Origin of the sequence: Peribacillus frigoritolerans, assembly GCF_030676415.1 — a bacterium.
GTDB lineage: Bacteria > Bacillota > Bacilli > Bacillales > DSM-1321 > Peribacillus > Peribacillus frigoritolerans_A.
The window spans coordinates 57,672-173,014 of the sequence record NZ_JAUUTW010000009.1 but is presented as its reverse complement, the minus strand read 5'-3'; the positions used below and the strand labels follow the sequence as shown (position 1 = coordinate 173,014).

Genomic DNA, 115,343 nt, shown 5'->3' with positions numbered 1-115,343 from the left:
TATGGATCAAGTTTGGATGGCAAGTTAATGACACCCGCCAGCAAAGCTCCCTCGGCAACGGTCAATTCAGAGACCTCTTTGGAAAAATAAATATTTGCAGCCTTTTTGATTCCCCATGCCCCATGGCCAAAATAAACTTGATTCAAATACATTTCCAGAATTTCATCTTTTGTGTATTGATTTTCAACTTCCTGGGCTAGAAAAAACTCTTCTATCTTCCTCTTCAGTGTTCGATCCGATTCCAGCATCGTGATTTTCACAAGTTGCTGGGTGAGAGTGCTCCCGCCTTCAACAACACTTCCAGCCTTTGCATTTTTAACCAAAGCCCGTATGATCCCTTGATAATCTATGCCGTGATGTTCATAAAAACGGTGATCCTCAATGGAAACCACCGCTTGTTTCATATGTTCCGGTATTTCATCTATCGCAACACCTTCGGATTTATTTGCCGTGATCGTACTGGCAAGATTCCCATCAAGATCATAGATTCCTGTCGGTTGCTGAAGATTATTTTCAAGATGGCTTATATCTGCACCCTGCCTGAAATACAATAGTGAACCGGCGCCTAAAACCACAATCGCCAATATTATAATTAGACCTAATTTAACTAACCCTCTCATTTGTACCCCCATTTTCCCATCTGCGACATGTTTCATTAAAAATATTTTACCCTTTTTATTAAAGAAAACTCGTCGATTGAATAAAAGGCGCCCTTTTCTTGTAGCACTATACTCGCGAATCGGCATCCTTGCCGATGATATCACTTTATCGTCTGAGCATGCCAACTAAATGAAGGACCAGATTTCATCCTACCATTTTAACTATGCCCGTATCTATCCTTTACCCGTAAAAGGCAATCTATATACCGATTAAAAGCGTGAAGCCATTTAAAAGTGGGTATAACACTTTTAAGGTCTTATAAAGGGGAGAGATCATATTCATGAAAGACTTAAAACATATTGTCGTCGCTTTTGATGGAAATGAAGAGTGTAAACGGGCCGTCGAATATGGAGCAACATTGAAAAAGGCCTTTCCAAAAGCCGAGTTGACCGTAGTTCATGTCCTAAATGATAAGGTTGAACAGCGTATCATGGGAGACGCCTCGGCTCCCGGGTTCTTACCTGCTGCCGGATTTTATGTGGATCCAGTCCAGACACATCCCGTTGTTGAAGTTGATCAGCCAGGGCATCAAAAGGTAAATGACACCCCTTCCGCCGTCGAGAATAGTATTCGGAACGCAGAAAGTAATACTTTGAGATTGTTAAGTGAATGTCAAGTCGAGGGAAAATTCGAACTATTGGAAGGATATGCGCCAGATAGCGTATGTGACTTTGCAGCAAGAACTTCAGCTGACCTTATCGTTGTCGGCAATAGCGCTAAAAGCGGTTTGGAAAAATTCTTCCTTGGCAGTACAAGTAGTTCCATTGCGAAAAACGCACCCTGTTCGGTATTCATTGCAAAATGAAGATTGAGCGGGTTCGCCCTGAATGGCTCGAGTAGAGCATTCTCCGAAAAAGGCCGGATTCTTATAGAATCCGGCCTTTTTGTTAATAGGATTTTTTCAGTAATGCAGTTGGAGCAGCCCAAAAACAACTGGGCGCTAATTGCTGCCCAAAAACACATCCTACACCAGTGCTAACCATCAGGTTCAAAGTGTCTGAACTAGAACCGTTCACTCTCAGCCTTTTTTGCTCCAGTTGTTGAAGTATTTAATTTTCGATCATCGGTTAGAATATACTATTGGTTTCTATAAATGATAATTAAAGAAAATGTACATGTAATCAAACTTGCCATTCCATTTGGCTATATTCTTTCATTTATCCAACTTCTTTACAGACCTTCAATACACCTGCTATTAACCAAGTTAGATGGTTAAATACGACAATTTTTCTATAGACTCACTAAGGTTTGATTTGGTATCTTTAATAAGCCTAATTTACATTGGGGAGGGAATGGACATGGATAAACATTCGATTTCAGCTGAAAAAGGTGCATACATAAGCATTGCCGCTTACATATTCTTGTCTGCTCTTAAATTGTCATTTGGTTATTTCGGTGATTCTAAAGGGCTTTGGGCAGATGGTTTAAATAATACGACCGACATCATCGCTTCCATAGCCGTATTGATCGGTTTAAAAATTTCAAAGAGACCTCCTGATGATAATCATTCATATGGTCATTTACGGGCGGAAACCGTAGCATCGTTGGTAGCTGCGTTCATCATGATCACAGTGGGCCTCCAGGTTGTATTCAGTGCCATTGAATCCTTCTTTCACCAAGATTCAACAACCGTTCCCAGTATGCTGACAGGTTATGTCGCTCTATTCTCCGCAATCTTCATGTACGGAATCTACCGTTATAACTTATCATTAAGTAAAAAGATCAACAGCTCTTCCATCTATGCCGTTGCACAGGATAATCGTTCCGATGCCCTTGTCAGTGTTGGTGCTTTCATTGGAATCATCGGTACTAAGATGGGAATCCCTTGGCTGGATGCGATAGCTGCAGCAGTCGTGGGGTTCATCATATGCAAAACGGCCTGGGATATCTTTCGTGATGCCTCCATTTCTTTAACCGATGGTTTCGACGAGCAGCTCCTGCAAAAGATCGGACAAACCATTATATTGACAGAAGGTGTTAAAGACATGAGTGAAATTAAAGCCCGGATGCACGGAAGTGAAATCCTGCTCGAAACTACCGTTCATGTTAACCCCCTTTTGACCGTCATTCAAGGTCATGATATTACGGTTAAAATCGAAGAAAATCTATTGAAGGAATATAATATCCAGCATGTGATCGTTCACATCGAACCATATGCATTTCATAAAAAAGGTAACCGTCATTAACTTTACGGATACCTTTTTTTGTTATTATTTCCTGCAATTACTGTAATAAAACTGTATCAAAAAAAGGTATTTATTGATAGATTGCCGAATATTTATCCAATTGACACATGTTAAAAGAACAGTAATCTGTTATCATGAAAACAAGATGTAATTATTTTGATATTTTGTAACTTTATTCAAATAAAGCACTTTCTGGGTCAAAAGTAAATTCATTTTCCTACAGTATGGAGGGCAAAATGGTATCTAATCGAGAAATGACCATTCACTTTTTATCTTCTCAAAAAAGCAGTATCATTTCCAAATGGAAAGATGAGTTGCTGCATTTACCGGACGGATATCTAGGGTATTTTAAAGGAGAAGTGGAAAATATTTTTAATCTGCTAATGGATCAGCTTGGAAAATCGGATACTGAAATAGACGATGTACTGAAGGTCGTAGGGGGAAAAATTGCATCTGATCGAGTTAATAAGCAATTGGATATGGAAAATTTCTTTTCCACTGCAACCATCGGGAGATCCATCATCATAGAGCACGTTTTGAATTCCGAGGCACCAAAAAAAGAAATATCGGATCTTATTAAGCAAATAAACGTATACTTCGATAAACTCATTCATTTTGCATTATCCCATTATACCGAATTGAAAACGATGGAACTTGAAGAACGCTATCAATTCATAAGCCCAAACCATAAAGACCGTTTGACGCTCCTTGGCCAAATGACCTCAAGCTTTGTCCATGAATTCAGAAATCCACTGACTTCCATCATGGGATTCATACAATTGTTACAGGCAGAACAACCTGAGATAAAATACCTTGATATCATTTCAAAGGAATTGGATCAGCTCAATTATCGGATCACACAATTTCTTAATATTTCCAAGAAGGAAACTTCAACATCACCACCTGATCTATTTTCCATTGCTCAGCTTGTGAATGAGGTGATTGAATTTTTATATCCCAGCATTTTGGAAGTTAATGCTTCCATTACATGTAATATTGCCGAGGATGCCGTAATCTCCGGTTCTAAAGAAGAATTTCGTCAAGTGTTACTAAATATTATATTAAATGCTCTTGATGTGGTTGCAGGGATGCCTTCCCCATCCATTTACATTTCAGGCTCTGAATCACCACCCGGCATTCTTACTTTAAATATATCGAACAATGGGCCGAAGATACCTGACGACGTCCTGCCGAATATCTTTGAACCATTCATCACCACAAAAAAAAGAGGAACGGGATTGGGATTATTCGTCTGTAAAGAAATCGTTTTAAAGCATCAAGGAACCTTATCCTGTCACTCTACCGATTTCCTAACGACCTTTTCCATACAATTAAAAACTAAATAATGGATAAATATCCTTTTTTCCTTAGGTTTTTAGTGTGAAATTTTTGACTGATTGACGTCCATTTACTTATACTAATAGGTAGGTTCCACTACTAATCGAGGTGAATGATCCTATAGATTGAAAATAAAAAACAGAATAATTTTCATACAGGACAGACGAGACTTATTTTTCATCTAACATTTTATATACTAATATCATTTCATTCATTATTGGTTTTGGGAGGTGACTGGGATAATTAAATCGTTCGGCACATCTGGCGATGCAATTAAGTCCCACACTAATTGGACATATTAAGTTTTTTATTTGTCATTATTTTAATTGCTTTAACGGCCTTTTTTGTAGCTTCGGAATTTTCGATCATAAGGGTTCGCAGCTCTAGGATCGATCAATTGATTGAAGAGGGAAACAAAAAAGCGATTGCGGCAAAGAAGGTTACATCCGATCTTGATGAGTACCTATCCGCGACACAGCTTGGAATTACCGTTACTGCCCTTGGATTGGGGTGGCTTGGACAACCGACCGTCCTCAAATTGGTTGGGCCTTTATTCAACGCCTTGAATATCCCTCAAGAAGTCACAAACATTCTGACATTTGTCATTTCATTTTCCCTGATTACGTTCCTGAATGTGGTTGTAGGTGAATTGGCTCCTAAGACGGTTGCCATCCAAAAGGCTGAGCAAGTGGCCTTGGCAATAGCCAGCCCGCTGATTTTTTTCCATAAGATAGCCTTTCCCTTCATCTGGGCCCTGAATCATTCTTCCCGATTGGTTGTCGGCTTATTTGGCTTTAAGCCAGCATCCGAAAGCGAAATAGCCCATACCGAAGAAGAATTGCGTTTCATCTTATCAGATAGCTATAAAAGCGGAGAGATTAACCAGTCGGAATTTAAATATGTAAATAACATCTTTGAATTCGATGATCGTGTTGCCAAAGAAATCATGGTTCCAAGGACAGAAATCATGACCATATCCAAAGATGAAACGGTACAGGAATTTGTCGATGTGGCCAAATTGGAAAAATACACTCGATATCCTGTTGTCGAAGGTGATAAAGACCATGTCATCGGCTTAGTGAACTTAAAGGAAGTTTTCTCGGATCTTATTAAGAACCGGGAAATCCATATCAAAGCGATTGAAAATTACGCTCGTCCGATCATTCGGGTAATGGAAAATATACCAATTCACGATTTGCTGTTAAAAATGCAAAAAGAACGCATTCATATGGCTATTTTGATGGATGAATACGGCGGAACTTCCGGACTTGTCACAGTCGAGGATATCCTTGAGGAAATCGTTGGGGAAATTCGTGATGAATTCGATATCGATGAAGTTGCCTCGATCAGGAAAATTAAAGATGGACATTATATTTTGGACTCTAAACTTCTTGTAAAGGAAGTGAATGATCTACTTGGCATTCACTTAGAAGAAGATGATGTCGATACTATAGGCGGATGGGTCCTTACTGAAAATTATGATGTGAAGGTAGGGGACATCATGGAAAAAGACGGATTCTGCTTTAAAGTGATTGAAATGGAAGATCACGCCATTCGTTCTATTGAGGTCACAAAAAAGGTCGTACAGCTTCCTCTGGAAGAAGACCTTACCCAAGGATAATGATTAAAAACAGCCACGTAAAAGGTGATTTTACGTGGCTGTTTTTTCGATTTGTTCATTTATCGGGAAACCGTCCCATTTTTTTGACCGTTACGATTGGAGGTGTGCTCTTTTTTTTCCATAAGATATACAGCATGATAAAGATTAAGGAAAAACCAGCAGCCGGAATTAGATAAGGTTCAGTTATTTCCCGGATTTGCTGCCAATTCTCGCCGAGGATCCTTCCTAAGGTCAGGAACAATATGGTCCAAGGTATGACAGCCGCAACCGTATAAAATATAAACTTCCATACGGACATCCTCGCAATTCCGGCAGGGATGGAGATAGCATGGCGAACCACTGGAATGAATCGAGCCGTAAAAATCACGCCTACACCATACCGTTGAAACCATTCTTCAGCATGTACAATATGATTTTCTTTAATTAAAATATATTTTCCATACTTCAAGAGAAAGGGCCGTCCTCCATAATAACCAGCCCAATAGAGAAATAGTTGTGCCATCGTCCCTCCTGCCACACCTGCAAGAACAGCTCCCCAAAAATTCATTTTCCCCTGGCCGACCACATAACCACCGTATCCGAGAACAAGCTCACTCGGGATGATTTCAACCATCAGTCCCAATAAAATCCCCATATAACCCATTTCCGCAAACCAATTTAATATCGTCATTATAAGCTGTGATATCATGCTATCGGACTCCCCTTACCGCTAATTGCAAATTGTTTGTCCTTCTATCCTATTTCAGCTCATAACGTTCTATTCGATTTTTTATATCCAGTTTCACTTTGTATCCCTTTTAGAATGCACAAAAAAAGACCAGCTGATATGTACTCCGGTCTCATTGCATCAATATTCTTTTAGCTCCCGATTTTGGGGAAATTGAGAAAAAACAGCTGTGGTGAGTAAGGATGAATCATTTTGTGAAACATTAGTGAAAATCTCCTGGCGTGATTTCGTTTTTTCAATATGAATCCCGAGATCTTTATACTTGTTGATTATTTGATTATTCATGCTTACCCTCCCTTTCTGCTGTACCGTTATCCTTTAACTTCCCATTTAACGAAAGGATAAAACCTGTTTAAACAATTCGATCAAAAAAACAATCAATTGACTTGAATCGTTTGCAGTTGGTGTTCATGCACTTCGTCTTTTTCAACATGTACCTGCACCTTATAGGTTCCAGATTCTTCGAAAGATACCTTATTTAGATATGTTCCATTTCCATTTTCTTCAGCTTTGGTGAAATGACTCTCCTCGCTGCCTTCCTTCCACACCTCGAAATTCACATCTGCATTTGTCAGTGGCTTCCCATTCAATTCAACGGTCGCTTCAAAGTTTGTACTGTTTCCTGCCTTTACAGGGTTACTTTGAAACTCGATGGATACATCCGTACTAGGATGTACCGATGCACCTTCACTTTCATGTTCTGGAACGACAACTTCTTTTTCAGGCATTGCATGAAGGCCTTTGGCCGTTACATGGGAGACTACAATATATTTGCCTTGTTCTTCAAAAGTATGCATCACTTGATACATGCCACTTCCAGTATTCTTTGCTTCAAGCATTTCCCGTTTATCCTGTCCGGACTTTCTCACTTCAAACAGTACCTCATCTGCTTCATTCACCAATTGGCTTCCCTGTTTCACTGTCGTTTCAAGAATGACTTCTTTTCCAGGCTCCAATTTCCCTTTAATGACAATGGATGCATCCATCGATTCTGGAACAGCACTGTTCACTTCTTTATCCTCTGGCATTTCAGACTCTTGACACCCTGCCAGCATAACTAACAACGCAGTACACATATATAGTTTTTTCATATGAACTTCCCTTTACTATTTATTAGACTAAAAATCTGTCCTTTTCATATTGCCCATCCTTTCCTTTTTTCAGATTTTTATACATAATTCAACATCAAATAGTTCGCATCACGGTGACTGAAGTCAGCATGGCTACCGCGATGATCGTTAAAAATGAATATAAAAAGATTGAAGTCCCCACCACGCTCAATCCGCAAAGCAGTACACATCCATCAATGAAAAAAATCAGCAAACCTACATTAAGTCCACTCTTCCTGGAAAGGATCTGTGCCAACATATCCGTTCCGCCTGTAGAGGTCCCATACCGAAGCATCAAGCCGATACCAAGTCCAATCAACCCTCCCCCGATTATCGCACTTACATAAATGGGAAGATTCCATCCGATGACAGCGTCGGAAAAAATATCGATGCATAATGAGGAAAAAAGCAAGCCATGCAAGCTGTTCAGAAATAACTTTTTTTCAAAGTACCAAGCATATATATATAATGGAATGCTGCTCAAAATCACACCCAGTCCTGTTGGAAGTCCTATATAGTAATGAAAAATCAGCCCAATCCCTATCATGCCACCATCCAATAAATGATAAGGTATCAGAAAAAAATTGATTCCCACACCTACAAGCATGCTGCCGGCAATGATCGCTGCCATCCTTTCCATGATTTTAATGGCTGCCACCCCCTTTAATCTGCATTTAAAACTTGTCTTGGTTTTTATAGAATATGTTTAAACCATCCAAAAAATAATGAAACTGATCAATTTTTTATGAAACGACCTTTAGTTTTCTGAATATTCTATAATATGATACAATAAAGTAGTTAAAACAGTCAAAAACAGCTAATTATTAGCTCAAACTAATCCTTTACAAGCAATTTACCGGATTTATGGTGCCGTAAGCTGTTTGACTGAATGATTAACTCTTTCTATAATGAAAGTATTTAAATTAATTAGATTGAGGTGATTTGATGGGGCATTAAAGAATGTTCGTTTTGACGGGCTGACGCCGCTTTGCGTAACGGATATATGCATCCTTTTGGAAAATGGCTGCACTCCTTCAGACAGAAATTCTTCTATTTCCCGTCTACGCATCGCTAATCGGCATATACTATTATTCTCTTCATCACTAAAAGAAATGGGAGTTCAAGCGGCTGCACATCTATTACCACAGCCATTTTGAATGGATCCCGAAAATATTCAGCACGGCAAAAAAAATATACTTGTATATTTTAAAAATGTAGGAGGTGTACTCCTTATTCGTCTCGAAGGCGAGTTAAGGGAGACTATTTGGACATAATAAACTTGGTTCTTATTGCCATTTTAATTGCTTTAACAGCATTTTTTGTAGCTACGGAGTTTGCGATTGTTAAAGTGAGAAGCACGAGGGTCGATCAATTAATTGAAGAAGGAACGCCGAATGCTCTTTCAGCAAAGAAAGTCATATCCAACCTAGATGAATACCTCTCAACATGCCAGCTCGGAATTACCGTTACCGCTCTAGGGCTTGGGGTGCTTGGGGAACCGACAGTTGAAAACATTTTGCGCCCACTCTTGAATCAATTGAATCTTCCTAATTCAGCTTCACATGCACTCTCGGTTGCAATTGCCTTTTCTTTCATTACCTTCATTCATGTGGTTGTTGGGGAATTGGCACCAAAAACATTAGCGATTCAAAAAGCGGAGCAAGTAACTTTATTGGTTTCGAAACCTTTAATTGGTTTTAACAAAATCATGTATCCATTCATCTGGGTACTGAATGGCTCTGCAAGGACGCTTACAAGAATGCTAGGATTAAAAGCAGTTTCCGAACATGATTTGGCTCATACAGAAGAAGAGCTTCGTATCATTGTTTCCGAAAGCTACAAAAGTGGCGAAATTAACCAATCAGAGTTTAAATATGTGAATAAAATTTTTGAATTCGATGATCGGATCGCAAAAGAAATCATGGTTCCACGTACAGAAATTGCAACGGTATCCAAAGATGATACGATCCAGCAGTTTTTCACCGTTATGGCGGAAGAGAACTTTACAAGATATCCTGTCATTGACGGTGATAAGGATCATGTTATCGGAATGGTCAATATCAAAGAGCTATTCACTGAAATGATAGACAAGAACAATCAGGCAGCGTCAACGATCAACCGGTATGTTCGTCCGATCATCCGTGTCATTGACAGTATCCCGATTCACGATTTACTTTTAAAAATGCAAAAGGAACGGGTCCACATGGCTATCCTCATGGATGAATACGGCGGTACGTCAGGTTTGGTGACCGTTGAAGATATCCTTGAAGAAATCGTTGGCGATATCCGCGATGAGTTCGACTTGGATGAAGTGCCGGATGTCCGCAAATTAAAAGAAGATCACTATATCATCGATGCCAAGGTATTAGTCAGTGAAATGAATGATTTACTTGGATTGGATATCAATGATGAAGATATTGATACGATGGGCGGGTGGATCCTTACCGAGAATTACGAGGCCAAACAAGGTGATATCCTGACTTATGGTCCCTATAACTTTAGGATAAAAGAAATGGAAGATCACCATATTCGTTATATTGAAATATACAAACCAGCAAAAGTCGTAACCGAAGTGAAAGAATTCCCGATGATATCACAAACCGAAATCGTTTCATGATAATAACCCCCGTCCCTAATAGGAGCGGGGGTTATTTTTGTTCCGACTGGTACATGAAATAAAATAAATACATATTATATAAAACCTGCTGCATGTAACATTGAATGATTACATGAAGTATAGTTCTACCTTTATTGTTTCATACTGTTAAAAAGCGATACTTTTTGAAGGAGTGAGGAATCATGAAACTCATAACCATTTGCCAACACTGCAAAGGCAAAGGGAAAACCCGTTATCTGCAATTCTTTTCCCGGGACTGCAATCATTGCAACGGTCAAGGTAAAGCTGTAAAAGATATGTCAAAGTTAAGAAATCAGGCAAAAAACATCTAATAATCTTTCATATTTTGAAATTGGTTTTGATGACACCTGCCCTCTTTAACGTATCATAAACAATCAGTATCGAAGGTCCAAGGAAAAGCCCAATGAAACCAAGCATCTTAAACCCTAAATAAAGACTGACCAATGATGCCAATGGGCTCAATCCCATATTTGCTGAATAGATTTTTGGTTCGATGGTCCTTCTTATGATGGTAATGGCCAGGAATAGGATGATTAGGCCAATACCTAGATGATGGTTTCCTTGAGCCCAAACAATTAATGCCCAAGGAACCAGTACAGATCCCGTCCCCAAGATAGGTAGAATGTCCACAACTACTATTAACAGTGCCAATGGAATCGTATACTTCACATTTAACAACCATAGTCCTCCATAAGCCATGATGAACGTTATTAAACTCAACAGGATTTGTGCCTTGATGAATCCTACGGCTGCCATACTCAAATCTTGATAAACTAGCGAAATCTTTTGATAGGTGGATAACTTTAAATAAAGGACTGCCTTTTTTCTTAACTTAGGCAATTCAAGACTAATTAAGAATAATGCGATTAAATAAATTAAAAAGTCAATGAAAAATCCCGGAATGAGTGTAACGAACTGAACCATATCCTGAACAAAACCCTCTGTGAACCCCTCCAGAGCCCTGACTCCCTTTTCCATCGTTTGTTCTATTGATTGAATGAGATTTGGCGGCAAAGTTTGGGAATACCGTTCCCATTGCCTAATGACTGGCAATATAGCCGTCAAATACACTTCACGTATGAAACCAGGAAATTCTTCCGAATAGACGATGACCTTCTTGATTAATACCGAAAAGGAAAAATAAGTGATGCTCATAAACCCGCCTACATATATAACAAATGAAATCAATACTGCCCAAAACCGATGCAGCTTTGCCGTTTCACCAATCATGCGGACCAATCCATCCAAAAGAATGGCGGTGAGCAACGCTAAAATCAAAGCCCATGAATAGGGCATGACGATTAATATGCCTAAAAGGAGAATACCCCTCCAAAACCAGCGGAAAAAGACGGCGACATTCACTGAACAAACCCTCCTTGCACTTTCTTGTTCTCCTTATATTTATGAAATGGGGTCACATATATTTCGCTTATACGTTTTATTTTCTCAATAAGGGGAAAAAGAGATACAAAGAGATGGAGGGATTGACATTGGATAATAAAGATAAAGAAAAGTATCTTGAGGAGCGTAATGATAAATCCAAGGCATTCAAGAAGAATCAGGAAAAACAGCTGGAACGTGATCAAGTGGTCATGCCCATTGATGATTTACCAATTGATGAAATTAAATATGAACGACAAGAAGAAAGAAATAAAAAAGAAACAAAACACCGCTCCACCAGCGAGAGGGTTTAAACAAAAACCAGCCACTCAGAGGCTGGTTTTTGTTTGCTGGATATATCGCATTCAGCTTTCCAATTCTCGGGGGCACTTCTGGACAATTTGAAGGAAAAAATAATTTTTGCCATCATATATTACAGTTTGTAGACAAAAGGGGTTCGGAAAATGTATCTTTCATTAAATGATGTTCCGGCACCAACTGACCCAAAGCAACACCTTCAACTCCTCAGGTATGGTTTCTAACTAAATGTTATAACAAAGTTGTTTGGAGAGTAAGGTACGAGACTCCTGCGGGAAAAGCGCGTCCAAGGGAGACCCCGCAGGCGCAAGCCGAGGGCGGACCGCCCGGCGGACAGCGAGTAACTGGAGCGGAAATAAACGCCCAAATGGACAAACCATAAAAAAACTGTAGGCAAACTCAAATTCTCGAATTTGTCTATAGTCTGAAATATATTCCATCATATATTAAGGTTCTTCTTGTGATTGTACATATGCTTCCCCCCTTGTTTTTTGATGATTTGGGAAGACTGAGCTTTCCCTCAATTCATTCATATTGCCAGTATTTTTCCCTTTCCTGCTTGGCTTCCAAAAATAAACATTGACTGAAATAAATGATTCTTTACAATAGACTTTTAAGAATTAAAGAATATAATGGACTGGTCGGCCATTATAAAGGAGAATCATATGACGAACCCTACTCAATTATTTCATCAATATTTACAAGTATCGAGATCATTAGTCAGCAAAATGAATGAACAAATTACAGCCCTTGAAATTTACCATAATCAGTGGACAATCCTGAATTACTTAAAGAACTGTGGATATTCCACAATCCCCGATATTTGCAGCTACTTGGATGTAGATAGTGTTATCATCACACGTTCGGTCAACAGCATGGAACAGAATAATATGATTAAACAAGTTCCTGGAAAAGATGAACAGGAAAAACGAATCGAACTGACCCCCCGGGGCAAAGAGGTACATACAAAATGTCTTAAGATTGCAGAAAAAATCGAAGGAAAAGCCCTGGAAGGCATTACTGAAGAAGAACAGGAAATATTTTTCCAGACGGTCCTTAAAATCCTCAATAATATAAGAAACTAAAATGGGTATCTTATATTATTGAGGAATAAGGGTTCACCAATGCCTTCTTATCTCTTTCGGATCATGCTAGAGCCATGCCTTTTTTAAAAGCCGGATTCCTGCTTCGATTTCCCTTTCGGTTAAACCACCGTACCCAATCAAAATAGTCGGATCTTTCACATTCTCTGTATGATAAACCGATGTTGGGTGGACTTTAACCCCCACACTGGCAGCCTTTTGAATGAGCTCTGCCTCACTGCTGCCGTTTTTTACTTTTAAAAGAACGTGCAATCCTGACTTTTCACCGATTACTGCTACACGATCATGGAAGCTCTCTTCAATTGCATTCAGCAGCACCTTATTCTTTTTACGATAAATCGTTCGCATTTTATTCAGATGGCGTTCCCAATGTCCATTTTTCATGAAAAGACAGAGCGTTTCCTGAATCAGTCTGGAAACGGTCTGTTTGTATCCTATTAACTTCTGCTGATAGCTGCAAGCCAACTCCATGGGTAACACCATGAATCCCACCCTGATTGATGGGATGAGCGACTTTGAAAACGTGCCCAGGTAGATGACCCTTCCATTTGTGTCCAACCCCTGCAAGGACGGAATCGGTTTTCCTGCATGTCGGAATTCCCCGTCATAATCGTCTTCAATAATATAACCCTTTTTTTCCACTGCCCAATTCAGCAATTCAATCCTTCTGGTTATCGGCATGATCATACCGGAAGGAAATTGGTGGGAAGGAGTGACATAAGCAATATTCGCTGCACTCTCTTTCAAGGAGTCCACACTCATTCCACTTTCATCCAAGGGTATGAATGCCATATCCGCTCCCTCCAACCTCAGTACCTCCCTTACCCGATGAAAGCCAGGGTCTTCCAACCCAAATACCCGCTCATTACCAAGAAGTAAACGCAGCAGATGGATGAAATACTGGGTACCTGCCCCAATGATGATTTGATCAGCCCTGCAGCGAACTCCTCTCGATTGAAATAGATAGGATGAGATCTCAGCCCGGAGCCCCCATTCCCCTTGAGGATCACCGCTCATGAACATTTCCCTTTCCTGTAGATACAACGTATTGTTCAAGCATTTTTTCCACACGGCATGCGGGAAGGAATCCACGTCCACCCTGCCATGATTGTAATCTATCTCCTTTCTTTCATTCTGAGGGCCCATCATCCCTTCTGTTACAGGCAACGGTTCATTCAAAGCTGAGATCGGTTCTAAATCGGCTACGTAATAACCTTTCCTTAATTGACTTTCCACATATCCTTCGGCCATCAACTGCTGATAAGCCGTATCCACTGTATTCAGTCCTATCCCTAAATGCACGGCTAGTTTTCGTTTAGAAGGCAGTTTCATTCCGGCCTTTATTTGTCCATTCTGGATTTCCTTTATAAAGTATTTATACAATTGGACATATAAAGCTTCTTTATTCGTTTTATCTAAGTTTAAAGTGATTTCAAACATTTGGTCCTCCTTCAAACTGGTACCATAAATTATATCAGCATTGGTCCTTATTGCAGGACCAGAATATTTTTATAATGAAGATATCAATCAAGAGGAGGTAACTATGGAGCATATCGAATTATTCGGGAAACACGTAATACTCACCCCGATGATGGACCATCATATCGAACCGCTTTACGCCGCTTCCCTGCCATCTGAAATATGGGAATGGAGCGCAACAAAAATTTTGTCATATGAAGAGGCGATCTCCTATGTAAAGGAAGGCATTCGAGCAAGGGAACAGGGACTTCACCATCCATTTGTCGTTATCGATCAGACTGATGATTCGATAGTTGGCAGTACGAGCTTAAGAAATATTCAATTTCATAATCATTCCTTGGAAATCGGTGCGACTTGGTATCATCCCGACAAATGGCGAACAGCCATTAACACAGAATGTAAGTACCTGCTATTGCAGCATGCTTTTGAAAAGTGGCAGATGAAACGGGTTGAATTCAGGACGGACGAATGCAACAAAAGATCGCGTGCAGCAATAGCCAGGCTCGGCGCCCTCGAAGAAGGCATTTTGAGGATGGAGAAAAAACTGCAAGATGGAAGGATAAGGAACACGGTGGTTTTCAGTATTCTCGAGCATGAATGGCCCAGTGTGAAAAGGAATTTGGAAGCTTTTTTGCAAAGGTGAAGATGAGAAAAAGAGTGCCGTTGTTTTGCACTCTTTTTCTCTTGCTGCTATTTTTCATGTGAGTCTTTATGAATTTTCGATAAAGAATCCTTTTGCCTTTTCGTTGATCGAATGAATATGAAAACGCCGACCGCAAATAAAAACGGCATTAGTAAAGCAAAAAGAAGATAAATCATATCACCAAAGAACAAGTTCATTCCCCCTAAGCAATGGACGCGCACCTTTGTCTGGAAAGCTTTTCGGTCAAACTTGGATGATCATTGCTCAGTCTAAACTTTGTGACAAGCGAATCATATCCTGGCACTGAATCCCATTTTCATAAATGGCCTCGGAATAGTTTCTATTAAAAAAATCCCGATCGACCCCAGTTATTCTAAAACCGCATTTTTGGTAAAGGGCAAGCTGCCCTATCCCCGAATTTCCCGTGCCGATTTCAATCGTTTTATATCCCTGTTCCCTTGCATGGCCTATGGCGTGTTCAATCAATTGCCTGCCGATTCCTCTTCCATGGTGCCGTTCATCCACCGCGATGTTCATTATCTCTATCAGTTTTGGACTTTTTTGCAGTAAAACATAAACACCGATCATTCGCTTATCACTCACGGCAACAAAGCACGTTCCGCTTCCCAAGTATTCCTCGACCAATTCCCTTGAAGGATCTGCCAAAAGCAATAAATGCATCGGCGGTGGCTCATCCATGAATAATTCCCTTATCTCCATCAGCTTCCAAACCCTTCTCAGTTTAATTCTTCTACAAGAAGACCAACCAATTCCGATGCAGGAAGTTCCCTGCTCAACTTATATCCCTGCCCTGCCCACAAAGCCATCAAATCAGGATTGTTTTTTTGTCCAGCCGCTTTTCGCATTTGTTTTGTCATGTGATGGACATAAGGATAGGCGACTGGTGCAACGCTATCATATTCCGTTAAAAAGTGATTCACCAACCCGCGTGCCCTCCGGCCGCTGAAGGCTCGGGTAATTGAGGTCTGAGTAAACCGGGGATTTCCCAGCGCCGCCTTATGGACCGGACTTGCCCCGCTTTCGGGACAGCGAAGGAAAGCAGTTCCCAATTGCGCCGCTGTTGCTCCCGCTTCGAGCACGGCCGCGATATCCTTTCCATGCATCAGTCCGCCCGCGGCAATGATCGGTAAGTCCAGTTCATCTTTTATCATCCGTATCAATACTAAAAGACCGTAATCCTCTTCTGTGCGGTTTTCAAAACTGGCTCGGTGCCCCCCTGCTTCAAACCCCTGTACACATAGAACATCGGCGCCTGCTCCCGCCGCCCTTTTTGCTTCCTGAAGGTTGGTTACTGTCACGGCTATAAGGGAACCGACATCTTGGAGCTCCCTTATTACATCTTCCGTTGGACATCCAAACGTAAAACTGACGACAGCGACCCCAGCTTCCTTCAATACCTGTAGTTTATTTCCCCAATCATCGTCATCACTTTCGGCTTTTCCAATCTCAGCCCCAACGCTCTCGGCCTCTTTTTCGATATTTTCACGATAGGCAGATAATATATTTTCATCCACCGCCTCGTTGCCTGGCACAAATACATTCACGCCAAAAGGGCGCTCAGTCAAATGACGGGTCTGCCCTATCTCGTCCTTTACCTCTTCTGCAGTCTTATAGCCAGCTGCGAGAAAGCCCATTCCTCCTGCATTGGATACTGAAGCCGCAAGCTTCGGAGTGGAAGCTCCTCCTGCCATCGGTGCCTGAATGATTGGATATCTCATTAACTCTTTCAACATTCCATACAACTCCTCTTGATTTTTCTTCATGCCCTTATCATTTTTACGTTTTCTTGGTATAATGATTATCTGTAAGAGAAAAGTGTCTACATGATCACCCTTTATATCTTGCAAATATAAAACATAGGTGGTAAATAAAAAAATGGAAACAAAACCATATAGAGTATTACTTTATTATTTGTATGTACCCATCGAGAATCACGAAGAATTCGCAGCCGAGCATCTTGCGGCATGTAAAGCCCTTGAATTGAAAGGCCGTATCTTGGTGGCTTCAGAAGGTATCAACGGAACCGTTTCAGGTACAATCGAACAAACCGACAAATATATGGACATGATGAAAAGCGATCCCCGCTTTGCCGATATCGTGTTTAAAATAGATGAAGCTGACGGCCATGCTTTCAAAAAAATGCATGTTCGCCCACGCAATGAACTTGTAACGCTTCGCTTGGAAGACGACATCAACCCGACCCAGACGACAGGCAAATACTTGAGCCCGAAGGAGTTCTTCGAGCAAATGCAAGATGAAAACACCATCGTCCTTGATGCCAGAAATGACTATGAATTTGATTTAGGACATTTCAGGGGTGCAATCAAGCCAGAAATCACGAATTTCCGTGAACTTCCGGAGTGGGTACGGGAAAATAAAGAAATGTTCGAAGGCAAAAAAATCCTAACGTATTGCACCGGCGGTATCCGCTGTGAGAAATTCTCCGGCTGGCTTGTCGAAGAAGGCTTTGAAGATGTAAGCCAACTGCATGGCGGCATCGCAACATACGGGAAGGATCCCGAAGTCCAAGGTGAGCTATGGGATGGCCAAATGTATGTATTTGATGAAAGGATTGCCGTACCTATCAATCAAAAGGAACATGTCATTGTCGGACGCGATATTTATTCCGGCGAACCTTGTGAACGCTATGTCAATTGCGCTAATCCTGAATGCAACAAGAAAATCCTTTGCAGTGAAGAGAACGAACACAAACATATGCGCAGCTGTACCCATGAATGCCGAGTGCATCCGCGTAATCGCTATGTAGTCGAGCATAACCTTTCTGAAGAAGAAGTGGCTGAGAGATTACAGCTAATCGAAGATTCCATTACGGCAAAATGATTTTAGCAAACCCGAATCAGTGGACATGATCCCTATTCGGGTTTTTTTATCGATTCAAACCAAATCTTATTTTCCTATATTAAACCTATGTCTTAAACTTCATTCCACTGCAAGAATTAACTATAATCTTTTTAATGCCATCTGCCTCTACTGCAATATTACTTACACTCTTACTTCTATATCACAATAGAAAAAACCTTCTTAAATCGTAAAAAGAATGGTTTCAGCTTTAAGATTTTAGCGGTCAGCAGTCCTACCTTCAATAAAAGAGCGATTCCTCTTTAGAGGAATCGCTCTTACTTTCATTAATTTTATTTTGCCTCTGCACTTACAACAATCCCGCAAGCTTGCCTATCGCCTGCATCGCCAGTTTTCAAAGTATCTTCATCCGGTCCTTTTTCTCCATTGGCTTCGTAACGGTCCGGAATATTGGCAAAGTTGTCTGGATTCGCATGAACGATTACAGCCAACTCTTCTTTCTTCAGTTGGTCTATTGTCATGTTATCCAATGTTGCCGTATATTTTGCTGTCCCATCTTGTTTTACATATAAAGGGGGCATGTCCCCTGCATGTTTCGAGTGCGTTTCATCAGTTGGATTGAAGTGTCCTCCCGCTGTAGTGAAAGGGCCATCCTTAGCATCCGGCTCACATGCTGCGTTTTCGTGTATATGGAATCCATGATAGCCCGGCTCAAGGCCCTCCAAAGCGGTCTCGATCACTACAGCATTCTCTTCAGCGGTAAAGTTCACCGTTCCAAGTGTTTTCCCTTCTACATCTTTAACTTCCGCTTTCACCTGCGGATCAACCTCTGTATCTGTTCCTTGTCCCACTGTAGTCATGTCCTCGGCATTATCATCGGTCTGATTCGAATCATCCGCTGAATTACATCCATACAGTAAAAAGGCAGCACACATAGGCAGCACAAGTTTTTGTTTATAGTTCATGATAAATTCCCTCACTCTCTTATATGTATTTCCTCTTATTACTTTCCACTATTATGGAAGAATAAACAGAAAGCGGGATAAATAGGAAAATAGATTACACCAGTGAGAGTGAATACCTTACTAAATTCACAGACACAGTTTTGCATTATAGCTAAATGGGCTCACATTTTTACAAAGTGATGACCCCGAAAGTAATGGCTGCGATGGTCATTATGATGGTTGTCCCAAACGCCCATTTAAACAGGAATTTTTGGTGATCCCCAAAATCCACGCCTACAAGGCCAATCAATATGAAAGTTGCAGGCACCAATGGCGATAAGGGGAACCCGGTGGTCGAATGACCTAATAAAGCCGCCCTTCCGATTTCTACAGGGGCAATCCCGAAGCTCGATGCCGTTTCACTTATTATTGGTAGAATGCCAAAGTAATAGGCATCAGGCGAAAAAATGAACCCCATCGGAATGCTCGTCAGTGCTACCACCAGTGGCAAATGTGCCCCAAGCCAATCCGGGATGACGGTTACGATTGAAGCGGCCATCGAGTCCATCATCTTTGTTTCTGTGAATACACCAGTAAAAATCCCTGCAGCGAAAATGAGTGTACAGATCATCACGAAGCTATTGGCATGACTTAAAATCCTTTCCTGCTGTTCTTTTGGGTTCGGAAAGTTAACAAATAATGCAATCGCAAACGCGGAGGCAAATAAGATTTGGATCGGCAGCACTTCCATCACCAGCAATACCATCAGTAAAATCGTCAAGAGCCAATTAAACCAAAAAAGCTTGGATGTTCCTTCAGGTGCGGTTTCAACAGCTGCAGCCTGTTCGCCCATACCAGGTGACATGGGCGTCTCCGTGGAACTGACCCCTAATCTCTCCCTTTCCTTTTTGCCAAGTACATATGCCGAAAAAAGCGTCCATAAAAGACCGCAAATCATGACCGGAATGAGAGGAAGGAATAACTCCGATACCTCTACTTGAAGACTCGCGGCCGCCCTGACCAAGGGACCTCCCCAAGGAATCATATTCATGACCCCAGCGCCTAAACCAACGACACAGGCCAATACGAGCCTGTTCATCCCCAATTTGATATAAAGCGGCAGCATGGCTGAAACGGTGATCATGAATGTGGAAGAACCGTCTCCGTCCAAACCTACCAACATGGTTATAATGGCGGTTGCCATGACAACCTTTAGCGGGTCTCCTTTTACAAAACTCAATATTTTAGCGATCATAGGCTCGAACAAACCAACGTCAATCATTAAACCAAAGTATAGAATAGCAAAAACGATCATGACTGCTGTTGGTGTCACCTTTAAAATACCCGCAACCATCATATCTCCCATTTCCGAAGCAAATCCACCAATCACACCAAAAGCTATCGCCGTGAAGATAAAAGCAACAACCACTGATAAGCGCTTTGTGATGACTAAGACCAGAAACGTTAAAATCATGCAAAATCCTAAAATCGTTAACATGTTAAAAACTCCTTTAATTGAAAAATGAATGCCTTTCGTTTTATTTAATTTTTCTGAAAAGTCAATATTTTCACATTATATCATTTGCCCATTCATTAAAAAACCAGTAAAACAAATTCGTTTAATAAATTAGTTAAATTCTGTATACTATTATTTAGGAACCCGAAGTTTTTTTTAGAGGAAAGAAGTGTTGTATGTACAATGAACGCTCATAAAATAGCTAAACGGAATCTTTTCATCATGTGGTTCGCCAATTTCTTCATAGGCGGGAGCATGACGATGGTTCTTCCATTCATATCTTTATACATTGGTACATTCGGGGATTATTCGACTCAATATATCCAGCATTGGTCCGGATGGACTTTTGGAATCACTTTCGTGACTGCCTTTTTATTTTCTCCCATTTGGGGACGGATTGGTGACCGGTACGGCAGAAAGAAAATCTTGATTGCCTGTGCCTTTGGTATGGGTCTGTCCATTTTCCTGATGGGATTCGTAGAAAATGTTTGGCAGCTATTCGTCTTAAGGATGTTCACAGGAATTTTCACCGGCTTCATATCCATGTCACAGGCCTTCATATCAACGCAAACCCCAAAAGAAATTGCCGGACGTGTACTGGGAACCTTGCAAACGGGAAATATAACCGGTTCCCTTTTCGGACCATTGCTGGGCGGCCTGCTTGCAGACACACTCGGCTATTCAACCGCCTTTAAATTCACCTCCATCACCATTTTCATCTCTGGACTTCTTGTTTTTGCAACCAAGGAGTACCGAATGGAACGGCAGAAGGGAACGAAGTCGAGCTATACAAGCAGGGAGGTTCTCTCGCATATCTTAAGGAACCCCATCCTAGTGAATGTCATGCTCATTTCGACACTTGTTCAAGTTGCCCACTTCAGCATCCAGCCCATTCTTTCTTTATACGTTGGTGAGCTGCATGGAACTTCCAATCTTGGTTTTTATTCAGGAATCGCCTTTTCTGCAGCAGGCCTGGGAAATTTATTGATGGCGCGTCACTGGGGCAAGATAGGTGATCGGCATGGACATGTGAAGATTCTTGTGCTGCTTCTTTTTCTGACAGCCCTTGTCTACTTGCCCGGTGCCTTCATCAATCATTTTTGGCAGCTTGTTTTCGTACGTTTCATACTAGGTATGGCAATAGGCGGCATCATCCCTGTAAGGATTGCCTATATTCGCCAAGAAGCCCCTGTAGCAATGCAGGGGGAAGTACTTGGGTACAATACGAGCCTGCGCTTTTTAGGCAATATAATCGGACCCGCAATGGGCGGAATGGTTGCTGGTTTCTACGGATTCTCCGCTGTTTTCATCACGACCAGCACGTTACTCCTCATAGCCGGACTTGTCCTCTATTTCGCGATGCACCGCAATCCGGAGTTGGCCAGATCACATTAATCACACTTTGGCAAGAAAGCCTGCTTCCAGATGGAAGCAGGCTTTCTCATGTTTAATGCTCATACAGCTGCAACACTGGATAATTATGGATTTTCTTTGTTTCGGCCGTATTCCGATACAGGCAGTGCGTCCAAAAACGAACAAGAGCCCTGTTATACATGGACCCACAACCCCTCCCAATGAAGCAATGGCCATGAACCACCCTTGAATTTTAATGGAATTATCTTATAGTCTACCTTTACACTTGATTCAAAATTACATTCAATTCAAGAATCAGGGTTATTGTAAATGGGGAATTATCGAAGGGAAATCGAGGAACAAGATTTGAAACGGGTCACGTTCATGCCTATCCGTGAAATTCCATCAATCCTTAGGACCTAGCCATAAACTGATAAGTATTTTTTCTGCACCTTCATAACACATCAAATTTTATGTTAAGATTATTTTAGGCAAATTTTATGAAAGTAAAAGACGCAAAGCCACGGGCCTAAACCAACAACCTAGTTGTCATGGCAGCCGGGCTGCCATGATTTATCTTGATGAACCACTTTATTATTAATTTCTTGCCCCTTTTTAATTTGCCTAAAATTAGAAGAAGGAGGGTTATATATGTTTTTCCCAACCATTTATTCCGCGGATGAAAGACACATAGTTAAAGATAAAAATACATGTGCATGCGGTACAAGATATAATGTATTTGCAATGTTGACCAGAAGTGACCTTCGAAAGATCAGGTTCAAGCATTATAAAGAAGTGACATGTCCAAAATGTAAATCCAGTATCATTGATAAGGGTTAGCCCCTTAACACTGGTATGGGTTCCCTACTCCCAAAACTTTGAAAGAGCTGGCCTTTTCCCACTCACCACTTCCATGTATGGTAAAAAGGGAAAATATCGTTCCGGCAAAAAAACTCCCTTACCTCATGCCCCCTTATACTGACACAGTTAAAGCACTATATTTTTCATTATATGAATAGTAAATGTACGGTCGGCCAATAACTGGATCGATTGATATAAATCATGTGGTTTATAAGTATCATTAGATTCTATCGCGTTTCACTACCTTCTAAAACCCATGTATAGAATGTCATGAATCGGTTCCAATAGGTGGCGCAAAGCGAGTAGGAAAAGGATTGATTTTCAGTTATGAAATAGATCCCTACCGTTTTACTCCACTCCCCTTTAGCGGGAATTTTAGGAGCCCATACATCAAAAATGGCCAAGCCATTTGACTGACATTATTACATGCATGACCTGTATGCAGGCATAATAAATGATCCAGCTTTCTAGTGTTCACTAAGATAATCTCCTCACAATACGAAGGTACGAGTTTATTTTCCCCTTCAACCGGTAATCTTCATCTCCTCCCTTTTAGTCATGATGATTTTTTTCGGTTTGGGAGACCCTGCCGAAGGTCTTTAAACAGTTTTCCGATTCATCGTATGGATGAATGGAGGCTTCTCCAGCTTTGCTTCCCTCAATGATAGCTCAAGCACTTTTTTAACCAATCCTTCCTTCTTAAGGCATATACCTACATTCACTAAGAAATGAATAGTCCTCCATTTGTCGTTTATATTATCCATATAGATAGAATGAAGGACTCATGCTATAATTTAGTGCGTTAAAAAAGAAATTAACACACATATATATATAAGAAAGAAGGAGTGTTTCTTTGAATACATCTGCATACAAACAGGAATGGTTCGGCAACGTTAGAGGAGATGTTCTATCGGGAATTGTCGTTGCCTTGGCATTGATTCCGGAGGCGATTGCCTTTTCGATCATTGCTGGCGTTGACCCAATGGTTGGTCTTTATGCCTCATTCTGCATTGCCATCGTCATCTCTTTCGTCGGCGGAAGGCCGGGAATGATATCGGCAGCCACTGGAGCGATGGCACTCGTCATGGTCGACCTTGTTAAAGATCATGGCTTGAACTATTTACTTGCTGCAACAATATTGACTGGTTTGCTGCAAATTTTACTAGGGGTTTTAAAAATCGGGAAATTAATGAAGTTCATCCCGAAGCCGGTCATGAATGGTTTTGTGAATTCTTTAGCCATCTTGATTTTCACGGCACAGCTCACCCATTTCGTGGGCGAAACATGGATCATGTATGTCATGACAGCCGTTTCATTAGCTATCATTTATCTTTTTCCGCTGATCACGAAAGTCATACCTTCACCACTTGTCGCCATCATATTCATGACGATCGTTGCAGTTACCACGGGGGCTACGGTGCGGACGGTTGGGGATATGGGGCAATTGACCGAAGCGCTTCCGATGTTCATGCTTCCAGACATCCCTTTGACCTTCGAAACTTTGGCGATTATTTTCCCTTATTCCATAGCCCTAGCGTTTGTCGGGCTGCTTGAATCGTTATTGACAGCTCAAATAGTCGATGAGATGACTGACACGGACAGCAATAAAAATAAGGAAGCCAAAGGCCAGGGGATTTCAAATATCATCGCCGGATGTTTTGGCGGCATGGCAGGATGTGCGATGATCGGCCAATCCGGTATCAACATCAAATCGGGAGGAAGAGGCCGGCTATCCACTTTTGTAGCTGGCGCATTCCTTATGGTATTAATCGTGGTATTGAATGATGTCCTTATTAAAATACCGATGGCCGCACTTGTTGCAGTCATGATCATGGTTTCAATCGGGACCTTTGACTGGTCTTCCCTAAAGAGGCTCACTAAAGCTCCAAAGTCGGATGCAGCCGTGATGATCGTTACAGTCCTCATTGTCCTTTATACACATGACTTATCAAAAGGGGTATTTGCCGGAGTGCTCTTGAGCATGATTTTCTTCTCGGCTAAAATTTCTAAAGTGGCTGTAGAGAAAACGGAAGACATCCAGGCTAAGAAAATCATTTATCGTATCAGTGGACAAATATTTTTCGCTTCTGTCCAGGACTTTGTTTCGAAGTTCGACTTCAAGGAAAAAGCCGAGGCAATCGTCATCGACTTTTCCCATTCTAAAATCTGGGATGCTTCGGCAGTCGGTGCTGTTGATACGGTTGTCCTTAAATATCAGCTTCTGGGAATATCCGTCCAGGTGCAAGGACTCGATGAAGAAAGTTCGTTATTGCTTGAAAAACTCGCCACCTCAGAAAGTAAAATATCTTGAAGAAGTAAAATTCTGCTGAATAGAAACTTTTCAAACCGACAAAATAGATAACATGGATTATTTCCTTTTGAAAGGAGCGAAAAGCATGACACCCAAGCAGGATTATACGGCAGCAAATCTGTCACCGGATTTATTGAATGAACTGAAAAGCTTTGAAAGCAAACTTGGCGAGGAAGCCAATAAAGAATTGATTGTCATCGCCTATGAAAAAGAAAAGGAAGCTTTGAATTAAGAAAAAAGACTCAAACACCCTTAATGGATGGTTGAGTCTTTTTTTGCATGTACAGAAAAAGGATGCCCATGTTTTTAATGAGCACCCCTTTTCCTGTATTATTTGCTGAATACGTCCGTTAAGACCGGCACGATTTGTTTTTTACGCGATACAACGCCTTCCAAGACGGCGATGTTATTGTTTAATGAAACGTCGTATGCTTTTTCCACTGCATAAGCTGCTTTACCAAGAGCCAAGGCAACAGAATCATTAGTCAAGATATCCGTTACGACGAATAGGAATAAGTCCAATTCCTTCACAGCGATTACCGCTTCAATCGCCGCTTCCAATTCTGCTTGCTTAGCAAGGACTTCGTTCGGATCAACAGCATTGACCTGAGCTATCTCCACTTTAGCCATTCCCATGGAGAATTCTTTTGCGTCAAGAGTGATAAGCTGGGCAATCGTTTTGTCGCTCAAGTCAGCTCCCGCCTTCAACATTTCCAAGCCATATGTTTCAGCGTCGACTCCCGCAATGGCAGCCAGTTCCATAGCTGCTGCAACGTCTTGCTCCGTGCACGTCGGTGATTTGAACAATAAAGAATCGGAAATGATGGCAGAAAGCATAAGACCTGCGATTGCTTTAGGGACTTCAATGCCGTTTTCTTTATAAATTTTATTTAAAATGGTTGCCGTACAGCCAACTGGTTCCGCACGGTAATATAAAGGATCGCTTGTTTCAAAGTTAGCGATACGGTGATGGTCGATAACTTCCAACACACGGACTTGGTCAATATCTTCAGCACTTTGCTGACGTTCGTTGTGATCGACAAGAATTACGCCATCAGCTTCCCCTGCAACTTTTTCCACAAGACGGGGAGCATCGAATTTGAATTGGTCCAATGCATATTGAGTTTCACCATTCACTTCACCCAGACGAACTGGTTCAGCGTTGATACCTAACTGTTTTTTCAAATCTGCATAAGCGATTGCTGAACAGATTGTGTCTGTATCCGGGTTTTTATGTCCAAAAACTAATACTTTTTCCAAGATTTTATCCCCTTTTTCATAAATATTTTTCCGCGAATCCCCTCATCGCAATAAGGGAGAGCCACCTTTACTAGACACTTTATTTTAACACAAAATCCCGTAAATCAGCGCTTGAATTATCCTTTCCCCAATAAAATCTTTCATTCCTTGACCCTCTACCACCACTTTGTCAATAGATAAGGGTTGGTTTTTTTCAAATATATTAGTTGAATTATCATCGTATATGGCTTACGATAATATAAGCAGAAATACTAGATATTGATTACACAAACAATACTAATAACTATATATAGAATTTTTTGTAATCCAAGGTGCCAGTGATGGCTGAAAAGGGAATCCGGTGTAAACCCGGAACTGTCCCCGCAACTGTAAATGTGACGAAATGAGAAACCCACTGTATAGCTCTCTATACGGGAAGGACTCTAAGTAGGATGATCATGAGTCAGGAGACCTGCCTTGAATTTTTCACGTTTCTTATTCTTCGGGGATTGAGATGATGAAACGATAGCATAACGGCTATTTTTTCATGGCTCTTTTATTCTATCGTTTGATCCGCTCAATTCTTTGGGCGGTTTTTTTATTTTAGCGGAAGTTAACAAGGAGGATTATTAATGACTCAAACATATAACTCTACCATAAGCGAAAACGACACAGAAACGAAATCCATCCAGCTTGAGATGTTATCAAAGGAATTCGAAGGCCGTCTTGATATGGAAAAGTTCAAAAAGCGTTTTACAAAATGGCTTGATCGCAAAAGTGACTCAACCGAAGAACAGGCATCAAAAAAACTGATTCAGCTCGCTCTTGAAGGTGTGGATATCGATGCTCCAGATTGGACGTTCGTTGCTGCAGCAGAACTGTTGAATACAATGTATAGGGATGCACAAGCCAATCGAGGTTATGAAGGCATGAGTTATGGCCCATTCTATGAGCTGATCACGGAACTCTCCCAGCTTTCAGAAGGTCAGCGTTATCCCATTTATAAATCAGAACTGCTATCTTCATATACGAAAGCGGAAATTGAGGAATTGGGTTCGGTGATCGACCCGGAAAAAGATAAATTATTCTCTTACATAGGCATCTACTTATTGAACGACCGCTATCTTGCCCGCCCAAAAAAGGACAAGGTCTACGAACTGCCACAAGAACGTTTCATGATCATCGCAATGGAAATCATGCGATTGGAAAAAACGGAGCACCGCCTGCAACTTATAAAAGAAGCATACTGGGCCATGTCCAATCTCTATATGACCGTTGCGACTCCTACACTCTCCAATGCAGGTAAAACACATGGACAGTTAAGCTCTTGCTTTATCGACGCAATTGAAGATTCCATTGACGGAATCTACCTATCAAACTACGATGCTGCAAAAGTATCTAAATTCGGTGGCGGTGTCGGTCTTTACGTTGGTAAGATTCGCTCGCTTGGTTCTGATATCCGAGGTTTCTCTGGAAACAGTTCCGGCACGACTCCCTGGATTCGACTATTCAACCAGACAGCTGTAAGTGTCGATCAATTGGGTCAACGTAAAGGTGCCATCGCGATTTACTTGGATGCCTGGCATAAAGATATCATGAGCTTCCTCGATTTGAAGACACAAAACGGGGATGACAGATTAAAAGCCCATGATATTTTTACAGGTGTGTGCATTCCCGATTTATTCATGGAGGCTGTACGCGACAGAAAAGAATGGTATCTTTTCGATCCGCATACCGTTAAGCAAACGCTTGGATTTTCACTGGAAGATCTTTATGACGAGAAGAAAGGCGAAGGAAGCTTCAGGAATCATTATGCACTTGCTGTCGAGGCTGCGGAAAATGGCATGCTTCCAAACTATAGTTTTGAAAAAATCAATGCGATGGACATCATGAAAAGCATCATGATTTCTCAATTAGAAGAAGGCGTACCGTATATGTTCTACCGCGATGAAGTGAATCGGAAGAATCCCAATAAACATAAAGGTATGATTTATTGTTCTAACCTTTGCACGGAGATCGCCCAAAACCTAAGCCCTTCGACGATCACGGATGAATACGAAACAGAAGATGGAGATGTCGTAGTAGTTCGTAAAAGCGGCGATTTCGTTGTCTGCAACCTTTCATCCATTAACTTGCCTCGAGCGGTGGGCAGCGATGTTTTGGAAAGATTGATTCCCATTCAGGTCCGTATGCTGGATAATGTCATTGATGTGAATAATCTTCCTGTCAAACAAGCATCCATTTCGAACAAACGTTACCGGGCAATCGGTTTAGGAACGTTTGGATGGCATCATTTACTTGCCACACAGAATATTTATTGGGAATCCGATGAGGCTGTTCACTATGCCGATGCTTTATACGAAAAGATCGCTTACTTAACAATCAAGGCATCCAACGAATTGGCCAAGGAAAAAGGATCATACCCATATTTTGAAGGATCGGATTGGCATACAGGGGACTACTTCGAACTGCGTGACTATACAGATCAAAAATGGTTGGATTTAAAAGCAGACGTGCAGGAACACGGGACCCGTAATGGATATTTAATGGCCATTGCCCCCAATTCATCGACAGCGAAGATCGGTAATTCCACTGACGGAATCGATCCTTTGTATGAAATTGAATTTTACGAAGAAAAGAAAAACTTCAAATTCAAGGTGACGGCACCAGGATTGACGCCAAATACGTATGAATATTATAAAAAGACGAGATTTAATTTGGACCAACTGGAAAGCATTAGGCAAAATGCAGCCCGCCAACGCCATATTGACCAAGCAATCAGCTTTAATCTGTATGTACACAATACAATCAAAGCAAAGGTCCTATTGGATATCCATTTAACGGCATGGGAAAGCGGGTTGAAATCAACGTATTATGTTCGTTCGACTTCTTCTGAATATGACAATGCCTGCGAAAGCTGTTCAAGTTAACAACAATCATAACCCAGTAATCTATACTTAAAGGAGTTTTCACGAATGACCAATCATATCAAAAAGATTCGGATGCTCGAACCAACGCATCCAACCAAGGCAACGGGTGTTTTCAAAGGAGAAGCTTCAGGCTTTCTCCTTTGGAACGATATTCAGTATGAAAAATTCTATGATACCTATACACAGCTCATCAATAACTTTTGGAAGCCTTCGAGCGTGAACATGATTCAGGATAAAAAGCAGTGGGGCGAATTGGACGAAGATATCCAGGACGCTTTTCTCGATATACTTACGATGATTGCTGGAATGGACAGTCTTCAAACGCCCACTTTAGTAGAAATCCTTCGGTACATCAAAGATCCGGCGGCAAAAGCTATCCTGGCCAACATGGCCCAGCAGGAATCGATCCATAATGAATCTTATTCCTATATCCTTGCTTCCTTGATTCCGGTAGGCAAGCAAAAACAGCTTTTCGACCGCATTAAAGAACATCCTGAAGTGATTAAGCGTAACCAACCGATCGTTGATGCCTATCAAACGTTCGTGGACGATCCCAGCCCTCAACATTTATTCGAGGCACTGATCCATTCAACGAACCTTGAAGGAATTTATTTCTATCTGGCTTTCGCCTTTTATTATAATTTAGGACGCCAAAATTTAATGACTGGTTCCGCTACGATGATATCTTATATTCATCGCGATGAAATGGTCCATTTCGATTTCATTGGAATGCTCGTTCAAATTTTGATGTATGAATATCCTGAGTTAAATAATGAAGAAAACACGAAGTTCATCTATACAACGATTGAAAAAGCAGTCGAACTCGAAAAGGAATGGTCTGAATATATGCTCGAAGATATCCAAACCAAAGCCGATCTCGATTTGGAAGAATTCAATGAGTACATCGAATATATCGCCAACAAACGGTTACGTATGCTAGGACTTGAAAATTTGTATAAAGAGTATGGCGAGAACCCGATGCCATGGATCAAAACGTTCGATGATGAATCCATCGGACTTACAAAAACCGATTTCTTCGAACAAAAGTCAAGGACATACAGTCAAGTAAATGCCAGTAATGGGTTCGATGAGCTGTAAAATTGCCATTGTCTATCATTCAGCTGGCGGCAATACAAAAGCGCTTGCTGAAGCCATCGCTTCCCTTTTACCCGAAGCTGGACTATATCGAATGAATGATTTCGATTTACGTACATTGCCGGATTACGATGCATTGATTATCGGCACCTATACATGGGGCAATGGAGACCTTCCTTCTAAATCAGCAGCCCTTTATAAAGAACTGGAACAGTTGCCTATTGCCCATCTGAAAACGGGAGTCTTCGGCACTGGTGAAACCAACTATAATCATTTTTGCGGGGCGGTCGATCATTTCCGGGACATGTTATTTGCCAAGAGCCAGTTATTGGTGACATTGAAGATAGAACAGATGTATCAAGAATCTGACTTGCCCAGACTACAAAAGTTCGCCTCGCTATTCCAGAACTGACTGAAAGGGGATATGCGTTTTCGCATATCCCCTTTCAGTGTTTTTTTTAAAACTCAACTCCCTCTATCATAGCAGCGGTAAGCATGAAGTATAATGGAAGAAAAAAGGGGATAATATCCAATGAGTGAAAATATAACCCAGTTCCTGCCTATCCTTTTTATGCTATTGCTTGTCGTATTCGTTATATTCATCGTGTTTTTCCTGGCAGGGCATTTTAATCGTTCTAAACGAATCGAAGAAAAATTGGACAAAGCATTAAAGGAAATGGCCGAAAAAAAAGAAAAATAAAAAGACTCCAAAAACGGAGTCTTTTTTTATATGCGTTCAATTATTTTTGAACGTTAGCTGCTTGTGGTCCACGAGCGCCTTGCTCGATTTCGAAAGAAACTTCTTGGCCTTCTTCAAGCGTTTTGAAGCCTTCGCCTTGGATAGCTGAGAAATGTACGAATACATCGTCTTGGCCTTCAACTTCGATGAAACCGAAACCTTTTTCTGCGTTAAACCATTTTACTTTACCTTGTACCATGATAGTTCCTCCTGTGTTTGGAAAAATCCATTTTATTACTATTTTTGGTTCTGGATAATGTTTCAAGAGGAATCCTATTACAGTAAATCCTTCTATCAAACTTATTCCGAACAAAAATAATTACTTATATTATATCATGGGAAATCCTAAAAAAACAAGATTATCGCAGTAAATCAACCGACAAATTATCCTAAAATTCTACATATTCCTCTTCTTGCTTTGTCGGAAGCCTTCGTCCAATAAGTAGCGCTCCGCCTCTACTGGACTCTCGAAACACTCTTCAAGATTCGACCCTGAATACACATTCCAAAGCAGGTCTTCCCTTTCAAGTGTAAGCTCTTGCTTTTCAGGGCCAATCCATGTCCCTTCCAACCTAGCGAACTCGTTTTCCTCTTCTTCGAATTCAACAGGAGGTTCAGATAGGTAATCCACGCTTTTTTGGATCAATTCTTTTAATTCCGCTTCATTATAGTCACGTATATTGATAAACCCTTTACGGTCAGTGTCTTTTTTTCTCATATGCCCTGCGTAAACGAATCCATTTCCATTGGGATGCAAGTGCTGAACGACGATCTTTTTCTCCTGGACGCTATCTGGATAATGGAAGTTCACACGTCCCAATGAAACATCTTTTCGCTGTAATTCCGGAAACGTTTCAATGATGCTCAATTTCTCTTCAAATGTTAACAAATTTCTTCCTCATTTCATTAGTTCATATTGTTTGTCGATTATAACACAGACTGATTAGAAACAATAATCTCCCACTTCCATTATAATGTAATGAAAGGAAGTGATATGATTTGATCATGAAAATTCGGGACCTAGACTCCGATTATGGCCAGCAGCTTTTTAAACTTCAGAAAGAAGCCTATAAGGTGGAAGCGGAAATGATCGGTTTTGCCGATATACCTCCCCTACTGGAAACATATGAACCATTCATTCATTGTCATGAAACGTTTTTATGCTATTTAAAGGGCGATGCTTTGGCGGGTGCAATATCTTATACAAAAGAGAATGGTCAAATGCTGATTTGCCGAATGGTTGTCCATCCTGATTATTTTCGGCAGGGTATCGCGGATGCACTGTTGCATGCTCTTCAATTACACTGCGACTGGAAAAAGATATCCGTTTCGACCGGTAAAATGAACTTGCCTGCACGGAACCTTTACGAAAAAAACGGCTTCATCCATATAGAGGACGTAGAAGCCGCACCTCTCTTCTTCATAAGCATATTCGAGAAACAGCAGTCATTTTATGTAAGTCACGACAAAAAGCATAATGAATGAAATGACGATGATTACGGCAACCCATAGCCAAGCTAATGCCATATTCCCGGAGTCCATGGCGATATAAATCGCAGTCGGTATGGTTTGTGTCTGTCCGGGAATGTTCCCGGCAAACATGAGTGTGGCCCCGAATTCCCCCAACGCACGCGCAGAACTCAAGATGGCACCTGTGACGATCGATTTGACCGCCAATGGGAGGGATACAAACAGGAATAATCTCCACTCGCCGGCCCCGTCAACCCTTGCTGCATTTTCAATTTCTTCATCTATACCTTCAAAGCCCGTTTTAGCGGATTGGTACATAAGCGGAAACGCTACCACGGTAGATGCAATGACCGCCGCCCACCACGTGAACATCAGGGGCTGATCAAAAACCCTTTCAATGAATTGTCCCGGCATTCCACTCTTGCCAAAAATCACAATCAATAAAAAACCAACGACGGATGGCGGCAAAACAAGCGGCAATAAAAACGCTGTTTCCAACAGGACTCTTCCCCTGAATTGCTTTTTAGCCATCATTCGCGCTAGGATAATTCCTAAAATGAAAACAAGGATACCCGATAGTCCCGCTACTTGTATCGATAGCCTGACTGGTGACCAAAAATCTCCTGTCATGATACTATCCGCACATCACTGTTAAATATCGGCCTATGCAGGTCCTTGTTCGGCATCATTACCCAAACGGCTTCTTTTTCATTAAAGGCAGATTTCATATTTCATTTTCTCCCTTTCTTTTTAAAAATAACATTTAAGTTTATTTTTCTTGACATCTTGCTGACACAAAGAAACGTTAAAGTAAGAGTATCACAAATATAAAAATAATTTCATTCCAATAAACTTGAAAACTTTGAAGGAGTCGATTTTAATGGTAACAATTTATACTACTCCAAGCAGTTTAGCCTGTCGTAAAGCAAAAGCTTGGCTTAAGAAAAACGAAATTTCCTTTAATGAACGTAACCTATATTCCCAACCTCTTTCTATAGAAGAAATAAAAGAGATTTTACGTAAAACGGAAGGCGGGACAGATGAAATCATCTCAACCCGTTCCAAAAAATTCAAAAGCCTGAATATCGATATAAATAATACACCGCTTAATGATCTTTGCAAGCTTATTCAAGATAACCCGGATTTACTTCGCCGGCCAATCATTTTCGACCATAAGAACTTGCATGCAGGATATAATGAAGAAGAAATGGGACGCTTCCTTCCAAGGAAGGTCCGTCATGTACAATTATGGCGTGCAATCAGCCAATTGGCTTAATTAGTTAGCATTCTGCATAATAAGAGGGTTGTCCATTACATCGGACAACCCTTTTTTATATCCGATCCGCTTTTTCTATGACAATCGTGAAGGTGGTGCCTTGTTCATCGCTATCCTTAAGCACAAGATCTCCCTTTTGCGCTTTTGCGAGCATCTTACTGAATGGCAGTCCCAAACCTAAACCACGTACCTTCAACTTTTTGTTTTCGCCTCGATAAAATGGTTCGAACACATATTGTTGTTCATGTTTTGGGATCCCCCGGCCACTGTCCAGTACATCAATGCAGATTCGTTCTTCATCCTTTTCATAAAGGTGAATCGCTATTTTCCCTTTCCCATCAAGTGCATGTCTGGCATTATTCAAAAGGTTAATGACGATTTGCTGCATCCGTAATGAATCAATTTGACCAAAGATCGGTTCATCAGGAACTTTTATCTCAAAAGCGAACGCTTGATCATCATCCTGGGTCACCTGCCAGCGATAGGCGATTTCCTTGATGAATATATTGATATTCTCTCTTTGTACCCGGATTTTAAAAGCGCCTGCAGATATGGCATTATAATTGAGTAAATCCTCTATCATTCCTTGTAAACGTTGAGTTTCCTTTAAGGAAATATCGAGGAATTCCTTACTTTGCTCTCCCTTAACGACATCATCCTTGACCGCTTGTATCAGTCCGCTAATGGAAGTGACCGGCGTTTTCAAATCATGGGTTACGCCTGCAAGCAATTCCGCCCGCAACTTCTCCATGACCTTCAATCGGTTGGTCATTTCCTTAAATGATTCTATCAGTTCATAAATTTCCTCTTCCTTGATTTCCTCTTCCTCTTTGAAATGGATATCATAGTTGCCTTCACGAACCTGGACAGCAGCGTTGGCTACGTCTTGGATAGGGCGCGAAATCTGCCTGGAAAGAAAATAAATGACTCCCGTTCCCAGAATCAGAAGGCCTCCAATCATGATCGCCAACAAGCCATGATCTTGGTTGATTTCCTTCAATGCCCCTTCTTCCTGTGCAATGACCACCCAGCCTCTCGTCTCATCATTAAACGTAATGGGGGATTTGACGACATATACTTTGTTGTCGGAAATCTTGACCTTCTGGATTAACTCCGTATTTTTCATGATGACGTCCGGAAGTTTATTTTCATCCGGATCTATATACAATTGTGGCATCGTATAAATGATGGTGGCATCGGGATCGACGATATAGATGATTGGCTGTTGGTTCAGATGGAGGATTTTCTCCCTTTCCTCAACAATTTCCGAAAGGATCGGGCCAACGACAATCTGACCATTTTCCTTAATCGCCCGATCGGATGTTTCATCAGCTAAGTACTTAAGAAGGCTAAGCCTATATTCCAAAGCCGTTTTTTCCATCCACCATAAGGAAAAAACAGACAATAATATCAAACCGGAAATCAAGGTCAATACGTATCTCTTAGTCCAATAGCGTTGTAAAGTGGTTCTTTTTTTAGTTTTCATAGACACTCAATTGATACCCCAATCCACGCAATGTTTTTATTTCCCCCTCAGTTACAGGCCATGCATCTATCGCCTTCCTGATTCGTTTGATCGCAAGGTCCACCGCACGGTCACTGCCGTCATAATCCATGCCCCATACTTGGTCGAGCAGCTGTTCTCTCGTGAAAATTTGATTAGGGTGCTTAGCGAAAAAAACGAGCAGCGACAAATCACGCGGCGTCAAGTTTATCTCTTCCCCATTCAAATGCACCATATAAGACAGATCATCGATGGTTAAACTCCCAAACTCATGTACATGACCAACTTCCGTAACAACCGATGAGGATCTTCTTAAAACGGCATGCACCCGGGCCACGACTTCTTCTGCAACGAAGGGTTTGGAGATGTAATCATCCGCACCTGACTTAAATCCCGATAATCTGTAATCGACATCTGTCAGTGCAGTCAACATGATAACCGGACATGTATCGTCATCCCGAATTTCCTTCAATATATCCCAGCCTTCCTTACCCGGCAACATGACATCAAGCAGGACAAGGTCTGGCTTCGTTTCGTCAAACACCGGAATGGCCTTCAGTCCATCGTAAACTTGTACTACATCAAAACCTTCCCGCTCCAAATATGCTTTCAATACCATCGATATGGCAATTTCATCTTCTACTACAAGAATTTTCTTCATTTAAATGGATTCCTCCTTCCTGAATTATAGTGGAAACATTTTGTATATGCTAACTATTAAAAACACCAAGCATTTTTCCTCAATCTTACCCTTTTTATGTGTCAGGATTATGTTCGCAGTAAAATTAACCGATGTTTTCACTTTGTAATTATGTGCAAGTGATCTCGATACATTTTAACAGCTACTACATGGTCGGTATAAGTCATACGGAAGGATATAAAATTGCTTGAAACTCTTATTACACTCTTAAGAGGCTGGCTCTAAACTGAGCCAGCCCTTTTCAATTACATGTCTCGTGTGGATTCGGACAGCCCGCTTCCTGTCTTTCCACTTGGATCGTGCTATGTTCGATTCCAAACCGATCGTGAAGTAGTTTTTGCGCTTCTGCTAAAACTGAATCGTGATTACCGCTCTCATCTATGACAACATGGCAGCTCATTGTCAAAAAACCAGAGGTGATCGTCCAGATATGGAGATCATGGACATCGGATACTCCGACCAACTCCATCAAGGATGCTTTCACTTCATCCATATCGACTTGGTCTGGTGTGCCCTCCATCAAGATATGGAAAGAATCCCTCACTACCCTAAAACCGCTGATAATAATTAAAATCGCGACTATGACGCTCGCAATCGGATCTGCAATTCCCCAATCGAAAAAATAAATCAAGAGTGCGGCCGCAATGGCACCCACAGATCCAAGCATATCACCAATAACATGTAAAAATGCACTCCGTACATTCAGATTGTCTTCTTTATCTCCGCTCATTAAAATCCAGGCAGCAATGATATTAACAAGTAAGCCGATGATTGAAATCATTAGCATTCCCAAGCTTTGCACCTCAGGGGGATCCAGGAACCTCTTAATTGCCTCTACGAAAATGAATACGGATATGACGATCAAGGTCAATCCATTCAAACAAGCAGCAATGATTTCAAACCGTTTATAGCCAAACGATTTGGACGATGTCGCTTTCCTTTCCCCCATCCTTATCGCTGTATAACTAAGTCCTAATGCTGCCGCATCACTAAGCATGTGACCTGCATCCGACAGTAAAGCCAGACTATTTGTCAAGAATCCGCCAATGACCTCGACTATCATAAATGTAGAGATCAATAAGAAAGATGCCAACAATGCTTTTTTATTGTTAGAATGGTGGTGGTGTCCGTGCCCATGATCATGGGAGTGACCATGATGATGACCCATGCCATCCCTCCTCTCGGATTTGAAACTTATATATAGTATGGGATAAATCCAGAATGGTTTCAAATGATTCACTTCCGGGGTTCACAGGCTGTAAAAAGAGTGATGAAAACAGGCAGGACGTGATCTTTTACGAAAAACCCAAAATTCTGCCTTCAACCATTTCAAAGTAAAAATAAACGCTACAGACATTTCCTGCAGCGTTTTTCCCGTTTATCTTTCCTCTTGCATCGTATCATCGACAATGGCTTGCAGATCCTTATTAAACAATTCATCATTACAGACAAGACTGTGACGTTCCATCTCTTCCTGCTCTTGATTTACCTGCTCCTTTTCCTTCATGACCTACCTCCAGCTTCGTGATGTTTGCCTATTATCTTATCCACAGGCATGTACCTTTATGCTCAACATTTCCCCATACTTCATCTTTTATAAACGTCTTAGGCCTGCTGGCCGCCATGGAAGGCACGTATGATGAATTCATGCTCTGGAACTTGTAAGCTTTGATACGATGTCAGGAACGATGTATTATCATAGGCGACTTTTTCAAGCTTTACCTGAATACCCGTATGTTCAATTGAAACAATGGCATAAGGAGCAACTGGTTGACCATTACAGCCAAGAGAACCAGGGTTCAGGAATATCGTTCGGTCATTTTTAAAAAGGTGGATAGGATGATGATGTCCGAATCCTATTAAATCGTGATGCTGATCTTTAAAAAGCATTTCTAAGTTATTTAAACTCGGTTCAACGATTTTACTAAATGGATTTTGGCTTATGTGCTCATCCAATTTCTTCGATTCCATGTGATAATGGGTGAAGTAAACGGAGTGATCATTAATGATATGATGTATGGTACGAGGTAATTTTTCCAATTTGGTTATGAATTTCCGATGCATCCTATCTGCTATCCATTCATGATGCTCCTTTACATGAATATGACCGGCCGGATGCGGCTCCCCGTTAATGATTGCCAGGACAGCTTCATCATGATTTCCAGTTATCATCGATAAATCATTTCTTGAAAATAAAAGTTCAAGGACTTCATTTGTATCCGGGCCAATCCCGACCATATCTCCCAAACAATAGAGACGATCTATATCTTCCCTTTGATCAATATCCCTAAGAACTGCTTTTAACGCTGATGCATTACCATGCACATCCGTTATAATGGCAACTTTCATGACTTAATTCAGCTCCCTTCCCCCACAATCCACATGGTATATTATAACATTTAAAACGAATTCAAAAAAATATTCGGGCTTATTCCCCCTGATCTACCCACGCCCATTTTTTATGAATAAGCAAACACTTTGGCCTAGAATACATAGTATGAAGTATTCCCGGTAAAGATGTTTTGCTAGGTATTGTAATTCATAATATGTATGAGGAGGAAATCAAATGGGTGGAAATGGTAACGATTGTTGTGGCGGCGGTGGCGGCTGCGGCGGTTTCGATAACGGATTTGCATTGCTAATCGTATTATTCATCTTGTTGATCATCATCGGATGCAGTTGGGGATTCGGTGGCGGCTTCTAATTATGACAAAAATCAAAAAGGCGCCTGATCATGGCGCCTTCTTTGTTATGAATTGACATTTAGTCCTTGCTTTTCCATAGAATTTTCCCCTTTTCAACCTGTTATTACATATGATCAATTAATTTTAACTGTTAACCAAGGGAATAACTTCTGCTAGACATGAAGATTGGTACCCTCCACTATCAAATCATTTTAAAGGGGCACAGAGAGCCTGCTCAATCCATCTTCCATTTGTTTTTTCGCATCTTTCATCATGCCATCAAGTAATTCCTTAACCGTGGGTATATCGTCGATCAATCCGGCAACCTGGCCGCTGTTCATAAAACCATTGTTAACATCCCCGTTCATTGCACCATTAATATGATGGACTTCTGAGGTCATTTCACGATAATTCATAGGAGACAGTCCCTCTTTTTCCAAATTCAGAATTTTTTCCGTGTATGGGTCCTTCAATACTCTTCTGACCTGGCCAACGGACCTGCCCAATATAAACGTATCATTACCCATCGCTTCCATTAGTTTCTGTATATATGATGGATGGAACGGTGCTTCTTGTGTAGCAATCAGCCTGGTTCCTAACTGGACTCCTGAAGCTCCCAACATCAATGCAGCTGCCAACCCCTGACCATTGCCTATCCCTCCAGCAGCCAAAACCGGCAGCGTCACATGCTTGCTAATTTGCGGAATGAGTGTAAAGGTCGTCAATTCCAGGTTCGAATTGATGCCGGCAGCTTCAAAGCCTTCTGCAACCAATACATCGGCCCCTGCAGCTTGCGCTTTTTGCGCGTGCTTGACCGATGCAACGATAGCGATCACTTTTATATTCTTTTTTTGCAATAATGGAATGAAAGGGGCAGGATTTCCTGCAGATAAGGAAACTACAGGTATATCATGCTTCAGGACAAGATTGATTAACTCATCTGTATATAGACTAACGTTTATTGGAATGTTCAACGCAAAATTGTTATTGGTTTTATCTTTGGTTTCGAGAATGATAGCTTCTACCTGTTCAGGATTCATGGTACCGCACCCTATTGTCCCTAGGCCCCCTGCATTGGATACTGCAGCCGCAAGACTTGCATTGCTTATATTCCCCATGCCGCCTTGAATAATTGGATATTTTATCGAAAAAAGCTCACAAATATATTTCACTTTCATCCCTCCCTGTCCATTTAATGTTATACTATATTCATTAGAAAAACAATTCTGACTTTTCAAAAAGGAGCGATACTATGATTATTCCGTACAATAATAAAAAGCCTTCTATTGATGAAACCGTTTTCGTTGCACCTGGTGCCCATTTAATCGGTGATATCTCGATTGGGAAAGAATCGACCATTTGGTTTAACTCCGTTCTGCGCGGTGATGAAGATTCAATCACAATAGGAGAAAAATGCAGTATTCAAGATAACTCCACCATTCATTTATTTGAAGGATGCCCAGTTGTCATTGAAGACGAAGTGACGGTTGGTCACAACGTTATCCTACATGGTTGTAAAATAGGAAAACGATCCATTATCGGTATGGGTTCAACGATATTGGATAATGTAGAAATCGGCGAAGAATGCATTATCGGAGCGAATACATTGATTTCCTCTGGCAAAAGCATACCTCCACGTTCTCTGGTTATTGGTTCCCCTGGGAAAGTGGTTCGCAGATTGAATGATAAAGATCTTGAATTGATCCAACTTTCGATTGATACGTATGTTCAAAAAGGAAAGGACTTCAAAGGGATACTTGATTAAATATCACAAAGAGAATGTCCCCGTTGTCTTTAGTTGACTAAAAATGTAGAAAAGAGCTTCTGCAAGTCATTAGCGACTGGCTGAAGCTCTTTTTCACTTAATGATAAGAGGATGATCCTTAGCATCATAGGTTTCGTTTTTCCGGCATAAATCATTGTTTTCCTGAAATACGCTTTCAAAGAAACGGCTTGCTGGTTCAGCCAAGACTTGATAATACTGGCTAAATAATAGAGCAGCATGATTCCCGTTCCACTTTGAAGGCAACAATTCCTTTGGCAGGCCCGGATCGATAAATAAAAACTTACGGTATTCATGCACCAAGTTCGTTCGTTCTACAAAGCAATCAGCATCGGACATTTCCCCCCTGCTAATGATGCTTTGATGAACGATGAATTGTTTGCTGTATTTCTCGATGAATTCTTCATATTTATTTTCAATCTCTTCTAAATGCCAGCTCTTGTTTACAAGCGATTGATTTTCTTTTGGACCCTTGTACTCCGATATGAAAAAATCAACATATTCATTGATGTCATATTTCTCGATCAAGCGGTTGATTTGTTTCTCCAAATCATTAGGGGAAATCCAGCAACCACTAGAAAAGCTGCCAAACCCGCTCCATAATAATTCTTTACGGAGATCATCCCGTAATTGCCGCTTATCTTCAGGGATCGTGTACATTAAGATACGCCATTTACCGTCCCATTCATTTGGTTTCATCTTATATATGCGATTGGCCGCTTCATCCATTCGCTGTACACCGCGATCGGTCAAAAAGTAATAGCTTTTATTTCCCTGCTTTTCCGACTGAATCCACCCTTGCTTGACCATTCGTGAAACGGCTACACGTACACCCTGCTCATTATGACCGAATTCCTTTAATAATCGAATTAAACTGCCTATCCAGATTTTACTTCCATAATTACGGATATAATCGCCGTAAATCGTAAAAATCATGGATTGCGTATTAGTTCCTATTTTTCTCACCTCATTCTCACATTGTTACTATTTTCACACGGACGACATAATTATTATTATATCTTTTTAAATTGAAACCGCAATATTATTTACCCGTAAATTGCGTTTTTCTCCGTTCACTAAATGCTTGGAGTGCCTCCAATCTGTCTTGAGTCGGGATGGTCAATTCATAGGCTTTTCCCTCTATGGCCATTCCGGTTTGCAAGTCTGTATTCATTCCCTGGGCAATCGCATATTTGGCTTGTTTTACAGCAATCGGCCCATTCTTCATGATATCTGCTGCCAATTCCTCACAGACTGACATAAGTTGATCCATTGGCACGACCTTCAAAAGGATCCCTAATTGACATGCCTCTTCTGCCGTCAATTTTTTAGCAGTAAAGATTAATTCCTTCGCTTTCATTTCCCCAATCAATCTTGGCAGCCGCTGTGTACCGCCTGCCCCAGGAATAATGGCCCAGCTAGTTTCAGTGAGCCCCAAAGAAACACCTTCAGCAGCAATTGCAAAGTCACATGAAAGCAGCCATTCAAATCCTCCTCCCAATGCATACCCATTGACGGCAGCTATGGTTGGCTGCGGAAGCCCTGCGATACTATTAAAAACATCGCGAATCGCTTTAACGTTCCTTCTTACTTCTTTATCATTCAAAGTCTTCCTTTCTTTCAAATCAGCTCCCGCGCTGAATGCTTTTTCCCCTGCACCCGTGAAAATGACGACACGGATATCGCCGTCCATATAAACTGAATCGATGACTTCCTGCAGTTCAGAAAGTGTCTCGTAGTCGAAGCAATTCAATACGTCTGGTCGATTCACTGTTATATAGCCGATTTGATTTACCACTTTATAAATAATCTTAGACATGAGTCCTCTCTCCTTTTTTAGAAAATGACCCTTATTCAATAAGGGCCCAACATCAATCAATTTCAATATTTTCTATAATGGCGGATATGCCCTGGCCAACACCGACACACATCGTTGCAAGACCATAGCGTACATTCCGCTTTTTCATTTCGTGAACAAGTGTTGTTAAAATACGCGCCCCGCTTGCACCGAGCGGATGGCCAAATGCTATCGCCCCGCCGTTGACATTCACTTTCTCCTGATCCAATTTCAATTGGCGGATGCACTCTACGGATTGGGAAGCGAATGCTTCATTCAATTCAACTAACCCGATGTCTTCAATTGTTAAATTTGCCCTCTCCAATGCTTTTTTAGTAGCATGAATTGGACCAAGGCCCATAATGGACGGTTCTAAGCCCGCTACCGCGCCTACAACATATTTGGCCAGAGGTTTTAATCCAAGCTCCCGTGCTTTTTCTGCACTCATTAATAGTATTGCTGAGGCACCATCATTTACACCGGAAGCATTACCGGCCGTTACAGTGCCGCCTTTAAAGATAGGTTTGAGTTTTTCCAACTTTTCGATGGTCGTGTCAGGACGGGGGTGTTCATCTTTATCGAAAATGACCTCATTCCCTTTACGATCCGTATATCGAACAGGTACGATTTCATTAATGAAACGCCCATTTTCCACTGCTTTTTTCGCTCTTTGCTGGCTTTGAAACGCGAATTGATCTTGGTCCCCCCTTGAAACCGAAAAACGCTGGGCGACGTTTTCGGCCGTTTGAGGCATGGAGTCCGTGCCATACATTTCTTTAAGTTTCTCATTCGTGAAACGCCATCCGATCGTTGTATCCTGAAGCTCCATTGACCCTCGCGGAAATTCACTCTCAGGTTTGGCCATGACGTACGGCGCCCTTGTCATGCTTTCAGTCCCGCCTGCGATATAAATATCGCCTTCCCCTACTGCTATGGAGCGTGCAGCATACATAACGGCATCCAGTCCGGATCCACACAAACGATTTATTGTCGTTCCAGCTACGTTTACTGGAAGACCAGCTAAAAGGGCGGACATCCTAGCCACATCGCGATTATCCTCTCCTGCTTGATTTGCATTTCCGAAGATGACATCTTCAATTTGATCTGGTGGCAGCTCTGGATTGCGATCGGTAAGCGCCTTGATTACAATTGCACCGAGGTCATCCGGCCGAACGCTTTTCAAAGCTCCTTTATATCTTCCGATTGGCGTTCTCACAGCATCGACAATCACAACATCCTTCATTTCCTCATCAGCTCTCCATCTTTTGTATAATCGTACACACCTTTGCCAGACTTGCGGCCGAGCCTGCCAGCTTTAACATACTGTTCAAGGAGGGGCGCCGGACGGTATTTCTCGCCAAGTTTACTATATAAATATTTTAAATTATTCAAACGGGCATCCAATCCCACCAAATCCCCTAGTTCAAATGGTCCCATTGGGTAATTCAGCCCTAACTTTATTGCCTTATCGATTTCTTCTGGTGTTCCCAAACCTTCTTGAAGCATATAGAACGCTTCATTACCTACCAAACAGCTGATTCTACTGGTTACAAACCCAGGGAATTCATTAATGACCACGGTTTCTTTTCCCATTTTTTCAGCTACCTCTTTTATTATGGCTGCCGTTTCATCACTGGTTTCAAGACCGCGTACAATTTCAACAAGTGGCATCTTTTGTACAGGATTGAAAAAATGCATGGCAATCGTTTTTTCAGGACGCTTTCCATAAGAACCAATTTCCGTCGGGCTCATCGTGGAAGTATTAGTAGCAAAGTAACAGCCTTCTTTTGCATGGTCTTCTATTGTTTCGAAGACACCCCTCTTTATTTCTGCCTTTTCCGGAACTGCCTCTATGATTAAATCGGCATATGCTGCTGATTCTTTCAAATTGGAAGAATACGAAAATCTGCTTTTTGCGGCTGCCGCTTCTTCCTGGGTGATTTTTTGGTAGCGCACACCCTTCTCAAAAATGGTATCGATCTCTTTTCTTGCACTTTCCAATGCATTTTGATTCACATCCACCAATACTACGTTAAAGCCCCCTGTTGCTCCTACATAGGCTATTCCCCTGCCCATGACACCAGATCCGACAATCACTAGATTTCTAATCATTCGTTCATTCCTCCTTTAAAATAAATAGGGCTGGCTACAATGTAATCAGATCAGCATTCATCCATACCTGAATTACTTTTCCGACATACCGTTTAGCCAGCCACCTATTTTATATTTTATTAAATTCCAAAGGGATTTAAGGGACGGCTTCCATGATAGGAAATGATGCTTTTCGTTTCCGTATAAAGATCAAGTGTCTCAATACAGAGTTCCCGCCCGAATCCTGACTGTTTATATCCTCCGAAAGGAGTTCCAGGAAATGCGGAGAATGGGCAATTCACCATGACGATTCCCGCTTCGATTTGATTTGCCACTCGAGTCGCACGCCCGCCATCCTTTGTCCATAGGGCTGAACCCAAACCGAATTCCGTATCATTCGCGAGTCTCACGGCTTCTTTTTCATCTTTGAATTTCATAATGACAACAACCGGTCCGAATATTTCCTCTTTCACTACATCCATTTCATGATTGACCTTTGCAATGACCGTCGGCTCATACCAATAACCGCTTTCGAAACCTTCAATAACCGCTGGTTTTCCTCCTGTCAGGATTTCCGCTCCATCAGCAATGGCAGATTGTACATAATTGTCGATGACATCCAATTGCCCTTGATCTATGACTGCACCGACATGTGTTTCTTTGTCGAGTGGATTGCCCAATTTCAATTTCTTCGTTTTTTCTACGAATCTGGCAACGAACTCATCGTATATGTCTTCGTGTACGTATAAACGGGATCTTGCCTCACAAGATTGTCCAGTATTGTAGAAAATGCCATATAAGGATCCATCGATAGCTGCTTCAAGGTCCGCATCTTCAAAGACAATATTCGGGGACTTTCCGCCAAGCTCCAATGTCACCCTTTTTAATGTCTGTGAAGCTTTGCCCATGAGGTCCCTGCCGATTGGCGTAGAACCTGTGAAGGCCACCTTATTCACTTTCGGATGCTCGACAAGGTAATTCCCTACGTCCGATCCAGGACCTGGAATGATATTGACCACTCCGGAAGGAACACCAGCTTCTAAACAGATTTCCCCTAATACAATGGCAGTCAGCGGCGTTAGAGAAGCTGGCTTAACAATGACTGAACAGCCAACTGCGATTGCAGGTGCAATTTTCCACGCTGCCATCATCATCGGGTAATTCCAAGGGATGATTTGAGCACAAACACCTACTGGCTCTTTTTCCGTATAGTTATGGAATTGACCAGGAACATTATTGACAGATCCGCGGTGTGCAACTAAAGCGCCTGCATAAAACTCGAAATCTTCAATTGCCTGCATGACTTGGCCTTGCGCTGCAGAAATGGATTTACCGCTGTTCAGGACCTCCAATTCAACCAATTCATTAAAGCGTGAACGCATGATTGCAGCAATTTTGTTCAATACACGAGACCGTTTATTAATCGGGGTCCTCTTCCATTTCCCGTTATCAAATGCTTCACGTGCAGCTTGAACAGCTTTTTCTGCATCTTCCTTGGTCGCCTTTGCAACCTTGGCAATGATTTCACCAGTTGCAGGATTGTACGCATCAATCGTGGTACCGTCAGAGCTTTCCACTCTTTCTCCATTAATGATCAGATGATAATAATCACGCTTCATTTCCGCTTTTTCAAATGCTGACTCCTGAACTTTAACCATGTAATCCCACTCCCTTTTCTATATTACTTGCCTATGAATTGAGCTTTCCTTTTTTCAGTGAATGCTGCCACTCCTTCAGCATAATCCATCGTTAAGCCAGCGATTCGCTGACCCTCCGCTTCTTCTTTTAAGTATTCTTCTAATGAAAGGTGATAGGATGCCTCTAGGTATCTTTTGATTAAGCCGATCGCTTTCGTTGGTTTGTTTGCGATATTCTCTGCAAAGGCTTTCAATTGCTCGTTCCATTCTTCCGCATCGATCACTTTTGTAGCGAGCCCGATATTTTTCGCTTCGGCTGCAGGAACCTTTTCCCCCAATAAAGATAATTCCAAGGCCTTCGCATGACCAACGATCCGCGAAAGGTAATACAGATTCCCCGAATCAGGTATCAACCCGATATTGACAAAAGCATTTAAAAAACTGGCTTTTTCAGAAACAAGCCGGAAATCGCATGCCAGCGCTAGGCTGAAACCAGCCCCTGCTGCCACTCCATTGACCGCTGCAATGATCGGCTTTTCACAGTTTGCTATTTGCTGCATCATCGGACCGTAGTCGTCGCGAAGCATCTGGCCTAAATTCATGCTTTCATCAACATCCGATAAATCCTGCCCCGAACAAAAGGCCCTGCCTTCCCCTGTAATGATAATGGCCCGCACTTCATCTGACCCCGCAGATATTTTGATCGCTTTCTGTATTTCCTTATTCATTTGGGACGTAAAGGCATTAAGTTTATCAGGACGGTTCAAAGTAAGCCAAGCCACTCCATTTTCAACCCTATATGTGATCGTTTCGTACATAGAGCACCCCTTATTCGCCTGTAAAATTCGGCTCTCTTTTTTCAACAAATGCTTTCATTCCTTCTTTTTGGTCCTCTGATGCAAAAAGAATATAGAAGTTCTTCCGTTCAAATTGCATGCCTTCATATAAGGGGTAATCAACGGCTTTATTGACGGATTCTTTAATCAGCCTTACAGCTAACGGAGGTTGCTTTGCTATCTTTCTAGCAAAATCAACCGTTTCTTCCATTAACAATTCAGAAGCAACGATCTTATTAATGAAACCATATTGCAAAGCTGTCTTTGCCTTTATCCTTTCAGCCGTCAATATCCATTCAAGTGCCTTCGTCTTGCCTACCAATTTCGTTAACCTTTGGGTTCCTCCTGCACCAGGCATGACCCCTAATGTCACTTCCGGAAAGGAAAACTGGGTATCGCTGGCGGCAATCAGGAAATCGCAGGATAAAGCAAGTTCAAAACCACCACCGAATACAAAACTTTTCACTGCACCAATCACAGGCTTCTTGACTAGGCTCATTCGGTCCCAATCGGCAAATTGGTTCGTTAACTCCATACTGATCGGATTGTCGTTCACCATCTCGTCAATATCAGCTCCAGCGGAAAATGCTTTTCCATTGCCCGATAGCAAGATCACCTTCACTTGTGGGTCCCGGTCGAACGCTTCCATGGTTGAAACTATTTCCCTGACCATTTTCCTGTTAAGGGCATTCAGTTGCTTCGGCCGATTTAAAAAGATATAACCAATGCCATCCCCGATTGACGTTTCAATGAATTGAAGCGCATTCATTTTATCTCTTCGCCTATCATCATCGTTACTAGTTTCCCAGCAAAGCCCATCAGGTCTTTCCCTGATGCTTTTCCTTCCGGGGAACGCATTCCTTGTTGCAGTGCATCGTGGTCTTCATAATACATTTCACATAGAATGTAATACTCAGAGTCTTTGCCCATTGGGGTCCCGACTATTTTAGTGACCTCCATTTTTTGAAGACCAGGAATTTTTTCCGTTATCGGACCATGTACATTGAAGTAGTGCTCATCGAATTCTTCCTTGTTTTCAGGTTGTTTGTATAGGGCGATTAATTTTACCATCTTATAGAACCTCCAATTTATTAAATCATTTTAATCATCGGTTTCATCGCTTCGAAAGGATTTTTGCATGCTTTGCAATATAAAATGCTGCGGCAGGCCGTTGGACCGAATATATTTTCCATCGTGACATATGTCGATTCACAATACGGGCAATCTACATGCCATGATCCATCTTTTTTCATTTGTCGAGGAGGAGGGGAGATTCCGAAAACCTTCAACCCAGCTTTCCCCTTTTCCGTAATTCGATCAGAGGTCCAGGAAGGGGAACGTAAAAATTCCACGCTTACATTTTTTACGGCAGGCAGCTGTTTTATGGCTGATTCCACATTTTTTTGAATGATGGACAATGCCGGGCACCCTAGAAAAGTTGGCAGCATTTTCACCGAAACGTCCGGGCCCGAAACCGTAACGTCTTCAACCATCCCTAAATCCAGAATACTGACTGTATCAATTTCGGGATCTTTAACGTCTTCCAGGAGCTTATATATTTCTTCTGTGTTTATCAGTACGGTCGACATGATACCCCTCCCCTTTTTCTATTGATTCACCATGAAGCCGCTTTATCGGTTGCGTACACTTCACTTAACGTTTCTAGCGCCTTTTCCAAATCTTCCGTATGCTGGCCATTGCGTCCATCACCTTGGGCCATTCCAATTTCAAGAGTTGTTGCTAAGCCTACACTTTCAAAGATAGGGGTGACAGCCTCTATCCATTTCTTCTGTAAGGCAGCTTCGCTTTCTATCAAGCCAAGCTCCACCATTTCTTCTCCATATTGTCCAAGTGAAAATACGCCAGCGAAATCCGGCATTGTTTTCTCAATCGCTGCTTTCATTCTCGAAACCGCTTCTTCGTGACCAGAACCCAGCAATTGGACGAACCATGTTTTCCAGTGCATCAAATGATAGTAAAGTTCCATCTGTACCTTTTGTGCCACTTCGGCAAGCGGTTCATATGAACTTGAATGAAGGGATTGAACCTTAATCGCTTTGGCTTGGGTATAAAAATAATTCCGCACTACCGCAAAAGCCCAATCATAATCCGGGTCTTTCAAATAGTACCCTGGACCATTGACCACTTCGAGGATGATCGCATTACGCCGTTCTTTAGCGGGACGGTCGTGAGCCAGTTTATCCGCATCCCCTTCACCGAGTTCATCGAGTAATTTATAAAATATGGCTGCATGCCCCATCGTATCTTGAGATATCGAGGAGGATGCAACATCTTCTTCGATATGCGGTGCGAGTCCCAGCCATTCCGAACCGCGATATGAATGGATGAAATCATCGTCCGCCAGTTGAAGCAGCAATTCCTTGATTGCGATGTTCTTCAATGGTTCATTCCTCATTTTTTACGCCTCCTGCCCAAGACATTATCTCTTTTTCATCGAGCATTCCCTGCTCATACTTCCGCCATTTTTTCTTTAAATACCCATACCCTTTTGTGGTTCGATAATCTTTATTATCAATACGTTGAAGCGTTTTCTTTTCCTCTATCGTCATTTTCCGTATATTCTGTCTTTTCACGACCCATATATCATCAACCGCTTCACGTCTCATGAAATTTTCTTGTGCCATCATGATGGCGATATCCTCATTGGGGGCCAGCAGGCTAAAGTGATATTGAACGGGTGAAGTTTGCGTTTTACGGCTAAAGACTTCAAATTCTTCAAAGTAATTTTCTTGTCTAGTTTCCATATCGTCCTTCCCCCTCCCTTAGATGACCTTTGGCGCTAACGCCTCACGTACCCATTTATTATTTTCATAAGAAGTTCTTCGAAGACTTAAGCGATCCTGCGAACGGGGCCCTTCATTTCTTGCGATGACCTTCAATTTCCCCCAATCGGGTTGTTGGTAAATCCATGTTTCAGATTCTTTATCAAATCTAAGCGTTTCATCTGGAATGGTAAAACCGAGTGAAAGGATCCGCTTCACATATTTAGACAAAAAGCCTTGGCGAAGCTCTTCATTCGTACTGGTTCTGATTCTGTACTTTATCGTTATATCCTGTTTGGATGAGCCCACTTCATTCTTACTGGGAGGTCCAAAGAAAAGTAACAAAGATTCCCACCAATAATTGATGGAGTCCTGAACCAATTTCCTTTGTTCTTCCGTTCCTTCAGCCAAAGCCATGATTATCGCTTCACCATGCTGGGCATGAAAAACTTCTTCCGCGCAAATCCTCTGTAAAGCTCGGGCATATGGTCCATATGAAGCGCCAAGCATATTCGTCTGGGAAATGATGGCTGCCCCATCAACCAGCCAGCCAATCAATCCTGCATCGCCCCAGGATTTGGCTTCCATATGGAAGACATTATGAAACTTTAAATCTCCTTTAAATAAATCTTGCATAAGGTCATCCCGTTTTTTGCTGTACGGCTTTAGCAAATCCTCGGCGACTCGAAGCAATAATTGCCCATGCCCCATTTCATCCTGCACCTTTGCCATGATTCCAAGTTTTCTATTTAAGGTCGGGGCTTTAGGTACCCATTCCTTTTCTGGAAGCGCCCCCATGATTTCACTGATGCCATGCATCGATATTAACTTGATGAGGGTGCCCCGATAATCTTCCGGCATCCAATCATCCGCTTCTATCTTTTCCCCAGATTCGATTCTGGCAATAAATTGGTTCAGTTTTTCTTGTTCTGCCATATCATTTAAAAGAACGTTCATTCAAATCACCTCTTTTTCGTATTATATAACGTTTATATAACGTTATTATATTTTACTGTTATATTTATTGCAAGACTATTCCGTCTTTTTTCAAAATAAAAGGAAATTATCTAGTGTTTTACGATTCTTTTATTCAACTAAAACCTTAAACGGCGAAGCTTCCACTTTAATTGACTCTGTTGGGCAGCCTTCCATTGCATCGTCCAGATCATCAAATAAATCTTCCGCGACCTCTGCAGTTCCTTCATTCCCATCCTGGATTACAAATGCCACTCCCTCATCATTGTAATCAAAGATTTCCGGTGCAGCGGCACCGCACGCACCGCAAGCAATGCAAGTTTCTTGATCCACAATTGTATATTTAGCCATGATGCCTTCCTCCTTCCCCTATTTCATGATTGGTTCTTTCTTCTCTTCCATTAAACTTGTGCTATGAAGGGGCTGCACTTTTGAAGATGGATCGATGAATACTTTTGCATTGCTGATTGCAGTAGGTGCTTCTCCAAACCCACTAGCTATCAACTTTACTTTCCCTTCGTAAGTGCAGATGTCCCCGGCGGCATAAATGCCCGGAATGTTCGTTTCCATTCTTGAATTAACGACAATCGCATTTTTTTCAATATCCAGATTCCAGTCTTTAATCGGACCCAAAGAAGAGATAAACCCATAATTAACCAAGACTGCATCCGCTTTATGGATCGCTTCTTCCCCGTTATTCACGTTTTCGAGCACCACATGTTCAATTTCTTCTGCTCCACGTAATTCAATCGGTATATAAGGAGTCATGATCTCAACGTCAGAGTTCGTAAGGTTTTCAACGCTATGTTCATGAGCACGGAATTTCCCCCGCCGGTGTGCAATCGTTACACGATTTGCGATAGGCTCGAGCATTAAAGCCCAATCGACGGCAGAATCACCGCCTCCAAAAACAATAACGTCCTTTTCCATGAACGAATTTAGGTCATCTACAAAATAATGAAGATTTTTACCTTGGAACTTTTCTTCCGTATCAATTTTTAATTTTCTCGGGTGAAAAGCACCATTGCCCGCCGTGATGATGATCGTTCTTGAATAGTGGACTTCTTTATTTGTAGTGAGTTTAAAAATTCCATCCTTCTGCTTTTCGACCGTTTCTACCGCCTGCTCTAAACAAACCTCTTGTTTAAACGCTTTCATTTGTTCTTTTAAATTATTCACCAGCTCTTGTGCCCTCACTTTCGGGAATCCGGCAACATCATAAATATACTTCTCCGGATATAACGCTGATAATTGACCTCCAAGCTGTGGCAAACTTTCAATGATTTTGACAGACAATTGCCTCATGCCGCCATAAAAAGCTGTAAATAGCCCAACTGGGCCTCCGCCAATAATCGTGACATCGACTACATTTTCTTGTTCGCTCATCCGGCATCCTCCTTTCCAGCCAGTTATAAATTAATCACTTCATCTTTCCGCTTATCAACGACACGTATGGCTTTTCCTTCTGAACGCGGAATGCTTTTTGGAATGTTGACAACAATATCCATCGTTACAAGACATGTGGACTTCATTTGATGCTGAATCTTTTTCCTTAATATCTCTACATTTCCATGCGTTAAGTCTTCTTCAATCTCTTTGTAGAAACCGCTTTCAATTTCGATGTGCAGTTCAACACTATCCATTTTCCCCTTCTTAACGAGATGAATCTGATAATGAGGCACGATTCCCTCCATTTGGAATAACACACGCTCAATTTCTGAAGGAAATACATTCACTCCCCTGACAATGATCATATCATCCGTTCTGCCTTTAACACGGGACATTCTTGTTGTGGTACGTCCGCATTTACAAGGTTCATGGGTAATGGAGGCGATATCACCCGTACGATAACGAATGATTGGAAGCGCTTCCTTTGTAAGGCTGGTAAAGACTAGTTCCCCATCTTTGCCGTCCTCAACTGATTCAAGCGTATCGGGGTTAATGACCTCAACAAGGAAATGGTCTTCTGCGATATGCAATCCATCCTGTGCTTCACGGCATTCTATCGCAACTCCTGGCCCCATGATTTCACTTAGTCCGTAAATATCGATCGCTTTCAAATTCAGTTTCCTCTCAAGGGTCGCTCTCATTTCCTCTGACCACGGCTCAGCTCCGAAAATCCCATACTCAAGCCCATTTTTAGCTGGGTCAATCCCCATCTCTTCCATCTTTTCAGCAATATTCAAAATATAAGAAGGGGTTCCACAAATGCCGCGCGGTTTAAAATCATTGATGATCGTAATCTGGCGATCGGTATTCCCCCCTGAAATTGGTACGGTGGCAACCCCTAGCTTTTCTGCACCGCAATGGAGACCCAGTCCGCCTGTAAACAGACCATACCCATATGCGTTATGGAAAATATCCGACTTCCGACCTCCTGCCGCTACAATTCCACGTGCGACGATCGTTGCCCAGTTTTCCAAATCGTTTTTCGTATACCCGACAATGGTAGGCTTTCCGCTTGTTCCGGATGAACCATGAATGCGTGTCACATCCTCCATTGGAACGGCGAATAAACCGAACGGATACTGATCACGAAGAGTCTGTTTTTTTGTAAATGGAAGCTTTGTCACATCGTTTAGAGTTTGAATATCTTCTGGATCAAGGCCCATCTCTTCAAATTTTCCTCTGTAATAAGGTACATTTTCATATACATGGCTTATCGTTTTTTTAAGGCGTGCCATTTGTAAACTTTCCATTTCAGCACGCGTAGCCGTTTCAACTTCCGGATTGTACATTGTTTCAGTCCCCCTCATTTGGTCCCATAGGATTTCACGTTCATAACGGTAATTATACGGAAATCAAATTATTGTTATGCTTAGTTTTAAGATTAATACGTCATTTATACATTGTCAATCATGATTTTTTGAATTCTACAAAAATGACAGAATAAACAAAAAAACCAAAGTTTTAATTTACTAAATTTTCTGACTATGTTAACTTTAGCATTGACATATCTTTTTATCTAACGCCCGTTTTAAAAACGTTCTATAATATAAAGGGGGATTATAATGGAAAAACCGGTTAAAATGGGCCTTTCACCTAAAGGTCATGACAGCGGAAACAATTATCGTCAATTAATTGAAACGGAAGAATTCAAAGATCTGCTTCAAAAGAAAAAAGCTTTCGTCGTACCTGTCACTCTTTTCTTTCTTGCCTTTTATTTTGTTCTGCCTATTTTAGCTGCTTACACAGAAGTACTGAAAGGTGAAGCCTTTTTCAATATTACTTGGGCTTGGGTATATGCACTTCTCCAATTCGCTGTCGTATGGATAGGAGGAATTGTCTATATAAAAAAATCAGCGAAGTACGACAAGATGGCTAAGAATATCTTGAATAAATATCAGAAGGAGCTTGGCGAATGAGCATTTTATCCCTTACGCTTTTTTTAGGCATCATTTTGTTAACGCTTACAATAACCTATTACTCTTCAAAAAAAACGAAAAATGCCAGTGATTTTTATACTGCCGGCGGCGGATTGACAGCATGGCAAAATGGATTGGCCGTAGCCGGTGACTTTATGTCAGCCGCTTCTTTCCTGGGAATTACAGGCGCGATCGCGCTGATTGGTTTTGATGGCTTTTATATGAGCATCGGGAACCTTGTTGCATTTCTTGTCTTACTGTATCTTGTTTCGGAACCACTTCGAAATTTAGGTAAATTTACGCTGGCAGACATGATATCAGCTCGCTTTAAATCAAAAAAGGTGCGTGGGATTGCTGCGGCTAATACACTTGTCATTTCAATCTTTTACATGATTGCTCAACTTGTTGGTGCAGGAGGATTAATTAAACTGTTGCTCGGCATCGATTATTGGATATCCGTACTTCTTGTCGGTGTATTGATGACGATTTATGTAATTTTCGGCGGGATGAGAGCGACAAGCTGGGTGCAGATCACCAAAGCGGTTCTTTTACTATGCGGTTCCGCTGTGTTGACGTTCATCGTATTTTCCCGTTTTAATTTCAACATTTCAGAGATGTTCCATCATGTCCAAAACGCAACACCTCTTGGAAATGATTTTTTGAATCCTGGAAATAAATACACCGATGGACTTGACATGATTTCATTCAATATGTCGCTTGTACTTGGAGCAGCGGGCCTTCCGCATTTGCTCGTCCGCTTCTTTACAGTGAAGGATGCGGCTACTGCAAGGAAATCCGTCGTATATTCCACATGGTTTATAGGGATATTTTTCATCATGACGATTTTCCTTGGTTTCGGTGCTGCCGCTTTCGTCGGTTTTGACCGGATCGTCGAAGCAAACTCGGCCGGAAACATGGCCGCGCCCCTGCTTGCATTAACCGTGGGCGGTGAATTTTTATTCGCTTTCGTATCCGCTGTGGCATTTGCCACGATATTAGCGGTTGTATCCGGACTTGTTTTAACGTCGGCATCCGCTTTTGCACATGACATATACGGTGAAATCATCAAAGACGGGAATATTACGGAAAAAAAGCAAATTCTCGTTGCCCGTATAGCTTCGGTCGGCGTAGCGGTCATTTCGATTTTACTTGCTTTATTTGCTCAATCAATGAATGTCGCTTTTCTTTCAGTCCTTGCGCTTGGAATTGCTGCCAGTGCCAATTTACCGATCATCCTTTGCACAATATATTGGAAACGCTTCAACGCAACCGGAGCGATCACAGGAATGTTATTCGGGTTACTCAGCTCCATCATACTGGTCATGCTCAGTCCTAATGTATGGAATCCGGAACCTGGAATGGGGATTTTCACAGGCGATCCCCTCTTCACGATGAGCAACCCGACCATTTTCACCGTGCCGCTCGGCTTTATTGGAGCTTATTTAGGCACAATCTTGTCAAAGGCAAAAGATGAGGAAAACAGTTTTGCTGAAGTACTGTTCAAATCAAACACCGGATATGGGATAAGTTCAGCAAAAGACCATTAAGGAGGGGGATTTTCATGACCACACATTTAGATCAGGATATTCACGAATTGCATTATGATCAAATCAAACAAGTACTGGTCGAAGAACCATATGCTTCTTTCCTCGGGATGAGATTGACGAAACTCGGTCCCGGCACAGCTGAAGCAGAATTGATTCCAAGTGACCACATGCTCAATGCACACGGAACGGTTCATGGTGCCATTATCTTTTCACTTGCTGATTACGTGTTCGCAGCAGCCAGCAATTCCTATGGCAAAATAGCGGTTGGCGTTTCAAACAACATCAATTTCTTATCAGCTGGCAAACGGGGTGAGACTTTAACTGCCAGAGCGGAAGAGATCAAGAAAAACCATAAACTGGCATGGTATAAAATAGACGTGTTAAATGAAAGGGAATTGATTGCAACCATGGAAGCGATGGTATACAGGAAAAATCAATATTTCGTAGGCGAAGTTGAATAAGTAACGTTTGAAACCGGACAAGCAATCCATTTGTCCGGTTTCCTTCCCCTTGATTTTCCAAGGATACATACGCAGACATAAAAAAAAGGAGGATTCCCGATTTGGAATCCCCCTCCCCTATTTTAAACCCTTCTTCTAGTTATTGACCGCAATACTGGAATCTATCACTTTTAACCACTCCCCACGCCCCTTTCACTTATCCCATCCGGCTGATAAACGATTTTCCCTCTATGCCTTCCCAATGATTACGGCCAGATTCGCTGAAATGCACATGGACATCAATTAATCAAAGAAATCCTCGTGATGCTACCATTTTCTCCTTCTCTCCTTCATATACATCCAGCGCAGCCTGCAAAGCCTCTCCCCGATTAACTTGGAACCCCTGGCGCAAAAGGACAGCTTCCAAGGAGGCCAATACAAACAGGATGTTTTCTTTCCTGCAACTGAATCCCATGGTCCCGATCCTCCAGATTTCCCCGTGAAGCGGACCAAATGAGGAAGCGATTTCGATACCAAATTCATTCAACAGCATGGCTCTTACGGCTTCACCATCGATTCCTTTTGGAATTTCGATGCAAGTTACACACGGAAGTTTGTTTTTCCCATCCCCGAATAACGTAAGTCCCATTGCCTTGATCCCTTCAATGAGAGCAGCTTCGTGAAGTTCATGACGGGCAAAGCGCGTTTCCAGACCTTCTTCAAGCACAAGACGTAATCCTTCACGTAACGCATAAATCATGGAAGTCGCTTCCGTATGGTGATTCAAACGGCGCGGCCCCCAATAATCCTGCAGCATGCTTAAATCGAAATAATTACTGGTGATCGGACTGCTGAGCGAAACCTTTTGGTTGTCTTCATCCGTCGCAATACCACCTTCCACCTTTTTGCGGGACTGGATGATTTCTTCTATTCGCTCATTATACGTAATCGGAGCCATACCGGAAGGAACGGACAAGCATTTTTGTGTCCCTCCTATCAATCCATCAATACACCATTCATCCACCTTAACATCAGTGCCCCCGATGGAGGCAACCGCATCCACCACAAGCAGGACACCCAATTCACGGCAGGCCCACCCGATTTCCTTCAAAGGCTGCATACAACCAGTGGAGGTTTCCCCATGGACGATTGCTGTTATTTTAGGGGAGACTTTCTTGATTTCCGCAATGACTGCTTGCGGTTCGAACACTTCTCCCCAAGGACATTCCAACGTATGGACTTCAGCTCCGTATCGCTCACAGATTTCCACCAATAAATGACCGAACCTTCCGAATATAGGAACCAGGACTTTATCTCCCGGCTCAATGATACTGCATAGAATCGCTTCATTACCGGATCTTGAGGTGCCATCAATCGGGAACGCCCATTTATTTTTCGTTTGAAAAACTAGACGCAGCATTTCCATCACTTCATTCATGATAGTGGTGAATGCAGGATCGAATTGCCCTAATATCGGTGTGCTCATCGCCCTTAAAACACGCGGGTCAACTTCGACCGGTCCTGGTGTCATGATCGTTCTCATCGGTGCATTCAATTCTGAATATGCCATTTTAACCAACTCCTTCAATAGGCTAATTTATAAAGTGTGTCACTTAAACCTTCGATTCCCTTTTCCATATCCGCAACACTCGTAAACTCCTAAGGTGAATGGCTGATGCCCCCCTTTCTTGGAACGAACAGCAAGCAAGCCGGACAAAACGAACCAAATACCTGTGCATCATGGCCGGCTCCGCTGACCATATCTGGGTATGATATATTCTTCTCTTAAGCTACCTTTCCGACAAGGCGATTCATTTCCCAATCCATCGCAACAGGTTTGACATCCATCCATTGTGAAACCCTACAGCTTCATTTCCGCTTTCTTTGGCAAGGAATCGAAAGTCGAAAAGATGTCCTTACAAACCTTTCAAGAACCTCTTCCTCGTGATGACATTCGGAACATTGAATTCCGAAGCCAAACCGACAGCATCCTTCCTGTATGCATGGGAGTGGTGCCCGCATGATCACTCTCACCAATGATTTTCACCGTATAACGGCGCTGCCCGACAATAGGCTGACGACCCCATATCCGCCGTCATATTCCCTCCATCCTTGACCGAGTCTATTTGACCGGTGTGGTCCGTTTACTCAAGCCTGCCAAACAAGTTGCCAATACTATAAAAATATGTAATAAGGTTTTCTTTTTCCATCTCAGCTTTCATTTCCTGCTGAGCGCTCATCCATTCCTTGGAATATAATAACCCGGTCAACCCATTACTCTCTGTTGCCCCGAAAGATGCTAACCATTCTATCATCGAACGCACCATCATCCTTTTCATCGATCAATTTTCCGTTTTGATTGACCATTACATCGCTTCCCTTCACAATACCCATTCACGTTATGAATATTCACAAAATTTATGTCATCTATTATTTTACTTGCTTTCGCATTTAACTTCATTGACAATTCTGTTAGTATTTCGGTGTTTTTTTGTGCAAAATAACCAACTGAAAGCAAACCAATCATATACAGATTTCTATGATCAAATGAATTGGTACTTATTGTTATAGTTAGCTCCTTATCATATTTCACTGGTATTTTTTGATAAATTAAGATACTAGTTCTACTTATGCCGTCCAAATTAACTTCTGATGGTCTGCAAAACTAAAAAGATGATGTCAATTCTTGTTACATCTAATTCATATATGTCTACTTAGCTTCTTCTTTTTATAAAGAATTAGACCAAAATGGGGAACAAGTAATCTTGATCACTTGTTCCCCATTTTATCGAATAATCACTTATTTTATTCCGATGCCCCGCATGAATTTACTAGTAGAAGTTAAGTTATGACACTACGCTAAGCTTCATGAATTTAATAACATTGCATCCTGGTTGGTCTGAATGCCCCAGAAATCACTTATTGTTACAACTTATTTTTCTTCGCTTCAATGCGTCGTCGATGCAGGATTGGCTCAGTATACCCACTTGGTTGGTTATAGCCTTGAAACACTAGGTCGCATGCCGCTTGAAACGCCACTGAGCTGTCGAAATTTCCCGCGATACATTGATATGCTGAATCTCCACTGTTTTGTTCATCCACTACTTTAGCCATTCGTTGTAAAGTCTCCAAAACCTGTCCTTTTGTACAAATTCCGTGGTGTAGCCAGTTAGCGATATGCTGACTCGAAATTCTTAGTGTGGCACGGTCTTCCATCAACCCTACATTGTTGATATCTGGTACTTTAGAACAACCAATTCCTTGTTCTACCCAACGTACAACATAACCGAGGATACCTTGAGCATTGTTATCTAGCTCTTCCTGAATTTCTTCCGGACTCCATTCGGGGTTTTGAGCCACTGGGATTTCTAAAATATCATCACGTAAATTTACTGGATTCTTTTTCAACTCATCTTGTACCTTTTTTACATCCACTTGATGATAATGAAGAGCATGCAATGTCGCTGCAGTTGGTGAAGGCACCCATGATGTATTCGCCCCTGCTTTCAGATGGCCAATCTTTTGCGTTAGCATTTCCGCCATCATATCAGGTATTGCCCACATTCCTTTACCAATTTGAGCTCGACCTTGAAAACCGGTTGCCAGACCTACAATGACATTCGATTTTTCATAACCTTGTAGCCATTTTGATCCTTTCATGTTATTTTTGAGGATCATAGGTCCGGCTTCCATTGAAGTATGAATTTCGTCTCCCGTTCGATCTAGGAACCCGGTATTAATAAATGCCACTCTTTCTTTAACTTGGCGGATACAAGCTTTCAAGTTCAATGAAGTTCGACGTTCTTCGTCCATAACACCAATTTTCAATGTATTTCGCCGTAGACCAAGCATGTCTTCCACACGATCAAAGAGTTCATTGGCAAAAGCCACCTCTTCGGATCCATGCATTTTGGGCTTTACGATATAAACTGATCCTTTAGATGAATTTTGATATTTACCATTCCCCAACAGGGAATGTTTGGCAAGTAAACTAGTTATGACTGTATCCATAATCCCTTCAGGAATCTCCTCACCATTTGCATCTAGGACTGCGTTTGTGGTCATTAAGTGTCCCACGTTACGGACAAACATAAGTGAACGACCAGGCAAAGAGAAATCTTCTCCATCTGGTGCTCTGTATAAACGATCCGGGTTCATTGTACGTGTCATCATTTTATTATCCTTTTTGAAAGTTACAGTCAGATCACCTCTCATAAGACCTAACCAATTTCGATATACCAGGACTTTATCATCAGCATCCACTGCGGCAACAGAATCCTCACAATCCATAATGGTCGTAAGGGTAGATTCCATTAGAATGTCCTTAACGCCTGCTTTATCTATTTTACCGATCGGGTGACTTCTATCAATCTGAATTTCAAAATGCAACCCATTATTTTTTAATAAAATAGCCGATGGCTTTTCATATTCACCTTGATTGCCAACTAGCTTAGATTCCTCTACTAAACTCGTAATTTCTCCATCTTTGAGTGTAACAGCTAATTTCCCATCTACTACTGCATATTTCACAGCGTCTTTATGTGAATGATCCTTTAAAGGAGTTACTTGATCAAGAAAATCCTTTGCAAATGAAATGACTTCTCCACCGCGTACTTCATTGTAGCTCCCTTCTCGGTAGGCTCCTTTTTTTTCGCTAATAACATCTGTTCCATAAAGGGCATTATAAAGGCTTCCCCACCTTGCATTAGAAGCGTTAATAGCATAACGAGCATTATCAACCGGGACAACTAGCTGCGGCCCAGCTTGGAAGGCTATTTCATCATCTACCCCTTCTGTCGTAATATGAAAGTCTTCTCCTTCAGGTTCGAGATAGCCAATTTCTTGTAAAAATGATTTATATTTAGCAAAGTCCCTCTCTTTATTTTCTCTGTGCCATCTATTGATTTTGGTTTGAATTTCATCACGGCGAGCTAACATTTTTTTGTTTTTTGGAGACATGTCATGTACCAATTTTTCAAAATCAACCCAAAATTGTTCCTGATTCAGTTCGCTTCCAGGTAGCCCATCTTTATTGATAAATTCAAAAAGTACCGGAGCCACTTGAAGATTACCTATTTTCACATATTCTCCCATGTTGTATTCCTCCTTTAAAAATTAGTTTGACTCCCGGCATACGCCGAAAAGAATATAAACCAGGGAATCTCTCCTACCTTTGAACGGGTTCAATACTTAATTTGTTATCGATTAATCAAGTTCTCAATTTATTGTTTTGTTTTCTTATAATCAATTTCAAGGTTATCGTTAGAGATGTCCAAAGTAGTCAATATTATATGAACTCCTTTTTTCTTCACTAAAATGAAATCCTTTTTTTTTAGAATAATCACTTTTTGTTGTTGTTGCTCATTAATCCATTTTCAGGTAGATAATTCGGTTACTGCCCGACTTCCCATTTATTTGTTAACTTATTCCAATCAATGAGTTTTTCCATAACGATCGATATAATGACACCCATAATTAGACCATTTGTAATGAAAGGCTGCAAGAGGACAGGAATACTGCCGAATAATGCTGGCGGGATATTCATAATGCTAACTCCAGCTAGGACTGGTCCCGCTAAACGGAGTATCGTTTCAGAGTTGAATAACGTTCCTTTTAGGCTGTTTAATGCGGTCCCAAACAATTGAAGGTATGCGACAAATAAAACAGCGTTACCTATTGTTAGTGGTATTGTTCCTAAGAATCTCCCTAATGGGGGAATAATTCCAAGGAGAGTAAACAAGAATCCGCTTATAATGAATGGCTCTCGTTTAAATAACTTGGTACTTTGTAAAAACCCTATCGTAGATGTAAATGGTGTAAAAGGGACCAAGCCAAAAATCGAAGTGATAAACGCAAAAATACCTGTTACAAAAATAGATCTCCTGTATTGACTATGTTCCACCTTTTCCTTGTAAACATCTGCAACAGCTTGAATAGAAGCGAAAGAATTCGTTAAATTCAGAAGGACCGCAAAAAAGGAGACAAAAATAATACCAATATTCAAGTTTGGAGTTCCAAGGGGAAAGAAAGTGAATGCCATACCTGAAGAGCTAGCCGTCGGAAGATCTGAAGGGAAAATAATTCGATATAATGACCATCCTACGATAATTCCAATTAGGATTGAGAAATTGCCTAGTATTTTCCCTCCTTTAACCCTTAATAAGCCAACGAAGATGACAATCAAGATTGAAAACAAACTGACAGGGAGATCAATTGTTCCACTTTCGGTTATTTTAAACATACCTTTGAAGAAAATAAAGATGAGCTGAAAGGTTAGCAAAAATATATAAACACTTATCACCATCGGCTTAATTACTTTCTGTATGATATAAATCAGGTTAAATGCCGCAAGCAGTACGGTTACAGCTCCAGCCAGCAAAATACCTGTTGCAATTCCTCCTCCTACGGTTGCAAAATCCAATCCGAGTGCAGATGCAGAGATGCCCATATTTATCATCAGACCCCACATTAGCCCCGAATGGCTGTCCAATAATGGATAACGATGCCCAATCCAGGCCTGTAGAATACAGGATATTCCTGTAAAGATAAAGGAGCATCTTATCGTCATTTCAATTGTTTCTGTAGGAAGCTGGAATGCTGCTCCTACAGAAATTGGTACGACAACCGTATTGGCAAAAATAAAAAAAAGCCACTGTAAAGAGGACAATAATGTTACAGTAACTCCTTGCTGTGTCATCTTAATCATCACCATTTCCGATATCTGGATTTTTCACAAAATCTGTTTGCGAGTTTTTAAGGAAGCCAGTTCTTAAAAGTATTGATTACCCCTGGAATCCATAGTTTCTTCGTAAAAATTACAAATCATCTCTTTTTATAGATAAAAATATAAGCGAAGCGCTGTCTTCATTACAATCGCTTCGCCTTAATCACTTTTTTTGTTTTTTGAAAGAAGAAACTTAAATTATTTTGTAATTGTTTAATAATTTTTACCTTTTTCTAATATCTCGTTATATCCATAGGCAATGCCCCTGCAGCAAAGCCTACAAACATGAATCGACTGTTTCCTGTATTACGCATTCCATGAATTTGATTAGGCTTGGCCAATACTACCATTCCTTTTCTGATCGTAATCTCATTCTCTAAATCAGGAAAGTATGTTCCTTCCCCCTCAATGCAAACCCAAATATCATCAACATTCGAATGGGAATGTAAAAATACTTCCTGCTCAGGTTCAAGACACCAAACTGCCCCAACAGTTTTATCCGTTTCATAGAAATAATTTTTTTGTGGTGCATTAGAATCGAATTTTGCTATTTTATCGATTTCAAAAACTCTTTCCTCTATTATCGACTTTTTGTTCAAAATTACATTCTGGTCCATATCTCAGCACCTCTTTAATATTTAATGGTTTTGAATTACACTTACCAGATCTCCCTATAATCCAGATTCTGCCCGCATTAAATCTCTAAAAGTAGGCATCTACGCATTCCTTCTAAGTGATGTGACCTTTTACAAGGATGCATCACGATTACAATCTTTAGAGTAAACATAGGTTAAATTTTCTCTACCTACCGCATAGGCTGCTTGATGTACATATGGACCCATAAAAATGTAATCTCCTTTCTTTACAGGAACCCACTGATTATCCAGATTATACATCCCTTCTCCCGAGAGTAAGTAGGCGCCATGTTCTTGCACATGTGTTTCGATGAACGGATGAGATGCAGCAGGATCAAAGGATAGAATATGAAAATTCATATCAAAATCTATATCAGCAGGCAAAAGATCTTTAAGATGGACATTATGCATATCATCATAAATCCTAAATTCAATATTGTTCGCATGGTTTGAATAAACCCATGGTCTCCGTCCTTCAAGTGGACGATACTTTTGCTTATATAGGAATAGTTTAGAATCTCCATCCAATTGGTTTTCTAAATACATCTTTGTTCCTGGCGGACAGTACAAATAACCGCTTTCATCGAGGACAAACTCTTGTTCACCTGCAGCAGCTTTTATTTTCCCTTCAATAACATAGACAAATGTCTCTACATCTTCTTGTCCACCAAACCCCTCGCTGTTCCTTCCTTCCTTTTGCATTGTCACAATGTAATCGACAAAGCTTGCTCCAAGCTTTGGAGAACCCAATATGGAAATGATACAATTCTCAAATCCCGGAACAACATTATTAACCAATCCTTCAGGTGCAATTAAAGCATATTTACCGTGCTCAATTATTGATCTGCTTGCTAATAAATCTTTAGGATAACCCATCTTTTAAACTCTCCTTTTAATCGTATTTTGTGAGCTAATTCATATGACACCAATCAACGTTTTAATCGTGAGCCAATATAAGCAGGCGCCCTTTGAAAATATGTAACTCATGGTGTGCCCTGTTCCCGATATAGATCAACTTATAATTGAAGCTTCTTTTCATATATTATTAGCTTGTTTCAGAAACAATTAAGTCCCTTATATAAAAATTAAACGCTTTCATTTAATTAGTCTTTATGCCTAATCGATAAAAACGCTTTATATTTTTGTCTATTATAGATAAAACAGTTTATCTTCTTATTTCTTCATCCATGACTTTCTCTTTTAGGTAATCAGGTCCTAGTTCCTTACAGGCTTAAGCGACTCATCCATAATAAGCTAATAAAATGAATTGAGATTTTCTCAGTCCTATAGCTTAACAATCCTAGATTTTAATTTTTTCCACAGTGGTAATGCTTCCATTTTCAAAAACAATAGCCCCATTGACGATCGTTGTCGTTACTTGCCCTTTGAATGTCCTGCCAACATAAGGCGACTGCTGATGGCGGTAGAACAAATTTTCCTTTTTCAGCTCGAAGCTTCTGTTCAGATCAACTATCGCCAGATCAGCGTCACTATCAACGGCTATTATCCCTTTATGGGGATAAAGGCCAAATAACTTAGCTGGATTCGTTGATGTTAATTCAACAATTTTCCCCAGAGGAAGATTACGGTTGAAATGCCCCTCTGTCAACAATATATTGAGCGTAGATTGGGCACCGGAAATCCCACCCCAGGCACTGAAAAAGTCTTCATTTATTACCTCTTTCATAGATGGAGGTGCTGGTGAATGGTCGGATGCTATAACGTCAATTTCACCGTTTGCTACAGCTTCCCATAATTGTTCTACTTCTTCATCATCACGCAGTGGAGGGCAGCATTTTGCCAATCCGCCTTTTTCCTCTAAGTCTTTTAATGTCAAAGATAAATAATGAGGGCATGTTTCTACCGTAATATCCAGGCCTCTTTGCTTTGCCTGATTAATGACATCCACTACTTTCCGGCTGCTCGCATGAACAATATGCAGCTTACACCCTGTAGCTTCTGCATATGAAATTATTCTTCTTACCGCTTCAATTTCGGAAATTATCGGTCTTGATTCGACGAAGTCTTTTGCAGTCGTCTTATTTAGTCTTTGTTTTTCTTGTGCAAGCTGATCACAAATGACTGTACTTTCAGCATGAACGGCTAAAAGTGAGCCTACAGAGGCAATTTCTCTCATCCCTTTAAAAATCGTAATATCATCGACATGATTGAAATCGACAATTCCGCTCGGTGACATAAAAGCTTTAAATCCAATTACTCCATTTTCATCAAGTTCCTTAATATTCTCAATATTTTCTGGTATAAGTCCACCCCAAAAGCGGCAATTGACTACCGACTTTTCTTCGGAGCAAGCTCTCTTTAATGCCAAATATTCTTTATTGATTGTTGGCGGTGTACTGTTCAATGGCATATCAAAATAGGTTGTCACCCCACCTGCCGCTAAACTTCTGCTACCAGTTTGAACACCTTCCCACTCAGTTCTGCCTGGCTCGTTGAAATGAACATGAGAATCAATTAATCCTGGGAGGATGTGCTGCCCCTCAGCATTAATTTCTCTTGTTGCTATAGCATCAATATTTTTTCCGATAGTCACTTCTTTTATTTTCCCTTCCTTAATTGCAATATCTCCTTGAACAATCGAATCAAACATTACAAGATTTCCATTTCTAATGAGTAAATCATATGTAGCCATAGGTTCATTCCTTTCTATGGGAAATCAAATTTCATAAAAACTACAAGGCCAATCCTCTTTTACAGTTGCATAATGAAGAAACGAACATCTTGCTTTGGGCTGTTGGAACGTAAATATTCGGAATGAAATACAACTATTACATTCTGAACATCGTTTTGAGATTTAGTAGATTCCACTTTCTATCAAGCAATTTTGGAAAGAATCGCATCCACCTTTATGAAGACAGGAAGCGAGATGCGCAGCCTTGGCTGTTATCTTGTTTTGTACGGCATTTCCTCCGCGGTCTTCATCGTTTACTCCTGCTTCATTAATGTTTTTTAAATATTCGGACTCTTTTACTGACTATTTCACGTTTCCATCAATTAAGCCCCTTTAACCACATCCTCTCGTTTCTGTTGCACTTTTTAAACATAAACAATATAGATGAACGAATGCGAGCATCGTACCTGAGAAAAATGATAGAGCAAATAATAGCTTGAGAGCAGGCAAAAACTGGCGAATTGTATGCGCTCAAAATATAAATATAGTTTCTAAATATAATAAAAACTTGGGATTTATGGAATGTTAAAAAAAATCTTGAAAACAGTTTCATTAACCTTCAATCCTCTATACAATTGATTATAAGCGGATTCATTCACAAAATCATTATGCGATGTAAACAATTTCCATTTAAATTTTTGTCCAAATTTAACAAGATTCGTTTGCTTCCCTTTCTAGTAATAAAAACTGACAAAATGTAGAATTAGAGGGTGTATGATGAAAAAGGTAGAAGATTTATTTATCGTTGATGTGTTTCAAGAAGCCAAAATTATTGCTGGACATGCCGGACTTAAAAGGAAAGTAGAATCAATTGAGATTTCAGAAACACCAGATGCCATCAATTTTTTAGCTAAGAACTCCCTATTATTGACAACAGGATACGCTTTTAAAAACGACCCTCATGCATTATGCAATCTCATTTCCCAAATTAATGAACTTCCATGTGCAGGGATTGCCATTAAACTTAAAAGATTCATTGATAAGATACCGCAGGATGTAATCGAATTGGCTGACTCATTAGAATTTCCAATTATTCAAATTCCAGAGACATTAACATTAGGTGCGGTTGCTCATCAATTATTAAGCTTTATATGGGATAACCAAATTGAAGAGTTATTTTATGCGATGCATATTCACAAGGAATTTACCAATATGATGATAAAAGGCTACAGTCTGAATTCTTTAATTGAAAATCTTGGCTCCCTATTAAAATGTCCTGTTCTCCTACTTGATCCTATTGGTGATGTGACATCCTTTTCCCATCATTTTCGTACAGGAAATATGAAAATCGTCATGAAAAATGTTCAAGAACAAATTAAACGTGATATAGAAACATACCTAGAGAAAAACCAGCTTACTATCGACATCCAAAATACGGACATTTCTATAAAAATGTTTCGGGTGAAAACAATGCGTCCCTATCCCTATTTTCTATTAATTCTTCACCCTGAGAAGCTTTCATACCCATCTTCACAATTAGCTATAGAACAAGCATCAACAGTCATTTCATTCACGCTGCTTAAAAACGAGGCTATTAGAGAAAACAGTCGTTTGCTAGAAAATAACTTTTTTGCTTCCCTTGTTGATGGAAAGATTTCTAACAAACAAGAAATTATTCATAGGGGAAAACAGCATGGCTTAATCGACAATATGAAATACGTATGCATTGTATGTAAGATTGATGATGATAAACAAAACGCTTTACAAAAAAGTTCAGACATAATGAATAGATTATACGACTATTTATATAAATTTTTACATAAATCATTTTTAAAAATAGATACTAACAACATCGTTTTTATGAAAGATGGATATTTTGTTATTTTGATGCAAGCTCCTCTGAATATTAATGATTCGATTAAAAGCATAATAGAAGAAAGGCTGAAGGAATTCCAGAATGAGGCTTATTCAAATCTAAAAATTTCGTTGTCGTTTGGAGTTGGTAACTTTTCTAATGACCTTACCTATATCCACCTTACATACGAAGAGGCAGTGGAAGCATGGACAAATGGGGCTGAACTGTTTCAAAATAAATTTATCAACTTTTACGAAACCAAGCAATTAATAGAACTGATTCGGTTAATTCCCGAAAAAGATTTAAAAAAATTTTATGAAAATACTTTACGTTCTCTATCGTACCCGAAAAATAAAGATGAAAAAGACTTAGTTAATACCTTATTGGTATATTTGGATAATAATTGTGAACTTGCTATTACATCCAGGAAACTGTTTGTTCACCGTAATACCGTTAAATACCGAATTGCCAAATGTGAGGACATGTTGAATTATTCCGTTCATGATGCAAAAAACTCACTTCATTTACGTATAGCTTTACTCATGAGTTCAATTTTCAGGGGTAACAGTGATTAATGAGTTATTGTAATTACTACTAAAGCAGATATTGACTGAAGGTAAACTGCCCACTCAGACAGAGATCAATATGATGAGTAACTCTCGACTTTTTTTCTGGAAGTGACGCTACAGAATCCTTGGATTATGAAGGAATCCAGGAATTTCAGTGGCTTTTTTATGAACATGATAAAGATTCCATACAGAACTCCTTTTGTAACCATTGGATCTGAGTCGATACGCATGACTGTTTCATCGCATGAAGGATCTCTGTCTTAAATATATTTCTTATCGAATGAGCTTTTCGAAGGATTCAATCTTATAGGAAAATGCTTCTGATAACAGTTGACTGATTTGTTCAAGAGGTACTAATTGAAATGTATTCATTTTGAAAAAACTCGTGATCCGATACAGTCGGATCACGAGTTTTTTGTAAGTTCTCTTTTAGTTTATAGTCTTATATTCTCTACAAAATCTTATAAGTCCCTCAATATTGTTTTGTGGCTATCTTAATTACTGTAGAGTAAAGAACTCTAGCTCCTGTACCCATATCTTCTACAGTAACGAATTCATCAGGATGATGACTAAGACCATCTTTACAACGAACGAAAATCATTGCAACTTTCGTTACATCCGCCATAGCCATTGCATCGTGACCAGCACCGCTTACAAGACTGATAGCACTACCATCCAGTTCGCTAATGGACTCCTCGATTACTTTAATCAATTGTTCATCACAGTATACAGGATCGGCTTCCATGACCTGTTCAAAATGAATTTGGAGTCCTCTAGCTTTTGCTACTCTTTCACTTTCAGTTAATATAGCATCAATGGCTTTTTTCTTACGATCCACATTTAAATCACGGATATCCAGCGTCCCTGTTACAAGGCCAGGTATTACATTACTAGCACCAGGGCTTACAGTAAGTTTACCGATAGTCGCCACTAACGGTTCATTTTGGATAGCGATGTTCTCAATGTAGGAAATGAGATCACTAGCTCCTAAAAGCGCATCTTGTCTAAGGGCAACAGGAACTGTCCCTGCATGTCCAGGTTTCCCGATAATTTCAAAATAAAATCTTGTAGCACCAGCAATCCCACGAACTATGCCAACAGGTTCATTCTCCTTCTCAAGCACAGGCCCCTGTTCGATATGGAGTTCCAAATAAGCGAGAAGTTCTTCTGGAGTACGACTAGCGTTTTTATAAGCATATGGGTCAGCAATACCAATTCCTTTTAACGCTTCAGCAATTGTTATTCCTTGTTCATCTGCTCTTTCTAAATCTTCAGCAGTAAAAGTTCCTGCAATTGCTTTACTACCAAGGAAAGTTGAGTGAAACCTTACTCCTTCCTCATCACAAAAACCTACCACTTCGATTGGATTGTATAATATAATGCCATTATCCTTAAGAGTTTGAACAACTTCGATTCCAGTTATTACACCTAGAATACCATCATATTTACCTGCTTCAATCACGCTATCTAAATGTGAACCAATCATTAAAACTGGAGCTGTAGGATCTTTCCCTTCATAACGTCCGATTATATTATTAAGAGCATCTTTTCTTACCGTCATCCCAGCTGCTTTCATCCACTCTTCAACTAGACTTTCTGCTTTTAAACTTTCCACTGTGAAAGGTAGTCTAGTGACACCAACAGATGTGGATGAACAAGCAGCAAGTTCTTCGGTTCTAGTGTTGATTCTTATAGCATCAACATCCTTCTGAAGTTTAACCAATCGATCACTTCCCTGCCAATTTAATCTCTAAGAAAAATTTTTGTTATTTAAATCCAGTTACTTAATGCAAAGTCATATTAACACATTTAGTCGTTGCTCAATAGGAATTCTGCATGATAAGCTAATTAAAAGTTAGATTAAACGGCGACAAGCAAAAGCACTTGTCACCGTTTAATACATATCGTACATATATATAAGCTAACTAACTAAACGCCCTTTTTTTGAATGTAATAATGACCATGCATCAACGAGAGTACGTTTTGACTGTGCAATTACAATATCTGATGATTCTGTACCGACAGGTTTTACTTCAAAAGCGACCATATTCTTTATGCCTTCACCGATGTAACCAATTTCTAATAGAGATCGTAAATACTCTGCTAATTCAGAAACATCAACTTCACTTCCTGGATATCCGAAACGCGGATGCTGATCGCCGTAAGCAGGATCAGAAGTATCTTTAATATAGCAATTTCCGATATGGGCATGGTTAATATAATCACGAGCAACCGTTAATGCATCATGAGACGTTTCACGTTGCATTGGTAAATGACTTAAATCAAGCATTAAACCGAAAGTGGGATCTACTTTACGAACTTCTTTTGCAACTTCAACAGCAAGTTTATTCGAACCGATTAGACATTTCTTATCAGTCTCATCATCAAATGTTTCAAGTGAGAGTACTAAATCACCTTTAGATTTTGCATAATCGCATAATTCTTTGATAGAATTCGTTAGTAATTGTAAGGCAACATCTTGTTGAGTATCTGGTTTAGCCCCACTTAAGAAACCAAGTTTAGCAGCATTTACTTCGTAAGCTTGGTCAATTCCGCCTTTTACTAAATCGATAGCCCTTCTACGCTCAGCTTCATCAAAAGAATTAAGGTTTCCTTTGTTTCTTAATAGAATCGGTTGTGCACCAAATCCTACATTCATTCCACCAGATTGTAAAATTTGAGTAGCCTCTTTACGTTCTTCAGGATTGTTAATGGATGTAATTTCAATTCCAGAGAAAAAATCATCTTGTACAATTTTCTTAATTGTTTCAACAGCTGGACCATCTCCACCCATTGTTTCCGGATAAGCCATAAAGTGAACAATTCCGACTTTCATAGAATTATGAAGATTTGCTGACATTGTGTCGCCGATTTTTCGGCTTCCCTCCTTTAATGAACCTATTATTTAAGTACAGTCAATACTACTTTTTATTACTAATATGTTTTTTGAAGCAATAGGTTATATCCCATTGCTTCAAAAAAATCACTCCCATCAAAAGTGATGATTATTTAGAATAATCAATTTTTTCAGAGTATTTGAATCCGTTAAGTGCACCGTTGTTAGAGAATTCGCATGCGTTCTTAGGATCTGGATCAACTATAACTTCGATTAAATATGGTTTACCTGAGTCAACTGCACGTTGTAGAGCTGGTTTGATATCATCATAATGTGTAACAAGCTCACCACGAACACCCATACCTTCAGCCGTTTTAACAAAGTCGATTCCTCGCTCTTCATTATCACATAATTCATTTTTGTAAATTAAGTCCGTAGAAATTTGGCGTTCATTATAGAACCAGTTTTGTTGTTGACGAATCAATCCCATTAATGAGTTATTCATACAGAAAATAATGACCGGAATATCATGTTTTGCAGCTGTAGCAATATCTTGTAATGACATCCCTAAGCTTCCATCACCAAGGATGTTTACACTTTGTCTTTCAGGAAATGCAAGTTTCGCTGCCATTGCTGCACCAAGGCCCCACCCCATTGTCCCCGCACCACCAGTTAATAAGTATGTTCTTGGTACATACGTTTCAAATAATTGAGAGGACCAGATTTGGCTGATACCGCAGTCATGTGATACGAAGGCATCGCGATCTAAGAATTCACGAAGTTCTCGCAATGCACGCTCTTGTCTGATTGGAAGTGTTGTGTAATCCGTTTTACGTGCCCATTTCTTACGCTCTTCAGTTAAGTTAACTCTAGTACCTACTTCGGCAGTTGCAGCTACATGAGCACCAAGTGCTTTATGGGCTTCTGCAAGTTTAACCATGAATGTTTTAACATCAGAAACGATACCTAAAATCGTTGGTACAACTTTACCAATTTCCTTATTATCAAGATTTACGTGGATAATTTTCTTACCGTTTTGTGTGAATACCGAAACATTACCAGTTGAACGATCAGCGAAACGTCCGGCAAGGTTGATTACTAAGTCAGCTTCAACAATTGTTTTGTTACCGAATGGAGTATCAAGCATCGTTCCCATACGTCCAGCGAATAAAGGGTGATCGTTAGGGAAAGTATCCATCCCCATGCCAGAAGTTACTACAGGGATTTGCAGTTCTTCAGCTAACGCTTTTAATTCAATGGTAGCGTTTGCAATGTTGACCCCTCCACCAGAAAGTAAGACCGGTCTTTTAGCATCTTTTAATAATTCTAATGTTTTCTCTATATCAGCGTCAGAAGCTTGTGGTAAGTTATCGACTGGAGTAGAACCGATAAGCACATCTAAGTCGACTTCTATTTCAACTTTTTGTTGATCAACTGGTAAATCAAGAAGAACTGGACCTTTTCTGCCAGTAGTAGCTGTTACCCATGCTTCATGGATAAATTCAGCAGCTTTCGAACCGTCAGTTAAACGGTATGCAGCTTTCGTTACAGGCTTTGCCATTTCAACGATAGGCGCTTCTTGGAATTGCATGGTTCCAATTAAACTATTTTTTTGTTGACCGGTAATGGCTATCATTGGAATGGAATCCATCCATGCACCGTAAAGGCCAGTTAAGAAGTTAGTTCCACCAGGACCTGATGTGGCAGCACATACGCCTACTTCACCAGTTGCTCTTGAATAACCATCAGCCATGAAAGCACCCGTTTGCTCGTGACGAACAATATATGATTCAATTTTAGTTAATTCTTTTACTGCATCATAGAATGGTAAAATTGCAGCTCCCGGTACACCATAAACATGTTTCACTCCCCTTTTTTCTAAGTACAAGGCAATTAACTCAGCAGCTGTCATTTTTTGTTTAGCCATTTATATCTCTCCCTTTTGATCCTTTTTTATATTTTCAAAGATTTGAGCAATTGAATCTTTATCCCCAACGTTGCCTGGAAATACGATATAAGGTGTATCTTTGAACTTAGCTTCACTTCCGGTTAACCATACTGGAACACCGGCGATCGCTTGCCCTAAAATTTTTGCATATTTAATATCTAAGCCGTCAGTTGCCACATCACTCGAAGTTATACCACCTTTTGCAATGATGAATTTCGGCTTTACTTTTAGTGAGCGAATAACTTTAACTAAAGAACTTGAAACAGTTTGACTGATCTTTAAGTTTTCTTCCTTATCTTTCGCACTAATTAAATCTCTACTCGTATATACAAGCGTATCGCGATTAGAAGAAATATTTTGGTCTACTAATTGACATACTCGTGTTAGCTCTTCAATTCTTGTTTCTTTATTTAGAACTTTCACAACATTCATTTCGATTTGTTCAATCGGGTATTTATTCATTAGTTCCTTAATTTGTTCCGTAGTTTTATTCGTGTGAGAACCTACTATAATAAATCCACCATTGTTTTGGCTTTCATCATTTGAAACAATCTCATTAGCTGATAAATATGGACGATCCTGAATTCCCGCAATCGATTTTACAATAGATGCTGCAGTTCTAAACAAGAATTGCTTGCCAGAATCAATTGCTTTAAGGACAGCTAATGATACGATGTCCAAATCATAATAAGATTTAGCATTTACTATAATAGGAGTATTATTGTTAGCAGATAGTAAAATCTCATAAACTCTATCAATGCCGCCATTATGAATATCTTCCAGTGAAATGATTAATGCTGACTCTGAAGCTACGCTTCCATTTGTCTTCTCTTCAATCCATTTCGGCAAATTAGCAGTATTGAAACCGAAAACGGAATCATTCGCAAATTCTGTTTCATTTACTGGGACAAGCTGACCATCCATACCTAAATAATGAATATTATCTATGGTGTAACGATGTGCTTCAAAAAAAGCCGGTATGATTAAATGACCTGAAATTTGTACATCAGCAGTTTTTAATAATTCATCTTGGAGCACATCAATTTCAAGTGGATAATGCCCTCTTAATGTTGAGTCACTTCTACTGATAATTGAATAATTAATGCCCATTTCCTTAGTAACGTCAACAATGTTTTGGACAATCTCCCTATTGATGTTTTCCGTCTTTTCTGCATTATAACTTCTTGTGTTTGTTAAAATATAAAGTACACTTCTCTCATCAGATAATCCTTTTTTAATCCAGTCTTTTCCCCAGTCCGTGATGACAAAAATATCATGTACCGTTTGGACACCGGTTGGATCATCATCTAAAACGATAAACTTATGTTTTGTTTGATTTAAATGAGCTTTGATTTCAGCACGAAGGCTGTCATCCGATTTAGAGAAGAGGTCTAAAGTATCCTTTAAACTTAGATATTGGGTTGCGTTTGACAAAAACCCTCCCCCTTTCATTATCTAAAAATGTGATTAGCTAGTTACTCTATGCCCTAATAATTCATTTGCAGTAGAAACAATACGGTGTGCTCTTAATTCAAAGAAATCAAGTAATTCATCCATTTTTCCAGAAACTCCAAAACGATCATTTGTACCGATTCGTCTTAATTTAGCTGGTTGGCTTTCTGATAATACTTCAGCAACAGCACTACCTAATCCACCTATAATTGAATGCTCTTCAACTGTGATAACATGTTTTGTTTTCGCAGCAGATGCAATAATGGCTTCTTTATCAATAGGTTTAATTGTATGAATGTGTAAAAGTTCAGCGCTTACACCTTGCTTTTCCAATTCACCTACTGCTTTTAGTGATTCATCAAGCATTATCCCAGTACTGATGATTGTAATATCAGATCCTTCACGGTATTTAATTGCTTTACCTATTTTGAATGGTTCTTCTTTTTTTGTAACGATCGGTACTGGTAATTTGCCAACACGCAGGTAAATTGGTCCGTCATGGTAATAAGCAGCTTCTACTGCTTTTTCCATTTCAACCGCATCTGCTGGAACAATTACAGTCATACGTGGAAGTGAGCGCATTAATGAAATATCTTCAAGCGGTAAATGTGTTGCACCTTCTTGAGCAGCTGATGTACCAGCGTTATGACCGACAATTTTCACATTGTTATTTGAATAACATACAGAAATTCTCATTTGATCAAATGCACGCCCAGTAAGGAAGTTTGCATAAGCATTCGCAAATGGCACTTTACCTGCTACTGCCATACCAGCTGCAGTACCTACTAGATCACATTCAGAAATACCGATGTTGAAAAAGCGTTCTGGAAATCTATTTTTATATAGATTTGTCATATTTGATTTTGCGCAGTCCGCGTCAAGTACCACTAAATTGTCATGTTTTTCTCCAAGTCTAATTAGTGCATCAGCAAAACCTTTACGTGGTGCTTCTTGATTTACCATCTTAAGCCAACTCCTTTAAAGCGATTTCTAATTGCTCATCATTCGGAGCCATTCCATGCCAATCATGTGTATCTTCCATAAATGAAACTCCCTTGCCTTTAACCGTATGAGCTAGAATTGCAGTAGGTCTGCCTTTAGTGCGTTTAGCTTCTTTATATGCTTCATTAACTGCATGAATATCATGACCATCAATTTCAACAACGTGCCAACCGAAAGCTCTAAATTTATCACCAAGATTTTTTACACCTTTTACATTTTCAACAAAATCATCAAGTTGAATTTTGTTCCAGTCGATAATCGCACAAACGTTATCAAGATTGTAATGTGCAGTTGTCATTGCCGCTTCCCATACTTGACCTTCTTGTAATTCTCCATCACCAATCATGCAATATGATCTTCTATTGCTACCATCTAGTTTTGCAATTAATCCAACACCATTAGCTACTGATAATCCTTGACCAAGTGATCCTGAAGATATGTCTACACCTGGAATATGCTCTCCACATGGATGTCCATGTAACCTACCGTCAACATCCCTGAATGTCATTAACTCTTCAACCGGGAAGAAACCTTTTTCAGCTAATACTGAATAAAATACAGGTGTACAATGACCCTTAGATAGGAAGAAACAATCTCGGTCTTGCCAATCTGGGTTGTTAGGATCAACATTCATGTGTTCAAAAAATAGGACGGACATTAGTTCAGTTGCTGATAAAGAACCACCGGGATGACCACTTCCAGCATGGTTCGTCATTTTAACTATGTGCCGGCGAATTGTTTTCGTTAGATTATTATAAAATTCGCCTTTCTCTTTAGAAAAATCCACTTTTTACTCCTCCTTTTAGTCGCGTAATAAGCAACGTAGTTTCATTAAATAATTAAAAAAATAAATATTCTGTTGCTTATTAACTAACCATGTTTCTTATTTTGATATTATCACCGTTTTTTGAATATTTCAAGTATTTTACCATTAAATTTTTTATAAAAATTTTTCGAAGGACAAAAGATCAAAGTGCCTATTTGAAGATAAACTTGAATTCTACAAAAAAAAGAATTGGTCTTATACATTCTTTCAGACTGTAGACAATTTGAATGTTGATTTCCTCTCCGGGCACTCGCTTTTCCCGCAGAAGTATCGCACCCTCCGTTCCAATCAACTTTGTTTTAACTTTTTAGAAACCCTTTTGTCTACAAAAAAAAGAATTGGTCTTATACCAATTCTTTCAGACTGTAAACAAACTCGATGAAAATCGAGTTTGTCTATTTTTTTGGCGTGTACAATTTGACGTTTATTTCCACTCCAGGCACTCGCTTTCCGCGGGCGGTCGGTGAGCCTCCTCGGCTTTCGCCTGCGGGGTCTCACCTAGACGCAATTTTCCCGCAGGAGTCTCGTACCTTCCGTTCCAATCAACTTTGTCTTACCTTTTAGATAGAACACTTTTGCCTAGAGTCATATTTGTTTTAAAATAGAAGGATTAAAACTTGAGGTGATGAGGATGCTTTCCAAACATGATTCTATTCAGCGAGATCAACTTGAAATGATTATTTAGATCAACTGGTGCCACCGAACAATTAGGTTCGTAAAATGGAGGCTGCCATTGATTTCACTTTCATTTATGACTTGGTGAAAGGTTTGTATTCAGAGGTAGGATGCCTTCAAGATGAAATAAATCAAGGATTGGAAAAACCATGGAAAGAAGCCTTTTCCACCTGATAAATGTGATAAGGAAGGAAAAATCCCGAATCCCTTTTGTCCACAAAAAAAGAATTGGTCTTATACCAATTCTTTTTTCACATTATTTAATTATCTGTGTAACCAAGCCTTTTGGAAATCTTTTTACCAATATCCATTATAATTGGTTTAATTTCAGTTAATCTTTCTTCAGTCATTCGTATGCTTGGTCCTGATATACTAACAGCAGCGGTAATTTTCTTCCGATTATCAAAAATTGGCGCTGCAATACAGGTGATTCCTTGTTCATTTTCTTCAATTTCCCTACCAATACCTTCGTTCCTTATTTTTCCCAATTCTTTAAAAAAAGATTCTTTATCTATAATCGTTTGTTCAGTATGTTTTGGTAAACCATGCTTGTCAATTATATCTACGATCTCATTTAATGGCAGATGGGCTAAGATTACCTTCCCAACTGCCGTACAATGCATTGGGGCCCGTCTTCCTACTTGTGAATGTGTTCTAAGGGTTTCACTTCCCTCAAGTTTTTCAATATAGATTACCTCTCCTTGATCATATACGGTCAAGTGGATCACTTCATTAATATGTGATTCTAACTCTTCCAGAAAAGGTTTAGCTTGAGTTCTCAAGTCAATAGATTCAAGTAGCATCGAACTTAATTCTAAATATTTATAGCCTAATCTATATTTTTTAGTTTCAGGATTTTGTTCGATGAATCCATGATCTACAAGAGTACTTAATAATCTGAATATAGAGCTTTTATTTAAATCTAGGTTGGAGGCCAGCTCAGTAACCCCAATCCCTTCTTTACGCTTGCTCACTAATGAAATAATTGTTAACGCCCTATCTACTGACTTAACCATTTATATTAACCTCCGATTAAATCCTATATTACTGATCCTGTTTCTTTATCTTACCACAAGAGCAATCCACAGACATAATACCATTGAAAAAATATAACAAAAAGAAGGTATGACGCCATTAAGAGCAACTTAAATGCCCTTTTAGGTCAACCTTCTTTACATAACTTTATGCTTGTACGAAACTACTTTTTGCCGAAATGAACTTCCCAATTGGATGACTTACAATCCCTTTTTCAAAATCAAATACTAGTTGTCCCCTTACAAACGTTTTCGTCACTCGGCAGTTAATCTTTCTTCCAACATAAGGGCTTTGTTGATGACGGTAATACAAATCTTCTGGCTGAATGGTGTATGATTTATTTGGATCAAGGAGAATGATATCAGCGTCATAGGAAACTTTAATGCTTCCTTTATTTCTTAAGTTAAATATTTCTGCAGGTTTTGTCGCAATCATCTTTGAAAAATCACTTACAGAAACCCCACGATTCTTAACTGCCTCGTCAAACATTAAATCAACATTATTTTGGCAGCCACTAATCCCTCCCCACACATCAAACATATTATTGGTGTTGCTCTGCTTCATTTCTGGAGGACATGGGGAATGGTCTGAGGCCAGGATATCAATTTTCCCTTCCTTAAGAGCTTCCCATAATTTATCTTGTTCTGTTTTAGTGCGAAGCGGTGGAGCGCATTTCGCAACAGGTCCTATCCTTTCAAAGGTTTCCATATCTAACGTGAAATAGTGAGGACACGATTCTATCGTAACCTCTTGTCCTAGTTTACGTGCTTTAAGGATTTCTTCAACAGCCTCTTCACTGCTAATATGAACAAAATGTAATTTACATCCAGTCTCTTTACCCAATAACAAAGCACGTTTTACAGCATCAACCTCAGTAAAAATGGGGCGGGACTCTACATAATCTCTTGCTGTTGTCTTCCCTTGTTTTTTCTTTTCAATTGCCAGTTTATCAGTAAGCTCTGCATTCTCAGCATGTATAGATAAAATATGCCCCAATTCTGATAGTTTTTTCATACCTTGAAATAGGGTAAAATCATCAACATTTTTAAAATCTCCAATTTCCTCACTACCACATGTTGCCATAAAACATTTGAAGGCCACAACACCTTCGTTAGAAAGGTCCTCTAAATCTTGGAGATTATCAGGCACTAATCCACCATACAAAGCATAATCAACATACGCCTTATTTTCAGCAGATTTTAATTTTAAATGCAGTGACCTCTTTGTAGTCGTTGCCGGCAAAGCGTTTAATGGCATATCGACAAATGATGTTGTCCCTCCTGCAGCTAGTGCTTGAGTTCCTGTTACAAACCCTTCCCACTCCGTTCTGCCTGGCTCGCAAATATGGACATGGGCATCTATCATCCCAGGCATGACATATTGATGAGAAGCATCTATAATTTCAGCAGATTCTCCGACTATTTCTTTTGAAATTTCTGCGATTTTACCATTGAGTATACCGATATCTAGTTGTTCTACTGTATTTTCAATTACTACATTTCCGTTCTTTATAACTAAATCAAACTTCATTCTCCCAACCCCTTTTTCGCAATTTTCTGTATATTGACATTGCTCAACTGCCTTGTTTATTTCACCCCCAGATTGCATCAATCCATTATAAATGGACAGAGAGAATAACCCCTGGAAATAGAAATACAGGTTTACTTTTCAAAAATAGTACCCTTTTTGAATTTTGAATCTTTAAATGCAAATTTCATCAAAAGCAAATAGGCAATACCTGCCACAACAACGCCGATAATCCAAGCAAGCTCCACTTTCACAAAGGCTGCACCGGCGCCGATAAGCAATGCAAGCACCGCTGCTGGATTATACCCGGCAAATGGACCGTCTTCCTTATACAGATCTGCAACATTTACCCTTTGCTTTCTTAATATATAATATTCGACTAATAATATAGAAACAATCGGTCCTAAAAATGCGGAATATATAAGAATGAAAATTCCAAGACCCTTTGCCGAAGAATCCTGCACAAGAACCCAAGGGAATGAGCAAAATGCAAGCAGTCCGGTTATGGTAACTGCAGGTTTATATTTCATTTTTGTAAGCAATGTAATAACATAGGTTGGCGGAATAATATTGGCAACCATGTTTACTGCAACCGCACCCAAAACAATAAATGCCGATACAAAGAGTGTAATATAAGAGTTATCCACCACGACTGCGAACGCTTTCACAGGATTGTTGATGCCGGTTGCGGAAGCAAGCATTCCACCGATTGCAAGTGTCAAGCCGTACGCTATTAAAATAGGAAGAAAGTACAAAAACCCGCGTTTTGTGTCGCTAATACCAGATTTTAGCTCTCTTGAATAGTCCGCTGCACTTAAAAAGATAGCTGCATAATTTCCCATAAACATCATGATCAATGCAAAGAAAGGTAAGCCCCATGATCCTTCTGCATGAACCCATTTTTCTGCAATAACATCTCTATAGGACGTTAGTAGAACGCCAAATACATAGAGAAGCGCCACTACAATAACAATAGACGCAAGCGTTTCCACCCATTTAATGGCATGGAATCCATACAGCGAGAGCCCAATTTGCACCAACTGTAGCACTACAAAGCAAATGGCAACATTATCAAAGGAGCCGCCCGTCATAATCTTCGCCATTTCATTTAAGGCAGTTCCGCCAATCCAACTTTGAAAACCGTACCAAACGATGGCGGGAATACCGCGCATCAGTGATGATATTACGGAACCTTTCAGCCCAAAGGACATTCTAAGCTGTACAACATATGGTATTCCCGTTCTGTATCCGAGCCTGTCATTTAAAGCAAAAACAGTTGAAATGATACCAATTGCCATGATAGCTGCGGCAAATGTCTGAAAGATGTTTAACGTAGCGATTCCCGCTACAATCATACTGGCTCCAAGCGTCATATTACCTAGATTAACACCGTCACCAACCCACATGAAAATATAGTCTAACGGACTTACCGTCCTACCTTCCTCGGTTTTCGGATTAAGTGATTCATCCACACCCGTATCATGTTGGATCTGCGTTTCTTGTGGAACGTAACTTTCTAAATTTGTAGACATGATACATCCAACCCCTTTTTTATTGTTTTGCCGCATTTTAATGCATTGGTTAACAAGTTAGGTCTTAGATGTTTGCCAAGGCTATGATATGATACAAACTTCCTTCTAAGTGGTCTTTTCTGTTCTTCATTCACAGGAATTAACATGCGAATTTGTTTTGTTAAAAGTACTATTTTCCATCGATCCTCCACCATCTTATTGTGTTTGACTCGAGAATCGTCGCACATTAAGCAACAGGGTTTCTTTAAAATCGCAAAAAAAACAACATGACAACTACTTTAAAATTCGAAAATGCTTTCGAAGGACTGTATCACCTCCTTAAAAACCCCCATTAGTAAGCGCTTTCAATAATCATATATCAATTTACAATTAAAGAAATATATCTGACAAGGAAGACGAGATCTGTAATTCCTCATTAAAATGAAGATTCGACTCAATTTCATTAAGATGAATGAGAGATAAGCGTTCTGCAAGATCAACATCCCTTTGCTTAATGGCATTAAAAATTTGCAAATGATCGTGAGAACCACATGTTTCCATTTTTCCCCTTCCATAGATTGCTATAATTACATAAGTTAGGGAAATTAAGTCTTCGAGATATTGATAAAAATACGAATTTCCTGCGATTTCAGCTATTTTCAAATGAAAATCCCCAGATATTTTTAAAGACTCATAAAAATCCAGACTACCATAAATATGTCGTTCTTCTTCAACTAGAGTCTCTAGTTCTTGTAATTGTTCCTCATTAGAGAGTCTGCATGCTCTTCGCACTGCTTCCCCTTCTAAGATTCTCCTCATTTCAAATACTTCTTTGGCTTCTTCAATTGTTGAACAAGAGACAAAGGTCCCTTTATGTTCTTTAATTTTCACTAATTTTTCATATTCCAATCTGCGCAGAACATTTCGAACAGGGGTACGGCTTACCCCAAACGATTCAGCAAGATCCTTTTCTATTAGTTGCATATTTGGCCGAAGCTTTTGCTGGATAATAGCTTGCTTGATTTTTTTATAGATATCTATTTCTAAACTATTCAACACTTTATACCTCTCCTCAAGAAGAATTCAAAATTGAATGCAGTATTGTATACAATACTGGGTAAAAAAATTTGAATTGGATGATTGTACTAAATTTTATATAACCTGATCATTTAAATTAAGTTGTTTAAAATACATCATTCTGTCTGTTTTAAAGATCATTGCCAAAATTCAAAAAGTCTAGCTACCCTTTTTGTCCCTTAATAGGCAACAACGTTCCAATAAATGAGTAAAATATAACATTTTATTCTATATTTAATAAATTCTTCACTTTTTTATACTATCACCACTACCTTAGTTTTCCAACGAAAAAATTATAAAATTCAGAATATTATCAAACCCTTTATTAACAAAAATTAAATACTATTATCATAGCAGGATGCAGTTTTTAACTTTAAGCCTATTAATAACAACTTTTTGCACCTCACCACCCCATTATTAAAACCATATAGGAGAAGAGGCTGACCTTTTGTAAGGCAGCCTTTCTATTATAAAATAAACTGAGAAAAAAAGATTTTAATGCCGTAAACATTTTACTTCTTAGGATTAATGAAAAACAATATGCGTTCTTTAAACATAGTGTATATTGCTTACTAATATCACTTTTTAACTTTTATAAAAGACTTAATTGCTTTTATAGCTGCTTCATAGTTCGGGTGTTCCGTAATTTCCGGAACGTATTCAACATACTGTACGACATCTTTTTCATCTACAACGAATACTGCACGGCATTCTAAACGATGTTCCTTTATATATGTGCCATAAGCTGTTCCAAATGACATCTTAAAATGATCTGAAAGGGTTTGGGCTTGTTCTATTCCTGCTGCTCCACACCATCTTTTTTGTGCAAATGGAAGATCTACACTAATTGTTAACACTTCTACATCATTTCCTAGATTGCTAGCTAATTGGTTAAACTTCCGTGTTTGTGCGTCACATACTCCTGTATCAAGAGAGGGAACACATGAAATAAGGCGGACTTTCCCTTTTGAATCTTCAAGTGTAACTTTTGAAAGATCGTTTGCTAATACTTCAAAATTTGGCGCATTATCACCAACACGAATTTCACTCCCAATTAACGTAACTGGATTACCAGCAAATGTTACTATACTTGATCTTTCTAAAGACATATTATTTTTCCTCCTATTAACTTAGCAATTCTTCTAAAAAAAGTTATCTTCAACGATAAGTGGTATAGCCATCTATTATGTGGTTAAAGGGTTTATCTATGTGTCTAAATAAGGGGTACATTTCAAAGTTAGTATCATATTACTTCTTAAACATAGTAAGAAGCGCTATCACTACTTATTAAAAAGTTTTCAATTTTTTCTTTTACTACGTTCTGAACTGCGTTTTGGACTAAAGTCACTGTTTCAGTCGGTAGTTCCGACCACTCTTTTTCTGTAACGTGATTTTCTCGATTAAGAGTTTTTATCATCATATGTTCTAAATCCGTTGCAATATTCACTTTACTAATTCCACCATTAGGAATTTGAATTGCATTCTTAATCAGCTCTGAAGGTGTGCCTGAACCGCCATGTAACACTAAAGGTACTGATGTTAATGCACGAATTTCCATTAAACGTTCAATATCAATTTTTGGATCTTTAACAAGATAAACCCCATGTGAAGTTCCGACAGAAACCGCTAATGCATCAATACATGTCTCTTCAACAAACTGTTTTGCTTCTGCAGGCTCTGTAAATAGCTCTTCATCAACGTCGGTTTCAATAAAGTCGGTTGTCCCTATCTTGCCTAATTCAGCTTCGACAGTTACGCCTCTTGAATGTGCATACTCAACAACCTTTTTTGTTATCTCAATATTTTTCCTAAATGGTTGCTCTGATGCATCAATCATAACAGATGTAAAACCAACTTCGATGGCTTCAGCAATTACATTGAAATCCTTCGTATGATCTAAATGTAACACAGCAGGGATCGTAATATTCTCCTCTTGGATCACACGATAAAACTCTTGGCTAAATTCCGCTAAATTAATTCCATATCGTTCCTGCTCCCTCTCAGAAGTTTGAACAATAACCGCAGATTTCTTTTCTTGGGCCGCTCTAAGTATAGGAGCTACCATCTTTGTAGCTCTAGGAGTAAACGAACCGACAGCAAATTGATTTTGCGTAGCTACTGCAAGTACCTTTGTTAATGAACTAACATTGTTTGGTTTTAAATTTACTTTCATTCATTCAAACTCCCTTAAAGATAATTTAACTTATTTCGTTCATTTACCCCCTTTCCGTTACCTTTCTCACCCCCTTATCAATAGATTTGAAGAATATTAAAACTGAAGATGTTTAATCAACGCTCACAGTTCCTTAATAAGCAACATTGTTTCTTTCTATTACCAAAAAATCTTGTATAAAAAGAATGATTAGTTATGTCGATATGTATAACGATCATTGTGCTGATTTTTGATGTTTTAAGGTAATAGGCAAGAAGGCGTCGTTTAATGTTTCAAATCCCGGTAGACTTTATTTCCTAAATAGATTCTTTAGTCCTTCATTATTGATTTTTGTTGCTTATTAAGAAACCGAGTTTCAACATAATTCCAATATTATCTTATTTATAATATTCTTACCTGAAATGAATTTTAACATGTGTATGAATCACTTTCAAGAAAATTCTGAATTTTGTATTCTTACCCACTGAATTTTATTACACTGCTTCCCTTTTACTAGTAATGTAATAGTAATTGATATTTTATTGTTTGGTTTTATAAGAAAATCATAGAACACCTAGAACAACGGTTTTGTATTGGGAAAGCTTGTAACACCTAGAAATACACATGACAGTCATATCTTAGAGCCACTTGTTGAACAAGTGTTAAGAACGTTGGAAAACCGGAAGCTCTTGCTGCAGCTTATAAAACACCAGCAATTACAAGCTACCTATTTAATAAAGGAATCATACCGGCTTTACCCTATACACGCCTCGAACAAAGGAAGGGTTCTTTCGCAAACATGACCATGAATACGATGAACATTTTGATTGTTACCTTTTCCTTCGGGCGAGCTATAAAGTACTCAACAACAAATAAAGAGGGCTATCGAGAGTATAAATCGCCAAAACACATCTGTGCAACATGCACATCTTTATCACAGTTTACAGAAAGCAAAGACCATCAAAAAGTGATACGGCATTTCTTGAACTTCTTTCACCGCACATAGTATGGCAAGATACAGAGAATATATATCCAGTAGACTTAATCCTTTTAAATGAAACTAAAATGGCTATCGCTACTTGTATCAAAGCAAAAGATTATTCGTCAGTCTAGTTATCCTATTAATTAAAAATAAGCTCTTAAAACACATGACAAAACCCCACCTGTTCCCATAGCAACTGGTGGGGTTTTTAACTGGCTTCTACATCTACATCAACCGGGAGGTCCATCTTGTGCAATCACGCCCTTTCATTTAAACGGCTAATTTACTGTATTCATCCAACTGATCTTTGGTTAAATTTTTGATGAAGTGGTCGAAGTTTATCGACTCGATTCCATACCTTTCACAAATCTTCAAATAACTTTCATAGGCTTTATCATGAATGTTCATCATCTTGACTCCTCCTTCTGTTATATAACAATAAATTCAACTTATTAATAATATATAACAACCACAATTTCCCGTCAATGTATTTTTCTGAAAATTCAGTAACAATTTCATTCTCTTAGTATTTCCCATATTGCCCTTCGCTAACCGTCATATAAAGAAAAAGCCGCCTTAGCGAAAGCTCCGATCAAAAGCTAATTCACCCGTTATTTCTCTAAAGCAAGATATAGAATGTCTGTTTACATTAACGACAAATGAATAGCGTAAAAAACCAACTCTCCATATAGGAAAATTGGTTTTTTTCTTTTCAACTATAGATTATCTCAAATTTTAAAACCCTCAAAAAACATTCCAGGTGATTTCAGAAATCCGCTCCCTTTCCGCCGACTGTCTGCCAAGCCGCATCAAAGCAAGCGTCTGTGGGGTCTCGGCTAGCCAGTTTTTCGGCAGGAGTCTTCTTCAATCTATTCAGGGTTTCATCCATATAAAAGGTGAAAAACTAGAAGGAAAATTAAGTTTACCTTTAGAATCATGGTTGTGAGAGCATTCCGAACCTCCTTTTGTCGACAAAAGGGTTTCTATCTAAATATTAGAACTAAGTTGATTGGAGCGAGTGCCTGGAGTGGAAAATAAATTCCGGCAAACTCAATAATTATCAAGTTTATCTACAGCCTGAGCAGGTAATCCCACCTGCTATTCCCTTTTAATGATTAACTAAACAGCGCTTTGTTTGTTCCCTTTTTTGAAGGGGATGGGGTTGGAAGTATTTCTTTTTGTAATATAGGGCCGTATGTATCGACACGACGGTCTCTAAAGAACTGCAGAACTTTTCTAGTCTCTTCTATTTCTTTTAAATCAATTTCTTGCACAATAATTCCTTCTTCATCATCAAGTGAAGCTAAAATATTCCCTAATGTATCGCTAATGAATGAACCACCGTAAAAATTCATATCCTTTTCCTGGCCCACTCGATTTGTCGCAGCAACGAATACACCATTAGAAATGCCATGAGCAGAAATTGCCTTTTCCCAGGATGATCTTGTTGATAGTTCAGGATGATCTGGCTCTGAACCAATAGCTGAAGGATAGAATAATATCTCTGCACCTTGTAAGCTCAAAATTCGGGCAACTTCTGGAAACCACTCGTCCCAACAAATACCAACTCCTATTTTTCCATAAGCCGTTTCATAGACAGGATACCCTGTATTCCCTGGAACGAAATAATATTTTTCATGATACTGGGGACCATCTGGAATATGATTTTTTCTTGTAATGCCTAAACATTTTCCATCAGCATCAAATACAGCTGCACTATTAAAATAAATACCAGCACCTGCTCTTTCGTAAAAAGGAACAATCAAGACAATTGCTAATTCCTTCGCTAATTCACCCATTTCGGCTAATGCACCGCTATCTACATCTTCAGCTAGATCGTAATTTTCCACATTAACCGTTTGCGGAAAATATTGCGAAGAAAATAATTCCTGTAAGCAAACGATTTGTGCACCTTTATTTACTGTTTCTTTTATTTTCCCTATCGTTTTTTGAATATTTTGTTCAATGAATTCTCCGCAATGAATTTGAATAAGACCAACTTTTACTTTTGACATCTTCTCACTACCCAACTTTTATTATTTTTTTATCTTATACAGTTTGGACGGCCTGGTTTTCATATACTATCTTTCCATCCATAATCGTCATTTTCACTTCCGTTTCAAGAATTTCCTCTGTTGATATGCTAAATAAATTTTTATTTAATACTGCGATATCCGCTATCTTCCCTGCTTCCAATGTGCCTAATTCATTTTCTCTAAAAGACCCAAATGCCGGTGTAGCCGTGTAGTATTTTAACGCTTGTGCTAATGTTACTCCTTCCGACTCTTGCCACGCCTTCCCGGTTAAATCTTTTCTTGTGATTGCCTGATAAATACGCATCATAGGATTTAGGGGCACTACAGGAAAATCTGTACCAAAGGCAATTTTAGCACCAGTATCCACTAGTGTTTTGACAGGATAATATAGAGGTTGTTGTTTTTCACTAATTCTAGCTGTATATGCCTCACTTTCCATTAATTCGATATGTTTAGGTTGAAAGGAAGCGATTACATTTAATTCCTTAAAGCGATGAACATCGTCTGGATGCAATACCTCCACATGTTCAATGACATGTCTAGCGTCTCTTTCTCCATTTACGTTTCTCGCTTCTTCAAATGCATCCAATGCTAAGCGGACAGCACCGTTACCAATAGCATGGAAACGAATTTGAAATTTTTCCTTATCTGCCTTTTTTACTAATTGTTTAATTGTTTCAGCTGGATAAGTGGTTCCACCTTTTGTTTCAGGACGGTCTTTGTAATGATCCAATAAAAAAGCAGTATGACTTGTCACAACACCATCTATAAATTGTTTTAATCCAGAAAAGGTAAGCTTGTCTGACTGATAATCTTTTTGTAATTCCTTTGCGTCAGCTACATCCATTTTTAACTCCGGTGAAAAGTGGATTCTAGTTGTAAGTAACCCTTCTCTATCAAATTCCTTAAAAATTTCAAGATCGTCTAATGGATTTGGCGCAATTTTAGCTCCGTATAAATCATTAACGGATGTTATTCCCAATCTTTTTGTTTCATTAAGAAAACCTTGGAATAGTTCTACACGTTTTTCTTTCGGTAATTTGTATGCATGTTCCGACGCATACCCAATTGCCTGTTCAAATAGAAGGCCTGTCAGTTCCCCATTTTCATCTTTTCCAATTTCTCCATATTCCGGATCGGGGGTATCCTTCGTTAATTGAATCATTTCTATCGCTTTACTATTGATCCATGCGTAATGCACTTCTGCATTGAATAGTAAAACAGGACGATCACAAATATATTTATCTAGTGTTGTTCTATGTGGAAGCACTTTCTTCTTCCAATTGGTATGATCCCAACCAACACCAAATATCCACTCATCATTTGGTCTAGTTTCTGCAAATTCACCTACTGTTTTAGCTACATCTTCTTCTGAAGCTGCATCAAATAATTTGGCACTATCCTTCTGTAAAATGCTTCCCATCATAATGTGCATATGAAAATCATGAAATCCCGGAATAATTAGTCCCTCTTCCATGTCATACACTTTTGTTAGATCTCCAAGAAATGACATTATTTCTTCTTTAGAACCGATTTTAATAATTTTATTATCTTTAATAGCGATAGTTGCCTTTATTGGCTCATCTTGTAACCCAGTAAAAACATGTTGACCAGAAAGAATGATGTCTGCATTTACCATTATTATCCTCCTTAATACATAAAGCTTTTATGCTTGAATTTCTTTTTCAATCGCACTATCAATGGAAAGCTCTGGCGGCCGCTTACTAAACATTTTCGTATTTGAAAGCAGCATGATGACACCAATTCCGAACCATCCCAGTCCGAGTAAGAGTGCCTTTGAATCAAGACTGGTCCATAACCAAATTGTGAAACTCGTACCAATCATCGGTAATATTAGGTATTTCAGTGCATTAATTCCGTTTCGCTTTTTTTCTCTAATGAAATAATGGGAAATAACCGAGAGATTGACAAATGTAAAGGCAACAAGCGCCCCAAAGTTAATAAAAGATGAGGCTGTCACTAAATCAACAAATAAAGCAGATAAAGCAAAAATACCAACTATGATGATGTTGTGTGTTGGAGTTTGAAATTTTGGATGAATATGACCAAATATTTTCTTTGGAAGAACTCCATCTCTCCCCATCGCATACAAAAGTCGCGAAACACTTGCATGAGCTGATAAACCAGAAGCTAGCCCCCCCGTAATATAACCTGCTAGAAAAATAGATTGAAATAAATTACCCCCGATGTACATAGCAATTTCCAAGGAAGCAGAATCTGGATCTTTAAAGGCCTGGAAATTTGGGTAAACAAGGTGACTGATGTATGAGATGGTGACAAACAGACCTCCACCTATTAATGCGACAAGGAAAATGGCCTTTGGTATTATTTTTTTCGGATTGATGGTCTCCTCTGAAAATGTGGTAACAGCATCAAATCCTAAAAAAGATAAACACAAAATGGAAGATCCCGCTAATACTAAAGATAGGGGTATATCTCCATTCACAAATGGAGAACTCATAAGTAATGTTCCTGAACCCATTCCGTTAAGTACCCCTTTAATTGAGAGGAATGTAAATATAACTATTATTAAGAATTGACAGGCAACTAATAAAAGATTTATTTTTGTTGCTATTTTCACTCCAATTATATTTACAGTGGTGATTAAAATTACAAAGCCAATTAACCAGACGGAAAAAGGAACGGATGGAAAATATGCGTTTAAGTAAATAGCGATCAGTAATCCATTGATCATTGGCAAAAATAAATAGTCTAATAGAATAACCCATCCTACTAAGAATCCAAGATGAGGATTAAGAGCCTTTTGAGTAAATGTATATGCAGAACCAGCAACAGGGTAGGCCTTAACCATTTGACCATAACTATAGGCTGTAAACAACATACCAACTAAAGCTATAATATAAGCAGCAGGTACCATCCCTTTCGTTATTTCCGCAACAACCCCATAAGTTGAAAAAACTGTTGTAGGTGCCATATAAGCCAATCCAAATAGCACTAAAGGAAATACTGTTAACGAACGTCTTAATTTTGCATTCTCCATGTATCACTCCACCCTTACTCGTGATTAGTTAACTAATATGCAAATATCATACCAAGCGGAGATTGATCATTTAACGATTGAATCAATGATATTTTCACAATAATTATAATATATTGAATTTTTAATAAATTAATAGTTTTATGCAATCTTACATTAATTATGTAAGATTGCATAATTAGTCGTTAGAGACGAAGATGTCTCACCGCGTGTTGTTCTGGTTGAACCGAATAAGGTCCGATTAAATAAGAGACGAGCCGTAATGGCTCCATCGTATTAGGCCTGACACACGGAGATTATCTATGGATACGAATCTCGCAATTGTTTAGGATTGGCATTAATGCTTATTACGGCATTTTGTTCCATTGATGAAATATATGACTCTAAGAAAGACGATTCGAATGATTAGATTATTATTTCCCGAATTCCCCCTCCAATTTCCTTTGAAGGTGTAACCCTGCGCTCTTTCAGATAGTGATAATGTTGTTTACTCATGAACAAGCGACAAGTCTATCGATGCTGATAATACTTCTTCTCCACGTCCCGCTTCAGCAATTACCCTGCCATATGGATCAACAACAAGCTCTCTCCACAAAACGAAGTTTCCTCTAGCTGTCCGACTCGATTTGCCATAGCGACAAACATTTGATTCTCTTGTGCTCTGGCTCGAATGGCAAGGCAAGACACCGAATCAAACAATATCCCTCCCCTTGAAACTACATTATTCGAGATCAACTTGGGAACCAAAGTCTTTCTTTCAATCCTTTTGCCACTTCTTAATCAAAGAATCAGTATAAGTTTTAAGTGTGTTATACGCATCCACGGATATCACCCCTTCTTTTTTATGCTTGTCAAGTAACTGGTTAAACCTTTGCATGTGCTTGATAACCCTTTTGGCTGCTTCCCGTTCTTCCAAACGGATCACTGTATCCAAATGTGCCTGTAAGGAACGAGCAACACCTTGGTTGGCAAATTCCCCATCTTCTTCGAATTGCTCAACAAGTGTCTTTATATAGAATGCATTAATAAACGTGGGATCACGGAATACTTCCTTCCCCTCGAACAAATTCAACAAAATCTTCGTTTCATTAATTTCCGTTTCTGGGATCTCGAAAAGATTTTTATCCAAAACGACCAAGTCCGCTTTTTTGCCCACTTCAATAGAGCCTCTTTCATCCTCTGCGAAAATCACATTAGCACCGTTTATTGTATAGCTAGTAATCATCTCCTCGAGAGATGCTTTTTCCTTAGGCCATAATGCTTTTTCGGTTTGATCGGTTTTGTCCCGATCCAATCTTGTTATCCCTACCTCTATTCCTGTAAAAGGCCGGAAGTCACTTAGAAATTCACTTGTGGAAGGAAAATCACTTGATGAAGCAACGGGTATTCCTGCTTCAAAATAGCTATTCATCCGATTAAGATTCTTTAATTCTTCTCCTCTGACATCAGCATACCAATCATTTCCAAACCAGGCGGGCTGAGGAACAGGTATTACTCCTAAGTCCTTAAACCTGGCAACATCATCTTCCCGAACCCAGTCTAGATGGGTAATCACATGCCGGGAATCTCTTTTTCCATTTACTTCAGCCGCATATTCAAAAGCGTCTAAAGAGTTACCGCTGGGATAAAATTCCTGATTGCCAATCGCATGGATATAGACGCGGAAACCCTCTTTATCTAAAGCAGCCACGGTCTCCTCTAAAATATCTTGATCCCAAACCAGTTGATTGTCACCGACGCCGTCAGAAAATATTTTAATTGTATCTATCTTGTACAACTCTCCTTGATAATTGTCACGCACTTCTTTAAATCTCCCGATCTGCTCTGTACCTTTGGTTTCATCAGCCCATAACCCTAAATCGTACCTTAAGGTCAATTTACCTGCATTGTCCAGATCTTCAAATGCTTTAAGCAAATTTTCGGTTGGGTAGTGAACGGGCACAAATACCGAGGTAACTCCATTTTTAGCAGCCATTTCCTGAAAAGCTAAAAGCGCTTCTTTAAATTGCTGTACCGTAAAGTCTGGTTGAGGAAGAGCACTAATCACAAGGTTTTGGGCGGAAAATTCGCGGAAAATCCCTGTCGGCTCTCCTGTTTTGAGATCGCGTTCAATAATTCCTCCTTGCGGATTTGGGGTGTTTTTATCTATTCCTGCATTCTCAAGTGCTTTTGAGTTAACCCATATATCGTGATGGCTGCTTGAAATAAAGACAGCAGGAATATCAGGGACAACTTGGGCGAGCCATTCTTTAGGAGTAAGACCACTGGATTCGATTAAATTTTGGTTAAAGCCTACCCCACGCAATTGCTTAATATCGGGATGCTCCTTTAAGTAATCCTTGATGGCCTGTTTGTATTCTTCCAAGGTGGAATAATTAGTAATATCCAACCAAAAAAGACTTTCCGCCATAAGATACGCATGGGCATGGCTGTCGATAAATCCAGGTAAAAGCATTTTCCCCTTCAGATCAATCACTCTGGTGTCGGTCCCTTTGAAAGCTGCAACTCCCTCGTCATCACCAACGTAAAGAATCTCGTCATCCCTAACCGCAACCGCTTCCGCCCAACTTCGATCTTCATCAACTGTGTAAACGTCACCATTTTTAAAGATCAAATCAGCCTTTAGATTCGATTTTTTCTTCGCCGACGTACTCCCTGTAAACACCGAACTAAAAAGCAAAACTATTAATAGAAGGCAAAAATATTTTTTCATCGTAATCAAACCCTTTCCATTGGATTTTAAACCTTTTACTAGTTCTCCCTAAGAAAACAATCCATTACCCGCTTATTTGATTTTCTGAATCCTTTTCGTTTATTTTCCTATTTTCAGAGAGAGGAATACTTTTACTTTGACTATTTCGGACAAATAATACTGAGATAAGAGATGCGATACAAAGAAATACTAAAAATGATGCAAGTGGAACCCAGGAATTATCGTATGTGCCCACTAAAATAGTCGCAATCATTGGAGCAGTTCCACCAAATAATGCAGAACCTGTTTGATAACCAAGTGTTATTCCTGTATAACCAACATTCGTGCTAAACATTTCGGTAAACATTGTACCAATAGTCGCCGCAATTGGAGGCCAGAGAATTCCTAAGCCTACTATTGAAATAAAGTATAACCAAGGAGTAGATTGTAAGGAGAATAAATAAAAGTATGGAAAGGCAAAAAGAGTAATTCCGATTGTACCAATAAGAAAAACGCTTTTACGGCCAATCTTATCAGACAACATTCCCATAAATGGCATGCAAATCGCTGTAACAATGGTTGCAACAGTAATTACATTTAACGCTGTTGTCCTTGGAAAACCTTGTGTTTCTGTAGCATAGGATATAAAAAATGTGGAAAATAAATAGAATGGTCCAACTTCAACACATTTTGCACCTAACGAAATTAAAACAGCTTTCCAATGATATCGTATTGTCTCAAAGAGGGGGATTTTTACGACGTTTCCTTTTTCTTTCTCTTCTTTAAATGCCGATGTTTCCTCAATCCCTCTTCGTATCCAAATACCGATAACCACCAAAACCGCACTTAGTACAAATGGAACTCTCCATCCCCATGATAGAAATTGTGATTCTGGAAGTAAACTCATTAACGAAATAGAGAATGTTCCAAGTAACATCCCAAGAGGGATTCCCATTGCGGGAAAGCTTCCAAAAAAGCCACGTCTTTCTTTGGGTGCAGATTCAACCGCTAAGAGAATTGCTCCTCCCCATTCTCCACCAAGTCCAATACCTTGAACGAGACGAAAAAAAACAAGAAGGATCGGTGCCCAAAGCCCTATCATGCTATATGTTGGAAGGAGTCCAATACACACAGTAGAAACTCCCATTAATAGAAGTGAAAGCACGAGAGTATTTTTCCTGCCAAACTTGTCTCCCAAATGACTAAAAACAAGCCCACCAAGAGGCCGTATAAAAAATGTAATACCAAATGATGCATAAGCAAGCAATAAACTTACAAACGGATCATCATTAGGAAAATACAGTTTATTAAATACAAGTGCAGCAACGGTTCCATAAAGAAAGAAATCAAAAAATTCAATAGTACTACCAAGTAAACTTGCAAATAATATCTTTTTTGATTTCTTGTCCAGTCTCTTTTTCCCACTCAATTTAATACACCTCCGGATTAGTTGAATTTCTGGATGTGGATTCTTGGATGTGAAGATCACTATTCCTCTACATTTCCTTTAATAGAAGGTTAAAGGTTCACCATCATTAATAACGAACTAGGTTACTTCCCCGATAAATAGAGTCTGATCTCCTGCTATTTGCTTACTTTGCTCCTGACATACGAGGTCAAATTCTAACCCCTACGTTGTTTATTGATGCTACTTCTACCTCTAGTATTACTTTCTTGTTCATAATCACCTTGAACATGCAGTTAATGAGCTTCCAAACCCATAAGTATTCCGTATAATGTATTGTGTATACACAATACATTATAGAAATACCTTAAATAAGGACACTAATCGTTCTGGTGAAAAAGCTTAAAGACAATCGCAATTTGTTCTCAACCGTGAACAAATTGATATATCATGTTTATCGGTATATCCAAATTTCTGTGAAATCTCGAGTGCTGCACTCTTAATCTTTTCAACCAATGGAGGCAACAACTCCTTTTGGTAATTCACCTCAAGACCAGCAACACTAATGCCCGCTATGATATAACCTTTGTTATTAAAAATAGGAGCAGCTACCGCAGATATATAATTTTCAAGTTCCGAGTGACTGACCGTAAATCCCATTTTTTGAGACTCTTCTAGAAGAATACGAAGTCTCTCTTTATCAGTAATCGTTCCAGATGCGATCGACTTCAGTTCGATTTTCTCTAAATATTGTTCCCGCTCATCATGTGGCTGAAAAGCGAGAATGACACGAGAACACGCTCCGGCATAAAGCGGTGTTCTCCGGCCAATTGCCGTATTAAGCCTTACACGCTGTTTTGTATCCAGTTTCTCAATGTAGATTGCCTCTTTGCCATCTTGTACAATGAGATTAACAGCTTCCCCTACCTCATCATGAAGTTTTTGCATAATCGGCAAAGCTACCTGCCGAATATCGAAGCGTTCAGCTACTAAATGGCCAAAATGAAGAAATAACAGGCCAAGTGAATATTTTCCATCACTTTCTTTATGAAGAAGACCCATCTCTTCAAGTGACATGACCATTCGATGAACAGATGTTTTCGGTATCCCTGAAAAATGTACGATTTCATTAAAACTTAACTTTGTATGCGTCAAGAAAAGATTAAGGATATCCATTGATCTGACGGTTGTCTTATTTTTGCTTTGCATGAGTTTCCCCTCCTTAACAAAACAAAGCGTTTTCAAGAAAGCTATACGGTCTTTTCAAATAACACGAAACAGGATCATCGCTTTATTAAGAAACCAGTACGCTCCAAGTTGGGATTCAAGTCTTTTCAACACAACTTTAATTATCAAACTTAAACAATAATCCTGCCTTTATCATTCTTTCCCTATAGCTGATTAGCTGAGTATTTTGCCGTATTTTCCTTCATAGAAGGCTAGTGGTGCCCCTTCGCTAATGACGATATCAGTTACTTCTCCAATAAAGAGTATATGGTCCCCAGCTATTTGTTTACTATGGACCTTACATACAATGTTTGCTATAGCATCTTTTATTACTGGCAGTTCATTTATCCAGCCAAATTCAATCTGACGGTTTTCTTTAATTTGCCCCGCAAAATGCATGGATAACTCTTTTTGAGCATCAGACAATATATTTACAGCAAATTTTCCAGACTCATTAATTTTATCTAGCATTTTAGCTTTTTCGCCTATAGATATTAAGACCAATCTTGGATTAAGGGAAACTGACATAAATGCATTCGCCGTCATACCGTGTGCTTCATCTTCTAAAAGTGTTGTAATGACTGTTACTCCTGTAGCAAATTTCCCCATCGCATTTCTGAAATTTCTATCATCCATCAGTTTGTAACCTCCTTAAAATTTTAACTATACTGAGCCATTGACTCAAAAGGTATCTGTTTTATGAATTTAACTGTCAATTCTTCCACAACACCTCCCTTCAGCCATTCTATAATTTGACCGCTTATTTCATCATTTCTCTTGCTAGACCCATATCTTATAAATAAGCCATGACAAGTTTTGTTCTTGTTTTTAATTTCCACACTATATATACCTGGTCTTGGCAGGATATATTTATTTTCGATATAGATCACCATATTTTTCTTTTTCTCATGTTTATGTCTATTTGAATTAAAAACGAAACCTTTAATTTCAAAATGATGTCCCAAATAGCAAGGTACAAGGTGGACATCTCCGTCGCTTACTATTTTTCTAATTAAAGTTGAACTAATTTTTTCGTCATTATGTACCTGTTTTGAAATGACGGTTACATCAAAGGGGTTGTATTTGCTCACTTTTTGCAAATAATCAACAGTACCCTGAGCTTTATTCCCAAAGGTAAAGTCAAATCCTACTACTATGTGTTTAGCTTGAAGACCTAAAACATATTGTTTAATAAAATCAGATGGCTGAAGGGAAGCAAATGATAAATTAAACTTTATGACAAAAAGTTTGTCCACTCCAATAGCAGCCATTCTTTCAATCTTTAAAGCGAGAGGAGTTAAATATCTCCAATCCTTCTCCAATTTGATTACTTCATTTGGATGTGGATCGAAGGTCATCGCCGTGAATTTAAGTTTGTTTTTCTCGGCTATACTTTTGGCCTGCTTTAACAGAGATTGATGACCTAAATGAACACCATCAAAAAAACCTAATGCCATTACGTGAGGCTCCCTTGTATATAGGGATTCCTTTAGTGGATGTGCTAAATGGAATACTTCCAACATGCTTCACCTCCTCCGTCATCAAGATAATGGTTTTTTATCAATTAGGAAAAAATGTTTACTCGATTTTATTTGGTGTAATACTGGACTTCAAAAACCTTGCATCCGTTTGGTAACTTCCAAGGACCATGTTTCGTGCCCGGTGGACAGACATCAACCATTCCTGCTGTAAATTTTTCATTTAATTCTAAGTAAAAAACAAATATTCCATATTCATCCAACAATTGAATGCGCACGCCATTTGTTAACGATTCCAAGTTAGTACACCTGATGAAAGAGCATAAGCACAAATTTAAGCAAGAAAATCAAATTTTTATCCTTCAACTCATCTAGACACTTACACACATGTTCTTTTGTTTCTTCATCCTCTGTTTTATCTTCTTTTATGAATCATGCTAATCCGATTATCCTATCAAAAGTTTCCAAAAGTTTTTGTGTAATGGATTCTGTATACATAATCCATTACACGAAAAATTCAGTTACTTACTTCCTGAGGTAATCCAATTATCAATTTGAGCATTCAGCACTTGGATCCTGCGTAAGAATGTATCAGAGATAAAAGGCCCCTCGTTGTTTAATGTCACGAGAAGCCATTTGATAGATTACCATATTCGTATAGGAATGCAGGATCTGATTCGTTTAACACCTACCTGTTTATTGTTCCTTGGAGTAGTAACGGACCTCGAAAATCTTACAGCCATCTGGTGATTTCCACGGTCCATGCTCCATCCCAGGAGGACGGCAAGCAACCATTCCTGCTGTAAATTCCTCATTTAGACGTAGATCGATTAAAGATCCTTCAATAATATATAATTCTTCCCAAAAATCGTGGACTTGCACTCCATTAGGAGAAGTGTCTGTCCCTGGACCATTATGAAGAATTCTTGTAGCGACTCCTGTAGTAGGGTCAGAAGCAATGATCCTTTCAGAAAGGCTCTTAACCTTACTAAAAGGCTGCGCTTCAAAAGTGGTATGATCGACAAATTCATGTTCTTCTTTATTCTGATCTGCATAATAGCGAACTTCGAATATCCTGCAACCATTAGGTGATTTCCATGGTCCATGCTCCATCCCAGGAGGACGGCAAGCAACCATTCCTTCTGTAAATTCCTCATTTAGACGTAAATCAATTAAGGATCCCTCAATAATATATAATTCTTCCCAAAAATCATGGACTTGTACTCCATCTGGGGATGTATCAGTACCTGCCTCTAGTTCAAGAATGCGAGTTGCCACATTAGTATCTGGAATCTGCGCAATAATTCGTTGGGATGCACCTTCTACAGTTTTTGAAGGTACAGCCTCAAAGGTTTTATACTTTACAAATTCAATTTCTGGTTTTCTAACCATTTTCATTTCTGATTTTCCCATGTCATACTGCCTCCGCATCCACTAAAATATGAACCTGATAATTTAATTGAATTTTGTTATCCGTTAAACGATCATATAATTCTGCTGAAAATGCTTCCCCATAAATAAATTCACCATTTTTAATTGGTAATGTTCCGCAAAACACAATCATATCCTCACTATCATATCCACGTTCCTCTATAATTTTGAGCAATTCTTTAGGATGCAAGAATTCTTCCAGTTTGCCTGTTTGGTACTCTTTTTTCACCCCATCAACAATCATCCAGCTTCTCATTTCAATGTCATCCCATCGATCTTTTACGTCATCCAAGGGCCAAAATTGTGTTGAAATAGGCTTGCTGCATACTTGTTTGGATTTCTGAATTGACACTTTTTCAAGCTCACGGTCCGTGTGATCACTACCTAGTCCTAAATACCATTTCCCTTCCATTTTCATTATGACCACTTCTGCTTCTCCGCTGCTATTTTCTTGAATAACTGAAATTGACTGATTTGTTGTAATAAGATTTGTTGAAAGATCGTAAATCATCGGAACTTGCGGAGGAGCTGGAACGCCGATCTCCTTCAATTCATCAATATGTTTTTTTACAGACTCCTGGTCTTTTCCCGTATAGCCGGCAATAAGTAATCGTTTAGGATCTGCGACAATATTTCTTCCACAAACATTAATATTTATCAACTGAATTCCTCCTGTCTATCTAAGACTCGATGCTTCAAATTAGGGAATACATCACGAATTTTAGTGACCTGAGATGGATCAATCTCTGTTTTTATAATAGTTTCTTCATCTCCTCCGGCAGCCACAACAATCCCCCATGGATCAACCACTTGACTATGACCAGCTAAAAGGACGTCATTAGTATTACCAACACAATTACTCGAAATCAAGAAACACTGGTTTTCCAATGCTCGAACTGAATTGAATAATTTCCAATGCTCCAGCCTTCTATGTGGCCAAGCAGATGTAACTAGAAGTAATTCTGCTCCTAAATCTACTTCTGCACGATACAATTCAGGAAATCGTAAATCATAGCAAGTTGATAAGCCAACTTTCCCGAATTCTGTATCTACTACAGTTGTTTCATTTCCTCTCGTCAATATTTGACCTTCCTTTGAACCATAACGAAATAAATGCATTTTTCGATAGGTTCCTATAAGTGTCCCATCAGGAGAAAATAGAACACTTGTGTTGTAGTATTTTCCATTATTTTTTTCTATAAAACTACCTGCAAATATATATGAATTAACTTCCTTGGCCTTTGAGGAGAAACGTTGTACAAAATTCCCATTCAGTTCTTCTGATTCGTCAATATAACGGTCAAATGAAAAGTACCCCGTTGCCCACGTTTCAGGCAAAACGATTAAATCTTGTCCTTTTAATCCATCAACCATTGACTCCACACGATCGATACGAGCAGATTTAGATTCACTATCTTTAATCTCTAATTGTATTGATGCAATTTTCATTTCTTCAACATCCTTTCATTTATATTAGTTCTTTCACCTGAGTGGGAAGAGAATAGCTTTCTAAAAATTTATCCACCATTTGAACCGGCTCATCATATCCGTAATTTCTAAATGAAAAGCCTTTCGTTACGAAAGGTGCACCATTATAGAACATTTCATACTGTTGATGTCTGCCTCCAAATTCTGAACCAATGATATCCCATACTAACTTAAATAGTTTAATTTTCTCCTCAGCCCCAACTCCCGTAGAACGTATATATTGATACATATCATCTTTCGTTTCAGGATTGATGAGTTCTTTATATGAAGATGGTAATTGTAAAACACCTCCACCGCATAACTCCCTTAAAATTTTGATAGTGGAAGCATAAATAGTTTCCTGTTGACCTACTACTCCATAAAGAAAACGTGGATTCGGTCGTGCCACACCGTTTTTGTCGATGGTACAATTATATTCAGAAGCTAAAAGATTACCTTCTACAGAAGCCGCAATAGAAGCAAGTTCCCCTAACTTCTCTTGGACTGAAGGGATTTTATCAATTCCATTCATAGCAGCAACTTTTCGAGCAGCACCAATCAAAAATTTCAATTTATTGCTAAATCTTATTTGTGCTTGGTTATTGCCTAATACGTGAGCTGGTGTTTCATGGAACTGAGCTCTCACGATGTCAATATTTTTGTAAACAAAAATATCTTGCCAAGGAATAAATACATCGTCAAAAACAACTAATGAATCGCTTTCATCAAAACGAGAGGATAATGGGTAATCAAATGTGCTTGGTGATTTTTCTGCATAACCAGGTCTCGCATAAAACTTTAATCCTTTTGCATGAATCGGCAGTACAAAAGACAAAGCATAATCTTCATCACCAGGTCTGAGTGGTGTAAGGCAACTTACAAATAAGTAATCTGATACCGCTGATGCAGTACCGAGCATTTGAGAACCTCGAACAATAATTCCATCTTCTCTTTCTTCGTACACTCCAACTGGTAGAAATTTATCTTCCTGCTCATGAGCTGCTTTACTTCGATCAATTTGTGGTGGAATAATAACGTATGTTACATACAAATCCTCATCTCGCACATGTTTATAGAAATTCAAAACATTATTTCCATAACCTTCTCCTCCACGATCAAACACTTCGGGTGAACTGGCAAAAGCAGCCAAAAAGCTGGCGACGTGATCAGGACTTCTTCCGACAAATCCACAAGTTGCTTCAGACCATTTAGAAATCGCCAATCTTCTCTCTTTAAGTTCTTCCCGGCTCCTTGGAATCATATATATTTTATTTGCTAGCGTACCGTCCTCAGTTTTGTATGTCATATTCTGAGATTCATCTGATGCTAAATCGTATAAGCCTGCAATGGTATGTGTAATTCCTGTAAAAGCTGGGTGGGTCGTCACATCCTGTACCCGTTCCCCATTTATATAGATTGCTCTATCATCTTTCAATGTCTGTAAATATTCTTTACCTGTTCTAACCATACCTGATTCCTCCTATAAGTTTGAATAAGAAAACAAGAAACATTTAACAGCTTAACAGCGAACCTTAATTGTATTATGTGTGGTGTATTATGTATTGTGTATACATTAAAGGTTTTGACACTACATATATCGAATTTCATGTTTATTCCGTCATATCCTTTACTCTTTTACCTATGAACATTAACAACGTGTTCTTTTACTTCTTGATGAGTGCTGACTTATACGTTTTAATAATTGTGATCTGCACTCCGTAAAATAAAATGTCATGAATCTTTTCCACTACTCCTTCAATAAGAAAGATATTTCCAACGATATAAATTATCAGGTTTTCCAATTTTGGCATTGGACCAAAGAGACAGTGGGTAAACGCTTTCATTTTCAATAAACTATAGACTTAGCTCTGACTGATCTCTCACTGTTTCAACAATAAGACTTACAATTTATAGAAAAAACTCAGGAAAAGGCATTCGAAGAATTTCCCCAAGGCTTTTGCTATAAACGTGACAAAAGACTTGGTTTGACCTTGCAATATATCTTCTATTTCATAGGCTGAAGTTGATTCTAAACCCTTATTTTTTGTCCCTAGAGATGTAGTAAACTACCTTTTATCAGGAGCAATCCCCCCTTTCAAGCATTTGATAGAGAATCAGGAATTATCAACAATAATTAATGTTTCTTTTGTTTTTTCTAAATGGTTTAAAATCGCCTGTGAAGCTAGTTCGGGGTTTTTTTCCTCTAAAGCCTCGATAATCTGATTATGTTCCATCAAAACTTTCTTCATTCTCCCATGTTTACTGACTGCTTTTAAACCCATAAGCTGAGTAAGGTTATGAAGATTGTTCAAAACTTGCTCTATTATGGTGAAGTTTGCTAGTCTTGTCAGCGAGAGATGAAACTCATGGTCTAGCTTAATAAAACTGATCGCATCATCATTTTGCAATGCTTCTTCTTGTTGCTTCAGAATTAATTTAAGTAACCTCAGTTGTTCAGGTGATGTAATTTCTTCTGTTAGTTTTTTCACCGATTCAACTTCAATAGCACTTCTTAGTAAAAAGATTTCATCCTGTTCCTCTGGTGTAATCTTTCTTACCGTTAATCCCTTCCTTGGAATAGAAACAAGTAATCCTTCCTTCACCAAATCTTGAATAGCTGCCCTTACTGGCGTTCTTGAAGTATTTAACCTTTCCGCTAATTGAACTTCTGTAAATATTTCATCCCTGGTAATACCACCAAATAAAATTGCTTTTTTTATTTGCTTATAAACTTTATCTTGCGTTGTTCTTTCCTTTTCGATTGGTTTTAAATGGATTCCTGCCATATTAATCCGCCCTTTTTGATAAGTCTTTTCAATATGAATAATTTGAATCTATATGATTGGTTAAAATTTCATATGTGTTATGTATACATAATACATATAGATCAAAACATAAGTCAATAATATTTTTTTGTTTTTTTCTGAATTTTACAAACCAACCAGAACCTTTTTATTCCGTAAGGAAAGGAGCTGCCAAAGCAACTCCTTTGAAAGAGTAAATTAACAATAGTCGAAAATATTTGTAGATTTTATAAAAAGTTTCTCTAAAACTTCTTTAAAGACAGTTCCGGTCTTTAGCTAACGCACCCCTTGTTTAAGTGCATTTTTCACGTTCCGTTTGTCGACAAAAGGGAGTTTGGAAAGTTTGCCTGCAGTTTTTTCCTTTTAAAAGTTCCAGCTTGATTTCAGAAATCCATTAAGGATTACTGTAAAAAAATAAAGGTTAAACTAGTCTTAATCAAGGTCCGGGATGAGACCATTTGTGTACAGTCCGTACATATAAAAATTTAAGTGTTAGTGCTATCTTGTTTCAATCGCCATACGCAAGTTCGAGATGACTCCAAGAAGCAATATTAACGAACAAACCATTTTTTCAAAAGCTGTTCCAAATAATTGCAGTATAAACCCAAATGACCAAAGCACAACAAAAAACCAACATATCACGGTAATTCCTTTATAAAATATATTTCTGCCAACAAACAGTGTGAAAAAACCTCCAATTATAGAAATAATGGTATTCATAATAGAAATTGGTAGCTGAGCAGCCAGAGATTCAGACCGTCCACCATTAACCCATGTCAATGGAATAATGCCTTTAATAATAAGAACATGGATTAAGATAGTCAAAGAGTAAAAGCTAATCCCCATAAATACAGCTGTTTTCATATCAATTTTTCTAAGTCTTTCTAACAGACAATCACCTCATTTCTCCCTGTTATCATATTATTTAATTTAGTGATGTTCTATTCATATATCTACTGTCGTATGACACGTTACCCTTTGCTCAAAAACCCTCCGAATTTATTCTTCTTTTATTGGTAGTAAGATTTCGGAAGATGTATCAAATATCAACTTTATTCTTTTACTACACTCATCAACGAATCAAGGTGAAATTTAAAAGCATGTGCCCGGTAGATTATCGGGTTCATGCCCTCAAGGCTGCCTAAGTAAATAAAGTGTCTAACTTTTTGGGTTCACTTTACTAATGCAAGTCCTTGTAATTTCCCCTTCATTCTTTCAATGAAGGGAGAAAAATTTCGTGGGGATACTTCTGTTGGATATAGCGTATTAGTGCAGTGACAACTTGCGGACCGGATTCTACGAGTCTACCTTGTTCAAATGCAGTGAAGTTATCACCGCCTGAAGCTAAATAGTTACTAACGGCTACTTCATATTCGTTGCTTGCCTGAATCTCTTGACCCTTCATGTCTTTCAGCGCAACAACGCGGCTGCCAATTGGGGCTTTTGGGTCCCAATTATACGTTAAACCAACCGTTTGTAACCTATTTTCATAATCTTTCGCCCACTGCTGTTCTAAAGCAAGTTTTATTTGATCTCCTGTTAAGATTAACTTACTGACACTATGACCCATAGGCAAGCCTGTATAAAGGTCTTCTACAGTGATCTCCCCTTTTTTTAAACTTTTCCGCATTTCGCCTTGATGGACAAAGGCTATATCTACCCCCAGGGCTTCCCGCTCAGATTCTGCAATCATTTTCGCTAATGGGGATTCACCGTTTGCATCTTGATTTCGTCTGATTTCTTCAGGCATTTCTCCTATTACTTGATTAAAATGGCTCCCCAATCTTTTTCTGTATTTATCTAGAAGAGCAACCGTTTCTTTATCTGGTTTTATATGATGATGTGCAGTGACAATAATCTTTGCTTGTTTCTTAACGATATTTTTAGTATATGGGTCAATTTCAAGTTTTACTTGAGAAAAGGCTTTCCCATTAGAATAAGCTTGAACGATCAGTTTACCAGCTGCAACGGTATTGGCATATCCATGGCTGTGACCGGCAAAAATGACATCGACCTCATCATCGATTTTTGGAGCCATCTCCACTAAAGCTCCGCTGGAATTTGCTCCTGCCTTATCTGATTTAGCTGAATCATGTGCCAGTACAACAATTACTTTGATCCCTTTTTCCTTTAAAATCTTAACGGTTCGGTTAATAGCTGAAACTTCATCCGTAATTTCTACTTCTTTTCGATTTTCAGGTGCCACATACAGGTTGGTCTCTTCTGTTACCACCCCGATAAATCCAATATTAATTCCGTCAATTTGTTTAATAACATACGGTGGTAACACGGAAGTACCCGACTTTCTATCGATTATATTTGCAGAACTGTAAGAAGTATTGGCACCTTGAAAATAACCTGTTTTTTTATTGAATCCTCCATAAATAAGACGTTTCATTTCATTTACGCCTTCGTCCAATTCATGATTTCCAGGTGTCCCGACATCAAAGTGCAGGAGGTTTAAAAATTCAATCGTGGGTTCGTCTTGAAATTGAGAAGAGATTGGGGGACTTCCTCCTACCATATCACCTGCATGAACAAGTAGTGTATTTGGGTTTTCTTGTTTATATTTTTTTAAATGGGCAGACAGGTATTCAGCCCCACCTGCCATGGTTCCTGAAACCATTTGATATTTGTTTAGTTGGCCGTGAAAATCATTAACGCCTAACAAATGTACTTGAATGTAGCGGTTGGATGTGGAATGATTCGTTGTGGAATGATTGGATGAGAATGCTGAGATTTTATAAGTTACGAAAATGATGATAAATACCAAGATGAACAAAGAAGATATGGCCTGAAATTTTGACAATTTCCGATCCCTCCCTCTAGATGTAAATCAAGAATAACTCTTGAATTTTATATCCGTATAAAGGGACCGTGATTTTTTGTTATATTTCATATAATATTTGTTAACTTAACCCAGTACATGCATATCTTTTTAAAATACTCATACGGCTTAACACTTTAGTAATCTGTTAAGATTTTGACTAGAATAAATCCAGTTTTATTTAAAAAGGCTCCAATTTTTCTACCCATTAAACCGCTAGTACTTGAATTTATCCTCATTCTTAAAAATTGCACTTATTCTAACGCACTCCTTCAGTTTAATTACGCTCGTGCGGAAAGTGGTGCAAGGCCTTATCAGATTCCCCGGCCTAATTTGGTACTAATGGACAGGTCTAATCATATTCTTATAAAAAAAACAATAAGAAGGGGTGCAAAGTCAGTTGATAAAAGTTAAGGTTGGTTTACGGCAAGGTTGCCTAACTAAATAAAGTGTCTAACTTTTTGGGTTCACTTCATATTGGCCCTGCTTTTTATTTGACTATTACTTTCCCAACCATTCCTTCCTGGAAATGGTACCGGCATGTCAGTTCATATGTACCGGGCTGTTTCGGTTGCACGGTAATGGTTTTTTCTTTACCTGGCTGGACCTCGGCGTCAATTCCTAGTTTTCCCACTGTGAAGGTGTGTTCTTTTGTACCTTTGTTTTTCAATATCAACGTTGTGACTGTTCCATTCGGAATAGTGATGACTTCCGGATTAAAGTAATCATCGTTTAACTCGACCTCAATCGATTTCCCCGTAGGCTGAGCTACAACACCGGATTCGGCAAATACGCCGAGTGAGCCTAGAGTTGTCACAACTACAAACATTGCAAGCACAACGACCCATCCTGTTACCCGCTTTTTCACAGACATTCGCAATCCCTCCTTCCCTAACACTATTTTTTTCTAATCCATTAATATATTATTACTATTAATTTGGTTGCAAAGGAGAGATGCTAGTCAGCTCCTTTGCAAAGCACCTGATAGCTCAATATCAATCATTTATACAAGATATCATCTCTTAGTGTAGCAACTTTAGTTAAAGCTGTATCTATGTCAGCTTCATTCACTCCAAAGTGAGCTAGTGCATCATTAAGATGTTTTACAATGGCATTAAAATGGTCTGGTTGCAGATTCAATCCTTGGTGAGCTTTTGCCATGGACTGTCCAGAATATTGTTTTGGACCACCTAATGCAAAACTAATGAACTTTGTTTGATGACGGCGTTGCTTTTCCATATCCGTCTTTTCAAAAAAATGATTAACTGTCTCATCCTTAAGAACCAATTCGGAGTAAAAATAGTCCACAACTTTTGCTATCGCTTCTTCTCCGCCGACTTTTTCATAAAGTGTTTGTTCCATATATACACTCCTAATTTGTATTTAATAGAAGTATTCTCTGTAGAAAATTTATTTTTATTCCTTATCTTTCATCAAATCCCTTTAATTGAAAAAATAAGCTGCTCTAGCACCTTATGATCCCTAACATTCTTATGCAACTATCCTTCCCCTTTAAATCCATAAGATAAAGTGCTGCCAAAGCAACTCCCATAAAGAAGAAAAGAATGGTTAGTTTAAGTACATGTTTTCACAAAAAAAACATCCACTATTTTATAAAAAAAGACTGCCTTAATGACAGTCCCGTTTAAGTCCTTTTACTATTTAGTTCATTATGAAAAATCTTCATTAGTTAAATCGGTATTAACTCCAATGGTTACCCTACTTCCTTCACCAGCAGCTATAATAACTTGTGAAGGTGCAATTATAGAAGTATCACCAGCTGCATAAACTCCCTCAATATTGGTGTGCCCCATAGAATCTGTAATGATGCCACTATTTTCATCTTGTTTACAACCAAGCGATTGCCCAATAGATGAAGATTGTTTCCATTCAGGAGTAATAAATCCGCCTTACTATGACTACATCATAATCATCAAATATTACTTTCTCTAGGAAACCATCTTTCCCTTGTAATGAGGCAATTCCCTGTTCATAAATTTTAATTCTTTAATTATGCAACGTTTTTTTTCTTCCTCGTGAGATAACTTTTTCAATAGCCACTTACATTTCATATAGTCATCATAATCTTATGAATTTTCCTTCTTAGATAATGAGAAGGAAATCTGTATTACAAAATATCCAATACAATATTGATCTTTTTATCACCCAAAAGATATTAAAAAGCTTTTATGTCTAGAATTAAACAAAAAATAATGATTTAGCCCATTCAAACCTTTATTATGTGCTAAATCAAGAATAAGGAGAAGTCATCATCCATTAGAGGTTATTAATTTCTAAAAAAAACAATTGTGGACTAACACTTTAGTCGCTTCTCTCCCCTTTTCCTACGCAAAGAATCATAACTTTAACAGTAGACATCAATTTCAAGATAAAAAAGTTACCAGTTTGGCCAAAAAATAAGTATAAGAATGTAATAGATTGGATAAACTAATAAAAAAGGAGTGGGAGATTATGGAGACTAAAATTAAAGAAGGAACGAAAGAAATGTGGAGCGAAATTAATGCATGTATAACTCGGAAAATTAATGAAAAACATGATTTATCTTTTCAAAAGAAGAGCAATGATAATTATATGAATCTATATATTCAAACAGCCGTATTACACACCCTATTTGAACTATCGGATGAGTTCAGGAAAATTGAAAGAAAATATAACGGATTGTGATGCTTTCGGAAAGGTCATGCACCAAATTTAACTTAAAGGTGGATTAGGATTAAACTCTTAAGGGAGCTCTTTAATCCTAATCCACCTTTTCTTTCCAGCTTTATCACTTACCTTATTAGCTACTGCAATTTGACCAGCATTATTACTGTACCATTTGCTTCCCTACCCTATAAATCCTCTTTTTAACCCAACTAGAATCCATTAAGCCAAATAGAAACCCCACCAGTTGTTAATAGGACCAGGTGGGGGTTTTTCATGTGTTTCAAGTATTAGTATACTATCTTGATTGACGGATAATCTTAATGGCACGCTAGCTTTAATACTATTATTTGTTGTTTTATCAATCTAAAATCTTGTATATTTAAATGAGTATATTTTATAACTTACCGATGTTTGAAACGAATGATCCCTAGCAGCTCGGAATAGCTAAAATCATTGAAAATAAATATTTTTGAAAGTGAGCTGAAAGCTGATGATGTGGTCACCACTATTCGAAAATGATGTACCTGCAATTATTCTTCCTTAACGGCAGAAAATTGCATCTCCGTTAGGGACTGGAAATGTTTAGTTAAAACGGAGGGTACAAAATGAAAAACACTATATTAGGTTCTTTATATTTATCACTCGCTGCTAGCATTTGGGGCGGGATGTATGTTGTGGTAAAAGTTGTGGTAGACGTTGTTCCACCACTTGAATTAGTATTATTACGGTATGTAATAGCGATTTTAGCTTTGCTGACAATTGGTTTTATAACAAAACAATCTTGGCGGATTGAAAAACGAGACTGGCTTTTGGTTTTCATTATCGGACTTGTCGGAAACACAATTTCCATCGTAACCCAGGAAGTCGGTACGCTACTATCCACTGCACAAATGGGAGCCATCATTACTTCAACAACACCTGCATTTATGGTGATATTTGCACGTATCATTTTAAAAGAAAAGATCACGTTTAAAAAATCAATTTCTGTTATTTTAGCGACAATCGGTGTCGGTATCATTGTCGGAAATGCCCATATCGGCTCATCTCATCAACTTGGGGGCTTATCACTGCTTATTGCTGCATTAACTTGGGCACTTATGTCTGTTTTAATTAAACGTGTACCTGGGCAATATTCACAAATTGTTATAACGACCTATGCAGTGCTTGTGGCAATTGTCTTTTTAACACCTGTTACAATCAGTCGATTGGATGAGCTTGATTTTCAAGCAATCATGCATCCATCCATATGGGGCGGCCTTCTATACTTGGGCGTTATTTCCACAGCATGTGCCTTTTTACTGTGGAATCGCGGACTGCAAATGCTTACCGCTTCAAGTGGTGGATTATTTTTCTTTTTACAACCTATAGTCGGTAGTTTTTTAGGTTGGTTAATACTAGGTGAACAAATCGGCTTGTCTTTTTGGATAGGTACAATATTAATATTTATCGGTGTGTTATTAGTCATTCGGGAAGAATAACCCACATTAAAAAGTTTATTAGAGTTATATATTAAAATGTACCCTGTAGAGCATTCACTTAAAAAAAGTCTGCCTATAGGGTACTTTTTGTGTTAAAAAAGGGGGATTGGGGAAAATTTGTTTTTTTGTTTGTAATTTCTCCTTACTAATACCCCTTTATGTTAATAATAAGGCGGAATCCAAGAACTCATCGCCGCACCGTCCCAACGGATTCTTGATTTTCAAGACAAAAAGTTGTTTTTTTTCATTCCTATCAGTCTATTTACTTAATAAATACCATTTATACAATCATTACGTAATTATCATTTGAATTTTATATACATTTCGAAATCATTTTTGTTATCATTAATTGATAATCTTTTGGAAATGAATGCTAAATTTTATAACAAAGGAGGAATCGTTCTTGAAAAAACCATATACGGAATTGACGATTGGAATGATGAGAACGGGGATATTAGGTTTCGGCGGCGGGCCATCTGTCATCCCGCTCATCCGCCATGAAGCAGTTTCCCGCTATCACTGGCTCGACGATGATGAATTCGGGGACACTTTGGCGATTGCCAATACACTCCCAGGACCGATTGCCACGAAGATGGCCGCATATCTTGGTTATAAATTAAAAGGCTGGCCGGGAGCCATCGTAAGTGTGGCCGCTCACGTTTTACCTTCATGCATTGCGATGGTTTTCTTGATAGCGTTCATTAATGTTCTAAGTAATTCCGCAATGATCAGTAATATGATCGCTGCTGTCATGCCGGTGGTTGCCGTCATGCTTGGTCAAATGGCTTATGAGTTTGGCGAAAAGGCGGTAAAAGGGTTAGGAAAGGTGTTCGGAATCACCTTTTTTGCGATTTCCTTTTTGCTTCTGCAGGTCATTTCCCTGCATCCGGGTATCGTCATCATGATTTTTCTTATATATGGAGCGTTTCATTTTAAATTAAAGGATAGATTGAAAAACAAAAAGACTGATAGGAAGGAGGAATCCGCTTAATGGGTCTTATTATCCCAATAGGAGTTACTGTTTTTCTGGCGTTTTTCATAGCCAATATTCTTGGTTACGGCGGAGGTCCAGCCTCGATTCCGCTAATGTATGATCAAATCGTCATCCGTTATGGCTGGCTTGATAATACCGAGTTCTCACAAATGCTTGCGTTAGGAAATTCACTCCCAGGACCGATCGCCACGAAAATAGCCGCATATGTCGGATATGATGTATATGGCTGGCCAGGATTTCTAGCTGCATTGGCAGGCACGATCATCCCTTCTGCCGTGGCTTTGATATATTTATTAAAAATCCTGCGAAAATACAAGCAATCCCCTATCGTAAAAGGCATGTCCCTGCTTGTGCAGCCCGTGATTGCGATCATGATGTTATTGCTCACCTGGAATATGGCTGCTGATGCCGTCGGTTCCATCGGCTACATCCATTCAATCGTCATCGCTGGATTGGCCTTCCTGGCTTTAGGTAAATTCAAGATTCACCCCGCTTTCGTAATCATTCTTGCCTTTATGTACGGCGGCTTTATCATACCGCTCACATGATAATAAAAAAATCCACCTATATAGGGGATTTTTTCATTTAAAGCTTCATGCCCATCCGGCTTTTATAGCGTTTAATGAGAATTTGGCAATCAACGCTGACAACCCCGACGACCGCATACAGCTTCTCATTGAGAAAGCGTTCCATCTCCTGATTATCAGTAAAGATTCCGTGCATATGGAGTTTACTCGGACCGGTCATATGGTATAAGCTCGTTACAGCCGGTTCACTTTCTAATTGCTGAGCGACCGATTCCAGATATTTAGGCTCAACCTCAACGTTAAAGAATGCCGAAACATGGATGCCGACCTTTGCTGGATTTATGACTGCGGTAAACCTCTCGATCACCCCGTTTTCAACAAGATGATTAATTCTCATTTGAACCGCAACCCTGGAGAGATCCACTTTCTTCGCTAAGTCGGTATATGAAATTCGCGCATCTTCATGTAAAACCGATATGATTTTCTTATCGATCTCATCAACTTTCAAGCTGGGAATCTTAAAGTCCTCTGCCATCCTACGTAACTCCTTTTCGAATTCTTTATTCCATTATCGCAGAGAACACCATCGGATCACAACAATCTTCCTTTTCACTTCTAATAAAGGCAGAAATTTTTGGGCAGCCCTTATGTTCCCCCTCCTACTTCCATTTGAATGCCCATCATATATGTAGTTTTTCAAACTTAAGGTGCAGTATTTCATCCAGCTGAGTGCAGCCGCCAAAAAGATGGAATTCGATAGACTCAGGGCCGGACAAATGACGGTACTTCCGACACCCCCTTGAGTTCCAGACTGCAGTCCCCCTCCTACTTCAAAAATTGGAAGGCGGGGGTTTTACAGCCCGTTTAATGCAGGATAATAGTTTATGAATTTCCAATGGACACTTCCTCAATCCTTTGTTTGAAAGGTTTTTGCGATATTTTTGTATTCCTCATCATTGAGAATGCCCATTTTTTTGAATAATGCGGAATAAGCCATTATTTTTTTCTGCGTACGGTTTGTACAATTCATATGGATCAGCTCCTTTTTTACATAGTATTCATTTACGACAAAATGTTTCCTTAATACAAAACATTTTGAAAAGACTAAATAAAAAACCTGCCCATTTTCCCGGCAGTTTCAATTTATTATAGGTGTAATTAAAATAAGACCAGTCTATATAAATTCAAGCATGAATAATCATCATCTATTCTTTAAATAACCACTTCCAAAAGTGTTATCGCATGGAAAAACCTAATTCCTCCATTACCATATACAAGACTGAAGAAATGCAGTTTGGGTCCATTTAAAATATTGTCCTTCTTGCAACAAGTCATCATTCGGATTATCGTTGTTTAAGAGATGCGAAGAAATTGAAAATACTGCATACTTTCTTCATACTTTTTCGCTAAACTGACTTTATTCCATAAGAAGGTGAATGCTCATGAAAATCTCCCTTAAGCTCGGACTATCTATATTTGTTTGCATTTTTTTGATGGAAACCGTTTCGATGATTTACTTGCATAATAAAGTGATCCATTCCCGTATCAATCAAGAATTGGAATCACTGAAGGCCCGTGGCAATAGTCATCGTGATGTGTTGGAAATCACGTATTCCGACTCAACCCTTCAGCATATCGGCCTGATGGAATACCATACCGATACAGATGTCGTGATTACGAACACAAGAGGAGATATTCTGATATCTTCCGAAAAGGTAAATGGGGGAATGGAAAAAATCTTGGCAAAAAACATCCAGCAAGTACCTCGAAAAGGCCTGGTCATCCAATCAAGTTGGAAGGATGAAAGATATATAGCCACCGTTACGCCATTTATCAGTGATAAAGGAAAAAAAGGCTATGTTTATATGTTCAAAGATACTAGAGATGTTGAGAATTTAATTGCACAATTGAATAGGCATTTCCTACTTGCGACTGCATTGCTCCTTTTCTTCATGCTTATCACCATTTATTTTCTATCAAAAGCTTTAACTAGACCGCTTATTGCGATGAAGGAAGCGACAACCAAACTCAGCAAAGGGAATTTTTCAGTAGCTGTGCCAGTACGATCTCATGATGAACTCGGGGAGCTTGCCCAATCCATTCAAAGCTTGGCTAATGAATTGAACTATTTAAAGAAGGAACGCAATGAATTTCTGGCGAGTATCTCTCATGAACTGCGCACGCCGCTAACTTATATCAAGGGATACGCTGATATTGCCCGCAGGAAAGATTTGGATGCATCCGAACGAACACGATACTTAGAGATCATCCATGATGAATCTGAACGATTAAACAGATTATTGGACGAACTATTCAATATGGCTAGAATGGATGTAAATACATTCTCCATATCAAGAGAAACCGTCCAGCTCTCTTCATTCCTGCAAAACATTCATGAAAAAGTGCTGCCTGCTTTTGCAAATGAAGAAATCCAATTGAATCTGGAATGTAAGGATGATTTATTTATAGATATAGACCCCTCACGATTTGAGCAAGTCATTCTTAACCTGCTGGATAATGCGCTGAAGTACTCGAACGAATATACAGTCACCACCATCAAAACCACTGAATGCCTTGGCAGGATTTCCATCTCCATAATCGATCAAGGGGTTGGCATTCCCCCTGAAGATATCCCCCATATCTTTGATCGTTTATATCGTGTCGAGAAATCACGCGCCAGAGATACCGGCGGATTCGGATTGGGGCTCTCCATCGTCAAGCAATTAGTGGAGATACAAGGAGGAACCATTTCGGTTAAAAGCAACTTGGAGCAAGGAACATGCTTCACTATCACATTTAAGGAGATAACAAATGAAGACAGTAGTTCTGGTTGATGATGAACAGAGAATGCTTGATCTATTAGAGCTATACATTAAACCTCACGGATATACATGCATGAAGATGAAATCTGGAAATGAAGCCTTACAGTTCTTAGGGCATGAACATGCGGACATAGTACTTCTTGACATAATGATGCCTGAGATGGATGGGTGGGAAACGTGCGAAAGGATCCGTGCGTTTTCCAATATTCCCATAATCATGCTCACAGCCCGGGATGCTGCACAAGAAATGGTGAAAGGGTTGAAAAAGGGCGCAGACGATTATATTACGAAACCCTTTAATGAAGATGTTTTACTTGCCAGAATCGAAGCGGTGACGCGGCGAGTGCATAATCAGGATAATCATGTGATCTTTAGGGGTCTAAAATTAAATGAATCCGCTTATGAAGCACATTATGATACCAAAACAATCCCATTGACACCAAAAGAGTTCTCACTGTTGTGCTTGTTTTTAAAATCCCCAGATCAAGTGTATTCCAGAGACCACCTCCTTTCGACCATATGGGGATTTAAAACGGATACGGAAGATCGGACAATCGATTCCCATATTCGAAATATTAGAGAGAAATTGCGTCATGCCGGTTTTCCAGCAGATCAACATTTGAAAACGGTCTGGGGCATCGGATATAAATGGAGTTCTGTGGATTGATATGAATTTCATTTCTGAGGCATTACTATCCAGCGGCCCTTTTTCCATTGCTGTAAGTTTAGTATTTAATATATTGATTAGCGTGCTTGGTTTTATTCCAAGCGTATTCATCACGGCTGCCAATATCACCGTATTTGGATTTGAAAAGGGATTGATCCTTTCTTACATGGGAGAAATTGCCGGAGCAGTGGTCAGTTTTTCGTTATATCGAAAGGGCTTTCAAACAGTCAAACCCAAGTTCATGAAGAACCGGTGGGTTATGAAGCTGCAAAAGTCACATGGGTTTCATGCATTTTGGATGATCCTGATGCTTAGGCTCCTTCCTTTTATACCATCCGGCGTGATCAACCTTACAGCAGCATTAAGCAAGACGGGAATGATGATTTTCTTTCTCGCAACATCCAT

At 39.4% G+C, this 115,343-nt stretch carries 110 protein-coding genes, 2 pseudogenes and 2 riboswitches (2 of these 114 cut by a window edge); of the genes and pseudogenes, 33 read left to right on the top strand and 79 right to left on the bottom strand.

Annotation, left to right across the window (positions count from 1 at the left end; genetic code table 11):
* On the bottom strand, positions 1-620 hold the 5' end (the start) of the coding sequence (locus tag Q8G36_RS11570) for a transglycosylase domain-containing protein (protein ID WP_305275044.1). It extends 1,378 nt beyond the left edge of the window; only the first 620 of its 1,998 coding nucleotides appear in the window; the start codon lies at positions 618-620; the stop codon falls past the left edge of the window.
* Between the two features lie 320 nt (positions 621-940).
* Here Q8G36_RS11570 and Q8G36_RS11565 point away from each other — a divergent pair, with 320 nt between their 5' ends.
* The 4 genes from Q8G36_RS11565 to Q8G36_RS11550 all read left to right on the top strand — a co-directional run bounded on the left by Q8G36_RS11565 (position 941) and on the right by Q8G36_RS11550 (position 5,805).
* On the top strand, positions 941-1,465 hold the full coding sequence (locus tag Q8G36_RS11565) for a universal stress protein (protein WP_305160301.1): 525 nt from the start codon (positions 941-943) through the stop codon (positions 1,463-1,465).
* Positions 1,466-1,958: 493 nt separating this feature from the next.
* Positions 1,959-2,846 carry a cation diffusion facilitator family transporter gene (locus Q8G36_RS11560; RefSeq protein WP_305160300.1) on the top strand — a complete coding sequence of 296 codons (888 nt, stop codon included), beginning with the start codon at positions 1,959-1,961 and terminating at the stop codon, positions 2,844-2,846.
* A 236-nt stretch (positions 2,847-3,082) separates the two neighbouring features.
* Positions 3,083-4,192, top strand: a complete 1,110-nt coding sequence (locus tag Q8G36_RS11555) for a histidine kinase N-terminal domain-containing protein (protein ID WP_305160299.1) — start codon at positions 3,083-3,085, stop codon at positions 4,190-4,192.
* A gap of 281 nt (positions 4,193-4,473) precedes the next feature.
* Positions 4,474-5,805 (top strand): hemolysin family protein, encoded by a 1,332-nt coding sequence (locus Q8G36_RS11550; protein WP_305160298.1) that lies wholly within the window; start codon positions 4,474-4,476, stop codon positions 5,803-5,805.
* A gap of 55 nt (positions 5,806-5,860) precedes the next feature.
* On the opposite strand, the gene Q8G36_RS11545 is transcribed toward Q8G36_RS11550, so the two are convergent.
* The 4 genes from Q8G36_RS11545 to Q8G36_RS11530 form a co-directional block, all read right to left on the bottom strand.
* Complete coding sequence (locus tag Q8G36_RS11545; protein ID WP_305160315.1) at positions 5,861-6,490, bottom strand: DedA family protein; 630 nt, start codon at positions 6,488-6,490, stop codon at positions 5,861-5,863.
* Positions 6,491-6,652: 162 nt separating this feature from the next.
* On the bottom strand, positions 6,653-6,817 hold the full coding sequence (locus Q8G36_RS11540) for a hypothetical protein (protein WP_305160297.1): 165 nt from the start codon (positions 6,815-6,817) through the stop codon (positions 6,653-6,655).
* 92 nt (positions 6,818-6,909) lie between these two features.
* Entirely contained in the window at positions 6,910-7,623 is a 714-nt protein-coding gene (locus tag Q8G36_RS11535; RefSeq protein WP_305160296.1) for a FixH family protein, read from the bottom strand.
* Positions 7,624-7,717: 94 nt separating this feature from the next.
* A complete protein-coding gene (locus Q8G36_RS11530; RefSeq protein WP_305160295.1) occupies positions 7,718-8,299 on the bottom strand; it encodes a YitT family protein in 582 nt (193 codons plus the stop codon).
* 606 nt (positions 8,300-8,905) lie between these two features.
* Between Q8G36_RS11530 and Q8G36_RS11525 the strand changes: the two genes are divergently transcribed.
* A complete protein-coding gene (locus Q8G36_RS11525; RefSeq protein WP_305160294.1) occupies positions 8,906-10,258 on the top strand; it encodes a hemolysin family protein in 1,353 nt (450 codons plus the stop codon).
* Positions 10,259-10,597: 339 nt separating this feature from the next.
* On the opposite strand, the gene ytvI is transcribed toward Q8G36_RS11525, so the two are convergent.
* The gene (gene ytvI / locus Q8G36_RS11520) at positions 10,598-11,641 is read right to left on the bottom strand and encodes a sporulation integral membrane protein YtvI (protein WP_305160293.1); all 1,044 of its coding nucleotides are present in this window, start codon (positions 11,639-11,641) and stop codon (positions 10,598-10,600) included.
* A 128-nt stretch (positions 11,642-11,769) separates the two neighbouring features.
* Here ytvI and Q8G36_RS11515 point away from each other — a divergent pair, with 128 nt between their 5' ends.
* Together Q8G36_RS11515 and Q8G36_RS11510 are read left to right on the top strand one after the other, a co-directional pair.
* A complete protein-coding gene (locus tag Q8G36_RS11515; protein WP_305160292.1) occupies positions 11,770-11,973 on the top strand; it encodes a hypothetical protein in 204 nt (67 codons plus the stop codon).
* 669 nt (positions 11,974-12,642) lie between these two features.
* A complete protein-coding gene (locus Q8G36_RS11510) occupies positions 12,643-13,062 on the top strand; it encodes a MarR family winged helix-turn-helix transcriptional regulator (protein WP_076367409.1) in 420 nt (139 codons plus the stop codon).
* Positions 13,063-13,128: 66 nt separating this feature from the next.
* Here Q8G36_RS11510 and Q8G36_RS11505 read toward each other — a convergent pair whose 3' ends face one another.
* Positions 13,129-14,520: a PLP-dependent aminotransferase family protein gene (locus Q8G36_RS11505; RefSeq protein ID WP_305160291.1), complete on the bottom strand. Its 1,392-nt coding sequence runs from the start codon at positions 14,518-14,520 to the stop codon at positions 13,129-13,131.
* Positions 14,521-14,623: 103 nt separating this feature from the next.
* Between Q8G36_RS11505 and Q8G36_RS11500 the strand changes: the two genes are divergently transcribed.
* Positions 14,624-15,202 carry a GNAT family N-acetyltransferase gene (locus Q8G36_RS11500; RefSeq protein ID WP_305160290.1) on the top strand — a complete coding sequence of 193 codons (579 nt, stop codon included), beginning with the start codon at positions 14,624-14,626 and terminating at the stop codon, positions 15,200-15,202.
* Positions 15,203-15,249: 47 nt separating this feature from the next.
* Here the strand turns inward: Q8G36_RS11500 and Q8G36_RS11495 are convergent, their stop codons facing one another.
* The 3 genes from Q8G36_RS11495 to Q8G36_RS11485 all read right to left on the bottom strand — a co-directional run bounded on the left by Q8G36_RS11495 (position 15,250) and on the right by Q8G36_RS11485 (position 16,956).
* Entirely contained in the window at positions 15,250-15,393 is a 144-nt protein-coding gene (locus Q8G36_RS11495) for a hypothetical protein (RefSeq protein ID WP_305160289.1), read from the bottom strand.
* 73 nt (positions 15,394-15,466) lie between these two features.
* Positions 15,467-15,922, bottom strand: coding sequence for a GNAT family N-acetyltransferase (locus tag Q8G36_RS11490; protein ID WP_305160288.1), 456 nt, complete (start codon positions 15,920-15,922; stop codon positions 15,467-15,469).
* A gap of 17 nt (positions 15,923-15,939) precedes the next feature.
* Positions 15,940-16,956, bottom strand: coding sequence for a nitronate monooxygenase (locus Q8G36_RS11485; RefSeq protein ID WP_305160287.1), 1,017 nt, complete (start codon positions 16,954-16,956; stop codon positions 15,940-15,942).
* A 142-nt stretch (positions 16,957-17,098) separates the two neighbouring features.
* Here Q8G36_RS11485 and Q8G36_RS11480 point away from each other — a divergent pair, with 142 nt between their 5' ends.
* A complete protein-coding gene (locus Q8G36_RS11480) occupies positions 17,099-18,064 on the top strand; it encodes a rhodanese-related sulfurtransferase (RefSeq protein WP_305160286.1) in 966 nt (321 codons plus the stop codon).
* A gap of 311 nt (positions 18,065-18,375) precedes the next feature.
* Here Q8G36_RS11480 and Q8G36_RS11475 read toward each other — a convergent pair whose 3' ends face one another.
* On the bottom strand, positions 18,376-19,008 hold the full coding sequence (locus Q8G36_RS11475) for a superoxide dismutase family protein (protein WP_305160285.1): 633 nt from the start codon (positions 19,006-19,008) through the stop codon (positions 18,376-18,378).
* Between the two features lie 169 nt (positions 19,009-19,177).
* Positions 19,178-20,485 carry a CitMHS family transporter gene (locus tag Q8G36_RS11470; protein ID WP_370694048.1) on the bottom strand — a complete coding sequence of 436 codons (1,308 nt, stop codon included), beginning with the start codon at positions 20,483-20,485 and terminating at the stop codon, positions 19,178-19,180.
* Positions 20,486-20,686: 201 nt separating this feature from the next.
* Between Q8G36_RS11470 and Q8G36_RS11465 the strand changes: the two genes are divergently transcribed.
* The 3 genes from Q8G36_RS11465 (at position 20,687) to Q8G36_RS11455 (ending at position 25,260) form a co-directional block, all read left to right on the top strand.
* Complete coding sequence (locus Q8G36_RS11465; protein WP_305160284.1) at positions 20,687-21,898, top strand: MFS transporter; 1,212 nt, start codon at positions 20,687-20,689, stop codon at positions 21,896-21,898.
* A 438-nt stretch (positions 21,899-22,336) separates the two neighbouring features.
* Positions 22,337-22,427: riboswitch (cyclic di-GMP riboswitch) on the top strand.
* A 1,143-nt stretch (positions 22,428-23,570) separates the two neighbouring features.
* On the top strand, positions 23,571-25,028 hold the full coding sequence (locus tag Q8G36_RS11460; protein ID WP_305160283.1) for a SulP family inorganic anion transporter: 1,458 nt from the start codon (positions 23,571-23,573) through the stop codon (positions 25,026-25,028).
* Between the two features lie 85 nt (positions 25,029-25,113).
* Positions 25,114-25,260, top strand: a complete 147-nt coding sequence (locus Q8G36_RS11455; protein ID WP_207439735.1) for a hypothetical protein — start codon at positions 25,114-25,116, stop codon at positions 25,258-25,260.
* A gap of 98 nt (positions 25,261-25,358) precedes the next feature.
* Here the strand turns inward: Q8G36_RS11455 and Q8G36_RS11450 are convergent, their stop codons facing one another.
* Complete coding sequence (locus Q8G36_RS11450; RefSeq protein ID WP_133348980.1) at positions 25,359-26,288, bottom strand: manganese-dependent inorganic pyrophosphatase; 930 nt, start codon at positions 26,286-26,288, stop codon at positions 25,359-25,361.
* Positions 26,289-26,580: 292 nt separating this feature from the next.
* Positions 26,581-26,761: riboswitch (cobalamin riboswitch) on the top strand.
* Positions 26,762-26,899: 138 nt separating this feature from the next.
* On the opposite strand from Q8G36_RS11450, the gene Q8G36_RS11445 reads away from it, so the two are divergent.
* From Q8G36_RS11445 to Q8G36_RS11430, 4 genes are all read left to right on the top strand, one after another.
* A complete protein-coding gene (locus tag Q8G36_RS11445) occupies positions 26,900-29,197 on the top strand; it encodes a ribonucleoside-diphosphate reductase subunit alpha (RefSeq protein ID WP_305160280.1) in 2,298 nt (765 codons plus the stop codon).
* 45 nt (positions 29,198-29,242) lie between these two features.
* A complete protein-coding gene (locus tag Q8G36_RS11440; RefSeq protein WP_034314867.1) occupies positions 29,243-30,295 on the top strand; it encodes a ribonucleotide-diphosphate reductase subunit beta in 1,053 nt (350 codons plus the stop codon).
* Positions 30,267-30,704 (top strand): flavodoxin domain-containing protein, encoded by a 438-nt coding sequence (locus tag Q8G36_RS11435; protein ID WP_305275041.1) that lies wholly within the window; start codon positions 30,267-30,269, stop codon positions 30,702-30,704. The genes Q8G36_RS11440 and Q8G36_RS11435 overlap by 29 nt, the downstream gene beginning before the upstream one ends.
* Positions 30,705-30,824: 120 nt before the next feature.
* On the top strand, positions 30,825-30,992 hold the full coding sequence (locus Q8G36_RS11430; RefSeq protein ID WP_305160278.1) for a hypothetical protein: 168 nt from the start codon (positions 30,825-30,827) through the stop codon (positions 30,990-30,992).
* A 40-nt stretch (positions 30,993-31,032) separates the two neighbouring features.
* On the opposite strand, the gene Q8G36_RS11425 is transcribed toward Q8G36_RS11430, so the two are convergent.
* Positions 31,033-31,230 carry a cold-shock protein gene (locus Q8G36_RS11425; RefSeq protein WP_028393295.1) on the bottom strand — a complete coding sequence of 66 codons (198 nt, stop codon included), beginning with the start codon at positions 31,228-31,230 and terminating at the stop codon, positions 31,033-31,035.
* Positions 31,231-31,428: 198 nt separating this feature from the next.
* The gene (locus Q8G36_RS11420; RefSeq protein ID WP_076367434.1) at positions 31,429-31,920 is read right to left on the bottom strand and encodes a hypothetical protein; all 492 of its coding nucleotides are present in this window, start codon (positions 31,918-31,920) and stop codon (positions 31,429-31,431) included.
* Positions 31,921-32,036: 116 nt separating this feature from the next.
* On the opposite strand from Q8G36_RS11420, the gene Q8G36_RS11415 reads away from it, so the two are divergent.
* On the top strand, positions 32,037-32,516 hold the full coding sequence (locus Q8G36_RS11415) for a GNAT family N-acetyltransferase (RefSeq protein ID WP_305160313.1): 480 nt from the start codon (positions 32,037-32,039) through the stop codon (positions 32,514-32,516).
* On the opposite strand, the gene modB is transcribed toward Q8G36_RS11415, so the two are convergent.
* Positions 32,478-33,131 (bottom strand): molybdate ABC transporter permease subunit, encoded by a 654-nt coding sequence (modB, locus tag Q8G36_RS11410; RefSeq protein ID WP_305160275.1) that lies wholly within the window; start codon positions 33,129-33,131, stop codon positions 32,478-32,480. The genes Q8G36_RS11415 and modB overlap by 39 nt on opposite strands.
* A 250-nt stretch (positions 33,132-33,381) precedes the next feature.
* Between modB and spx the strand changes: the two genes are divergently transcribed.
* Complete coding sequence (gene spx, locus Q8G36_RS11405) at positions 33,382-33,777, top strand: transcriptional regulator Spx (protein WP_034314875.1); 396 nt, start codon at positions 33,382-33,384, stop codon at positions 33,775-33,777.
* A gap of 55 nt (positions 33,778-33,832) precedes the next feature.
* Here the strand turns inward: spx and Q8G36_RS11400 are convergent, their stop codons facing one another.
* The 5 genes from Q8G36_RS11400 to Q8G36_RS11380 all read right to left on the bottom strand — a co-directional run bounded on the left by Q8G36_RS11400 (position 33,833) and on the right by Q8G36_RS11380 (position 38,330).
* The gene (locus tag Q8G36_RS11400; protein ID WP_305160312.1) at positions 33,833-35,263 is read right to left on the bottom strand and encodes a HAMP domain-containing sensor histidine kinase; all 1,431 of its coding nucleotides are present in this window, start codon (positions 35,261-35,263) and stop codon (positions 33,833-33,835) included.
* Complete coding sequence (locus Q8G36_RS11395) at positions 35,253-35,942, bottom strand: response regulator transcription factor (protein ID WP_305160274.1); 690 nt, start codon at positions 35,940-35,942, stop codon at positions 35,253-35,255. Before Q8G36_RS11395 ends, Q8G36_RS11400 begins: the two co-directional genes overlap by 11 nt.
* Before the next feature lie 280 nt (positions 35,943-36,222).
* On the bottom strand, positions 36,223-37,149 hold the full coding sequence (locus tag Q8G36_RS11390; RefSeq protein ID WP_305160273.1) for a cation diffusion facilitator family transporter: 927 nt from the start codon (positions 37,147-37,149) through the stop codon (positions 36,223-36,225).
* A gap of 210 nt (positions 37,150-37,359) precedes the next feature.
* Positions 37,360-37,488: a hypothetical protein gene (locus tag Q8G36_RS11385; protein WP_305160272.1), complete on the bottom strand. Its 129-nt coding sequence runs from the start codon at positions 37,486-37,488 to the stop codon at positions 37,360-37,362.
* A gap of 98 nt (positions 37,489-37,586) precedes the next feature.
* Positions 37,587-38,330 (bottom strand): metallophosphoesterase family protein, encoded by a 744-nt coding sequence (locus Q8G36_RS11380; protein WP_305160271.1) that lies wholly within the window; start codon positions 38,328-38,330, stop codon positions 37,587-37,589.
* 217 nt (positions 38,331-38,547) lie between these two features.
* On the opposite strand from Q8G36_RS11380, the gene Q8G36_RS11375 reads away from it, so the two are divergent.
* Positions 38,548-38,685 (top strand): YjcZ family sporulation protein, encoded by a 138-nt coding sequence (locus Q8G36_RS11375; protein ID WP_305160269.1) that lies wholly within the window; start codon positions 38,548-38,550, stop codon positions 38,683-38,685.
* Positions 38,686-38,877: 192 nt separating this feature from the next.
* On the opposite strand, the gene Q8G36_RS11370 is transcribed toward Q8G36_RS11375, so the two are convergent.
* Positions 38,878-39,837: an NAD(P)H-dependent flavin oxidoreductase gene (locus tag Q8G36_RS11370; RefSeq protein WP_305160268.1), complete on the bottom strand. Its 960-nt coding sequence runs from the start codon at positions 39,835-39,837 to the stop codon at positions 38,878-38,880.
* 80 nt (positions 39,838-39,917) lie between these two features.
* Between Q8G36_RS11370 and Q8G36_RS11365 the strand changes: the two genes are divergently transcribed.
* A complete protein-coding gene (locus Q8G36_RS11365; RefSeq protein WP_305160267.1) occupies positions 39,918-40,430 on the top strand; it encodes a gamma carbonic anhydrase family protein in 513 nt (170 codons plus the stop codon).
* 93 nt (positions 40,431-40,523) lie between these two features.
* Here the strand turns inward: Q8G36_RS11365 and paaX are convergent, their stop codons facing one another.
* The 15 genes from paaX to Q8G36_RS11290 all read right to left on the bottom strand — a co-directional run bounded on the left by paaX (position 40,524) and on the right by Q8G36_RS11290 (position 53,345).
* Positions 40,524-41,405, bottom strand: coding sequence for a phenylacetic acid degradation operon negative regulatory protein PaaX (paaX, locus tag Q8G36_RS11360; protein WP_305160311.1), 882 nt, complete (start codon positions 41,403-41,405; stop codon positions 40,524-40,526).
* Between the two features lie 85 nt (positions 41,406-41,490).
* Entirely contained in the window at positions 41,491-42,267 is a 777-nt protein-coding gene (locus Q8G36_RS11355; protein WP_305160266.1) for an enoyl-CoA hydratase-related protein, read from the bottom strand.
* A 52-nt stretch (positions 42,268-42,319) separates the two neighbouring features.
* On the bottom strand, positions 42,320-43,528 hold the full coding sequence (locus tag Q8G36_RS11350) for an acetyl-CoA C-acyltransferase (protein WP_305160265.1): 1,209 nt from the start codon (positions 43,526-43,528) through the stop codon (positions 42,320-42,322).
* Positions 43,525-44,397 carry a 3-hydroxyacyl-CoA dehydrogenase gene (locus tag Q8G36_RS11345; RefSeq protein WP_305160264.1) on the bottom strand — a complete coding sequence of 291 codons (873 nt, stop codon included), beginning with the start codon at positions 44,395-44,397 and terminating at the stop codon, positions 43,525-43,527. The genes Q8G36_RS11350 and Q8G36_RS11345 overlap by 4 nt, the downstream gene beginning before the upstream one ends.
* A gap of 119 nt (positions 44,398-44,516) precedes the next feature.
* Entirely contained in the window at positions 44,517-46,034 is a 1,518-nt protein-coding gene (locus Q8G36_RS11340; RefSeq protein WP_305160263.1) for an aldehyde dehydrogenase family protein, read from the bottom strand.
* A gap of 23 nt (positions 46,035-46,057) precedes the next feature.
* Positions 46,058-46,831 (bottom strand): enoyl-CoA hydratase-related protein, encoded by a 774-nt coding sequence (locus Q8G36_RS11335; protein WP_305160262.1) that lies wholly within the window; start codon positions 46,829-46,831, stop codon positions 46,058-46,060.
* 10 nt (positions 46,832-46,841) lie between these two features.
* The gene (locus tag Q8G36_RS11330) at positions 46,842-47,618 is read right to left on the bottom strand and encodes an enoyl-CoA hydratase/isomerase family protein (RefSeq protein WP_305160261.1); all 777 of its coding nucleotides are present in this window, start codon (positions 47,616-47,618) and stop codon (positions 46,842-46,844) included.
* Positions 47,615-47,920 carry an EthD family reductase gene (locus Q8G36_RS11325; protein WP_034314904.1) on the bottom strand — a complete coding sequence of 102 codons (306 nt, stop codon included), beginning with the start codon at positions 47,918-47,920 and terminating at the stop codon, positions 47,615-47,617. The genes Q8G36_RS11330 and Q8G36_RS11325 overlap by 4 nt, the downstream gene beginning before the upstream one ends.
* A gap of 20 nt (positions 47,921-47,940) precedes the next feature.
* Positions 47,941-48,438, bottom strand: a complete 498-nt coding sequence (gene paaD, locus Q8G36_RS11320) for a 1,2-phenylacetyl-CoA epoxidase subunit PaaD (protein ID WP_305160259.1) — start codon at positions 48,436-48,438, stop codon at positions 47,941-47,943.
* 26 nt (positions 48,439-48,464) lie between these two features.
* Entirely contained in the window at positions 48,465-49,265 is an 801-nt protein-coding gene (paaC, locus tag Q8G36_RS11315; protein ID WP_305160258.1) for a 1,2-phenylacetyl-CoA epoxidase subunit PaaC, read from the bottom strand.
* The gene (gene paaB / locus Q8G36_RS11310; RefSeq protein WP_061461908.1) at positions 49,255-49,614 is read right to left on the bottom strand and encodes a 1,2-phenylacetyl-CoA epoxidase subunit PaaB; all 360 of its coding nucleotides are present in this window, start codon (positions 49,612-49,614) and stop codon (positions 49,255-49,257) included. Before paaB ends, paaC begins: the two co-directional genes overlap by 11 nt.
* Before the next feature lie 18 nt (positions 49,615-49,632).
* The gene (gene paaA, locus Q8G36_RS11305) at positions 49,633-50,589 is read right to left on the bottom strand and encodes a 1,2-phenylacetyl-CoA epoxidase subunit PaaA (protein WP_305160257.1); all 957 of its coding nucleotides are present in this window, start codon (positions 50,587-50,589) and stop codon (positions 49,633-49,635) included.
* 129 nt (positions 50,590-50,718) lie between these two features.
* Positions 50,719-50,958: a ferredoxin gene (locus Q8G36_RS11300; protein ID WP_305160256.1), complete on the bottom strand. Its 240-nt coding sequence runs from the start codon at positions 50,956-50,958 to the stop codon at positions 50,719-50,721.
* 18 nt (positions 50,959-50,976) lie between these two features.
* A complete protein-coding gene (locus Q8G36_RS11295; RefSeq protein ID WP_305160255.1) occupies positions 50,977-51,993 on the bottom strand; it encodes an NAD(P)/FAD-dependent oxidoreductase in 1,017 nt (338 codons plus the stop codon).
* A 23-nt stretch (positions 51,994-52,016) separates the two neighbouring features.
* Positions 52,017-53,345: a phenylacetate--CoA ligase family protein gene (locus Q8G36_RS11290; protein WP_305160254.1), complete on the bottom strand. Its 1,329-nt coding sequence runs from the start codon at positions 53,343-53,345 to the stop codon at positions 52,017-52,019.
* Between the two features lie 273 nt (positions 53,346-53,618).
* Here Q8G36_RS11290 and Q8G36_RS11285 point away from each other — a divergent pair, with 273 nt between their 5' ends.
* The 3 genes from Q8G36_RS11285 to Q8G36_RS11275 are packed head-to-tail and all read left to right on the top strand — an operon-like array spanning position 53,619 to position 55,980.
* Positions 53,619-53,972 (top strand): DUF485 domain-containing protein, encoded by a 354-nt coding sequence (locus tag Q8G36_RS11285; RefSeq protein ID WP_305160253.1) that lies wholly within the window; start codon positions 53,619-53,621, stop codon positions 53,970-53,972.
* Positions 53,969-55,519, top strand: a complete 1,551-nt coding sequence (locus Q8G36_RS11280) for a solute symporter family protein (protein WP_305160252.1) — start codon at positions 53,969-53,971, stop codon at positions 55,517-55,519. The genes Q8G36_RS11285 and Q8G36_RS11280 overlap by 4 nt, the downstream gene beginning before the upstream one ends.
* A gap of 14 nt (positions 55,520-55,533) precedes the next feature.
* Positions 55,534-55,980, top strand: coding sequence for a PaaI family thioesterase (locus Q8G36_RS11275; RefSeq protein WP_305160251.1), 447 nt, complete (start codon positions 55,534-55,536; stop codon positions 55,978-55,980).
* 286 nt (positions 55,981-56,266) lie between these two features.
* Here Q8G36_RS11275 and Q8G36_RS11270 read toward each other — a convergent pair whose 3' ends face one another.
* The 7 genes from Q8G36_RS11270 to Q8G36_RS11240 form a co-directional block, all read right to left on the bottom strand.
* Positions 56,267-57,529, bottom strand: coding sequence for a pyridoxal-phosphate-dependent aminotransferase family protein (locus Q8G36_RS11270; RefSeq protein WP_305160250.1), 1,263 nt, complete (start codon positions 57,527-57,529; stop codon positions 56,267-56,269).
* A gap of 574 nt (positions 57,530-58,103) precedes the next feature.
* Complete coding sequence (locus Q8G36_RS11265; protein WP_305160249.1) at positions 58,104-58,298, bottom strand: hypothetical protein; 195 nt, start codon at positions 58,296-58,298, stop codon at positions 58,104-58,106.
* Between the two features lie 586 nt (positions 58,299-58,884).
* Complete coding sequence (locus Q8G36_RS11260; RefSeq protein ID WP_305160248.1) at positions 58,885-61,053, bottom strand: malate synthase G; 2,169 nt, start codon at positions 61,051-61,053, stop codon at positions 58,885-58,887.
* A gap of 298 nt (positions 61,054-61,351) precedes the next feature.
* Complete coding sequence (locus Q8G36_RS11255) at positions 61,352-62,656, bottom strand: uracil/xanthine transporter (protein WP_305160247.1); 1,305 nt, start codon at positions 62,654-62,656, stop codon at positions 61,352-61,354.
* Positions 62,657-62,916: 260 nt separating this feature from the next.
* Entirely contained in the window at positions 62,917-63,300 is a 384-nt protein-coding gene (locus Q8G36_RS11250; RefSeq protein WP_207117649.1) for a cupin domain-containing protein, read from the bottom strand.
* A gap of 129 nt (positions 63,301-63,429) precedes the next feature.
* On the bottom strand, positions 63,430-64,194 hold the full coding sequence (gene allE / locus Q8G36_RS11245) for a (S)-ureidoglycine aminohydrolase (RefSeq protein WP_305160246.1): 765 nt from the start codon (positions 64,192-64,194) through the stop codon (positions 63,430-63,432).
* Positions 64,195-64,618: 424 nt separating this feature from the next.
* Positions 64,619-65,971: an allantoinase gene (locus Q8G36_RS11240; protein WP_305160245.1), complete on the bottom strand. Its 1,353-nt coding sequence runs from the start codon at positions 65,969-65,971 to the stop codon at positions 64,619-64,621.
* A 756-nt stretch (positions 65,972-66,727) separates the two neighbouring features.
* Between Q8G36_RS11240 and Q8G36_RS11235 the strand changes: the two genes are divergently transcribed.
* Positions 66,728-68,380, top strand: coding sequence for a PucR family transcriptional regulator (locus Q8G36_RS11235; RefSeq protein ID WP_305160244.1), 1,653 nt, complete (start codon positions 66,728-66,730; stop codon positions 68,378-68,380).
* Between the two features lie 466 nt (positions 68,381-68,846).
* Here the strand turns inward: Q8G36_RS11235 and Q8G36_RS11230 are convergent, their stop codons facing one another.
* The 6 genes from Q8G36_RS11230 to Q8G36_RS11205 form a co-directional block, all read right to left on the bottom strand.
* Positions 68,847-70,097 carry an allantoate amidohydrolase gene (locus Q8G36_RS11230; protein ID WP_305160243.1) on the bottom strand — a complete coding sequence of 417 codons (1,251 nt, stop codon included), beginning with the start codon at positions 70,095-70,097 and terminating at the stop codon, positions 68,847-68,849.
* Positions 70,098-70,295: 198 nt separating this feature from the next.
* Positions 70,296-71,234, bottom strand: coding sequence for a sugar phosphate isomerase/epimerase family protein (locus tag Q8G36_RS11225; RefSeq protein ID WP_305160241.1), 939 nt, complete (start codon positions 71,232-71,234; stop codon positions 70,296-70,298).
* A gap of 145 nt (positions 71,235-71,379) precedes the next feature.
* Positions 71,380-73,137: a thiamine pyrophosphate-binding protein gene (locus Q8G36_RS11220; RefSeq protein WP_053533983.1), complete on the bottom strand. Its 1,758-nt coding sequence runs from the start codon at positions 73,135-73,137 to the stop codon at positions 71,380-71,382.
* The gene (locus tag Q8G36_RS11215; RefSeq protein ID WP_305160240.1) at positions 73,138-74,592 is read right to left on the bottom strand and encodes a four-carbon acid sugar kinase family protein; all 1,455 of its coding nucleotides are present in this window, start codon (positions 74,590-74,592) and stop codon (positions 73,138-73,140) included.
* Positions 74,593-74,625: 33 nt separating this feature from the next.
* Positions 74,626-75,573 (bottom strand): transketolase family protein, encoded by a 948-nt coding sequence (locus tag Q8G36_RS11210; protein ID WP_305160239.1) that lies wholly within the window; start codon positions 75,571-75,573, stop codon positions 74,626-74,628.
* Position 75,574: 1 nt separating this feature from the next.
* Positions 75,575-76,399, bottom strand: coding sequence for a transketolase (locus Q8G36_RS11205; protein ID WP_305160238.1), 825 nt, complete (start codon positions 76,397-76,399; stop codon positions 75,575-75,577).
* 670 nt (positions 76,400-77,069) lie between these two features.
* On the opposite strand from Q8G36_RS11205, the pseudogene Q8G36_RS29270 reads away from it, so the two are divergent.
* Positions 77,070-77,224: pseudogene (locus tag Q8G36_RS29270) on the top strand (IS5/IS1182 family transposase); the annotation flags it as partial.
* Between the two features lie 149 nt (positions 77,225-77,373).
* Here the strand turns inward: Q8G36_RS29270 and Q8G36_RS11200 are convergent.
* From Q8G36_RS11200 to Q8G36_RS11175, 6 genes are all read right to left on the bottom strand, one after another.
* The gene (locus Q8G36_RS11200; RefSeq protein ID WP_095391007.1) at positions 77,374-78,129 is read right to left on the bottom strand and encodes an IclR family transcriptional regulator; all 756 of its coding nucleotides are present in this window, start codon (positions 78,127-78,129) and stop codon (positions 77,374-77,376) included.
* Positions 78,130-78,295: 166 nt separating this feature from the next.
* Complete coding sequence (allB, locus tag Q8G36_RS11195) at positions 78,296-79,678, bottom strand: allantoinase AllB (protein WP_305160237.1); 1,383 nt, start codon at positions 79,676-79,678, stop codon at positions 78,296-78,298.
* A gap of 131 nt (positions 79,679-79,809) precedes the next feature.
* Positions 79,810-81,207, bottom strand: a complete 1,398-nt coding sequence (locus tag Q8G36_RS11190) for an NCS1 family transporter (protein WP_305160236.1) — start codon at positions 81,205-81,207, stop codon at positions 79,810-79,812.
* Between the two features lie 369 nt (positions 81,208-81,576).
* Positions 81,577-82,245, bottom strand: coding sequence for a GntR family transcriptional regulator (locus Q8G36_RS11185; protein ID WP_305160235.1), 669 nt, complete (start codon positions 82,243-82,245; stop codon positions 81,577-81,579).
* Between the two features lie 596 nt (positions 82,246-82,841).
* Complete coding sequence (gene tpx, locus Q8G36_RS11180; RefSeq protein WP_305160234.1) at positions 82,842-83,372, bottom strand: thiol peroxidase; 531 nt, start codon at positions 83,370-83,372, stop codon at positions 82,842-82,844.
* A gap of 146 nt (positions 83,373-83,518) precedes the next feature.
* Positions 83,519-84,436, bottom strand: a complete 918-nt coding sequence (locus tag Q8G36_RS11175) for a class II fructose-bisphosphate aldolase (protein WP_305160233.1) — start codon at positions 84,434-84,436, stop codon at positions 83,519-83,521.
* 563 nt (positions 84,437-84,999) lie between these two features.
* On the opposite strand from Q8G36_RS11175, the pseudogene Q8G36_RS11170 reads away from it, so the two are divergent.
* Positions 85,000-85,400, top strand: a pseudogene (locus tag Q8G36_RS11170) (IS5/IS1182 family transposase); the annotation flags it as partial.
* A 267-nt stretch (positions 85,401-85,667) separates the two neighbouring features.
* Here the strand turns inward: Q8G36_RS11170 and Q8G36_RS11165 are convergent.
* The 21 genes from Q8G36_RS11165 to Q8G36_RS29260 form a co-directional block, all read right to left on the bottom strand.
* The gene (locus Q8G36_RS11165; RefSeq protein ID WP_305160232.1) at positions 85,668-85,808 is read right to left on the bottom strand and encodes a hypothetical protein; all 141 of its coding nucleotides are present in this window, start codon (positions 85,806-85,808) and stop codon (positions 85,668-85,670) included.
* 704 nt (positions 85,809-86,512) lie between these two features.
* Positions 86,513-87,412, bottom strand: coding sequence for a carbon-nitrogen hydrolase (locus Q8G36_RS11160; RefSeq protein ID WP_305160231.1), 900 nt, complete (start codon positions 87,410-87,412; stop codon positions 86,513-86,515).
* 34 nt (positions 87,413-87,446) lie between these two features.
* Complete coding sequence (locus Q8G36_RS11155; protein ID WP_305160230.1) at positions 87,447-89,072, bottom strand: amidohydrolase; 1,626 nt, start codon at positions 89,070-89,072, stop codon at positions 87,447-87,449.
* A 27-nt stretch (positions 89,073-89,099) separates the two neighbouring features.
* Positions 89,100-90,455, bottom strand: coding sequence for an APC family permease (locus Q8G36_RS11150; protein ID WP_305160229.1), 1,356 nt, complete (start codon positions 90,453-90,455; stop codon positions 89,100-89,102).
* Between the two features lie 552 nt (positions 90,456-91,007).
* A complete protein-coding gene (locus Q8G36_RS29265; RefSeq protein WP_370694047.1) occupies positions 91,008-91,097 on the bottom strand; it encodes a hypothetical protein in 90 nt (29 codons plus the stop codon).
* Positions 91,098-91,209: 112 nt separating this feature from the next.
* Entirely contained in the window at positions 91,210-93,165 is a 1,956-nt protein-coding gene (locus tag Q8G36_RS11145) for an amidohydrolase (protein ID WP_305160228.1), read from the bottom strand.
* A gap of 64 nt (positions 93,166-93,229) precedes the next feature.
* On the bottom strand, positions 93,230-94,579 hold the full coding sequence (locus Q8G36_RS11140) for an MFS transporter (protein ID WP_370694050.1): 1,350 nt from the start codon (positions 94,577-94,579) through the stop codon (positions 93,230-93,232).
* A gap of 372 nt (positions 94,580-94,951) precedes the next feature.
* A complete protein-coding gene (locus Q8G36_RS11135) occupies positions 94,952-95,758 on the bottom strand; it encodes an IclR family transcriptional regulator (protein ID WP_305160226.1) in 807 nt (268 codons plus the stop codon).
* Between the two features lie 192 nt (positions 95,759-95,950).
* Complete coding sequence (locus tag Q8G36_RS11130) at positions 95,951-96,412, bottom strand: flavin reductase family protein (RefSeq protein ID WP_305160225.1); 462 nt, start codon at positions 96,410-96,412, stop codon at positions 95,951-95,953.
* Between the two features lie 23 nt (positions 96,413-96,435).
* Positions 96,436-97,299, bottom strand: coding sequence for an FAD synthetase family protein (locus tag Q8G36_RS11125; RefSeq protein WP_305160224.1), 864 nt, complete (start codon positions 97,297-97,299; stop codon positions 96,436-96,438).
* Between the two features lie 65 nt (positions 97,300-97,364).
* Positions 97,365-97,553 carry a hypothetical protein gene (locus Q8G36_RS11120; protein WP_305160223.1) on the bottom strand — a complete coding sequence of 63 codons (189 nt, stop codon included), beginning with the start codon at positions 97,551-97,553 and terminating at the stop codon, positions 97,365-97,367.
* A gap of 397 nt (positions 97,554-97,950) precedes the next feature.
* The gene (locus tag Q8G36_RS11115; protein ID WP_305160222.1) at positions 97,951-98,667 is read right to left on the bottom strand and encodes a hypothetical protein; all 717 of its coding nucleotides are present in this window, start codon (positions 98,665-98,667) and stop codon (positions 97,951-97,953) included.
* Between the two features lies 1 nt (position 98,668).
* Positions 98,669-99,346 carry a DUF2848 family protein gene (locus Q8G36_RS11110; RefSeq protein ID WP_305160221.1) on the bottom strand — a complete coding sequence of 226 codons (678 nt, stop codon included), beginning with the start codon at positions 99,344-99,346 and terminating at the stop codon, positions 98,669-98,671.
* The gene (locus Q8G36_RS11105) at positions 99,343-100,134 is read right to left on the bottom strand and encodes a carbon-nitrogen family hydrolase (protein WP_305160220.1); all 792 of its coding nucleotides are present in this window, start codon (positions 100,132-100,134) and stop codon (positions 99,343-99,345) included. The genes Q8G36_RS11110 and Q8G36_RS11105 overlap by 4 nt, the downstream gene beginning before the upstream one ends.
* A gap of 19 nt (positions 100,135-100,153) precedes the next feature.
* The gene (locus tag Q8G36_RS11100) at positions 100,154-101,620 is read right to left on the bottom strand and encodes a 4-hydroxyphenylacetate 3-hydroxylase family protein (RefSeq protein ID WP_305160219.1); all 1,467 of its coding nucleotides are present in this window, start codon (positions 101,618-101,620) and stop codon (positions 100,154-100,156) included.
* A 646-nt stretch (positions 101,621-102,266) separates the two neighbouring features.
* Entirely contained in the window at positions 102,267-102,938 is a 672-nt protein-coding gene (locus Q8G36_RS11095) for a GntR family transcriptional regulator (protein ID WP_305160217.1), read from the bottom strand.
* A gap of 516 nt (positions 102,939-103,454) precedes the next feature.
* The gene (locus Q8G36_RS11090) at positions 103,455-103,820 is read right to left on the bottom strand and encodes a hypothetical protein (RefSeq protein ID WP_305160216.1); all 366 of its coding nucleotides are present in this window, start codon (positions 103,818-103,820) and stop codon (positions 103,455-103,457) included.
* 343 nt (positions 103,821-104,163) lie between these two features.
* Positions 104,164-105,765, bottom strand: coding sequence for a bifunctional metallophosphatase/5'-nucleotidase (locus tag Q8G36_RS11085; protein ID WP_305160215.1), 1,602 nt, complete (start codon positions 105,763-105,765; stop codon positions 104,164-104,166).
* A 508-nt stretch (positions 105,766-106,273) separates the two neighbouring features.
* Positions 106,274-106,657, bottom strand: coding sequence for a cupredoxin domain-containing protein (locus Q8G36_RS11080; protein ID WP_305160214.1), 384 nt, complete (start codon positions 106,655-106,657; stop codon positions 106,274-106,276).
* Positions 106,658-106,782: 125 nt separating this feature from the next.
* Complete coding sequence (locus Q8G36_RS11075; RefSeq protein WP_241593607.1) at positions 106,783-107,145, bottom strand: group I truncated hemoglobin; 363 nt, start codon at positions 107,143-107,145, stop codon at positions 106,783-106,785.
* A gap of 308 nt (positions 107,146-107,453) precedes the next feature.
* Positions 107,454-107,654, bottom strand: a complete 201-nt coding sequence (locus Q8G36_RS29260) for an FAD-dependent oxidoreductase (RefSeq protein WP_370694049.1) — start codon at positions 107,652-107,654, stop codon at positions 107,454-107,456.
* A 601-nt stretch (positions 107,655-108,255) separates the two neighbouring features.
* On the opposite strand from Q8G36_RS29260, the gene Q8G36_RS11070 reads away from it, so the two are divergent.
* From Q8G36_RS11070 to Q8G36_RS11055, 4 genes are all read left to right on the top strand, one after another.
* Entirely contained in the window at positions 108,256-108,468 is a 213-nt protein-coding gene (locus Q8G36_RS11070; protein WP_101224302.1) for a hypothetical protein, read from the top strand.
* 587 nt (positions 108,469-109,055) lie between these two features.
* The gene (locus tag Q8G36_RS11065) at positions 109,056-109,928 is read left to right on the top strand and encodes a DMT family transporter (protein ID WP_305160213.1); all 873 of its coding nucleotides are present in this window, start codon (positions 109,056-109,058) and stop codon (positions 109,926-109,928) included.
* Between the two features lie 370 nt (positions 109,929-110,298).
* Positions 110,299-110,919 (top strand): chromate transporter, encoded by a 621-nt coding sequence (locus tag Q8G36_RS11060; RefSeq protein WP_370694046.1) that lies wholly within the window; start codon positions 110,299-110,301, stop codon positions 110,917-110,919.
* Complete coding sequence (locus Q8G36_RS11055) at positions 110,919-111,470, top strand: chromate transporter (protein WP_305160212.1); 552 nt, start codon at positions 110,919-110,921, stop codon at positions 111,468-111,470. Before Q8G36_RS11060 ends, Q8G36_RS11055 begins: the two co-directional genes overlap by 1 nt.
* Before the next feature lie 37 nt (positions 111,471-111,507).
* Here the strand turns inward: Q8G36_RS11055 and Q8G36_RS11050 are convergent, their stop codons facing one another.
* Both Q8G36_RS11050 and Q8G36_RS11045 read right to left on the bottom strand, forming a co-directional pair.
* Positions 111,508-111,984 (bottom strand): Lrp/AsnC family transcriptional regulator, encoded by a 477-nt coding sequence (locus Q8G36_RS11050; protein WP_202314798.1) that lies wholly within the window; start codon positions 111,982-111,984, stop codon positions 111,508-111,510.
* A gap of 372 nt (positions 111,985-112,356) precedes the next feature.
* Entirely contained in the window at positions 112,357-112,479 is a 123-nt protein-coding gene (locus Q8G36_RS11045; protein ID WP_284702813.1) for a hypothetical protein, read from the bottom strand.
* 412 nt (positions 112,480-112,891) lie between these two features.
* On the opposite strand from Q8G36_RS11045, the gene Q8G36_RS11040 reads away from it, so the two are divergent.
* The 3 genes in view from Q8G36_RS11040 to Q8G36_RS11030 are tightly spaced (at most 1 nt apart) and all read left to right on the top strand, a layout consistent with a single transcriptional unit that may run on beyond the window.
* Positions 112,892-114,283 carry a HAMP domain-containing sensor histidine kinase gene (locus Q8G36_RS11040; protein ID WP_305160211.1) on the top strand — a complete coding sequence of 464 codons (1,392 nt, stop codon included), beginning with the start codon at positions 112,892-112,894 and terminating at the stop codon, positions 114,281-114,283.
* On the top strand, positions 114,261-114,938 hold the full coding sequence (locus Q8G36_RS11035; RefSeq protein ID WP_305160210.1) for a response regulator transcription factor: 678 nt from the start codon (positions 114,261-114,263) through the stop codon (positions 114,936-114,938). Before Q8G36_RS11040 ends, Q8G36_RS11035 begins: the two co-directional genes overlap by 23 nt.
* Position 114,939: 1 nt before the next feature.
* Positions 114,940-115,343 carry the 5' portion of a TVP38/TMEM64 family protein gene (locus Q8G36_RS11030; RefSeq protein WP_305160209.1) on the top strand. The gene runs 142 nt beyond the window's last position, so only the first 404 of its 546 coding nucleotides appear in the window; its start codon is at positions 114,940-114,942; its stop codon lies beyond the right edge, outside the window.

Bases quoted from the DNA above. Each gene is read 5' to 3' on its own strand.
- Q8G36_RS11285 (WP_305160253.1), top strand. From the start codon at position 53,619: ATGGAAAAACCGGTTAAAATGGGCCTTTCACCTAAAGGTCATGACAGC.
- Q8G36_RS11265 (WP_305160249.1), bottom strand. From the start codon at position 58,298: ATGAAAAGGATGATGGTGCGTTCGATGATAGAATGGTTAGCATCTTTC.
- allB (WP_305160237.1), bottom strand. From the start codon at position 79,678: ATGAAGTTTGATTTAGTTATAAAGAACGGAAATGTAGTAATTGAAAAT.
- Q8G36_RS11565 (WP_305160301.1), top strand. From the start codon at position 941: ATGAAAGACTTAAAACATATTGTCGTCGCTTTTGATGGAAATGAAGAG.
- Q8G36_RS11560 (WP_305160300.1), top strand. From the start codon at position 1,959: ATGGATAAACATTCGATTTCAGCTGAAAAAGGTGCATACATAAGCATT.
- Q8G36_RS11220 (WP_053533983.1), bottom strand. From the start codon at position 73,137: ATGGCTAAACAAAAAATGACAGCTGCTGAGTTAATTGCCTTGTACTTA.
- Q8G36_RS11480 (WP_305160286.1), top strand. From the start codon at position 17,099: ATGGAAACAAAACCATATAGAGTATTACTTTATTATTTGTATGTACCC.
- Q8G36_RS11445 (WP_305160280.1), top strand. From the start codon at position 26,900: ATGACTCAAACATATAACTCTACCATAAGCGAAAACGACACAGAAACG.
- Q8G36_RS11255 (WP_305160247.1), bottom strand. From the start codon at position 62,656: ATGACACAGCAAGGAGTTACTGTAACATTATTGTCCTCTTTACAGTGG.
- Q8G36_RS11075 (WP_241593607.1), bottom strand. From the start codon at position 107,145: ATGGAACAAACACTTTATGAAAAAGTCGGCGGAGAAGAAGCGATAGCA.
- Q8G36_RS11510 (WP_076367409.1), top strand. From the start codon at position 12,643: ATGACGAACCCTACTCAATTATTTCATCAATATTTACAAGTATCGAGA.
- Q8G36_RS11200 (WP_095391007.1), bottom strand. From the start codon at position 78,129: ATGGTTAAGTCAGTAGATAGGGCGTTAACAATTATTTCATTAGTGAGC.
- allE (WP_305160246.1), bottom strand. From the start codon at position 64,194: ATGGGTTATCCTAAAGATTTATTAGCAAGCAGATCAATAATTGAGCAC.
- Q8G36_RS11455 (WP_207439735.1), top strand. From the start codon at position 25,114: ATGACACCCAAGCAGGATTATACGGCAGCAAATCTGTCACCGGATTTA.
- Q8G36_RS11505 (WP_305160291.1), bottom strand. From the start codon at position 14,520: ATGTTTGAAATCACTTTAAACTTAGATAAAACGAATAAAGAAGCTTTA.
- Q8G36_RS11425 (WP_028393295.1), bottom strand. From the start codon at position 31,230: ATGGTACAAGGTAAAGTAAAATGGTTTAACGCAGAAAAAGGTTTCGGT.
- spx (WP_034314875.1), top strand. From the start codon at position 33,382: ATGGTAACAATTTATACTACTCCAAGCAGTTTAGCCTGTCGTAAAGCA.
- Q8G36_RS11325 (WP_034314904.1), bottom strand. From the start codon at position 47,920: ATGGTAAAATTAATCGCCCTATACAAACAACCTGAAAACAAGGAAGAA.
- Q8G36_RS11430 (WP_305160278.1), top strand. From the start codon at position 30,825: ATGAGTGAAAATATAACCCAGTTCCTGCCTATCCTTTTTATGCTATTG.
- Q8G36_RS11225 (WP_305160241.1), bottom strand. From the start codon at position 71,234: ATGTCAGCAAATCTTCATAATTCTATGAAAGTCGGAATTGTTCACTTT.
- Q8G36_RS11475 (WP_305160285.1), bottom strand. From the start codon at position 19,008: ATGAACTATAAACAAAAACTTGTGCTGCCTATGTGTGCTGCCTTTTTA.
- Q8G36_RS11135 (WP_305160226.1), bottom strand. From the start codon at position 95,758: ATGCAAAGCAAAAATAAGACAACCGTCAGATCAATGGATATCCTTAAT.
- paaB (WP_061461908.1), bottom strand. From the start codon at position 49,614: ATGGAAACTAGACAAGAAAATTACTTTGAAGAATTTGAAGTCTTTAGC.
- Q8G36_RS11080 (WP_305160214.1), bottom strand. From the start codon at position 106,657: ATGTCTGTGAAAAAGCGGGTAACAGGATGGGTCGTTGTGCTTGCAATG.
- Q8G36_RS11390 (WP_305160273.1), bottom strand. From the start codon at position 37,149: ATGGGTCATCATCATGGTCACTCCCATGATCATGGGCACGGACACCAC.
- Q8G36_RS11100 (WP_305160219.1), bottom strand. From the start codon at position 101,620: ATGGTTAGAACAGGTAAAGAATATTTACAGACATTGAAAGATGATAGA.
- paaD (WP_305160259.1), bottom strand. From the start codon at position 48,438: ATGTCGACCGTACTGATAAACACAGAAGAAATATATAAGCTCCTGGAA.
- Q8G36_RS11280 (WP_305160252.1), top strand. From the start codon at position 53,969: ATGAGCATTTTATCCCTTACGCTTTTTTTAGGCATCATTTTGTTAACG.
- Q8G36_RS11065 (WP_305160213.1), top strand. From the start codon at position 109,056: ATGAAAAACACTATATTAGGTTCTTTATATTTATCACTCGCTGCTAGC.
- Q8G36_RS11300 (WP_305160256.1), bottom strand. From the start codon at position 50,958: ATGGCTAAATATACAATTGTGGATCAAGAAACTTGCATTGCTTGCGGT.
- Q8G36_RS11155 (WP_305160230.1), bottom strand. From the start codon at position 89,072: ATGGTAAATGCAGACATCATTCTTTCTGGTCAACATGTTTTTACTGGG.
- Q8G36_RS11415 (WP_305160313.1), top strand. From the start codon at position 32,037: ATGAAAATTCGGGACCTAGACTCCGATTATGGCCAGCAGCTTTTTAAA.
- Q8G36_RS11400 (WP_305160312.1), bottom strand. From the start codon at position 35,263: ATGAAAACTAAAAAAAGAACCACTTTACAACGCTATTGGACTAAGAGA.
- Q8G36_RS11190 (WP_305160236.1), bottom strand. From the start codon at position 81,207: ATGTCTACAAATTTAGAAAGTTACGTTCCACAAGAAACGCAGATCCAA.
- Q8G36_RS11055 (WP_305160212.1), top strand. From the start codon at position 110,919: ATGGGTCTTATTATCCCAATAGGAGTTACTGTTTTTCTGGCGTTTTTC.
- Q8G36_RS11070 (WP_101224302.1), top strand. From the start codon at position 108,256: ATGGAGACTAAAATTAAAGAAGGAACGAAAGAAATGTGGAGCGAAATT.
- Q8G36_RS11345 (WP_305160264.1), bottom strand. From the start codon at position 44,397: ATGATTAGAAATCTAGTGATTGTCGGATCTGGTGTCATGGGCAGGGGA.
- paaC (WP_305160258.1), bottom strand. From the start codon at position 49,265: ATGAGGAATGAACCATTGAAGAACATCGCAATCAAGGAATTGCTGCTT.
- Q8G36_RS11165 (WP_305160232.1), bottom strand. From the start codon at position 85,808: ATGATGAACATTCATGATAAAGCCTATGAAAGTTATTTGAAGATTTGT.
- Q8G36_RS11235 (WP_305160244.1), top strand. From the start codon at position 66,728: ATGAAAAAGGTAGAAGATTTATTTATCGTTGATGTGTTTCAAGAAGCC.
- Q8G36_RS11115 (WP_305160222.1), bottom strand. From the start codon at position 98,667: ATGGGAAAATCAGAAATGAAAATGGTTAGAAAACCAGAAATTGAATTT.
- Q8G36_RS11130 (WP_305160225.1), bottom strand. From the start codon at position 96,412: ATGGATGATAGAAATTTCAGAAATGCGATGGGGAAATTTGCTACAGGA.
- Q8G36_RS11270 (WP_305160250.1), bottom strand. From the start codon at position 57,529: ATGGCATATTCAGAATTGAATGCACCGATGAGAACGATCATGACACCA.
- Q8G36_RS11485 (WP_305160287.1), bottom strand. From the start codon at position 16,956: ATGTTGAAAGAGTTAATGAGATATCCAATCATTCAGGCACCGATGGCA.
- Q8G36_RS11125 (WP_305160224.1), bottom strand. From the start codon at position 97,299: ATGTTGGAAGTATTCCATTTAGCACATCCACTAAAGGAATCCCTATAT.
- Q8G36_RS11145 (WP_305160228.1), bottom strand. From the start codon at position 93,165: ATGAAAAAATATTTTTGCCTTCTATTAATAGTTTTGCTTTTTAGTTCG.
- Q8G36_RS11435 (WP_305275041.1), top strand. From the start codon at position 30,267: ATGCCAGTAATGGGTTCGATGAGCTGTAAAATTGCCATTGTCTATCAT.
- Q8G36_RS11340 (WP_305160263.1), bottom strand. From the start codon at position 46,034: ATGGTTAAAGTTCAGGAGTCAGCATTTGAAAAAGCGGAAATGAAGCGT.
- Q8G36_RS11095 (WP_305160217.1), bottom strand. From the start codon at position 102,938: ATGGCAGGAATCCATTTAAAACCAATCGAAAAGGAAAGAACAACGCAA.
- Q8G36_RS11175 (WP_305160233.1), bottom strand. From the start codon at position 84,436: ATGAAAGTAAATTTAAAACCAAACAATGTTAGTTCATTAACAAAGGTA.
- Q8G36_RS11035 (WP_305160210.1), top strand. From the start codon at position 114,261: ATGAAGACAGTAGTTCTGGTTGATGATGAACAGAGAATGCTTGATCTA.
- tpx (WP_305160234.1), bottom strand. From the start codon at position 83,372: ATGTCTTTAGAAAGATCAAGTATAGTAACATTTGCTGGTAATCCAGTT.
- Q8G36_RS11335 (WP_305160262.1), bottom strand. From the start codon at position 46,831: ATGTACGAAACGATCACATATAGGGTTGAAAATGGAGTGGCTTGGCTT.
- Q8G36_RS11555 (WP_305160299.1), top strand. From the start codon at position 3,083: ATGGTATCTAATCGAGAAATGACCATTCACTTTTTATCTTCTCAAAAA.
- Q8G36_RS11385 (WP_305160272.1), bottom strand. From the start codon at position 37,488: ATGAAGGAAAAGGAGCAGGTAAATCAAGAGCAGGAAGAGATGGAACGT.
- paaA (WP_305160257.1), bottom strand. From the start codon at position 50,589: ATGAACGTTCTTTTAAATGATATGGCAGAACAAGAAAAACTGAACCAA.
- Q8G36_RS11380 (WP_305160271.1), bottom strand. From the start codon at position 38,330: ATGAAAGTTGCCATTATAACGGATGTGCATGGTAATGCATCAGCGTTA.
- Q8G36_RS29265 (WP_370694047.1), bottom strand. From the start codon at position 91,097: ATGTTTGTCGCTATGGCAAATCGAGTCGGACAGCTAGAGGAAACTTCG.
- Q8G36_RS11090 (WP_305160216.1), bottom strand. From the start codon at position 103,820: ATGAAAACAGCTGTATTTATGGGGATTAGCTTTTACTCTTTGACTATC.
- Q8G36_RS11040 (WP_305160211.1), top strand. From the start codon at position 112,892: ATGAAAATCTCCCTTAAGCTCGGACTATCTATATTTGTTTGCATTTTT.
- Q8G36_RS11060 (WP_370694046.1), top strand. From the start codon at position 110,299: ATGCTAAATTTTATAACAAAGGAGGAATCGTTCTTGAAAAAACCATAT.
- Q8G36_RS11050 (WP_202314798.1), bottom strand. From the start codon at position 111,984: ATGGCAGAGGACTTTAAGATTCCCAGCTTGAAAGTTGATGAGATCGAT.
- Q8G36_RS11465 (WP_305160284.1), top strand. From the start codon at position 20,687: ATGAACGCTCATAAAATAGCTAAACGGAATCTTTTCATCATGTGGTTC.
- Q8G36_RS11470 (WP_370694048.1), bottom strand. From the start codon at position 20,485: ATGTTAACGATTTTAGGATTTTGCATGATTTTAACGTTTCTGGTCTTA.
- Q8G36_RS11150 (WP_305160229.1), bottom strand. From the start codon at position 90,455: ATGGAGAATGCAAAATTAAGACGTTCGTTAACAGTATTTCCTTTAGTG.
- Q8G36_RS11275 (WP_305160251.1), top strand. From the start codon at position 55,534: ATGACCACACATTTAGATCAGGATATTCACGAATTGCATTATGATCAA.
- Q8G36_RS11355 (WP_305160266.1), bottom strand. From the start codon at position 42,267: ATGTCTAAGATTATTTATAAAGTGGTAAATCAAATCGGCTATATAACA.
- Q8G36_RS11535 (WP_305160296.1), bottom strand. From the start codon at position 7,623: ATGAAAAAACTATATATGTGTACTGCGTTGTTAGTTATGCTGGCAGGG.
- Q8G36_RS11295 (WP_305160255.1), bottom strand. From the start codon at position 51,993: ATGAGCGAACAAGAAAATGTAGTCGATGTCACGATTATTGGCGGAGGC.
- Q8G36_RS11375 (WP_305160269.1), top strand. From the start codon at position 38,548: ATGGGTGGAAATGGTAACGATTGTTGTGGCGGCGGTGGCGGCTGCGGC.
- Q8G36_RS11365 (WP_305160267.1), top strand. From the start codon at position 39,918: ATGATTATTCCGTACAATAATAAAAAGCCTTCTATTGATGAAACCGTT.
- Q8G36_RS11240 (WP_305160245.1), bottom strand. From the start codon at position 65,971: ATGGCTACATATGATTTACTCATTAGAAATGGAAATCTTGTAATGTTT.
- Q8G36_RS11350 (WP_305160265.1), bottom strand. From the start codon at position 43,528: ATGAAGGATGTTGTGATTGTCGATGCTGTGAGAACGCCAATCGGAAGA.
- Q8G36_RS11160 (WP_305160231.1), bottom strand. From the start codon at position 87,412: ATGTCAAAAGTAAAAGTTGGTCTTATTCAAATTCATTGCGGAGAATTC.
- modB (WP_305160275.1), bottom strand. From the start codon at position 33,131: ATGACAGGAGATTTTTGGTCACCAGTCAGGCTATCGATACAAGTAGCG.
- Q8G36_RS11395 (WP_305160274.1), bottom strand. From the start codon at position 35,942: ATGAAGAAAATTCTTGTAGTAGAAGATGAAATTGCCATATCGATGGTA.
- Q8G36_RS11490 (WP_305160288.1), bottom strand. From the start codon at position 15,922: ATGGAGATAAGGGAATTATTCATGGATGAGCCACCGCCGATGCATTTA.
- Q8G36_RS11260 (WP_305160248.1), bottom strand. From the start codon at position 61,053: ATGGGAGAATATGTGAAAATAGGTAATCTTCAAGTGGCTCCGGTACTT.
- Q8G36_RS11330 (WP_305160261.1), bottom strand. From the start codon at position 47,618: ATGAATGCGCTTCAATTCATTGAAACGTCAATCGGGGATGGCATTGGT.
- Q8G36_RS11210 (WP_305160239.1), bottom strand. From the start codon at position 75,573: ATGGTAAATCAAGAAGCACCACGTAAAGGTTTTGCTGATGCACTAATT.
- Q8G36_RS11440 (WP_034314867.1), top strand. From the start codon at position 29,243: ATGACCAATCATATCAAAAAGATTCGGATGCTCGAACCAACGCATCCA.
- Q8G36_RS11250 (WP_207117649.1), bottom strand. From the start codon at position 63,300: ATGGACCAGAATGTAATTTTGAACAAAAAGTCGATAATAGAGGAAAGA.
- Q8G36_RS11500 (WP_305160290.1), top strand. From the start codon at position 14,624: ATGGAGCATATCGAATTATTCGGGAAACACGTAATACTCACCCCGATG.
- Q8G36_RS11540 (WP_305160297.1), bottom strand. From the start codon at position 6,817: ATGAATAATCAAATAATCAACAAGTATAAAGATCTCGGGATTCATATT.
- Q8G36_RS11045 (WP_284702813.1), bottom strand. From the start codon at position 112,479: ATGAATTGTACAAACCGTACGCAGAAAAAAATAATGGCTTATTCCGCA.
- Q8G36_RS11105 (WP_305160220.1), bottom strand. From the start codon at position 100,134: ATGAAAATTGCATCAATACAATTAGAGATTAAAGATAGTGAATCTAAA.
- Q8G36_RS11290 (WP_305160254.1), bottom strand. From the start codon at position 53,345: ATGTACAATCCGGAAGTTGAAACGGCTACGCGTGCTGAAATGGAAAGT.